Origin of the sequence: Streptomyces sp. XY006 (assembly GCF_002237655.1) — a bacterium.
GTDB classification, from domain to species: domain Bacteria; phylum Actinomycetota; class Actinomycetes; order Streptomycetales; family Streptomycetaceae; genus Streptomyces; species Streptomyces levis.
Window position 1 is genome coordinate 1 of the sequence record NZ_NOKT01000013.1, and the last position, 110,785, is coordinate 110,785.

Here is a 110,785-nt window from a genome sequence, read left to right on the forward strand (position 1 = left end):
AACTTCTCCGTGCCCTCCGTGGGCCGGTGATACATCCAGCTCAGCAAACCCAGCGCGAACATGTTCTTGCTGCGCTCGGCCTCCTTGCGGGTGAGGTCGAACTCCTTCAGCGCCTCCACCGTCAGCGTCGTCAGCGGCACCGGGTGCACGTGATAGCCGTCCAGCGACCCGTCCTCCAGCGGCGACACCTCATAGCCGACCTTCTGCATCGCCCGCCTGGTGAACTCGTCCGTGTTGACGATCACCTCCGCGCCGCGCGGCAGGTCCCCGATGTTCGCCTTCAGCGCCGCCGGGTTCATCGCGACCAGCACGTTCGGCGCGTCCCCCGGCGTCAGGATGTCGTGATCGGCGAAGTGCAGCTGGAACGACGACACACCCGGCAGCGTCCCGGCAGGCGCCCTGATCTCGGCCGGGAAGTTCGGCAGCGTCGACAGGTCGTTCCCGAACGACGCCGTCTCCGAGGTGAAACGGTCACCGGTGAGCTGCATACCGTCACCCGAGTCCCCCGCGAACCGGATGATCACCCGGTCCAGACGCCGGACGTCCTTCGCGCCCGCCGCTTTGCGCTGCTCTCCTACGACTGCTCCGTCGGCCTGCTCCGCTGGGCTACTGACCTGGCTGGTCACTGAACTGGACCTCCCTAGAGGCGGCTGTCCGGGACAGACCTTCCCGCAGGCCCTCCCAGATCAACCCTACGACCGCAAGGATCGCCTTCCCTGGGTCATTCGCATGTTGGACACGACTTTGAGACCTTCGAGACGCTCTGTCCCACATGTCACGAGTTTCACGAATTGAGGTATGTCAACACGGCCAGCACCCGGCGGTGGTCGCCCTCGCTCGGGGACAGCCCCAGCTTGAGGAAGATGTTGCTCACGTGCTTCTCGACAGCCCCGTCGCTCACCACCAGCTGCCGGGCGATCGCCGAGTTCGTCCGCCCCTCGGCCATCAGCCCCAGCACCTCCCGCTCGCGCGGTGTGAGGCCCGCCAGCACGTCCTGCTTGCGGCTGCGGCCCAGCAGCTGCGCGACCACCTCCGGGTCCAGGGCCGTCCCGCCCTCGGCCACCCGGACCACCGCGTCCACGAACTCGCGGACCTCGGCCACCCGGTCCTTCAGCAGATAGCCCACGCCCCGGCTGGACCCGGCCAGCAGCTCCGTGGCGTAGCGCTCCTCCACGTACTGCGACAGCACCAGCACGCCGAGCCCCGGGTGGGCCTTGCGCAACTGCACCGCCGCCCGGACCCCTTCGTCGGTGTGCGTCGGCGGCATCCGCACGTCGGCCACGACCACGTCCGGCAGCTCGCCCTGCGCGTCCAGCTCCGTGATGGTCTTGATCAGCGCCTCGCCGTCTCCGACCCCGGCGACGACGTCGTGCCCCCGGTCGGTCAGCAGCCGGGTCAGGCCCTCCCTGAGCAGCACGGAATCCTCGGCGATGACCACCCGCACCCTGTCCTCCACGATGTTCGGCCCCCCACAGCCCGGCGCCGCCCGTCCGCGGCCCCCTACGGCTCCGCGCCCACCCGTGCGACGGGTACCAGCATTTCAGGCCCGGGGGTGTGCGGGGGCGGGAAAGGCGTGGGTGAGGGCGGGAAAGGCTTCCCGGCCGATCCGTTCGGGTGGTGTCACCCGTCCGTGCACGGACGCGTGAATGTCCGCGTGAACAAACACGTGCACGGACGCGTGGACGGACACGTGGACGGGCAACGGCCGGGGCCGGAGGGCGGTGCCCTCCGGCCGTCACGGCGTTCCGCGGGGGCCGGGCCCCCGCGTGGATCACCTCACGTGCTCCCCGCGCCAGGGCAGCTCGGCCGTCACCCGGGTCGGGCCGCCCGCGGGCGAGTCGACCACCAGGATCCCGTCCACCGCGTCGAGCCGCTCCGCCAGACCCGCCAGCCCGGACCCCGGGGCGACCTCGGCGCCGCCCACGCCGTTGTCCACGACCTGCAGCATCAGCCGGTTCTCCGTCCGCCAGACCTCCACGCCCGCCCAGGTCGCCCGGGAGTGCTTGCTGACGTTCTGCAGCAGCTCCGACACCGTGAAGTAGGCGATCCCCTCGATCGCGGGCGCCGGCCGCTGCGCCAGGTCGACCTCGACCTGCACCGGCACCGTGCAGCGGGAGGCCACCGAGGACAGGGCCGCGTCCAGGCCGCGGTCGGTCAGCACCGCCGGGTGGATGCCCCGCGCCAGGTCGCGCAGCTCCTGCAGCGCCGTCTTCACCTCGCCGTGCGCCTCGTCCACCATCCGCTGGGCCGCCTCCGGGTCCTCCTGCAGCTTCTCCTTCGCCAGACCCAGATCCATGGCCAGCGCCACCAGCCGGGCCTGCGCCCCGTCGTGCAGATCCCGCTCGATGCGGCGCAGATCGGCCGCCGCCGTGTCGACCACGACCCCGCGGTCCGACTCCAGCTCCACCACCCGCGACGCCAGCCGCGAGGGCCCGAGCAGCCCGTGCACCAGCAGCCGGTCCACCATCGTCAGCGCCCGCACGATCCATGGCGTGGCGATCGTGAAGAGCAGCCCCACCAGCGCCGTCACCGTGATCTCGAACGGGTTGTCCAGGTAGATCCGGTGCGTCTCGTCGCCGTAGAGCTGGATCCCGTCCTGCCCCGCGTACGCCGGGAACACCCAGAACCACAGCGGGTAGGTCAGCAGCCCCCAGCCCAGCGCCCAGACGTTCACCGTGACGACGAACGAGAACACCGCCCAGGGCAGATGCAGCACCGAGTACAGCAGCGCCCGCCAGGAGGTGCCGCTCTTGAGGACGGCGCCCATCCACGCCATGGCGCCCTGCCGCTTCATCCGCAGCGGCTCCGGCTCGGCCACGTCCAGGTCCAGCAGCGCCCTGGCCCGCACCCGCTCCAGCGCCCCGATGCCGCGGCATCCGGCGAGCGCCCCCGCCAGGACCGGGATGCCGAGGAACGTCACCAGCAGGCCCGCACCCAGCGACACCATCGTGACCGCGTAGGTGAACAGCAGGACGCTGATCGGCAGGCTCAGCAGCACGTAACCGAGCTCGCGCCAGGTGCGGCCCTCGACCGGCGCGCGCAGGGCGGCCGGCAGCCGGTGCCGCCGTTCGGTGCTCCCGGGGAACCCGGACCCGCTGTCGAGCCCGTATCCCTGTCCGTACTCCGTGGCCATCGGCGTCGTCCTTCTCCTCGTCCTGCGGCTGTGCTCTGCTACCTCCACCCTGCTCCGCCGCAGGTCGGCGGACCATGGAGTCCGTCGGCGTCTTGGACGGGGGGTTTTCCCTACCCGGCGGCCTCCGACCGGTCGCGCCACGGCAGTTCCGCCGTGACCGTCGTCGGGCCGCCCTCGGGCGACTCCAGGACGAACAGGCCGTCGACGGCGTCCAGCCGGTCGGCCAGGCCCTTCATCCCCGCACCGCCGTCGAGACGGGCGCCGCCGCGGCCGTCGTCCCACACCTGGATGAGCAGCCGGTCGTCCGTGCGCCACACCTCCACCGACGCCGACTTCGCCCGGCTGTGCTTGCTGACGTTCTGCAGCAGCTCCGAGACGGTGAAGTAGGCGATGCCCTCGATCGCCGCGGCCGGCCGGGCGGGCAGGTCGACCGTCACCTTGACCGGGACCGTGCAGCGCGAGGCGACCGAGGACAGGGCCGCGTCCAGGCCGCGGTCGGTCAGCACCGCCGGGTGGATGCCCCGGGCCAGGTCCCGCAGCTCCTGCAGCGCCAGCTTCACCTCGCCGTGCGCCTCCTCGACCATCGCCGCCGCCGCGTCCGGGTCCTCCAGCACCTTCTCCTTCGCCAGACCCAGCCCCATCGCCAGATTGACCAGCCGGGCCTGCGCCCCGTCGTGCAGATCCCGCTCGATGCGCCGCAGGTCCGCCGCGGCCGTGTCGACCACGACCCCGCGGTCCGACTCCAGCTCCGCGATGCGCCGCTCCAGCTCGTCCGAGGGCGACAACAGCCCCCGCACCATGGCCCGGTCCACGTTGGTCAGACCCCGCGCCACGAACGGCAGCACCGGCCACAGCACGAACAGCGACGCCAGCGTGAAGGAGAACGTGAAGACCCCCCACGGCAGCCGCACGAACTCGTACAGCACCGTGCGCCAGCCCACCGGGTCCTTCAGCTGCATCCACAACCGCTGGAAGAAACCGCCCCCGCCGCGCAGCCGCAGCCGGCTCGGCTCGTCCACCCGCACCCCGAGCAGCGCCCGGGCCCTCGCCCGCTCCATCCGGCCCAGCTGCCGCGCCCCCATGAGCCCGGCCGCCAGCAGCGGGAAACCGACCACCGTGAGGGTCAGCCCGAGACCGGTGAACAGCACCGTCACGACATAGGTGAAGCCGAGCAGCGCGACCGGAAGGTTCGCCAGGAGGTGCGCGATCTCCTTCCAGGTGTGCCGGTCGTAGGCGAGGCGGGGCGGGGGCGGGCGGTCGTCCCGCCCGGCCGCCGTGATGGCCCCGGAGGTGCCGGGGGACGGGAAGCGTTCGGTCATACGCGTAAGCGTGCCCGGCGGCGCACCACCGCGCCATGAGGTGGACCGCCAGGATCCACTGAGGAAAACCCCACCCCCGCATGCCGGGGCGTGACGGGCTGCTTACCCTGCCTTTATCAGGGCCTAGACTCCCGTGCGTACAGATCGTCGAACAGCGGCGCCCGCTTCCCGGCAGGGCCGGGACGCCTCCCGGCAGGGCCGGGACGCCGCGGTCTCGGCGCAGGATCCAGTCCGAGTTTCAGGGAGCGAGGGACGGACGTGCCGGAACGGACCGTCGTCACCACGACCGTCGTCGCGGCGGACTACTTCCAGTCCTACTCGGTCGTCGGACTGCTCGCCGTCGTCGGCGTGCTGTTCGTCGCCGTCGCCTTCGGGGCCGGCCGCCTGCTGCGGCCCGTGGTGCCCACGCCGGAGAAACTCCTGACCTACGAGTGCGGCGTCGACCCCGTCGGCGAGGGCTGGGCCCACACCCAGGTCCGCTACTACGTCTACGCGTTCCTCTATGTGATCTTCGCGGTCGACTCGATCTTCCTGTTCCCCTGGGCCACCGTCTTCGCCGCCCCCGGCTACGGCGCGACGACCCTGGTGGAGATGTTCATCTTCCTCGGCTTCCTGGCCGTGGGCCTGCTCTACGCCTACAAGAAGGGCGTCCTGGCATGGACGTGACCCCCGAGCCCGTGCTGCTGCCCGAGCCGAAGCGGCTCGGCGCCCTCGCGCGCCTCGCGCCCGAGCCGATGAAGGTGATCCTCAACTGGGGCCGCCGCTACTCGCTCTGGGTCTTCAACTTCGGCCTCGCCTGCTGCGCCATCGAGTTCATCGCCGCGTCGATGGCCCGCCACGACTTCATCCGCCTCGGCGTCATCCCCTTCGCGCCGGGCCCGCGCCAGGCCGACCTGATGGTGGTCTCCGGCACGGTCACGGACAAGATGGCCCCGGCCGTGAAGCGCCTGTACGAGCAGATGCCCGAGCCCAAGTACGTCATCTCCTTCGGCGCGTGCAGCAACTGCGGCGGCCCCTACTGGGACTCGTACTCCGTCACCAAGGGCGTCGACCAGATCATCCCCGTCGACGTCTACGTCCCCGGCTGCCCGCCCCGGCCCGAGGCGCTGCTCCAGGGCATCCTCAAGCTCCAGGAGAAGATCGCCCGCGAGTCGCTGGGGGAGCGGTACGGGACGAGTGCCGGACGCCCCTCGACGGCGGCGCTGCAGAGCGGCCTGGTGCAGCCGCCGGCCCCCGCGGGCTCCGGCCAGACGACTGAGGAGGGCCGATGACCGCGGTCGGCTGGCTCCCCGCCGACGCCGGGGAACTCTTCGGCCCCGACGCCACCGCCGAGGAGTCCTACGAGGTCCTGACGGTCGACGTACCGCCGTCCGCCTGGATCACCGCCCTGGAGACCGCCCGCGACCGGCTCGGCTGCACCTACTTCGACTGGCTGAGCGCCGTCGACGAACCGGGCACGGGCTTCCGCGTCTCGGCGCACGTCGCGGCGCTCTCCCCGGTCCGCCGTCTCCTGCTGCGCACCACGGTCCCGCACGACGCCGCCACCCTGCCGTCGGCCATCGGCGTCTACGCGGGCGCCGCCTGGCACGAACGCGAGACGCACGAGATGTTCGGCGTCACCTTCGAGGGCCACCCGGCGCTGGACCACCTGCTCCTGCCCGAGAACTTCGAGGGCCACCCCCTGCGCAAGGACTTCGTCCTCGCCGCCCGGGTCGCCAAGGCCTGGCCCGGCGCGAAGGAACCCGGCGAGTCGGAGCACGGCGGCCCCAAGCGCCGCCAGATGCTCCCGCCCGGCGTCCCCGACCCGAACGAATGGGGCCCCCTGAAGGGCCAACTCCCCCCGGCCCCCACCCGCCCGACCCGCGGCCCGGCCCGCGCGGCGGGGGACCGTCCGGCCCGCGCGGCGGGGGACCGCCCGGTGCGCGCGGCGGGGGACCGTCCGGTGCGCCGCACCCGCTCGGCGTCGGAGGGCTCGGCGAGCCAGGCGGCGGCTGCGAACGCGGCCGCGGCCGCGGGTGGACCGTCCCCCACTGCGGGCGAGACGGACACGCCGCCTGCGACTCGTCCACGCCGCACGCGTTCGGCGGCCGAGGAGCCGGCAAGCCAGGCGGCGGTGGAGGGCTCGGCAGGCCAGGCGGCGTCGGGCGGCTCGGCGAGCCAGGGGGCGTCGGAGGGTTCGGCAGGTCAGGCGGCGTCGCAGGGCTCGGCGAGCCAGGCCACGCCCGGTGAGCGGACTTCCCCGGCGCCCGGTCCCGAGACGGCGGCACCGGACCCGGCGTCGCGACGCTCGCAGCCGGGTGCGCCCGCAGGGCCGCGCCGGGCGCGCAGCGCGTCGGAGGGCAGTGCGAGCCAGCGGGCCGCGACCGACCGCGGCGACAGCGAGCCGGGCCGGGCCCCGCGCGCGCCGCGCAGCGCGGACGCCCCGTGGCACCACGCCCGCCCCGCCTTCGACGAACCGGCCCCCCAACCGTCCCCCGAGGCGGCGCCGTTGCCGGCCCCGAAGCCCTCGGAGGCGCCGGAGGCACCCACGGGCGGGCCCGAGCCGGAACCCCGCACAGGACCCACCGAGCCCGAAGAAGCCGGCGAGCCCGAGGCACCCACCGAGCCCACGGAACCGGCTGAGCCCGACGACCCGACAGATTCCACGGATCCCACAAAGCCCACAGGTCCCACAAAGCCCACAGGTTCCACAGATTCCACAGGTTCCGCAGATTCCACGGGAGGCCCGCGGTGAACGACGTGCTCGACGTCACCCTGCGACTCCTGATCGTCTTCGTCGTCTTCCTCACCTTCCCCCTGATCATCGGCCAGACCGAACACAAGGTCATGGCCCACATGCAGGGCCGCCTCGGCCCCATGTACGCCGGCGGCTTCCACGGCTGGGCCCAGCTGATCGCCGACGGCGTGAAGTTCGCGCAGAAGGAGGACGTCGTCCCCGCGGGCGCCGACCGCCGCATCTTCCAACTGGCCCCCGCCGTCGCCCTCCTGCCCTACCTCCTCGTCCTGCTCGCCATCCCGATCGGCCCCGACGAAGGAGCCGTCGGGCAGGTCATCGACGCCGGCGTCTTCTTCGTCCTGGCGGTCATGGGCGTCGGCGTCCTCGGCTCGCTGATGGCCGGCTGGGCCTCCGCGAACAAGTTCTCCCTCCTCGGCGGCCTGCGCACCGCCGCCCAGCTCCTCGCCTACGAACTGCCGATGCTCCTGACCGCCGCCTCGGTGGCCATGGCGGCCGGCACCGTCTCGCTCCCCGGCATCCTCGACGCCTTCGAGTGGTGGTGGCTGCCCTGGCAGATCGTCGGCGCGATCGTCTTCTTCGTCGCCGGCCTCGCCGAACTCCAGCGCCCTCCCTTCGACATGCCCGTCGCCGACTCGGAGATCATCTTCGGCGCGTACACCGAGTACACCGGCCTCCGCTTCGCCCTGTTCCTCCTCGCCGAGTACGCCGGGATCGTCGTCCTGTGCGGTCTGACCACCGTCCTCTTCCTGGGCGGCTGGCACGGCCCCTGGGGCGCCGACGGACTCGGCTGGGTCTGGACCCTGCTCAAGACCGCCGTCCTCGCCTTCCTCGTGATCTGGCTGCGCGTCACCTACCCGCGCCTGCGCGAGGACCAGCTCCAGAAGCTCTCCTGGACCCTCCTCGTCCCCCTCTCCCTCGCCCAGATCGCCCTCACCGGCATCGTCAAGGTGGTGATCCAGTAACCATGGCCCCGATCCCAGGAAGTGGCCTGGCCAAGGGCCTGGCCGTCACCCTCCGCACGATGACGAAGAAGTCCGTCACCGCGCAGTACCCGGACGTCCAGCCCGAGCTCCCGCCCCGCTCCCGCGGCGTGATCGGCCTGTTCGAGGAGAACTGCACGGTCTGCATGCTGTGCGCCCGCGAGTGCCCGGACTGGTGCATCTACATCGACTCCCACAAGGAGACGGTCCCGCCGGCGGCCCCGGGAGGCCGTGAACGCAGCCGCAACGTCCTGGACCGCTTCGCCATCGACTTCTCCCTGTGCATGTACTGCGGTATCTGCATCGAGGTCTGTCCTTTCGACGCCCTGTTCTGGTCCCCTGAGTTCGAGTACGCCGAGACCGACATCCGCGACCTCACCCACGAGCGCGACAAGCTCCGGGAGTGGATGTGGACCGTCCCGGCCCCGCCGGCCCTCGACCCCGGCGCGGAGGAGCCGAAGGAACTCGCCGCCGCCCGCAAGGCCGCCGAGAAGCTGGCCGCCCAGCAGACCCCGCCGGCCACCACACCCCACGCCGACGAGCAGGCCCGCGCCGCCGAACAGCCCACCCGCCCCCAGGGCGCCTCCAAACAACAGGTCGACCAGCCGAAGCCGGACACGCCAAGGGCGGACCAGCCGACGCCGGGCGAGTCGAAGCCGGGTCAGGCAACGCCGGGTCAGCCGACCTCCGATCAGCCGGCGCCGGGCCAGCCGAAGCCGGGCCAGTCGAAGCCGGGCGAGTCGACGCCGGGTCAGCCGACCTCCGATCAGCAGACCCCTGAGCAGGAGGGCCAGGAATGACCCTCGCCGCAGCCGCCGGACTCCTCGGCTCGGGCCCGACTTTCACGGCCGCCGCCGAGACCCGGGGCTTCCTTTCCCCGACCGGCGTCGAGATCGCCTTCCTCCTCGTCGGCCTGGTCACCTTCGGCGCCGCGATCGTCACCGTCACCACCCGGCAACTCGTGCACGCCGCCCTCTGGCTCGTGGTCGCCCTCGGCGGCCTGGCCGTGGAGTACCTCCTGCTCACCGCCGAGTTCATCGCCTGGGTGCAGGTCCTCATCTACGTCGGTTCCGTCGTCGTCCTCCTCCTGTTCGGTCTGATGCTCACCAGGGCCCCCATCGGCCGCTCCCCGGACGCCGACTCCGGCAACCGCTGGGCGGCCCTCACCGTGGCTGTCGCCGCGGCCGCCGCCTTGGTGTGGGTCGTCGTCGACGCCTTCCGCACCATCTGGATCGACCTGGACGGCCCCGCCGCCGGCTCCACCGAGGCCACCGGTGCGAGCCTCTTCCAGAACTGGGTCCTGCCCTTCGAGGCCCTCTCCGTCCTCCTCCTCGCCGCCCTGGTCGGCGCGATCGTCCTGTCCCGCAAGGCGAAGGCCGAAGCGGCGCCCCCGGCTGAACCCACCCCGCCTAAAAGCACCCCGGCGCCAAGCCCCCCGGCCGCAAGCACCAAGCCCGGAAGCTCCCCGGCCGCAAGCACCAAGCCCGGAAACCCCTCGGCCGCAAGCACCCCGCCGGGAAACCCTCCGGCGGGAAGCCCCCCGGCCACGAGTGGCCCGGCCGCCCCGAGCGAGCAGGAAGGGACCCGCTGATGCACCTCGCCTATCCCGCCGTGCTCTCCGCCCTCCTCTTCTGCACGGGCCTCTACGGCGTCCTCGCCCGCCGCAACGCGATCCTGGTCCTGATGTCGGTCGAGCTGATGCTCAACGCCGTCAACCTCAACCTGGTCGCCTTCGACGTCTGGCTCAGCAGGACCGCCGAGGAGACGCTGCACTCCGGCCAGGCCCTGACCCTGTTCACCATCGCCATCGCCGCCGCCGAGATCGGCATCGGCCTGGCGATCGTCCTCGCCGTGCACCGCAACCGCGGCACCTCGGACATCGACAAGCTCCGCGACACCGCCGAACGGCACGACCCCGACGGCCCGGACGGACCCGGCCACGACGCTCGCACGTCCGGCCCGGCCGGTGAGGCCCAGAAGGCTGAGGCCACCGCGTGACCACGACCACCCTCGCCGTCCTCGTCCCCCTCCTTCCGTTCCTCGGCGCCGTCGCCGGCCTGCTCCTGGGCCGCACGGCCCCCGGATTCGTCCGCCCCCTCGCCGTCCTGCCGACGCTCGCCGCCCTGGTGCTCGCCGCGCTGGTCGCCGCGCGCCAGGGCGGTGGCGCGGCCGTCGACGCGGCCACGGAGCTCACCCCCACCGGCTCGGTCCCGATCGAACTGGCCCTGCACATCGACGGCTTCGCCGCCCTCGTCGCCGTCCTGGTCGGCCTGGTCGCCTCCTGCGTGCAGATCTACTCGACGGGCTACCTGCGCGATGACCCGCGCTACCCCTCCTACGCCGCCCTCGTCTCCCTGTTCACCTCCGCGATGCTGCTGGTCGTCTACACCGGCGATCTGATGGTGCTGCTGGTCGGCTGGGAGGTCATGGGCATCTGCTCCTACTTCCTGGTCGGCCACTACTGGGAGACCCCTCAGGCCCGTGCCGCCTCCCTCAAGGCCTTCCTGGTCACCAAGCTCGGCGACGTCCCCTTCCTGATCGGCCTGTTCGCCCTGGCCACCGACGCCGGCTCCTTCCGCATCACCCGGATCCTCGGCACCGTCGCGAGCGGCGGGCTCGACCACCCGACCCCGATCGCCCTGCTGCTCCTGGCGGGCGTGGCGGGCAAGTCGGCGCAGTTCCCGCTGCACACCTGGCTCCCCGACGCGATGGCGGGCCCCACGCCCGTCTCCGCGCTCATCCACGCCGCGACGATGGTCGCCGCCGGTGTCTACTTCATCGCCCGTCTCCTCCCGGTCTTCGAGGCCTCCCAGGCCGCGATGGTCGTCCTCGCCGTCATGGCCGCCGTCACGATGGCCGGCTCGGGCCTCGCCGCGCTCGCCCAGGACGACATCAAGCGCGTCCTCGCCTACTCGACGATCGGCCAGCTCGGCTACATGACCGGCGCCCTCGCCGTCGGCGACCGCGGGGCCGCCGTCTTCCACCTCCTGTCCCACGGCGCCTTCAAGGCGCTGCTGTTCCTCGCGGCCGGCGTGATCATCCACGCCGCCGGCACCAACTCCCTCGCCGCGATGTCCCGCATGCGGAACCTGCGCGACCGGATCCCCGACGCCTACTGGACGATGACCGTGGCGCTCCTCGCGCTCGCCGCGATCCCGCCGTTCAGCGGCTTCTTCTCCAAGGAGGCCGTCCTCGGCGTCGCCGAGCACGTCGTGACCGGACACACCGAGCACGAGCCCGCCGCCGCGGGCTGGATCGTCCTCGTCGCCGCCCTGCTCACGGCCGTCCTCACCGCCGCGTACGCGACGCGCCTGTGGCTGCTCGCCTTCCGCGGCCGGGGCGCCGAGGCCCCCGACCACGGCAGGCAGCCGCTGACGATGACCGTGGTGCTGTGGGTGCTGGCCGTCCCCTCCCTGGCCCTCGGCGGATTCGCTTTCCGCGTGCTGCCCGACTGGTTCGACGGCCGTGACCTGGGCCCGACCCTGACCACCTCCGTGCTCGGCACGGGCCTGGCCCTGGTCGGCGGCATCGTCACCTACGCCGCCTGGCGGCACACCACCGCTCTCGCGGCCCGCGTCCCGCTGGGCGCCGTGGCGGCCCACCCCGAGGGCGACGCCGCCCGCGTGGAGGCGGAGGCCATCGCCGCACACGAGCCGGCCTACGGCGACATCGCCTACGCCCCGGACCCCGCCGACCCCGGACGGCTCCTGCTCGGCCCGCTGCACCGGCACGCCGCCGCCGGCTTCCACCTGGACGCCGTGTACACGGCCCTCTTCGTCCGGCCGGTCCAGGCCGGAGCGAGCCTCGTACGGTTCCTCGACCGCGAGGTCGTCGAGACCTATGTGCGCGGTGCGGGTGCGCTGCCCCGCTGGCTCGGCACCGCCGTACGGCGGTCCCAGACCGGCAACGTCCAGACCTATGTGAGCGCGCTGCTCGCCGGCACCGTCGTCCTCGCGGTCGCCGTCGTCCTCGTCGCCACGGGAGCGTGAGCAGGCGTGATCGATATCAACGAGTCCGTGATGCAGTTCCTTCTGGCATTCGTCGTCGTCGGCCCGCTCCTCGGCGCCGCCGCGGCTCTCCTGCCGGCCCCGCCCGGGCTGAAGGGGAAGTCACCCGAGCAGGCCGTGCTCCGGCACGGCGTCACCGTCACCGGCGCCGTCCTCATCGCGGCGATCGTCCTCGCGCTCGGCTTCGACCACGACCAGCCGTCGAAGATGCAGGCCAGCACCGACATCAGCTGGATCCCCGCACTCGACGTGCGCATCCACCTCGGCATCGACGGCATCTCCCTCCCCCTTCTGGTCCTGACCGCGCTGCTGACCTTCCTCTGCGCGCTCTACTCGTACTTCAAGATGCCGGCGGGTCCGGCCCCGAAGGCCTTCGTCGCCCTGCTGCTCGTCCTCGAGTCCGGCACGCTCGCGACCTTCGCCGTCCTCGACCTGCTGCTGTTCTTCCTCGCCTTCGAGATGGTCCTCATCCCGATGTACTTCCTCATCGCCCGCTGGGGCGGCGAGGGCCGGAGCCAGGCCGCGTGGCGCTTCATCCTCTACACGCTGCTCGGATCCGTGGTCATGCTGCTCGGCCTGCTCCTGATCGGGCTCAAGGCGGGCACGTTCGACATGATGGCACTCGCCACTGACAACGGCCGGTCGTTGACCACATCGGTGCAGGTCATCGCCGTATTGGCGATCGGTCTCGGGCTGGCGGTCAAGACGCCGATGTGGCCGCTGCACAGCTGGCTGCCCGACGCGCACACCGCCGCTCCCACCGTCGGCTCCGTCCTGCTGGCCGGCGTCCTGCTGAAGATGGGTACGTACGGATTCGTCCGGATCCTGCTCCCCATCGCACCGGACGGCTTCCGCACCTTCGCCCCGTACCTCGCCGCCCTGGCCGTCGTCGGCATCATCTACGGATCCCTCGCCTGCCTGGCCCTCGCCAAGCAGGGCGCGAAGGGCGATCTGAAGCGCCTCATCGCCTACTCCTCCGTCGGCCACATGGGCTTCGTGCTGCTCGGCATCGCCACGATGACCCCGACCGGCGTGAACGGCGCCCTGTTCGCCAACATCGCCCACGGCCTCATCACCGGCCTGCTCTTCTTCCTGGTCGGCGCCCTGAAGGACCGCACCGGCACCACCGACCTGGACACCCTCGCCGCGGAGACCGGCGCCGCCCTGTACGGCAAGGCGCCCCGCCTCGGCGGCCTCCTCGCCTTCGCCGCCGTCGCCTCGCTCGGGCTGCCGGGCCTGGCCGGCTTCTGGGGCGAGATGCTCGCCCTGTTCGGCGCGTTCCAGCCCGCCGAGGGCCTCAGCCGCCCGGCCTTCCTCACCTTCATGGCGATCGGCGCGTTCGGGACGCTGCTGACGGCCGCGTACCTGCTGATCGTGGTCCGCCGCGTCTGCATGGGCGCCCTGCCGCAGGACGCCCCGCGGCTCACCGACGTCCGCAGTTACGAGTTCGCGGCCTGGACCCCGCTCGTCGTCCTCACCGTCGTCGCGGGCCTGTGGCCCAAGGCCCTGCTCGGCCTGAGCGACCCGGCCGTCCAGCAGCTCCTCGCAGGAGGCACCCGATGAGCTCCCCGGCCCAGCCCTTGGCCGCCTCCCTCGTCCAGTCCGTCGACTGGCTCGCGATCGCACCGCCCACCATCGCGGCGGTCGTCGCACTCGCGGTCCTGGTCGCCGACCTGTTCGTCGCCGAGCACCGCAAGGCGCTCCTCGGCTGGACATCGGTGGCCGGACTGGCCGCCGCCACGCTGATGCTGCTGCCGCTCCTGGACGGCGACCGCAGCACCTTCTGCCTGACCGGCGACGCGGCCGTGTGCAGCTACACGGCCGACCGCTTCACCCTGGTCATCCAGTTCCTCGTCCTGGGCGGCGCGCTCCTCGCCGCCCTGCTGTCGGTCACCGCCCTGAAGGACGCCCGCAAGGCGCTGCCGGAGGGGGAGTACTGGTTCCTGCTGCTGTCCTCCGCGGCCGGTGCCGCCCTCCTGCCCGCCTCCCGCGACCTCGCCACCCTGATCGTCGCCCTGGAGGTCGCGTCCCTGCCCGCTTTCGCGCTGGTCGGCCTGAAGTACGGCGACAGGAAGTCCTCCGAGGCGGCCCTGAAGTTCTTCCTGTCCTCGGTCACCGCCACCGCGGTCAGCCTCCTGGGCATCAGCTTCCTGTACGCCTCCACCGGCACCCTGTACCTCACGCAGCTGGCCGACCGCGTCCAGGACGTCGACGGTCAGCTCCACACGCTCGCGGACACCGGCGTCGTCCTCACCCTGGTCGGCTTCGCGTTCAAGACCGCCGCCGTGCCCTTCCACTTCTGGGTCCCCGACACCTACGTGGGCGCGCCCCTGCCGATCGCCGCCTACCTGTCGGTCATCGGCAAGGCGGTCGGCTTCAGCGGCCTCATCCTCGTCACGGTCGTGGCCCTCCCGTCGTACGCCGACGTCTGGGGCCCGGCCCTGGCCGCCCTGGCCGCGCTGACCATGACCGTCGGCAACGTCGGAGCCCTCCGCCAGCAGGCCACGCGCGCGTACAGCGCCGTACGCCTGCTCGCCTGGTCGTCCGTCGGCCAGGCCGGCTACCTGCTGGTCCCGATCGCGGCCGCCGCGTACTCCGGGGACGCCGAGAAGTCGATCGGCTCCACCGTCGCCTACGCCCTGATGTACGGCGCCGTGAACCTCGGCGCCTTCGCCGTGGCAGCGCTCGTCGGCCGCACGAAGACCCTCAACCGCGTCGCCGACTACCGCGGTCTGTACGCGTCGAACCCCCTGTCCGCGCTGCTCCTGGCGTTCTTCCTGCTCTGCCTCGCCGGGCTGCCGCCGGGCATCATCGGCCTCTTCGCCAAGGTCACCGTCTTCTCGGCGGCCGTCGACGCCGGCCTCGGCTGGCTGGCCGTGATCATGGCGGTGAACGTCGTCATCGCGCTGTTCTACTACCTCCAGTGGACGGCCCTGCTCTTCCGCGCCGCCCCCGAGGGCGAGGCCGCGCCGCACCGGATCCCCGCGCCCCTCACCGCCGCGCTCGCCGTGACCGGTGTCCTCGGCGTCGCCCTCTCCGGGGCGCCCCAGCTGGTGCTGCGCTTCACCGACACCGGCCTCTTCTGACCGGGCGAACCGACCAGCAGAGCGGAACGGACGTACCACTCACGCGAACGACGTCCCAGGGGCTTCACCACGCGCGCGCAGGGCACTCGGCCCCACGCGCGCGTGCCGCTTCCCGGCGCCGTCACCCGTAAGGCCCACACCCGGCCCCGCGCGCACAAGGGAACTAGTGCTCCCCGCCTGGCGTTGACCAGTACGGGAGGGTCCACTGGACGTGGCACCACGGCACCAGTGGCACCGCAGAACAGCAAGCAAGGGTCCCCCTGCCGCACCACCTGGAGGGCGTACCGTGCACCGCCGGCACAACGGGCTCAGGACAGCAGTCCTCCTCGGAGGACTGTCCGCACTCATCATCGTCATCGGCAGCTTCTTCGGCCGTATGGGGCTCGTGATCGCCGTCCTGGTAGCGCTGGCCACCAACGCGTACGCGTACTGGAACAGCGACAAGCTGGCCCTCCGCGCGATGCGCGCCCGCCCGGTGAGCGAGTTCGAGGCCCCGGGCCTCTACCGCATGGTCCGTGAACTGTCCACGCAGGCCCGCCAGCCCATGCCGCGCCTGTACATCTCGCCGACGGAGGCGCCGAACGCCTTCGCCACCGGCCGCAACCCGCGCAACGCCGCCGTGTGCTGCACCGAAGGCATCCTGCGCCTGCTGGACGAGCGCGAGCTGCGTGGCGTCATCGGCCACGAGCTCAGCCACGTCTACAACCGCGACATCCTCATCTCGTCGGTCGCCGGCGCCCTCGCCTCCGTGATCATGTTCCTGGTCAACTTCGCCTGGCTGATCCCGATCGGACGCTCCGACGACGACGACGGCCCCGGTCTGCTCGGCATGCTGCTGATCATGATTCTCGGCCCGCTCGCCGCCTCCGTCATCCAACTGGCCATCAGCCGCTCCCGCGAGTACCAGGCGGACGCGTCCGGCGCCCAGCTCACCGGCGACCCACTCGCCCTGGCCAGCGCCCTGCGCAAGCTCGAACACGGCACGAAGCAGCTCCCGCTGCCGCCCGAGCCGCGCATCGAGACCGCCAGCCACATGATGATCGCGAACCCGTTCCGCCCCGGTCAGGGCCTGTCGAAGATGTTCTCCACACACCCGCCGATGGCGGAACGCATCGCCCGGCTCGAGAAGATGGCAGGTGGGAATCAGTGAGGACCATCCTGAACGTCATATGGCTCGTCTTCAGCGGCTTCTGGCTGTTCCTCGCCTACATGCTGGCGGGCCTGCTCCTGTGCATCACCATCATCGGCATCCCGTTCGGCGTCGCGGCCTTCCGCATCGGCGTCTACGCGCTGTGGCCCTTCGGGTACACGACGGTCGAACGCCGCGACGCGGGCGCGCCGTCCTGCGTCGGCAATGTCCTGTGGCTGGTCCTGGCGGGCTGGTGGCTGGCCCTCGGCCACATCGCCACCGGTATCGCCCTGTGCGTCACGATCATCGGCATCCCGCTGGGCATCGCCAACTTCAAGCTCATCCCGGTCTCGCTGCTTCCGCTGGGCCGCGACATCGTGCGGACGGACGAGCCGTTCGTGGTGCGCTGACGGCGAGAGCGGAGCCCGGCTTCCCGGGCCGGAACGCGCCTAGATCCGCCCGGTTCTCCACAGGCCACGGGTTATCCACAGGCCCGAGCGGCTGTCGGCAGCGGCCTGCATGATGAACCCATGACCGCGACCGAGCAAGCGCAGACCCGAGCCACGGCAGCCCCACACAACAGCCGCCCCCGGACCCGTACTTCCCCTCGCGCGCAGGCAAACCCGATGCGAGCCCTGCGCATACCGGGGAGCGGGGCCCCACCCGCGCATAGGACACCCGCACACCCCTACGCCCGGCCCGCTCCCGGCCGCGTCGTCCTCCGCCGCACCCCGTAAGCGACGACCCCCACCAGCAGCACGCCCGCGCCCACCACCACGGAAACCCCCGGCAGCGAGAACGCCAGCACCCCGCACCCGACCATCCCCACCACCGGCACCACCCGCGCCGCCGCTGCCGGATCCAGTGTCCAGGCCGAGGCGTTGGCCACCGCGTAGTACGCCAGCACACCGAAGGAGGAGAACCCGATCGCGCCCCGGACGTCCACCGTGGCGGCCAGGACCGCGACCACCGCGCCCACGGCCAGCTCCGCCCGGTGCGGCACCTGGAAACGAGGATGCACCGCCGCCAGCGTCCCCGGCAGATGCCGGTCCCGGGCCATGGCCAGCGTCGTGCGCGACACCCCCAGGATCAGCGCGAGCAGCGAGCCCATCGCGGCCACGGCCGCACCCACCCGCACCACCGGCACCAGCCAGGGCAGCCCGGCCGCCTCCGCCGCGTCGGCCAGCGGTGCCGTCGCGTCCCCCAGACCGCCCGACCCCAGCACCGAAAGGACAGCCACCGCCACGCACACGTACACCACCAGCGCGATGCCCAGCGCCAGCGGGATCGCGCGCGGGATGGTCCGCGCCGGGTCCCGCACCTCCTCGCCGAGCGTCGCGATGCGGGCGTACCCGGCGAACGCGAAGAACAGCAGCCCCGCCGCCTGCAGCACACCGCCCGCCCCGCCCGACGCCCCGATGTCCAGCCGGCCGGCATCGGCCTCGTCGGACACCAGACACCCCACCACCACGAGAGCGAGGACCGCCAGGACCACCGCCACGATCACCCGCGTCAGCCAGGCGGACTTCTGGATGCCGCCGTAGTTCACCGCGGTCAGCGCCACCACGGCCGCGACCGCCACCGCGTGCGCCTGCTCAGGCCAGACGTAGGTGCCCACGGTGAGCGCCATCGCCGTACAGGAGGCCGTCTTCCCGACCACGAACGACCAACCCGCGAGATAGCCCCAGAAGTCCCCGAGCCGCTCACGCCCGTACACGTACGTGCCGCCCGAGGCGGGATAGCGGGCGGCGAGACGGGCCGAGGACATGGCGTTGCAGTACGCGACCACCGCGGCGACGGCGAGCCCGATCAGCAGTCCGGAGCCGGCCGCGTGCGCCGCCGGCGCGAGCGCGGCGAAGATCCCGGCCCCCACCATCGAGCCGAGTCCGATGACGACGGCGTCCCCCACACCGAGCGTGCGGCGCAGCTCGGAACCCGAGGAACCCGAGGAACCGGAGGAGCCCGAGGTGCCGGAGGAATCGGAGGCAGTCATGCGTCGCACCCTACTGATCAGCGCAACCGGCACCCGCAGCCAGGACGTCCTCTCCACCAAGAGGGCATGAACGGGTACGGCGAGGACGACGCACCCGGGAGACCCGACGTACGACGCACGGACACGGCCTGGGGAGCGAGCTCACAGGGCCGGGACAGTGCGGGCACAGCCTGAAAGGGCAGGTTCACGGCATGACCATCATCAGCTGGATCATCCTGGGACTGCTGGCCGGGGCGATCGCGAAGTTCCTGCTGCCGGGACGCGACCCGGGCGGCCTCATCGGTACCACCCTGATCGGCATCGCGGGCGCGTTCATCGGCGGCTGGATATCGGCCCGCTGGATGGACCACCCCATCACCAAGGACTTCTACGACGGCGCCACCTGGGCGGCGGCGATCGGCGGATCACTCGTCCTCCTGATCGCCTACCGCCTCCTGTTCGGCAACTCGCGAGACTGACCACGCCACCGGCCCGACCGGCCCCGGCGGCAGCGAGAAGGGCGGGCCTCGACCAGGCACCCGCCCTCTTCACAGCCCGTGCGGACCCGGGCGAACCATGCAACCCGTCGGACGCGGGGCCCAGGGGTCCTACCGGTAGTTCACGAACTGCATCGCGAAGTCGAAGTCCTTGCCCTTCAGCAGGGTGATGACGGCCTGCAGATCGTCACGGCTCTTGGAGCTGACCCGCAGCTCCTCGCCCTGCACCTGCGCCTTCACGCCCTTGGGACCCTCGTCGCGGATGGTCTTGGCCACCTTCTTCGCGTTCTCCTGGGAGATGCCCTCCTTGATCGACGCGAAGATCTTGTACTCCTTGCCGGAGAGCTGGGGCTCACCCGCGTCCAGGGCCTTCAGCGAGATGCCGCGCTTGATCAGCTTGGACTGGAAGACGTCGAGGATGGCCTTGACCCGGTCCTCGGAGTTCGCCTCCATCAGGATCTTCTCGCCGGACCAGGCGATCGAGGCGCCCACGCCCTTGAAGTCGTAGCGCTGCGAGATCTCCTTGGCGGCCTGGTTCAGTGCGTTGTCGACCTCCTGCCGCTCGACCTTCGAGACGATGTCGAAACTGGAGTCGGCCATGTCCTGTGGCTCCTTGTATCGGGGTGCGTATCTGCGTACCGGCGTACGGGGCGGCCGCCGGGCCCGTTCAGGCCCTGGCCGCATCCGGACAAGCCTAGCCACCCCCCGCCCTCCGAGCGCCGATCAATCGGGTGGCGAAGCACCCCTCCACATCAGGTATCGTTTACGTCGTTGCCACGGAGCACCGCCGAAAAGGCGGTCGACGGGCAGCAACCCCGGCGGTGTGCCCGAGCGGCCAAAGGGAGCAGACTGTAAATCTGCCGGCTTCGCCTTCCCAGGTTCGAATCCTGGCGCCGCCACACGGGAACGAAGGGCCCGTGACCTGCGATCACAGCAGGTCACGGGCCCTTCGTCATGCGGTCATGCGATCAGCCCACCGTCTCACTGTGTCTCGCGTTCGACCGCACCCTCCCTGGGGCTGTGTGGACGGCGTCCACAGCGATCGATCAACGGTGCCCGTTCAAGCGCGCTGAGATCTTGGCGTTCGTTACTTCATCCCCGTCCTTCCGGAACTTGGCGTACGTGCGGAACAGCACGGCCACACTGCGGCCGGCCGCTCGGCAACAAGCGGGAGGCTCGACTTCGGAGCTGAGCCATGTCGATACCGCAGCGTGACGAAGATCATAAGGCGCTTGGTCAGCGCCGAGTCGAACTCGGCGACGGTCCGGGCTCGCGGGCGAGCCCCGGCTCCGACCTTGCTGTAAGCGTGTCCTGGATCGGCTCGCCCCGGCGGGGGGAGGAGCCGGCGCCAGGCCGGAAGCGCACGGCGGAGGTGGGCAGGTCCAGTGCGGACGCGATCCACCACGCCCGCGCCCGGCCAGTAGTAAAGAAGGTCGCCTGCCACGGCAAGGAACAGCTCCGGCCGCCGTATGCGGCGTACCGACGTCCTGGACAACGGGATGGTCGCCCAGTCCTCCAGCTCTCGTCTCCTGCCCGGCCGGCGCCATGCCGCATCTGCCGCCGTGACGGCGTGTTCCGGATTTGACTCAGCGGTTGTCGTTCAGGTCGCGTTGGTCGTAGATGCGCCGCAGTTCCAGCCCTTCCGGGGCATTTATAGCTGGTCACCGAGACGAGCGATATGGATGCACCAGATAGATCAATTGGTGCGACTTCGTCCGTATGTCCGGGTAGGAGCGGCGCTCTTGGGAAATCAGCGAAGAGGGTCGCGCCAATATCTGTAAGGTGAGGGCTCTCGTAGAGGCGAGAGATGCCGGCCTTTCTGAGAATGACGATGGTAAGAAGCTGCTTGCAGCGGCCCGTGTCGAATTGGATCTCGCAGACGAGTTGCTCGACTTTGAGAGGCATCGCAGGAAGCCGCTAGGGTCACATGTAACTGCTGCTCAGATCCACCTCAGTGCTGCTCGACTGCTCTGGGTGAAGTCCTTCCTCTCGTCTCCTCGGGAAATCAGGCCGTACCTGCCTAGCTTGCTGGCGATCGTCAAGGAGCATCTTCCCGCTGGAGACGAGCGCAGGAAATCCGTAGAGAAGATCCGACACGGTGAGTCCTTGGACGATGCCGATGTGGTGATGATCACCGAGGCGGTTGAAGCTGCTCAGGCGGTTAGCCTCCGTGAGAAACTGCGCGCCGGGAGTTTTGTGCGCATCGTGTGGGTGGTGGCTGGGTTCTTGTTTGTTCTGGCGTTGAGTATCGGCGCGCTCAGTGCAGCCTGGCCGGAGGCGGTACCACTCTGTTTCAACCCACCGAAGTCGATGGAAGCTCTTGCAGCAGAAGAAGCGGAGATGCGGGGGTCGACGCCACCTGTGATGTACGAGGTGGTCTGCCCTACAGGAAGTGACCCTTCGCCTGACTCCCCGGATTTGGATGTCAACTTCGCGAGGACCGCCGAAGGGCGGGACTATTTCGTTGTCGAAGTCGCTGGACTTGTAGCGGCGGGCCTCGCCTCAGCCTCGGCGTTGCGGAAAATCAGAGGTACGGCCACCCCCTATGGGGTGCCAGTTGCTCTGGCGGCATTGAAGCTGCCGGCGGGCGCTCTGACGGCTGTCGGAGGTCTTCTCCTCATGCGCGGTGGATTTGTTCCAGGTCTCAGTGCGCTTGACTCATCCGCTCAGATCATCGCCTGGGCCATTATCTTCGGTTACTCGCAGGAGCTGTTCACGAAATTCGTCGACCGGCGAGGGCAAGCGGTACTGGAAGAGGTGCGTGGGCCAGGGGACCTCCCGCCCGGGGCCCGCCGACGCGGAGATTCCCCCGGTGGTTCAAGCCCCGGATCCCAGGCTCCTGCCATTACGTGAACCATGCCTGGTCGACGTCCGTGGCCGCGGCGGAGTCACCTCGCGGGTGTCGTATGAGCGGAGGGAGAGGGAGACAAACAGAAAGGCAAGGAGTCGGATGCTCCCTGCCACCTTCAAGCTATAGCGCGTGGGGGGCCTTGCGGCAAGGCCCCCTGTGGAGCGCAGAATCCTCCGCCTGAGCCCGGGAACGGGCGCGCCTGAGCCTGGGAACGGGCGTAAAAGCAGGGGGGTTTCGTGTTCGATGTGATCATCGTCGGTGGTGGACCGACCGGCATGATGCTGGCCGGCGAACTGCGGCTGCACGGCGTGCACGTGGTCGTGCTGGAGAGGCTCGCGGAGCCCACCGGGCACACGCGCGCGCTCGGCCTGCACGTGCGGAGCATCGAGGTGCTGGACCAGCGGGGCCTGCTGGAGCGGTTCCTGCCGCTCGGCAACCGGCATGAGACCGGCGGGTTCTTCGCCGGCATCACGGCGCCCCGGCCCGCCCGGCTGGACACCGCGCACGCGTACGTCCTCGGCATCCCGCAGCCTGTCACCGAGCGTCTGCTGGCCGAGCACGCCGCCGAGGCCGGTGCCGAGATCCGGCGCGGCCGTGAGCTGGCCGGACTGAGCCAGGACGAGGACGGTGTGACGGCCGAGCTGTCCGACGGCACGAGGCTGCGCTCGGGCTACCTCGTCGGCTGCGACGGCGGCCGCAGCACGGTGCGAGAGCTGCTGGGCGTCGGCTTCCCCGGCGAACCCAGCAGGGTCGAGACCCTCCTCGGCGAGATGGAACTGACCGCGTCACCCGAGGAGTTGGCGGCCGTGACGGCCGTGGTCCGCCGGACGCACTTCCGGTTCGGCGCCATGCCCACCGGGAACGGGCTGTACCGCGTCCTCGTGCCGGCCGAGGGAGTGGCCGGGGACCGTACGGTCCCACCGACCCTGGAGGAGTTCCGGCGGCAGCTGCGCATGTACGCGGGCACCGACTTCGGGGTCCACTCACCGCGCTGGCTCTCCCGTTTCGGTGACGCCACCCGGCTGGTCGAGCGCTACCGCACCGGCCGGGTCCTGCTGGCCGGCGACGCGGCGCACATCCATCCGCCGACCGGTGGCCAGGGGCTCAACCTCGGCCTCCAGGACGCCTTCAACCTCGGCTGGAAACTGGCCGCGGAGGTGCGCGGCTGGGCGCCGGACGGCCTGCTGGACAGCTACCACGCCGAACGCCACCCGGTGGCCGCCGCGGTGCTGGACAACACCCGCGCGCAGATGCACCTGCTGACACCCGAGCCGGGGCCACGGGCCGTACGCGGGCTGCTGGCGGAGCTGATGGAGTTCGAGGAGGTGAACCGGTACCTCACCGAGAAGATCACCGCCGTCTCGGTCCGCTACGACCTCGGCGACGGCCACGAACTGCTCGGCCGCCGGCTGCGGGACGTGCCGCTGCGGCACGGTCGCCTCTACGAGCGGATGCGCGGGGGCCGCGGGCTGCTGCTCGACCGCACCGGCGGGCGGCTGTCGCTCAAGGGCTGGGAGGACCGGGTCGACCACGTCGTGGACGTCGGCGAGGAACCGGACGTCCCCGCGGTCCTGCTCCGCCCGGACGGCCACGTGGCGTGGGTGGGCGAGGACCAGCGGGATCTGCTCACCTCACTCCCGCGGTGGTTCGGGGCGCCGAGGCGCTGAGCAGCGGCGGGATGATCGGGCGGCCCGCCGAGTTGACGGGAGGGGGACAGAGGCATCGCCCCCCGTCTGCCCCTCCACCCTCCACCCCCTTCACCCCCTTCACCCCCCCAATCCGCATCCGCCCGCGCAACGGCCGGGCCCCCGCCCCTACTCGCTCACATGAGCCAGTTCGATGTCGTGGTTGTCGACGTCGGTGCCGGAGAGCGCCACGGAGGTGACCTGCGGCGGGTAACCGGTCGCGATGACCGTGTACGCGCCGGTGTCCAGGTCGGAGAAGGCGTGGACCCCGTCGGGGCCCGTCCGGGTCGTGGCGACCACGTTGCCCGCCGAGTCCACCAGCGTCACCCGCGCGTCGCTCAGCGGCACGCCCGCGCCTCGCACCGTGCCCCGCACCTGGGCCCCGGGCCACAACTCCAGTTCGACCCGGGTGGTCCCCGCCGCGCCGATCTCGACGACCTGGGCGAGCGGCCGGTGCTTCGCGGAGTCGACCGCGAGGGTCACCGGGCCGGGCGCCAGGTTCGTGACGGTGAACTCGCCCAGTACGTCCGTGCGTTCGGTCGTCAGTACGTCCCCGCGCACGTCCGTCACGATGACCACGGCCCCGGCGACCGCCGTCCCGCTGTCGGCCGACCGCACCACACCGGCGAGTCCGCTGGTGCCGCTCAACACCACGTCGTAGGCCACCGGCTCCCTGTCCACGACAACCGTGGAGGCCTGCGGCTGGTACCCCTCCGACGAGGCGATCAGCACGTAGGACCCCGCCCCGGGGGCGTCGACCTCGTACGACCCGTCACCCCGCGAGACCGACCGCCCGAGCTGCCTGCCGCCCAGCGAGACCAGCGTCACCGCGGACCCGGCCACCGGGGCGCGGTCGGCGCCGAACACGCGCCCCCGCACGGCAATCGCGCCCCCGTTGCCGGTGTTTTCGGCACGTCCGGCGACCGCAACCGGCCCATCAGCAGTCGGCTCGGCACCCTCCAAAGCCTCGGCCGGTTCGGCACCCGCCGAACCCTTGACCGGTTCGGCACCCGCCGACCTTGACCGACTCGGCACCCGCCAAACCCTCGGCCGGCCCGTCGGCAGCTGCTTCCGCCGAGGCCGCCGCCCCCCGCTGCCGTGGGATGAACGAGGCGACCACGAACGCGAGCAGCGCCGCCCCCGCCCCGATCGCCAGGACGACCTTGAACCCGTCCTGGGACGGCAGTGCGGTCGGCCCGAAGGGGGTCGTCATCTGCGCCAGGATCACCCCGGCCACGGCACTGGCCGTCGAGGTGCCGATGGACCGCATCAGCGTGTTGAGGCTGTTCGCCGCACCCGTCTCCGAGGCCGGCACCGCGCTCATGATGAGCGCCGGCATGGCCCCGTACGTGAAGCCGATGCCGGCTCCGATCACACAGGTGACCAGCACGAAGTGCCAGAGCTCGGACATCAGCACGATGTTCAGCCCGTACCCGGCGGCCACCACGAGCGCGCCCACCATCAGCGTGATCTTCGGGCCCTTGGACTTGGACAGGGCGGCGGAGAACGGGGCGGTGGCCATCATGACCAGCCCGGACGGAGCCATGGTCAGACCGGCGACGAGCAGTGACTTGCCGAGGCCGTATCCGGTCGCCTCAGGCAACTGCAGGAGCTGCGGAATGACCAGGGACATCGCGAACATCGCGAACCCGACGGCGATGGAGGCGAGGTTGGTGACCAGGACCTGACGGCGGGCGCTGGTCCGCAGGTCGACCAGCGGCTCCTTGATCCGCAGCTCCCAGGCGCCCCACACCAGCAGCACCAGGACGGCCGCCGCGAAGAGGCCGAGCGTGGTGCCACTGCCCCAACCCCAGTCGGCGCCCTTGGAGATGGCCAGCAGCAGGGACACCAGTCCGGCCGCCATGCCGATGCCGCCGACCAGGTCGAACCGCCCGCCGGTGCGCACCTGCGACTCCGGCACGACGAGCGGCACCAGCACCAGGGCGACGGCGCCCAGTGCGGCCGACGCCCAGAACAGGGCGTGCCAGTCGAAGTTGTCCGCGATCAGCGCCGCCGCGGGCAGCCCGAGGGCGCCGCCGACGCCGAGGGAGGCGCTCATCAACGCCGTGGCGGAACCGAGCCGTTCGGCGGGCAGTTCGTCCCGCATGATGCTGATGCCGAGCGGGATCACGCCGGAGGCGAGGCCCTGCAGCGCCCGGCCGACGATCATCGGGGTGAGGGAGTCGCTGAGCGCGGCGGTCACCGAGCCGGCCACCAGCATCACGAGGCTGATCAGCAGCATCCGGCGCTTGCCGTACATGTCGCCGAGCCGGCCGGTCATGGGGGTGGCGACGGCCGCGGCGAGCAGCGTGGCGGTGACGGCCCAGGCGGTGTCGGACGCGGGGGCGTCCAGCAGCCGGGGGAGTTCCGGGACGATCGGGATCACCAGGGTCTGCATCAGCGAGACGACGATCCCGCCGAAGGCCAGTACCGCCACGACGGCGTTGGCCCTCGGTGGCGCGGTTCTCCCGTCGCCGCCGGGTCGGGTGAGGGCGTGGGACATGGCCGGGCCTCCGTAGGGGGCATGAGGGACAGCGCGACCCGACCACGCTAAGCCAATTGATTGACTTAAACAACTTGATTGAGGGTCGTCGGTGTCCCTGACAGGCCCGGTGACAGCGCCTCGGACAGGCCCGGCAGGGGAGAGGCGTACCGCTGCCGCCCGCGCGGCACACTGACCCCATGTCCTCCCGCCGCAGAACGTGCCCCGAGTGCCGCCGCGAGATCGCCGTCGTCGCCGGGCGGTACGCGCGCCACGACCCGCCCGGTGCCCGCGAGCACGGCGAACTCACCTCGTGCCCGGGATCCCGCCGCCACGCCCTGCCCGGCCCCGAGCAACCGTCCCTGGACGGCTACACGGTTCCGGACTTCCCGGGCCAACTGCCGTTGTTCTAGGCGGACCTGCCGAGCAGCTCCGCGCATCCCTCGGTCGTTCTCGGCGGACCTGCCGAGCAGCTCCGCGCATCCCTCGGTCGTTCTCGGCGGACCCGCCGAGCAGCTCCGCGCACCCCTCGGTCGTTCTCGGCGGACCCGCCGAAACGTTCTCGGCGGACCCGCCGAAACGGGCCCGCCGGCCGGTCAGTTGCCCGCGACCGACTTCACGGCGACCGACACCGGCGCCGGCCCGCTGATCAGCTCCAGCGTGAGCCCGGCCGTCGCCGGGGTGTCCACCAGTTCCGCGAGAACGGCGGCCACGTCGTCGCGCGGGATCGGCCCGCGGCCCGTGTGCGCCTCCAGGCGGACGAGGCCGGTGCCGGCGTCGTCGGTGAGCTGACCGGGGCGCAGGATCGTCCAGTCCAGGGCGTCCAGACCCCGCACGTACGCGTCGGCCTCGCCCTTGGCACGCAAGTACACGTCGAAGATCTCGTCGCCCCGGTGCTCCGCGTCGGCGCCCATCGACGACACGATCACGAAGCGCCGCACACCCGCCTTGACGGCCGCGTCCGCGAAGAGGACCGCCGCGGCCTTGTCGACCGTGTCCTTGCGGGCCGCCCCGCTGCCCGGGCCGGCGCCCGCCGCGAAGACCGCCGCGTCCGCGCCCCGGAGATGCTCCGCGACCTCGTCCACGGACGCCGACTCCAGGTCGAGCACGACCGGTTCGGCACCGGCCTGCCGCAGGTCGTCGGCCTGTTCGGCCTTGCGGATGATCCCCGCCACCTCGTCCCCGCGCGCGGCGAGCAGCCGCTCCAGCCGCAACGCGATCTGACCATGACCACCAGCGATGACAATGCGCATGCCTTCGACCGTACGCCGGGACGGCCTCGCCCGCCGCACGACCCGTGCCACGCCACCGGCGCTCCGTCGACCGCACGGCCAGAGCAGGGCCGCAAAGGCCGCGTCCGCCGTGCAACCGCACCCTCGTCACCGACGGCCCGCCCGTCGCCCTAGGACACCTGGCCCCGCCCCTGACGCGGCAACCCCAGCTCCACCGAGGCAGACGAACTGCAGTACTCCCGCACCGCGCTGGTCCGCGCCACTACGCGCCCCCGGTGCACGACCACCCGGCTGTACGCCAGCGAGAGCGCCCCCGCCAGCCGGTCCCCGCGCACCGCGAGCAACTCGGCCGGGAAACCCGCCTCCACCCGCACCTCGGGCAGCCCCAGCACCGCCCGCGCCGACGAACTCACCGCCTCGTACGCCTCCTCGGGTGACAGCCCGTGCCGCGAGGCCAGCAGGAAGGCGGCTTCCAGGGGGTCGCCGCGCCCCACCGGGTTGGACACGTCCCGCAGTGCCCCGCTGCCGGCGGCCACCCGTACCCCGGCCGCGCGCAGCAGCCGTACGGGCGCCGTGCCCCGCCGGTCGACCCCGCAGCAGCCGCCCTGCGGCAGGCACACCACCGCCACCCCGGCGGCGGCGAGCTGGTCCGCCGTCCGCGCGGCCACCTCGGAGGGCAGCCGGCCGAGGTCGCCGCACGGGCTGAGCGTCACCCCCGGGCGCAGTCCGCCCGCCATCGCCGCGAGCCGGGCCAGCCGCGCCGGATCCCCGGCGTCCGTGTGCAGGTCGACGGGGCAGCCGTGCTCGGAGGCCACCTCCAGGACGGCCTCCACGTACCCCGTGGGATCCGGGTCGAGGTCGGGCCGGCCGCCCACCACCGAGGCGCCCATCTTCACCGCGTCCCGCAGCACCGCCAGCCCGTCCGCCCCCGCCACACCGGTCAGCACCCGGGGCATCGCCACCGTCGTCAGCTCCGCCAGCCCCCGCAGCGCCCGCCGGGCCTGCAGCACCGCGGCCAGCGCGCCGAGCCCCTGGACGTCCCCCACGCGCACGTGCGCCCGCAGCGCCGTCGCCCCGTGCCCGAGCTGGAGCAGCGCGGCCTCGGTCGCCCGGCGCTGGACGTCCTGGGGCTCGTGGGAGACCGGGCCCTCGGTGTCGGCCGACAGGGCGGTGTCGGCGTGCGCGTGCGGCTCGGCCGGGGCCGGCAGCAGCAGATAGCCGCGCAGATCGACCCGGGCGCCGCACGCGCGCGTGCCGCCCAGGCTGCCGGCCGTGCCGACCGCCTCGATACGCCCGCCGCCCAGCCGCACGTCCACGGTCCTGCCGTCGGTGAGCCGCGCCCCGCACAGCAGCAACGACGACGTCTCCCCGGGACCCGGCGAGGACGACGGGGGACGTGGCGGCTGCGGCTGGCTGTCGGGCATCGCGCTCCAGGGGCTCGGGCTGTGCACGCGAGGACGCATGATCACGAGCAGGCATGATCACGAGCAGGCATGATCACGAGCAGGCATGATCACGAGCAAGCATGATCACGAGGACGCATGATCACTCAGAGTGAGTCGAGCCTAGGGCGGCCTCCCGCCCGTCGCGGGGAGGAGCGCAATAGTCGTACCGGTGTGGCCCCCGGTGCCGTCCCCCCTGTGGTCCCCCCTGTCGTCCCACTGTCGTCCCCCGTGTGATCCGGCGTGCGGAACGGCGGGCGCGCGGGGTGCGGGCGGCCCGGGCGGGTGCCTCGAAACGGATTTGGGCGAACGGCGGGCGAGCGTGTAATGTCTTCATCGCTCGCCCCAATAGCTCAGTCGGCAGAGCGTCTCCATGGTAAGGAGAAGGTCAACGGTTCGATTCCGTTTTGGGGCTCTGGTGTGACTGGTTCCGTCGCGAGGCGGGGCCGGACCACATCAAAGCGGTGTAGCTCAGTCGGTAGAGCAAGCGGCTCATAATCGCTGTGTCACCGGTTCAAGTCCGGTCACCGCTACTCTCAGTAGCCGATTGCGGGGTCGGTCCTTCGATCGGCTACTCTTCTTGCGTTAAACAGTCCATCCGTTCGTCTTAGGAGCACTCACGTGGCTGCCACCGACGTCCGCCCGAAGATCACGCTGGCCTGCGTGGAGTGCAAGGAGCGGAACTACATCACCAAGAAGAACCGGCGTAACAACCCGGATCGCCTGGAGATGAAGAAGCACTGCCCGCGTTGCAACGCGCACACCGCGCACCGCGAAACGCGATAAATCAGGCTCGTACACGAGGCCGCTCCCGAGAGATCGGGGGCGGCCTCGCGTCGTTGAGTGACCCATACCGGTCAGTAGAGCTACCAGGAGGTGCCGAGCCATGGCGCTCGACCAGTCCTTCGTGGGGCGGACGTACCCGCCCACCGCGCCCTACGAGGTGGGCCGCGAGAAGATCCGTGAGTTCGCCGAGGCGGTCGGGGACGCCCATCCGGCGTACACGGACGCGGAGGCCGCCAAGGCGCTCGGCCACCCCGACGTGATCGCCCCGCCGACCTTCGTGTTCTCGATCACCTTCAAGGCCGCGGGCGAGGTCGTCCAGGACCCCCAGCTCGGTCTGGACTACAGCCGCGTGGTGCACGGCGACCAGAAGTTCGCCTACCGCCGCCCGGTGCGGGCCGGTGACCGGCTCACCGTCACCTCGACCATCGAGTCGATCAAGTCCCTCGCGGGCAACGACATCCTGGACATCCGCGGCGAGGTCCACGACGAGGCCGGCGAGCACGTCGTGACCGCCTGGACCAAGCTCGTGGCCCGCGCGGCCGAGGAGGCGTGAGCGATCCCATGACGGCGAAGATCTCCTACTCCGACGTCGAGGTCGGCACGGAACTGCCCGCGCAGACCTTCCCCGTGACCCGCGCCACCCTCGTCCAGTACGCGGGTGCCTCCGGTGACTTCAACCCGATCCACTGGAACGAGAAGTTCGCCAAGGAGGTCGGTCTGCCGGACGTCATCGCCCACGGCATGTTCACGATGGCCGAGGCGATCCGCGTGGTGACCGACTGGGCCGGCGACCCGGGTGCCGTCGTCGAGTACGGCGTCCGCTTCACCAAGCCCGTCGTCGTCCCCAACGACGACCAGGGCGCCGTGATCGAGGTGGCCGGCAAGGTCGCGGCCAAGCTCGACGACAACACCGTCCGCGTGGACCTGACGGCGACCTGCGCCGGGCAGAAGGTGCTCGGCATGTCGCGGGCGGTCGTCCGGCTGGCCTGAGCCGGCGAGAGAGACGAGGTCAGGGGCGCCCTTCCGCCGGAGGGCGCCCCTTTCTCGCGAGATCCGGCGGTACCCGCTTGACGTAGTTAGTGATTGAGTACTAACTTAGCTCCATGCCCAGGATGAGTGCGGAGGAGCGGCGCGAGAGCGTCATCCGGGCCGCGATGACCGAGTTCGCCCGCGGTGGTTACCACGGCACGTCGACCGAGGCGATCGCCCGGCGCGTCGGGGTCTCGCAGCCCTACCTGTTCCGGCTCTTCCCGGGCAAGAAGGCGATCTTCCTGGCGGCGGCCGAGCGCTGTGTGGAGGACACCATCCGCACCTTCGCGGAGGCCTCCGAGGGTCTCGAAGGCGAGGAGGCCCTGCACGCCATGGGGAACGCGTACACCAAGGTCATCGAGGAGCGGCCCGAGCGGCTCCTGATGCAGATGCAGATGTACGTCGCCGTGAAGGCCGCCGAGGAGGAGGGCGACCACGAGTTCGGCGAGTCGGTGCGGGCCGGCTGGATGCGGCTGTGGGACACCGTCCATCTGCCGCTCGGGGCGGATCCCGGCGAGACGACGCAGTTCATGGCGTACGGCATGCTCATCAACTGCCTGGTCGCCATGGGCTTCCCGCCCGAGCACCGCGTCTGGGAGGGCATGTACCCCTCGGCGCGTGCTCAGGGGCGGCTGCAGCACTGACCTGTGAGGGCGTGTGCACGGCGCCTTCTTCTGTCCGCGAAAGTTAGTAATCAATAACTAATCGATCATCGCAGAGACACGCACACACTTCTGGGGGAGCGATGTCACAGCAGACCGCACGCCGCGGGGGAGCCGCCTGGGCCCTCGTCATCACCAGCGTCGCCGGATTCATGGCGGCCCTCGACAACCTCGTCGTCACCACCGCCCTGCCCTCCATCCGCGAGGACCTCGGCGGCGGCCTGCACGACCTGGAATGGACCGTGAGCGCCTACACGCTCACCTTCGCCGTCCTGCTGATGTTCGGCGCGGCCCTCGGCGACCGATTCGGCCGCCGCCGGCTCTTCCTCGCCGGACTCGCCGTCTTCACCGGCGCCTCCGCCGCGGCGGCCATGGCGCCCGGCATCGACTCCCTCATCGCCGCCCGCGCGGTCCAGGGAGCCGGCGCGGCCGTGATGATGCCACTGACCCTCACCCTGCTGACCGCGGCCGTGCCCGCCGCCAAACGCGGCATGGCCTACGGCATCTGGGGAGCCGTCAACGGACTCGCCGTCGCCTCCGGGCCGCTGGTCGGCGGCACCCTCACCGAACACATCTCCTGGCAGTGGATCTTCTGGCTGAACGTCCCGCTCGGCCTGGCCCTGCTGCCGCTGGCCCGCCTCCGTCTCGCCGAGTCCCACGGCACCGGAGCCCCGCTCGACATCCCCGGCACGCTGCTCGCCAGCGGTGGCCTCTTCGGCATCGTCTACGGCCTGGTCCGCGGTCCCGTCGACGGCTGGACCGGCGGCCTGGTCCTCACGGGCCTGTTCACGGGCACGGCCCTGCTGGCCGGCTTCGTCCTCTACAGCACCCGCGCCAAGAACCCCATGCTCCCCATGCGGCTGTTCCGCTCCCGGGCGTTCTCCGGGATCAACGCGGCGAGCCTGCTGATGTTCCTCGGCATGTTCGGCTCGATCTTCCTGCTCAGCCAGTACATGCAGGGCGTCCTCGGCTACTCGCCCACCGAGGCCGGCCTTCGGATGCTGCCCTGGACCGGCATGCCGATGCTCATCGCCCCCGTCGCCGGCATCCTGGCCGACCGGATCGGCGGCCGCCCGGTCGTCGCCGCGGGACTCTTCCTCCAGGCCCTCGGCCTCGGCTACATGGCGGTCGTGGCCACGGCGGAGGCCTCCTACGCCGCCCAGCTGCCCGCCCTGATCATCAGCGGCGTCGGCATGGCCCTGTTCTTCGCCCCCGCCTCCCACCTGGTCATGTCCAGCGTGCTGCCCCGGGAGCAGGGCATCGCCTCCGGCGCGAACAACGCCCTGCGCGAGGTCGGCGGAGCGCTCGGCATCGCCGTCATGGCGTCGATCTTCTCCGCCCAGGGCGGCTACGAGACCGGCCAGACCTTCGTCGACGGCATGCGGCCCGCCCTGGTCACGGGCTCCGCGGTGGTCGCCCTGGCGGGTGTCGCGGCCCTGCTGATCCCGAGCCGCCGCCGCACCGGGCCGCAGGCCGCCCCGGCCGGACCGGCACCGGTCCTGGAGACGGCCTCCCACTGACGCCCCAGCACTCTCAGGACCCCGACAAGGAGAAACGGCCATGCCCACCCTCCCCTGGACCGTCCCGAACACCCCGCCCCACGGCACCGAGGTGCACGTCTTCGCCTCCCGCTTCGAGACCCGCACCCTGTGGGGAGCGATGAAGTTCCTCGCCGGCACCCCCGCCGTCTGGCGGCAGGTCCGCCGCAGCCCCGGTGCCTACGGGGCGACCCTGAGGGCGCAGCCCTTCCGGCGGACCTTCTGGACCCTGTCGGCCTGGGAGTCGAAGGACGCGCTCCACGCCTTCGCCCGCGCGGGCGCCCACGCACCCGCCTCCCGGGGCCTGGCCCCGCAGATGAGGGACGCGGCCTTCATCACCTGGCAGGCGAGCAGCGAGGACCTCCCGATCCCCTGGAGCGAGGCGCTGCGCCGCCTGCCCTGACAGCCACCACGCACGCGTGCGGCCCTCGTCCGTCCGACGGGGGCCGCACGCACGCGTGCGGGGGAGCTCCGATGCCGTCTCGTACTCTTGAGCCCGTGCAGGAACTCCACGACGCCCCCCTCGCCCCCCTGACCACCTTCCGGCTGGGCGGCCCCGCCACCCGGCTGGTCACCGCCACGACGGACGACGAGGTCATCGCCGTCGTCCGGGAAGCCGACGAGACGGGGACGCCCCTGCTGCTCATCGGCGGCGGCTCGAACCTGGTCATCGGCGACAAGGGCTTCGACGGCACCGCCCTCGTCATCGCCACCGAGGGGTTCTCCCTCGACGGCACACGGCTGGAACTGGCGGCCGGCGAGGTCTGGACCGACGCCGTCGCCCGCACGGTCGAGTCGGGCCTGGCCGGAATCGAGTGCCTGGCCGGCATCCCCGGCTCGGCGGGCGCGACGCCCATCCAGAACGTCGGGGCGTACGGCCAGGAGGTCTCCGCCACGATCACCGAGGTCGTCGCCTACGACCGCCGCAGCGGCGAGACGGTCACCCTCTCCAACGAGGAGTGCGCCTTCTCCTACCGCCACAGCCGCTTCAAGTCCGACCCCGAGCGCTACGTGGTCCTGCGCGTCCGCTTCGCCCTGGAGGACGCCGGCGGCCTCTCCGCGCCGCTGCGGTACGCCGAGACAGCCCGGGCGCTCGGAGTGGAGCCGGGCGAGCGCGTCCCGCTCGCCTCGGCGCGTGAGACGGTGCTCAAGCTGCGGGCCGGCAAGGGCATGGTCCTGGACCCCGAGGACCACGACACGTGGTCGGCCGGGTCGTTCTTCACCAACCCGATCCTCACGGACCCGGACTTCGAGACGTTCCGGGCCCGGGTGCGCGACCGGCTCGGCGACGGGGTGGAGCCGCCGGCGTACCCGGCGGGCGAGGGCCGCACCAAGACCTCCGCGGCCTGGCTGATCGACAAGGCGGGCTTCACGAAGGGGTACGGCGACGGGCCGGCCCGCATCTCCACGAAGCACACGCTGGCGCTGACGAACCGGGGCAGCGCGACGACGGAGGATCTTCTGGCCCTGGCCCGTGAGGTCGTGGCCGGTGTCCACGAGGCCTTCGGAATCACGCTGGTCAACGAGCCGGTGACGGTCGGAGTCAGCCTGTAGCCACCACGGCATCGCTGCCGGCGCCGGGTGGGCCCGCAACCCGGCGTAGCGGGACACCGCCGCGCCCACCCTCCCCCAAGCTCTCGGCTTCGCTCGAGCAGGGGGGACCCCCATCGCCCCAGCGGCACGACTGCCCGCAGCTAGGGCGGCCTGCACCCGCCGTCGAACGCAAGGGGACGTGTCGGGGGGTGTCCGCCCGCAGCGGTTGGCGCGTCGACGGACAGTGAGTCGGCACGCAACCCCATCGCGCCGTTCCGAGGACGGACACCCCCCGGCGCGGCCCCGACCCACAACCCACCGTCAGGCGAAGACGCGCACCCGCCCCCTCGGTCGCTAAGACACCAGCCACGCGTCCACCCCCGCCAGCAGTTCCTCCTTCACTCCCTCCGGGGCCGCCGATCCGCGGACCGACTGCCGGGCCAGTTCCGCCAGCTCCGCGTCCGTGAAGCCGTGGTGGACCCGCGCGATCTCGTACTGCGCCGCCAGCCGGGATCCGAACAGCAACGGGTCGTCCGCGCCCAGCGCCATCGGCACCCCCGCCTCGAACAACGTCCGCAGCGGCACGTCCTCCGGCTTCTCGTACACCCCCAGCGCCACGTTCGACGCCGGGCACACCTCGCACGTCACCTGCCGGTCCGCCAGCCGCTTCAGCAGCCGGGGATCCTCCGCGGCCCGCACACCGTGCCCCAGCCGGTTCGCCCCCAGGTCGTCCAGACAGTCCCGCACCGACGCCGGCCCGGTCAGCTCACCCCCGTGCGGCGCCGACAGCAGCCCGGCCTCCCGGGCGATCGCGAACGCCCGGTCGAAGTCGCGCGCCATGCCCCGCCGCTCGTCGTTGGACAGCCCGAACCCGACCACGCCCCGGTCCGCGTACCGCACCGCCAGCCGCGCCAGCGTCCGCGCGTCCAGCGGATGCTTCATCCGGTTCGCCGCGACCAGCACCCGCATCCCGAGCCCGGTCTCCCGCGAGGTCGTCTCCACCGCGTCCAGGATGATCTCCAGCGCCGGGATCAGCCCGCCCAGCCGCGGCGCGTACGACGTCGGGTCGACCTGGATCTCCAGCCACCCCGACCCGTCCCGCAGATCCTCCTCCGCGGCCTCCCGCACCAGCCGCTGGATGTCCTCCGGCTCCCGCAGGCACGAGCGCGCCGCGTCGTACAGCCGCTGGAAGCGGAACCAGCCCCGCTCGTCCGTCGCCCGCAGGCTCGGCGGTTCGCCGCTGATCAGCGCCTCACTCAGCGCGTCGGGCAGCCGGACCCCGTACTTGTCGGCCAGTTCCAGCACCGTCGAGGGCCGCATGGACCCGGTGAAGTGCAGGTGCAGATGGGCTTTCGGCAGCTCAGAGACATCACGTACACGCTCCATCCAAAGATCCTGCCGCACGCCTCAGCCGTCCCGGTAGCGGTTTCCCCGAACGTGGTCTTGCTCGCACGGGCAGACGAAGAACCCGGCACGGGCACACGAAGAGAAGCGGGCCGCTCCCCGCAAGGGGAACGGCCCGCCACCGCCTCACGTGAGGCGCAGGTCAGTCCCTGGCCTCCGCAAGCAGCTTCTGGATCCGGCTCACGCCCTCGACGAGGTCCTCGTCACCCAGCGCGTACGACAGCCGCAGGTACCCGGGCGTACCGAACGCCTCACCCGGCACGACCGCGACCTCGGCCTCCTCCAGGATCAGCGCGGCCAGCTCGACCGTGTCCTTGGGCCGCTTGCCCCGGATCTCCTTGCCGACCAGCGCCTTCACGGACGGGTACGCGTAGAACGCGCCCTCCGGCTCCGGGCAGACCACGCCGTCGATCTCGTTCAGCATCCGCACGATGGTCTTGCGGCGCCGGTCGAACGCCTCACGCATCGTCGCCACGGCGTCCAGGTCACCGGAGACGGCGGCCAGCGCCGCGGCCTGGGCGACGTTGGAGACGTTGGACGTGGCGTGCGACTGCAGGTTCGTCGCGGCCTTGACCACGTCCTTCGGGCCGATGATCCACCCCACGCGCCAGCCGGTCATCGCGTACGTCTTGGCGACACCGTTGACCACGACGCACTTGTCGCGCAGCTCGGGCAGCACCGCCGGGAGCGAGACCGCCGAGGCGCCGCCGTAGACGAGGTGCTCGTAGATCTCGTCGGTCAGCACCCACAGGCCGTGCTCCACGGCCCAGCGGCCGATGGCCTCGGTCTCCTGCTCGCTGTAGACCGCGCCCGTCGGGTTCGACGGCGAGACGAAGAGCACGACCTTCGTCTTCTCCGTACGGGCCGCCTCCAGCTGCTCGACGGTCACCCGGTAGCCGGTCGTCTCGTCGGCGACGACCTCCACCGGGACACCCCCGGCCAGCCGGATCGACTCCGGGTACGTCGTCCAGTACGGCGCGGGCACGATGACCTCGTCGCCCGGGTCGAGGATCGCGGCGAAGGCCTCGTAGATGGCCTGCTTGCCGCCGTTGGTGACGAGGATCTGCGAGGCGTCGACCTCGTAGCCCGAGTCGCGCAGCGTCTTCGCGGCGATGGCGGCCTTCAGCTCGGGGAGGCCACCGGCCGGCGTGTAGCGGTGGAACTTCGGGTTCTTACAGGCCTCGATGGCGGCCTGGACGATGTAGTCCGGGGTCGGGAAGTCGGGCTCGCCGGCGCCGAAGCCGATCACCGGCCGCCCGGCGGCCTTGAGGGCCTTGGCCTTGGCGTCCACGGCGAGGGTGGCGGACTCGGAGATCGCGCCGACTCGGGCGGAGACCCGGCGCTCGGTGGGAGGGGTTGCAGCGCTCATGGGCCCCATCGTTTCAGACAGGAAACGAGGGCGGCACGGGGGTTTCACAGACTGAACAACGCCGGGCAGACCCCTGAACACCAGTCCGGATCCCGCGCGCGGCCAGGCCGATCTTCAGCCGATATCCCGGCATCCGGTGCCCTCGCGGCAGGCGATCTTCCGCCAACGTGCCCGTCCCGCGGCCCTATCTGTTCGACGACCGGCCGCGGACCACGTACACTCTCACCTCGTTGGCCTCTCGCAGGCCGCGCCCGTCCGGTGCACACCAGGCATCCGGACGGATGCGGTACGTTGGGGGACACACAAAGGGTCGTAGCTCAATTGGTAGAGCACTGGTCTCCAAAACCAGCGGTTGGGGGTTCAAGTCCCTCCGGCCCTGCTACACACACCTTCGCCAGGATGTGTGCGCATGTACGTACAGCAATGCACCGCCGTGCGGCTCAGACCGGGCGCGGCACGGCCACGACCCGGAATCAGGTGAGGACGAGTGACGGACGCCGTGGGCTCCATCGACATGCCTGATGCCCAGGACGAGGCGCCGGAGTCCAAGAAGACCCGCAAGGGCGGCAAGCGCGGAAAGAAGGGCCCGCTGAAGCGGCTCGCCCTCTTCTACCGCCAGATCGTCGCGGAGCTGCGCAAGGTCGTCTGGCCGAGCCGCAACCAGCTCACGACGTATACGACCGTGGTGATCATCTTCGTCGTCATCATGATCGGCCTGGTCACCGTGATTGACTATGGGCTCAGCCACGCCGCCAAGTACGTGTTCGGCTGAGCAGCCCGCGAAGAGCGCCGAGGTACCCGGCGCTCCTTTCGCATGTTCCACCCCTATGTATCCAGGAAGAAGCAGCCACCGTGTCTGACCCGAACGTGAACGACGCCATCGAGCCCGTCGAGTCCGTCGAGGACGAGCTCGACACCGTCGAGGGCGCGGACAGCGAGGACACCGAGACCTCCCCCGAGGTCGAGGCTGCCGACGCCGTCGCGGACGACGACGCCGCCGAGGCGGAGACCGAGACCGACGAAGCGGTCGAGGAGACCGACGAAGAGGTCGAGGCCGAGGCCGAGGCCGAGGAAGAGCCCGAGGACGACCGCGACCCGATCGAGAAGCTCCGCGAGGAACTGCGGGTCCTGCCCGGCGAGTGGTACGTCATCCACACCTACGCCGGCTACGAGAACCGCGTGAAGACCAACCTGGAGCAGCGCGCCGTCTCGCTCAACGTCGAGGACTACATCTTCCAGGCCGAGGTGCCGCAGGAAGAGGTCGTCCAGATCAAGAACGGCGACCGCAAGACGATCAAGCAGAACAAGCTCCCGGGCTACGTCCTGGTCCGCATGGACCTGACGAACGAGTCCTGGGGCGTCGTCCGCAACACCCCCGGCGTGACCGGCTTCGTGGGCAACGCCTACGACCCGTACCCGCTGACCCTGGACGAGATCGTCAAGATGCTCGCCCCGGAGGCCGAGGAGAAGGCCGCCCGCGAGGCCGCCGAGGCCGAGGGCAAGCCGGCTCCGCAGCGCAAGGTCGAGGTCCAGGTGCTGGACTTCGAGGTCGGCGACTCGGTCACCGTCACCGACGGCCCGTTCGCCACGCTGCAGGCGACCATCAACGAGATCAACCCCGACTCGAAGAAGGTCAAGGGCCTCGTGGAGATCTTCGGCCGCGAGACGCCGGTCGAGCTCTCCTTCGACCAGATCCAGAAGAACTAGTTTTCTTCCGGACCCACAGCTTCCGCGCAGGTCAGGCGAACGCTCCGGCGCTTGTCTGACCTGCTCGGTTTTTGGCCGCGCATCCATACCCGTTATCGTTGTGCGGTATGCCTGCATCCGGGTGGTCCCCGGGCGCGGGCAGGACCCGAACCGAAAGGACCCGGAGAGCTATGCCTCCCAAGAAGAAGAAGGTCACGGGGCTCATCAAGCTCCAGATCCAGGCCGGTGCCGCCAACCCGGCCCCGCCAGTCGGCCCCGCGCTGGGTCAGCACGGCGTCAACATCATGGAGTTCTGCAAGGCCTACAACGCCGCGACCGAGTCGCAGCGTGGCTGGGTCATCCCGGTGGAGATCACGGTCTACGAGGACCGCTCCTTCACCTTCGTCACGAAGACCCCGCCGGCCGCCAAGATGATCCTGAAGGCCGCGGGCATCGAGAAGGGCTCCGGCGAGCCGCACAAGACCAAGGTCGCCAAGATCACCCAGGCGCAGGTCCGCGAGATCGCCGAGACCAAGATGCCCGACCTCAACGCCAACGACCTGGACGCCGCGTCGAAGATCATCGCCGGCACCGCCCGTTCCATGGGCGTCACGGTCGAGGGCTGAGCCCCAACCTCCATCAGCAGAAGTGGCAGGGCCTGCTCGGCCCGGACCACGACTCCTAAGAATCCACAGGAGCAGTAGTGAGCAAGCGCAGCAAGTCCCTTCGCGCTGCGGACGCCAAGGTCGACCGGGAGAAGCTCTACGCCCCGCTCGAGGCCGTCCGTCTCGCCAAGGAGACCTCCACGACCAAGTTCGACGGCACCGTCGAGGTCGCCTTCCGCCTGGGTGTCGACCCGCGCAAGGCCGACCAGATGGTCCGTGGCACCGTGAACCTCCCGCACGGCACCGGCAAGACCGCCCGGGTCCTGGTCTTCGCGACCGGTGACCGTGCCGAGGCCGCGCGTGCCGCGGGCGCCGACATCGTCGGCGCCGACGAGCTGATCGACGAGGTGTCGAAGGGCCGTCTGGACTTCGACGCCGTCGTCGCCACCCCGGACCTCATGGGCAAGGTCGGCCGCCTCGGCCGCGTGCTCGGTCCGCGTGGTCTGATGCCGAACCCGAAGACCGGCACCGTCACCCCCGACACCGCCAAGGCCGTCACCGAGATCAAGGGCGGCAAGATCGAGTTCCGCGTCGACAAGCACTCGAACCTGCACTTCATCATCGGCAAGACGTCGTTCGACGACACCAAGCTGGTGGAGAACTACGGCGCCGCGCTGGAGGAGATCCTCCGTCTGAAGCCGTCCGCCGCCAAGGGTCGCTACATCAAGAAGGCCGCCATCAGCACCACGATGGGCCCCGGCATTCCGCTCGACCCGAACCGCACCCGCAACCTCCTCGTCGAGGAGGACCCGGCCGCGGTCTGAGCCTGCACGCTCACGCAACCGGTCACGGGCCCCGCACCTCTCACAGGTGCGGGGCCCGTTCCCTTTTCCGGTACGCGCGTCCCCGGCCTGGGTTAACGTGCGGGAACCGGATGGGAACGGGGGACGTATGCAGGGCACGACCGTGCGCCGAGCGGGCCTGGCGCTCGCGGCGACCGCGCTGGCGGGAGTGGCCGCCTGCACCTCCCCGGACCCCGCCGACCGCCCCGGCGCGGACGACCGCGCCCCGCGCGGCGGCTCCCTGGCGGCCCTGCGCTCCGCCGAGCGCGCCACCGAGCGGGCCGGCTCCGCCCGGGTGGAGTCCACGACGACCATGGGCTCGCTGATGTCCATGACCGCCGACGGCACCCTCGGCTGGCGCGACGGCATCACCGGCACGCTGACCATCACCTACACCGGCGGCACGATCGCCGACACCATGCGCCGGCTGGGCACCACCTCCATGGAGGCCCGCTACCTGCCCGACGCGTACTACGCGCGCATGGGCGAGAAGTTCGCCGAGAAGGCCGGCGGCAAGCGCTGGATCCGGTACGGCTACGACGACCTCGAAGCCCTCGACGGCGGCTCCGGCGCCCACCTGGGCGACCAGATGCGCTCCACCACGCCCCACCAGTCCGTCCAGCTGTTGCTCTCCTCCGGGGACGTCCGCAAGACCGGCGAGGAGACCGTGCGCGGCCGGCCCGCCACGCACTGGTCCGGCACGGTGGACACGGCGGACGTGAGCGACGACGGCCTGCGGAAGCGGCTCACCGAGGCCGGTGTCACCTCCGAGACCGTCGACATCTGGGTCGACGAGCGCGACCTCCTGGTCAAGAAGGTGGAGAAGGCGCGGATGCCCGACGGCCTGATGACCCAGACCGCGCACTACGGCGACTACGGCGTACGGGTCCGTGCCGAGCGGCCCCCGCGCTCCGACACCGGGGATTTCGAGGACCTCCTGAGGCAGGGGACCGGGCGGCCCTGAGGCCCGGAATCCCGATAGATCACTTGTGCCCCACTGGGATAGGCTCACCGCCTTGCTGTGCAGCAAGCATGCATTCCTTGGGGGGAATCAATGAACAAGTCCATACCCGCCGCCGGTCTCGGTGCCCTGCTGCTCGCCGCCGGCGCGGTCGGCTGTGGAGCCGAGGAGTCGCCGGAGATGACCCCGGCCGCCGCCGTCGCCAAGGCGGCGAAGAACACGGAAGACATCACGTCCCTCCACTACCGCATGAGCGGTACGGCGCCGGAGTCCGGCAAGGTCAAGGGCGAGGCGTCCATGCGCCTGAAGCCCACGATCGCCATGAGCATGAAGGTCTCGGCGTCGGGCCAGGCGGCCGCCGCCGGGGAGACGGAGATCCGCCTCGTCGACAAGGCCATGTACATCGGTGGGGGAGCCGAGATGGCCAAGGAGATGGACGGCAAGACCTGGATGAAGTTCGACCTGTCCGGCTCCGAGGCCGGCAAGGAACTGGACCAGCTGGGTTCGCCCAGCCAGGCCGAGCAGAACCCGGCGGCGGAGTCCACCTTCCTCACGGGTGCCAAGGACGTGAAGAAGGTCGGCACCGAGAAGGTCGACGGCGTCGAGACGACCCACTACTCGGGCACGGTCACCCTCGCCGACCTGCGCGCCTCCCTCAAGAAGGAGGACGCGGAGACCCGCGAGCGGCGCGAGAAGAGCATCAAGCAGTACGAGAAGATGGGCGTCGACAAGCTCACGATGGACATGTGGATCGACGGTGACGACCACACCAAGCAGTTCCGCACCAAGGGCGACACCGACAAGGGCCCGCTCGACATGACCATCACCTTCCTCGACTACAACGAGCCGGTGGAGATCAAGGCCCCGCCCGCCAAGGACGTCGCCGACCTCGCCGACCTGTTCAAGGACCTCGACGCGAGCTGATCCGGCCGGCCCCGCCGGTCCGTCGTACGGGCGATTTGCTTGACAGCGACCCGTTCCCGTACGCTCCTACAGAAGCCAAAGACCGCTGGTCGTTACCGCGCGCTCTTATCGAGGGCGCGGTGGCCGAAGGATCCGCTGAACGGCGGACGACCCGCGCAGGTGACACAGGAGAAGCTCCCGGAGTGCGCCGCCTCGTGCGTGCGTGAATCCGGTCGAGCTACGCCCCGTGCGCTTGCGCCGGGGCGTTTCGTTTTCCCCAGTCCTCCTTCGGGTCCGCGCGGTCCGAATCACCCGGAAGGAGGCCGAGGCTCTATGGCGAGGCCCGACAAGGCTGCCGCGGTTGCCGAGCTGACGGACAAGTTCCGCAGCTCCAACGCCGCTGTGCTGACCGAGTACCGCGGTCTCACCGTGGCGCAGCTCAAGACGCTGCGTCGTTCGCTCGGTGAGAACGCCCAGTACGCCGTGGTGAAGAACACGCTGACCAAGATTGCGGCCAATGAGGCCGGGATCACGCTCGAGGACCAGCTCTTCGCTGGTCCGACGGCCGTCGCCTTCGTCACCGGTGACCCGGTGGAGTCGGCGAAGGGTCTTCGTGACTTCGCCAAGGACAACCCGAATCTCATCATCAAGGGCGGTGTCCTTGACGGCAAGGCGCTGTCCGCCGATGAGATCAAGAAGCTTGCGGACCTCGAGTCCCGCGAGGTTCTGCTCTCCAAGCTGGCCGGTGCCATGAAGGGCAAGCAGTCCCAGGCTGCCTCTGTCTTCCAGGCGCTGCCGTCGAAGCTCGTCCGCACCGTGGACGCGCTCCGTGCCAAGCAGGACGAGCAGGGCGGTGCCGAGTAACTCGGCTCGCATCCCGGCCGCCGCTGCCTGAACGCGGCGACCGTAGCGGGCCAGTAGTACGCCCGCCTCACATGTACATCCGGCACCTGCCGATTTAGTGGAAGGACCGCCAATCATGGCGAAGCTCAGCCAGGAAGACCTGCTCGCGCAGTTCGAGGAGATGACCCTCATCGAGCTCTCCGAGTTCGTGAAGGCGTTCGAGGAGAAGTTCGACGTCACCGCCGCTGCGGCCGCCCCGGTCGTCGTCGCCGGTGGTGCCGCTGGTGGCGCCGCCGCCGAGGCCGCCGAGGAGAAGGACGAGTTCGACGTCATCCTCACCGGTGCCGGCGACAAGAAGATCCAGGTCATCAAGGTCGTGCGTGAGCTCACCTCCCTGGGCCTGAAGGAGGCCAAGGACCTGGTCGACGGTGCGCCGAAGCCGGTTCTGGAGAAGGTCAACAAGGAGGCCGCCGACAAGGCCAAGGAGTCCCTCGAGGGCGCCGGTGCGTCCGTCGAGGTCAAGTAAGACCTCCGGGATCCGCCAGGATCCACAACGCGTCCCTCAGGACGTGTAACGCGTAAGCGCCGAGGAGCGATCATCCATCCGGGTGGTCGCTCTTCGGCGTTCCCGGGGTGCGGCCACGGTTGCCTTGCGGCCTCCGTGGCGGGGGGTATGGTGATCTTCGTCGTGTCTCCGGGCGGCCCGGGTTCGGGCAGGGGGGCCTTGACGAACCGCACGCAGCGCGCAATTCTCAGGACGCGTCGTCACAAGGATCCAATCCGAGGCATGGATCGGCGACGAAGAGGGCAGTATCAACGTGCGTTGAGGGCAGGGCCTTGTCGCAGGAGTGGAACAACGAGGGTGAACACGGGTTCCAGAACCCGCACTGGACATCAGTGTGCCAAGTGGCTACACTGACCCTTTGCGCTGCCTGTTAGCTGTCCCCTGCCCGTCACCAGGGGTCTGCCCTCGCCCGAGCATCGATGACAAGACATGCCTGACCTGGCCTTTCGGCCGTGTGGGCACAGCTTGTCTCCGTGTACGGGAGAGGGGCCGGTACGCGCGTAGTGAGTCCGAGCCCTCGGAAGGACCCCCTCTTGGCCGCCTCGCGCAACGCCTCGACCGCGAATACGAACAACGCCGCCAGCACTGCCCCGCTGCGCATCTCTTTTGCAAAGATCAAGGAGCCTCTTGAGGTTCCGAACCTGCTCGCGCTGCAGACCGAGAGCTTCGACTGGCTGCTCGGCAACACCGCCTGGCAGAGTCGGGTCGAGGAGGCTCTCGAGAACGGTCAGGACGTCCCCACCAAGTCCGGGCTCGAGGAGATCTTCGAGGAGATCTCCCCGATCGAGGACTTCAGCGGGTCGATGTCGCTGACCTTCCGCGACCACCGCTTCGAGCCGCCGAAGAACTCGATCGACGAGTGCAAGGAGCGCGACTTCACGTACGCCGCCCCGCTCTTCGTCACGGCCGAGTTCACGAACAACGAGACCGGCGAGATCAAGTCCCAGACGGTCTTCATGGGCGACTTCCCGCTCATGACGAACAAGGGCACCTTCGTCATCAACGGCACCGAGCGTGTCGTGGTGTCGCAGCTCGTCCGTTCGCCCGGTGTCTACTTCGACTCCTCCATCGACAAGACGTCCGACAAGGACATCTTCTCCGCCAAGATCATCCCGTCCCGGGGTGCCTGGCTGGAGATGGAGATCGACAAGCGCGACATGGTCGGTGTCCGCATCGACCGCAAGCGCAAGCAGTCCGTCACCGTCCTGCTCAAGGCGCTCGGCTGGACCACCGAGCAGATCCTCGAGGAGTTCGGCGAGTACGAGTCCATGCGCGCCACCCTGGAGAAGGACCACACCCAGGGCCAGGACGACGCGCTGCTCGACATCTACCGCAAGCTGCGTCCGGGCGAGCCCCCCACGCGTGAGGCCGCGCAGACGCTGCTGGAGAACCTCTACTTCAACCCCAAGCGCTACGACCTGGCCAAGGTCGGCCGCTACAAGGTCAACAAGAAGCTGGGTGCGGACGCTCCGCTCGACGCGGGCATCCTGACCGTCGAGGACATCATCTCGACGATCAAGTACCTGGTGAAGCTGCACGCCGGCGAGACCGAGACGGTCGGGGACAGCGGCACGACGATCGTCGTCGAGACCGACGACATCGACCACTTCGGCAACCGCCGCCTGCGCAGCGTCGGCGAGCTCATCCAGAACCAGGTCCGCACGGGTCTGGCGCGTATGGAGCGTGTCGTCCGCGAGCGGATGACGACCCAGGACGTCGAGGCGATCACGCCGCAGACCCTGATCAACATCCGGCCGGTCGTCGCCTCCATCAAGGAGTTCTTCGGCACCAGCCAGCTGTCGCAGTTCATGGACCAGAACAACCCGCTGTCGGGTCTCACCCACAAGCGCCGTCTGTCGGCTCTCGGCCCGGGTGGTCTGTCCCGTGAGCGGGCCGGCTTCGAGGTCCGTGACGTGCACCCCTCGCACTACGGCCGCATGTGCCCGATCGAGACGCCCGAAGGCCCGAACATCGGTCTGATCGGCTCGCTCGCCTCCTACGGCCGGGTCAACGCGTTCGGTTTCGTCGAGACCCCGTACCGCAAGGTCATCGACGGCCAGGTCACCGACGAGGTCGACTACCTGACCGCCGACGAGGAGGACCGCTTCGTCATCGCGCAGGCCAACGCCACGCTCGGTGACGACATGCGGTTCGCCGAGGCCCGGGTGCTCGTCCGCCGCAAGGGCGGCGAGGTCGACTACGTCGGCCCCGAGGACGTGGACTACATGGACGTCTCGCCGCGCCAGATGGTGTCGGTCGCGACCGCCATGATCCCCTTCCTCGAGCACGACGACGCCAACCGTGCCCTCATGGGCGCGAACATGATGCGTCAGGCCGTGCCGCTGATTAAGTCCGAGTCCCCGCTCGTCGGCACCGGCATGGAGTACCGCTCCGCGGTCGACGCCGGCGACGTGGTCAAGGCCGAGAAGCCGGGTGTGGTCCAGGAGGTCTCCGCGGACTACATCACCACCGCCAACGACGACGGCACGTACATCACGTACCGCCTGGCCAAGTTCGCCCGCTCCAACCAGGGCACCTCGGTCAACCAGAAGGTCATCGTCAACGAGGGCGACCGGATCATCGAAGGCCAGGTCCTGGCCGACGGTCCGGCCACCCAGAACGGCGAGATGGCGCTGGGCAAGAACCTGCTCGTGGCGTTCATGCCGTGGGAGGGTCACAACTACGAGGACGCGATCATCCTGTCGCAGCGCCTCGTGCAGGACGACGTCCTCTCCTCGATCCACATCGAGGAGCACGAGGTCGACGCCCGTGACACCAAGCTCGGCCCCGAGGAGATCACCCGGGACATCCCGAACGTCTCCGAGGAGGTCCTCGCCGACCTCGACGAGCGCGGCATCATCCGCATCGGTGCCGAGGTCATCGCCGGCGACATCCTCGTCGGCAAGGTGACCCCCAAGGGTGAGACCGAGCTGACCCCCGAGGAGCGCCTGCTGCGCGCGATCTTCGGTGAGAAGGCCCGTGAGGTCCGTGACACCTCGCTGAAGGTGCCGCACGGCGAGACCGGCAAGGTCATCGGCGTCCGCGTCTTCGACCGCGAGGAGGGCGACGAGCTTCCCCCCGGTGTGAACCAGCTGGTGCGCGTCTACGTCGCGCAGAAGCGCAAGATCACCGACGGTGACAAGCTCGCCGGCCGTCACGGCAACAAGGGCGTCATCTCGAAGATCCTGCCGATCGAGGACATGCCGTTCCTGGAAGACGGCACCCCGGTCGACATCATCCTCAACCCGCTGGGTGTGCCGTCCCGAATGAACCCGGGACAGGTCCTGGAGATCCACCTCGGCTGGCTCGCCAGCCGCGGCTGGGACGTCTCCGGCCTCGCGGAGGAGTGGGCGCAGCGGCTGCAGGCCATCGGCGCCGACAAGGTCGAGCCCGGCACCAACGTCGCGACCCCGGTCTTCGACGGTGCCCGCGAGGACGAGCTGGCCGGTCTGCTCAACCACACCATCCCGAACCGGGACGGCGAGCGCATGGTGCTCCCGACCGGCAAGGCGCGGCTGTTCGACGGCCGCAGCGGTGAGCCGTTCCCGGACCCGATCTCGGTCGGGTACATGTACATCCTCAAGCTGCACCACCTGGTCGACGACAAGCTGCACGCCCGCTCGACCGGCCCGTACTCGATGATCACCCAGCAGCCGCTGGGTGGTAAGGCCCAGTTCGGTGGCCAGCGGTTCGGCGAGATGGAGGTGTGGGCACTCGAGGCGTACGGCGCCGCCTACGCGCTCCAGGAGCTGCTGACCATCAAGTCCGACGACGTCACCGGCCGCGTGAAGGTCTACGAGGCCATCGTCAAGGGCGAGAACATCCCCGAGCCCGGCATCCCCGAGTCCTTCAAGGTGCTCATCAAGGAGATGCAGTCCCTCTGCCTGAACGTGGAGGTGCTGTCCAGCGACGGTATGTCCATCGAGATGCGTGACACCGACGAGGACGTCTTCCGCGCTGCGGAGGAGCTCGGCATCGACCTGTCCCGGCGCGAGCCGAGCAGCGTCGAAGAGGTCTGACGGGAGTCCGGCGGGCCTTGGCCAGACCAAGGCCCGCCGGCCCCAGGACCCCCGTTTCAGACCAAAGACTTACAACCCTGAGAGGGATTGACGCATAGTGCTCGACGTCAACTTCTTCGACGAGCTCCGGATCGGTCTGGCTACCGCTGACGACATCCGTCAGTGGAGCCACGGCGAGGTCAAGAAGCCCGAGACCATCAACTACCGCACCCTCAAGCCCGAAAAGGACGGACTCTTCTGCGAGAAGATCTTCGGTCCGACCCGGGACTGGGAGTGCTACTGCGGCAAGTACAAGCGCGTCCGCTTCAAGGGCATCATCTGTGAGCGCTGCGGTGTCGAGGTGACTCGCGCCAAGGTGCGCCGTGAGCGGATGGGCCACATCGAGCTGGCCGCCCCCGTCACGCACATCTGGTACTTCAAGGGCGTTCCGTCGCGTCTGGGCTACCTGCTCGACCTGGCCCCGAAGGACCTCGAGAAGGTCATCTACTTCGCGGCGTACATGATCACGTACGTCGACGAGGAGCGCCGTACGCGCGATCTGCCCTCGCTGGAGGCCCACGTCTCCGTCGAGCGCCAGCAGATCGAGCAGCGCCGCGACGCCGACCTGGAGGCCCGCGCCAAGAAGCTCGAGACCGACCTGGCCGAGCTGGAGGCCGAGGGCGCCAAGGCCGACGTGCGCCGCAAGGTGCGCGAGGGTGCCGAGCGCGAGATGAAGCAGCTGCGCGACCGTGCGCAGCGCGAGATCGACCGTCTCGACGAGGTGTGGAACCGCTTCAAGAACCTCAAGGTCCAGGACCTGGAGGGCGACGAGCTGCTCTACCGCGAGCTGCGTGACCGCTTCGGCACGTACTTCGACGGCTCGATGGGTGCCGCGGCGCTGCAGAAGCGCCTGGAGTCCTTCGACCTCGACGAGGAGGCCGAGAAGCTCCGCGAGATCATCCGTACCGGCAAGGGCCAGAAGAAGACCCGTGCGCTCAAGCGCCTGAAGGTCGTCTCCGCGTTCCTGCAGACCAGCAACAGCCCCAAGGGCATGGTGCTGGACTGCGTGCCGGTCATCCCGCCGGACCTGCGTCCGATGGTGCAGCTGGACGGTGGCCGCTTCGCGACCTCCGACCTGAACGACCTGTACCGCCGTGTGATCAACCGCAACAACCGCCTGAAGCGGCTTCTCGACCTCGGTGCGCCCGAGATCATCGTGAACAACGAGAAGCGCATGCTCCAGGAGGCCGTGGACGCGCTGTTCGACAACGGCCGTCGTGGCCGCCCGGTCACGGGCCCCGGCAACCGTCCGCTGAAGTCCCTCAGCGACATGCTGAAGGGCAAGCAGGGCCGTTTCCGTCAGAACCTGCTCGGCAAGCGCGTGGACTACTCCGCGCGTTCCGTGATCGTCGTCGGTCCGCAGCTGAAGCTGCACCAGTGCGGTCTGCCGAAGGCGATGGCGCTGGAGCTCTTCAAGCCGTTCGTGATGAAGCGCCTGGTCGACCTGAACCACGCGCAGAACATCAAGTCGGCGAAGCGCATGGTCGAGCGCGGCCGCACGGTCGTGTACGACGTGCTGGAAGAGGTCATCGCGGAGCACCCGGTTCTGCTGAACCGTGCGCCCACGCTGCACCGCCTCGGCATCCAGGCCTTCGAGCCGCAGCTGGTCGAGGGCAAGGCCATCCAGATCCACCCGCTCGTCTGCACCGCGTTCAACGCGGACTTCGACGGTGACCAGATGGCCGTGCACCTGCCGCTGTCCGCGGAGGCGCAGGCCGAGGCCCGCATCCTGATGCTGTCCTCGAACAACATCCTCAAGCCGGCCGACGGCCGCCCGGTGACGATGCCGACCCAGGACATGGTCCTCGGTCTGTTCTTCCTCACCACCGACGGCGAGATGCGCGACCTCAAGGGCGAGGGCCGTTCCTTCGCCTCGGTCGCGGAGGCGATCATGGCCTTCGACGCGGGCGAGCTGTCGCTCCAGTCGAGGATCGACGTCCGCTTCCCGGTCGGCACCATCCCGCCGCGCGGCTGGACCCCGCCGGCGCGCGAGGAGGGTGAGCCCGAGTGGCAGCAGGGTGACAGCTTCCGGCTGAACACGACCCTGGGCCGCGCGCTCTTCAACGAGCTGCTGCCCGAGGACTACCCGTTCGTCGACTACGAGGTCGGCAAGAAGCAGCTCTCCGAGATCGTCAACGACCTCGCCGAGCGCTACCCGAAGGTCATCGTGGCGGCGACGCTCGACAACCTGAAGGCGGCCGGCTTCTACTGGGCCACCCGCTCCGGCGTCACCGTCGCGATCTCCGACGTCGTCGTCCCCGAGGCGAAGAAGGAGATCGTCCGCGGCTACGAGGCGCAGGACGAGAAGGTCCAGAAGCAGTACGAGCGCGGTCTGATCACCAAGGACGAGCGCACGCAGGAGCTCATCGCGATCTGGACCAAGGCGACCAACGAGGTCGCCGAGGCGATGAACGACAACTTCCCGAAGACCAACCCGATCTTCATGATGGTGAACTCGGGTGCACGAGGCAACATGATGCAGATGCGTCAGATCGCCGGTATGCGTGGTCTGGTGTCGAACGCGAAGAACGAGACGATCCCGCGTCCGATCAAGGCGTCGTTCCGTGAGGGCCTGTCCGTGCTGGAGTACTTCATCTCCACGCACGGTGCCCGTAAGGGTCTGGCGGACACCGCTCTGCGTACCGCCGACTCGGGTTACCTCACGCGTCGTCTGGTCGACGTCTCCCAGGACGTCATCATCCGCGAGGAGGACTGCGGCACCGAGCGCGGTCTGCGTCTGAAGATCGCCGACCGGAACGCCGAGGGCACCCTGCTCAAGGCGGAGGACGTCGAGACGTCCGTGTACGCGCGCTGCCTCGCCGAGGACATCGTGGTCGACGGTCAGGTGCTGGCCCCGGCCGGCACGGACCTGGGCGACGTCCTCATCGAGGAGCTCGTCTCCCGCGGCGTCGAGGAGGTCAAGACCCGCTCGGTCCTGACCTGCGAGTCCGCCGTCGGCACCTGCGCGATGTGCTACGGCCGTTCGCTGGCCACCGGCAAGCTGGTCGACATCGGCGAGGCGGTCGGCATCATCGCCGCCCAGTCCATCGGTGAGCCCGGCACCCAGCTGACGATGCGTACCTTCCACACCGGTGGTGTGGCCGGTGACGACATCACCCAGGGTCTGCCGCGTGTCGTCGAGCTCTTCGAGGCCCGTACCCCGAAGGGTGTCGCCCCGATCTCCGAGGCCTCCGGCCGCGTGCGGATCGAGGAGACCGAGAAGACCAAGAAGATCGTCATCACGCCGGACGACGGCAGCGACGAGACGGCCTACCCGATCTCGAAGCGCGCCCGTCTCCTGGTCAGCGAGGGCGAGCACGTCGAGGTGGGCCAGAAGCTCACCGTGGGTGCCACCAACCCGCACGACGTGCTGCGCATCCTGGGCCAGCGTGCCGTCCAGGTCCACCTGGTCGGCGAGGTCCAGAAGGTCTACAACTCGCAGGGTGTGTCGATCCACGACAAGCACATCGAGATCATCATCCGGCAGATGCTGCGCCGTGTGACGATCATCGAGTCCGGCGACGCCGAGCTGCTGCCCGGCGAGCTGGTCGAGCGCTCGAAGTTCGAGCACGAGAACCGTCGTGTGGTCCAGGAGGGCGGTCACCCGGCCTCCGGTCGTCCGCAGCTGATGGGTATCACCAAGGCCTCGCTGGCGACGGAATCCTGGCTGTCGGCCGCCTCCTTCCAGGAGACGACCCGAGTCCTGACGGACGCGGCGATCAACGCCAAGTCCGACAGCCTCATCGGCCTCAAGGAGAACGTCATCATCGGTAAGCTCATCCCGGCCGGTACGGGTCTGTCCCGCTACCGCAACATCCGGGTCGAGCCGACCGAGGAGGCCAAGGCCGCGATGTACTCGGCCGTCGGCTACGACGACATCGACTACTCGCCGTTCGGCACGGGCTCCGGCCAGGCCGTTCCGCTGGAGGACTACGACTACGGTCCGTACAACCAGTAAGCGAGTCGCTTGAACCGAGGGCGGTCATCCTGCGGGGTGACCGCCCTTCGGCGTGTCCGGACGAGCCTTCGGCGGGTCCCACGCGTTCCCGCCGTCAGGACCGCCCTGCGAGGGCGTCAGAGGGCCTCTTGTGGCCGTCTCGTGGCCGACACGCGGAGCCCGTGACGGACGCCCCGGTGCCGGAAACGCTGCTTCGGCGCATCATGGAAGGACTCCGGCTTCGGGGGAGGTGCTCCGTGTCGCAGCCGTCCTATCCGTCCTGGCAGTCCTGGCAGGGCCCTGGCGTGCCGTCCATGCTCGCCTCGCACGCCGATCGGGAGCGGGCCGTGGACGTGCTCAGAGCGGGGTACGGCGAGGGGCGGATGGAGCACGCGGAGTTCGAGAAGCGGGTGGCGCGGGCGTACGCGGCGCGGACCGTGGGGGAGCTGGCGCTGCTCGTCGCCGATCTGCCCCAGGGGCCGGTGCCGCAGTCCCTGCCGGCCGTGTCCGTGCCGCCGGCGTTCCTGCCGGTGCCGCGGCCGCAGACCAACGGCAAGGCGGTCGCCGCCGCCGTGTGCGGGCTGCTGTGTGTGCCGACGATGGGGCTGACCGGCATCCCGGCCGTGGTGCTGGGGCATGTGGCGCGGTCCGAGATCCGCAGCCGGGGCGAACTGGGGGACGGGCTGGCCCTGACCGGACTCGTGCTCGGGTGGTTGTCCACCGCGGGCTGGGCACTCGTCCTGGTGTTGCTGACCCTGGTGTCGATCGCGGCCGGATGACGCCCGGCCATGGACACCGGTAATGTATGCAAATCGGACAGCTGCCACTGAATTGAAGATCGAAGACGGCTGAGGGTCTTGACATGTCCCGCATGGCGATGCGGGCGGTGCCCATTTGTTTTGACCGCAGCGAATGCGGTAGGTACGCTCAGACCTTGTGCCTGGGGTGTGCCCTGGCTCTCGTGCGTGCCATCAACCGTACGTCGAGCCGTAAGCGGCCACCGTAATCTGCGCTTAATTCTGCCTGGCGGCGGGAGTCCGCGGGATTCGACACACCCGACCGCGTGGGTCGGCGACGTTCCAGGTTAGCTGTACCCATCGGCACACAGAAACCGGAGAAGTAGTGCCTACGATCCAGCAGCTGGTCCGTAAGGGCCGGCAGGACAAGGTCGAGAAGAACAAGACGCCCGCACTCGAGGGTTCCCCTCAGCGCCGTGGCGTCTGCACGCGTGTGTTCACGACCACCCCGAAGAAGCCGAACTCGGCCCTCCGTAAGGTCGCGCGTGTGCGTCTGACCAGCGGCATCGAGGTCACGGCTTACATTCCGGGTGAGGGACACAACCTGCAGGAGCACTCCATCGTGCTCGTGCGCGGCGGCCGTGTGAAGGACCTGCCGGGTGTTCGTTACAAGATCATCCGCGGCTCGCTCGACACCCAGGGTGTCAAGAACCGCAAGCAGGCCCGCAGCCGCTACGGCGCCAAGAAGGAGAAGTAAGAATGCCTCGTAAGGGCCCCGCCCCGAAGCGCCCGGTCATCATCGACCCGGTCTACGGCTCTCCTCTGGTGACCTCCCTGATCAACAAGGTGCTGCTGAACGGCAAGCGCTCCACCGCCGAGCGCATCGTCTACGGCGCCATGGAGGGCCTGCGCGAGAAGACCGGCAACGACCCGGTCATCACGCTGAAGCGCGCTCTCGAGAACATCAAGCCGACCCTCGAGGTCAAGTCCCGCCGTGTCGGTGGTGCCACCTACCAGGTCCCGGTCGAGGTCAAGCCCGGCCGTGCCAACACCCTGGCGCTGCGCTGGCTCGTCGGTTACTCCCGCGCCCGTCGCGAGAAGACCATGACCGAGCGTCTGCTCAACGAGCTCCTCGACGCCAGCAACGGCCTCGGTGCCGCTGTGAAGAAGCGCGAGGACACGCACAAGATGGCCGAGTCCAACAAGGCCTTCGCGCACTACCGCTGGTAGTCGCAGACCCCATCGAGACCGAGAGAAGACTGAAGCCTTATGGCTACCACTTCGCTTGACCTGGCCAGGGTCCGCAACATCGGGATCATGGCCCACATCGACGCGGGCAAGACGACCACCACCGAGCGGATCCTGTTCTACACCGGCGTTTCGTACAAGATCGGTGAGGTCCACGACGGCGCTGCCACCATGGACTGGATGGAGCAGGAGCAGGAGCGTGGCATCACGATCACCTCTGCTGCCACCACCTGCCACTGGCCGCTCGAGGGCGACGACTACACCATCAACATCATCGACACCCCGGGTCACGTCGACTTCACCGTCGAGGTGGAGCGCTCCCTGCGCGTGCTCGACGGTGCCGTGACGGTGTTCGACGGCGTCGCCGGTGTCGAGCCGCAGTCCGAGACGGTGTGGCGTCAGGCCGACCGTTACGGCGTGCCGCGCATCTGCTTCGTCAACAAGCTGGACCGCACCGGCGCCGAGTTCCACCGCTGCGTGGACATGATCTCGGACCGCCTGGGCGCGCAGCCGCTGGTCATGCAGCTGCCGATCGGCGCGGAGGCGGACTTCAAGGGCGTCATCGACCTCGTGACGATGAAGGCCCTGGTCTGGTCGGCCGAGGCGACCAAGGGCGAGATGTACGACACCGTCGACATCCCGGACACCCACCTCGAGGCTGCCGAGGAGTACCGCGGCAAGCTGCTCGAGGCCGTCGCCGAGAACGACGAAGAGCTCATGGAGCTGTACCTGGAGGGCACCGAGCCCACCGTGGAGCAGCTCTACGCCGCGATCCGTCGCATCACCATCGCGTCCGGCAAGGGCGGCGGCACCACCGTCACCCCCGTGTTCTGCGGCACCGCGTTCAAGAACAAGGGCGTCCAGCCCCTGCTCGACGCGGTCGTGCGCTACCTGCCCACCCCGCTCGACGTCGAGGCCATCGAGGGCCACGACGTCAAGGACCCGGAGCAGGTCATCGCGCGCAAGCCGTCGGACGAGGAGCCCCTCGCCGCGCTCGCGTTCAAGATCATGAGCGACCCGCACCTCGGCAAGCTCACCTTCGTCCGGGTCTACTCGGGCCGCCTGGAGTCCGGCACCTCGGTGCTGAACTCCGTCAAGGGCAAGAAGGAGCGCATCGGCAAGATCTACCGCATGCACGCGAACAAGCGTGAGGAGATCGACTCGGTGGGCGCCGGCGACATCGTCGCCGTCATGGGCCTGAAGCAGACCACCACCGGTGAGACGCTGTCCGACGACAAGAACCCGGTCATCCTGGAGTCCATGGACTTCCCGGCGCCGGTCATCCAGGTCGCCATCGAGCCCAAGTCGAAGGGCGACCAGGAGAAGCTCGGCGTCGCGATCCAGCGCCTGGCCGAGGAGGACCCGTCCTTCCAGGTCCACTCGGACGAGGAGACCGGCCAGACCATCATCGGTGGTATGGGCGAGCTGCACCTCGAGGTGCTGGTCGACCGTATGCGCCGTGAGTTCAAGGTCGAGGCCAACGTCGGCAAGCCGCAGGTCGCCTACCGTGAGACGATCCGTAAGGCCGTCGAGAAGGTCGAGTTCACCCACAAGAAGCAGACGGGTGGTACCGGCCAGTTCGCCCGCGTCATCATCGCGATCGAGCCGATCGAGGGCGGCGACGCCTCGTACGAGTTCATCAACAAGGTGACCGGTGGCCGTGTGCCGAAGGAGTACATCCCTTCGGTGGACGCCGGTGCGCAGGAGGCCATGCAGTTCGGCATCCTCGCCGGCTACGAGATGACCGGTGTCCGCGTGACGCTGCTCGACGGTGCCTACCACGAGGTGGACTCCTCCGAGCTCGCGTTCAAGATCGCCGGTTCGCAGGCCTTCAAGGAGGCCGCGCGCAAGGCCAGCCCCGTGCTGCTCGAGCCGATGATGGCCGTCGAGGTCACCACGCCCGAGGACTACATGGGTGAGGTCATCGGCGACATCAACTCCCGCCGTGGCCAGATCCAGGCCATGGAGGAGCGGGCCGGTGCCCGCGTCGTGAAGGGCCTCGTGCCCCTCTCGGAGATGTTCGGCTACGTCGGCGACCTGCGCAGCAAGACGTCCGGCCGTGCGAGCTACTCCATGCAGTTCGACTCCTACGCCGAGGTTCCGCGGAACGTCGCCGAGGAGATCATCGCGAAGGCCAAGGGCGAGTAACGCACCGCGTCTACACGCCGTAGGCTTGACTCCGGAGCCTTGAGGGGCATTCCGCCGCAATCGTGGTGAATGCCCCGGGGCCCGGGCTTTCCAGCAAAGATCACCTGGCGCCGATGAAGTAAGGCGTACCAGAACCACTCCCAGGAGGACCCCAGTGGCGAAGGCGAAGTTCGAGCGGACTAAGCCGCACGTCAACATCGGCACCATCGGTCACATCGACCACGGTAAGACGACCCTCACGGCCGCCATTACCAAGGTGCTGCACGACGCGTACCCGGACATCAACGAGGCTTCCGCGTTCGACCAGATCGACAAGGCTCCTGAGGAGCGCCAGCGCGGTATCACCATCTCCATCGCGCACGTCGAGTACCAGACCGAGACGCGTCACTACGCCCACGTCGACTGCCCCGGTCACGCGGACTACATCAAGAACATGATCACGGGTGCGGCGCAGATGGACGGCGCCATCCTCGTGGTCGCCGCCACCGACGGCCCGATGCCGCAGACCAAGGAGCACGTGCTCCTGGCCCGCCAGGTCGGCGTTCCGTACATCGTCGTCGCCCTGAACAAGGCCGACATGGTGGACGACGAGGAGATCCTGGAGCTCGTCGAGCTCGAGGTCCGTGAGCTCCTCTCCGAGTACGAGTTCCCGGGCGACGACGTTCCCGTCGTCAAGGTCTCCGCTCTGAAGGCCCTCGAGGGCGACAAGGAGTGGGGCAACTCGGTTCTCGAGCTCATGAACGCCGTCGACACGGCGATCCCCGAGCCCGAGCGTGACGTCGACAAGCCGTTCCTGATGCCGATCGAGGACGTCTTCACGATCACCGGTCGCGGTACGGTCGTCACCGGCCGTATCGAGCGTGGTGTCCTGAAGGTCAACGAGACCGTCGACATCATCGGCATCAAGCCGGAGAAGACCACCACCACGGTCACCGGCATCGAGATGTTCCGCAAGCTGCTCGACGAGGGCCAGGCCGGTGAGAACGTCGGTCTGCTGCTCCGTGGCATCAAGCGCGAGGACGTCGAGCGCGGCCAGGTCATCATCAAGCCGGGCTCGGTCACGCCGCACACGGAGTTCGAGGCGCAGGCCTACATCCTGTCCAAGGACGAGGGTGGCCGCCACACGCCGTTCTTCAACAACTACCGCCCGCAGTTCTACTTCCGTACGACGGACGTGACCGGCGTGGTGACCCTCCCCGAGGGCACCGAGATGGTCATGCCGGGTGACAACACCGAGATGAAGGTGGAGCTCATCCAGCCCGTCGCCATGGAGGAGGGCCTGAAGTTCGCCATCCGTGAGGGTGGCCGGACCGTGGGCGCCGGCCAGGTCACCAAGATCACCAAGTGAGTCCTCGGACTGGCTTGAGGGTCTGCTGACCTGAGTGGCTCGAAGGGGCCCGTACGACTTCGGTCGTACGGGCCCCTTTGCCGTGTCGCAGGGGCCGCGGGTGCCCGGGGACGGCGACGCCCCCGGCTCGTGGGGGAGCCGGGGGCGTCTGTGTGGGGGGTGGCCGTGGGGAGCCGGTGCGGGTCAGGGGGTCAGCCGACCGTCCACTTCTGGTTGGCGGCGCCGGTGCACGTCCAGATCTGCAGCGGGGTGCCGTCGGCCGAGGAGTTGCCCTTGGCGTCCAGGCACTTGTCCGCGCCGACGTTCACCAGGTCGCGCGCCGCGGTGTGGACCCACTGCTGGGCCTTGGTGCCGTTGCAGGTGTAGAGCTGGACCGCGGCACCGTCGGCCGTGGAGCCGCCGCGCACGTCGAGGCACTTGCCGAGGGCGCGGACGGTGCCGTCGCCGCCGAGGGTCCACTTCTGGGCGTCGACCCCGGTGCAGTTGTGGAGCTGGATGGGCGTCCCGTCGGCCGAAGAGGCGCCGGCGACGTCGGCGCACATGCCGCCGATGCCCTTGATCGCGCCGGTGGTGCCGCCGGAGCCGCCGCCGTCGGAGGTGGAGACCCGGACGTAGTCCACGGTCATCGTCTGCGGGAACTGCGTGTTCCCGTCCGGGCTGCCGGGCCAGTTGCCGCCCACGGCGAGGTTGAGGATCAGGAAGAAGGGGTGGTCGTAGACCCACTTCCTGCCGCCCAGGTCGGCCGTGGTGCGCGTCTGGTACGTCTGCCCGTCGACGGACCACGTGATCTTCCCCGGCGTCCAGTCGACGGAGAAGACGTGGAAGTCGTCGGCGAAGGCCCGGCCGCCCGGGAGCGTGTACGCCGCGCCGATGCCGCCGCTGCCGGAGTAGCCGGGGCCGTGCAGGGTGCCGTGGACGGTGCCGGGCTCGTAACCGACGTTCTCCATGATGTCGATCTCGCCGCTGTTGGGCCATCCGACGCTGCCCAGGTCGTTGCCGAGCATCCAGAACGCCGGCCACATGCCCTGGCCGCGCGGCACCTTGATCCGGGCCTCGAAGTGGCCGTACGCCTGCGTGAACGTCCTGGCCGTGTTGAGCCGGGCGGACGTGTACTGACAGGTGCCGTACCAGCACTGCAGCCCGGGGTCGGTGTTCTTGCGGGCGGTGATGACCAGGTTGCCGTTGCCGTCGTGGGCAACGTTGTCTCTGCTGTTCGTGTAGTACTGCAGCTCGTTGTTGCCGTTGCCGGAACCGCCGGTCTCCACGGTCCACTTGGCCGGGTCCGGGGCGCTGCCGGCGGCGCCGTTGAACTCGTCGGACCAGGTCACGGCGGCGGCCGCGGCTTCGGCCTGGCCGGCGGCGTCGGCCTGTCCGGCGGACGGGCCGAGGGTCGTCAGGGTGAACGCGGCCGCGACGGAGGCGCAGACCAGCGGGACGAGCCCGCCGAGCGTGCGCCGGCGTGTGCGATGAGCAGCCATGGCTGGACACACCTTTGTCTGTGGGGGATGGGGGAGTGGGCCGACGCTGTCGGCCGTGGAGGGATGTTACGAACGGTTCACCGCACAACCAACTGCCCGATTGGTCCGTCAACCCCCTGTGAACTGGGCGGAGTTGGAGCCGACCGGCTGACCTTTGGTTCGCTTAAAGCGGGCTTAAGGCGGTGTTAAGGAGGGCCGGTGCCGTGGTCGGTCTCAGAGGTCGATCTCGGCCCAGACGGTCTTGCGGGGCGCAAGGCCCGGGGTGACGCCCCAGCGGTCGGCGAGCGCGTCGACGAGGAGCAGACCGCGGCCGGACTCGGCGTCGGGGGAAGGGAGCCGGGGTACCGGGTGCCGGTCGTCGCGGGTGTCGGTCACCTCGATGCGGAGGGTGCCGCCGGCCACGTAGAGGAGCAGGCGGAAGTCGCGGCCCGGGACGCGGCCGTGGGTGACGGCGTTGGCGGACAGTTCCGCGACGACCTGTGCGGCCCGGTCCGACGGCAGGCCCCAGGAGCGCAGTTGCTCGGTGGTGAGGAGCCGGGCGAGGCGGGCGCCGCGGGGGGTGGGGGAGAGCCGGAGGCTGAAGTTGCGGACCTGGAGGGCGAGTTCGGGTCCGGGATCGGTGGGGGAGTTCTGCTTCACGTCACCCAGCGTGGCCGGGGGCGCCTACCGTGAACAGTGACTCAGCGAGTGCGTACGGTGACTGTCCGGAGCTTGTCCGGTCGTGTCCGGGCTGTCGGCGCCGGGCGCACGGGTAGGGCGCTGGGGCAGGGTCGTACGACGGAAGGGTGCGGGATGACGGCCGAGGCGGCGGAGACAGGACGGCTCAAGAGCGAGGCGGACGAGCCGGGTTGGGAGGTCGACCCCGACGACGAGTGGGGTGTCGCCGTCATCGCGACGGTGGGCAGGCAGCTGAAGCTGCGGCGGGAGGCGGTGGGGATGCGGGCCGCGGAGTTCGGGACGGCGGTGGGGTACGGGGAGGACCTGGTCTACAAGATCGAGGGCGGCAAGCGGATTCCCCGCCAGGAGTACCTGGCGGCGGCGGACCGGGTGCTGGGGGCGGGTGGGCTCATCACGGCGACGTGGGAGGACGTGAAGAGGGTCCGCTATCCCAAGAAGGTGCGGGAGCTGGCGCAGTTGGAGGGGCGGGCGGTGGAGATCGGGGTGTACGAGAGCATCAGTGTCAGCGGGCTGTTGCAGACCCCGGAGCACGCCCGGGCCCTGTTCGAGTCGTGGCAGCCGGCCTATTCGCCGGACGAGGTGGAGCAGCTGGTGGCTGCGCGGATGGCTCGCCGGTCCGTGTTCGAGCGGTCGCCTGCCCCCTCGCTCAGTTTCGTCCAGGAGGAGGCCACGCTGCGGCGCCCGGTCGGGGGCACAATGGTCTGGCGTCAGCAGCTTGAGCGCCTGCTGGAGGTGGGCCGGTTGCGTAACGTCAGGCTCCAGGTGATGCCGACGAGCAGCGAGGCTCATCCCGGTCTGAACGGGAGGATCGAGGTGCTCAAGTTCGGGGACGGCACCGCGGTTGGCCGGTCCGACGGTGCCTTCGGCGGTCGGCCCACCACTGATCCCAAGCAGATCCAGATCCTCGAACTGCGGTATGGCACCATCCGAGCTCAGGCCCTTCCCCCTCGGGAGTCGCTGACCTTCATTGAGCAACTGCTGGGAGAGAGATGATCCGCAACGCTGAACTGACGTGGTTCAAGAGCAGCTACAGCAGTGGCCCTGACGGCAACTCCTGCGTCGAGATCGCGATAGCCCCGGACACCGCGACGGTCCATGTGCGGGACTCCAAGCACACGCAAGGCCCTCGACTGGCGGTGTCGCCCGGGGCATGGGCAGGCTTCGTGTCGAGTCTTCCCGCATGACGTCGGATCCCGCCCCTGACGATCTCGACCTCGACACGATCGAGGAACTGTGCGCGGCCGCCACGCCGGATGCGGAGTTCCTCGCTTTGGCCAGGAAGGCGGTGCCGCACCTCGTTGCCGAGGTCAGACGCCTGCGCTGGCTGGTGGAGTACGGGGCGTGCCCCACGGCCGGGACAACGGGCACGGAGTTCGTGCTCCCGCTGGACGACCAGATGCTCGCGTACTTCCGCGAGATGGCGGACGTACTGGTGGAGCACATCGGTCTCTCACGAGCTGAAGCGGTCGCGAGGATCAACGCGTCATACGGGACCCGCCAGTGGGTCGACCTGGATCTGCAACTCATGGGTCACGAGCTGCCGGAGTACTGGGCCTACGCCGTGTACTACGCCCCCGACAGCCGAGGCCGCCTGCCTGTCGGAAGCCCGACAGCTGACGCGGACATCGACTTCGGTACGCATCCCGTACGCCCGGCGCCTCCGAAGGACTCGCCGTTCTGGACTCTGTAGGCGTAGGGCACGATGTGCGCACGGAAATGAAGGACCGATTTGATCTTCTGATCGCAGGAACGGGGAGGCCGGCGTCATGGCCCGGTACATGGAGACCCTGACCGTCGAGCGGGGCGGTTTCCGGATCAAGGTGCCGGAGTCGTGGTGGGAGTTCGACGTCCGGCCGGAGTCGCGGGACGACTCGATCCGGCGGATGGTGACCGAGCGGGTGCGGCAGCGCCCGGAGCTGGAGCAGTACCGGGACACGTACGTCGACTTCCTCCGGCGGGCCGCGGCGGACGCGTGGAAGTCGGGCGCGCTGTACTGCGGCTGCATGGCGGAGAACTTCGGCGGCGACACCCCGATCACGGGCTCCGTGACCGTCTCCCTGGTCGGCGGTCGCAACGAGCGCGGTGAGCCGCTGTCCAACGACCCGGCGGCCATCGCGAGCCAGCTCGCGGTGAAGGAGGCCAAGCGGGAGGGCGACTCCTGGCGCAAGGTGACGACGGTCGACATCCCGGGCGTCGGCCCGGCCGCGCGCACCTACGGCATCGAGGACATCGCCGTACCGGGCGATGAGCTCAACCGCACCGTCAGGGCCGTGCTGATGCAGACGTACATTCCGGTGCCGGGGCAGGAGGGCAAGGTCGCCCTGGTCGCGGGCAGCAGCCAGGTGCTCGACCTGGCGGACTCGTTCTTCGACATCTTCGACGCGATCACGTCGACGTTCCGGTTCACGGCCTGATGCCGGTCTCTGGCGTGCCGGCTGCGGGCCCTGCTTGTTCCCCGAACAACCGCGCCTTGTAAGTTCACGTGTGCACACGGGTGTTGATGGGGATGCGGGCGTGACGGGGGTTGCGGTATGGCGGGCCACAGGCCGACGGACTGGCATGTCCTGGATCTGGACAAGGACCCGACCCCTGGTGATCCGCAGCGTGTGCGCACACTCGCGAAGCAGTTGCACGACTTCGCCGACGACGTCTCCGACGCGCTGCGTCTGGTCAAGGGCATGGCGGGGGAGGGGACGCTGCTGGAGTGGGCGGGCAAGTCGGCCGACGTCTTCAAGGAGGACTTCGCCGACGTCCCGAAGAACCTCAAGAAGCTGAAGAAGTCCTACGAGATGTGCGGGGACGCGCTGGCGGACTTCTGGCCGAAGCTGGAGCGCGCGCAGTCCCTGGCGGACAAGGCCCTGCGCAAGGGCCGCGAGGCCCGCGACAGCCTCTCCTCCGCCCAGTCCCGTCTCGCCTCGGCGGACTCGTGGGTGACGCGGGCCGGCAAGGAGGCGGACAAGTACAAGGACGACCCGACGGGCAGCAAGTCCGACGCGGACAAGCCCGACGAGGCGAAGGTGCGTGCGGCGACGCGGGACGTGCAGCACGCGAAGTCGGCGCAGTCGAAGGCCCAGTCGGACGTCTCCGACGCGCAGGACGCGCTCGCCGCGGCGAAGAAAATGGCCGAGGACGCGCGCAAGATGCGGGAGGAGGCCGCGCGTGAGGCGAAGTCGAAGATCGACGAGGCCTCGGACGCCGGCATCCAGAACCGGTCGTGGTGGGAGGAGGTCGGGGACTGGTTCGTCGACAACTGGGACACCATCGTCGCGGTGTGCAAGGTCGTCGTGGCCGTGGTTGGCATCGTCGCCATGATCATCGGTGGGCCGATCCTGGGCGCGATCATGCTGATCGCGGCGGCCGTCGTGCTCGCCGACACGCTCTACAAATACAGCAAGGGCCGAGCGTCCCTATGGGATGTGGGGCTGGCGGCGCTGGACTGCATCCCGGGCATGAAGGGGCTGACGACCCTGGGCGGGCTGGCCAAGGGGCTCAAGGCCTTCGGGAAGACCGGCCTCAAGGGCATGGCATTGGGGGTCAGGGGACTGGGCAAGGGCGCAGGCGCCTTGAGCCGCCAGATGAAGAAGCTCTTCTGCCGCACCGACCCGGTGGACATGGCGACCGGCGAGGTCGTCATGTCGGCGACCGACGTGAGCCTGCCCGGCGTACTTCCACTGGTCCTGGAACGCCACCACCGCAGCAGTGTGCGTACCGGCCGGCTCTTCGGGACGACCTGGATGTCCACGCTCGACCAGCGTCTGGAACTCGATTCCACCGGAGTCAGGTTCGACGTCGCCGACGGCATGGTCCTGCACTACCCGGTCCCGGAGCCGGACGCGGCCGTCCTGCCGGTGGCAGGGCCCCGCTGGCCGCTCACCTGGGACGGATCACCCGGCGGTGAGCTTGTCGTGCGTGACACAGAGACCGAACGGATGCTCCATTTCCGCTCTCTGCCCGGCTGCCGCCGCGACGAACTGCTCCTCTCGGCGATCAGCGACCACAACGGCAACTCCACAACCCTTCTCTACGGGCCCGACGGTGACCTCCGCGAAGTGGTGCACAGCGGTGGCTACCACCTGGGAGTGACCTGCACGAGCGGTCGGGTCACCGAGCTGACCCTGCTCAGCCACCCCGAGCAGCCCTCGCTCCTGCGGTACGGCTATGACGACCAGGGAAACCTCGCCGAGATCCACAACTCCTCCGCCCGACCCCTGCGGTTCGCCTATGACGAGCAACGACGGATCACCGGCTGGCAGGACAGGAACGGCGTCCGGTACCGCTACGTCTACGACGACCGGGGCCGGTGCGTCCGTACTCGAGGTGCTGAAGGCGTATTCAACAGTGACATCACCTATGAGAGCGACGGCTCCCGCACACTCTTCACCAACTCGCTGGGGCACACCACGGTCTACGACTTCAACGACTGGTACCAACTGGTCGCCGAGACCGATCCCCTGGGCGGGCGCATCCTCCGGACCTGGGACGATCACGACAACCTCCTGACGATCACGGACGCGATCGGCCGTACCACCGCCTACGCCTACGACGACCTGGGCCGGGTCACCACGGTGACGCGTGCGGACGGCCGGGCGCTGAGCGTGGACCATCACGAGCTGGGCATGCCGACGCGCATCACCCACGCCGACGGAGCCCGGTGGGAGCAGAGCTTCGACGCGGCCGGCAACCGCACCGCCGTCGTCGACCCCGCCGGCGGTGTCGTCCGGTACACCTACGACCGTCACGGCGGGCTCGCGTCCGCCACGGACCAGTCGGGCAACACGACGACGTTCGCGTGCGACGCCGCGGGCCTTCCGGTGCGTGTCGTGAGTCCGCTCGGTGAGAGCACCTCCTATCGCCGTGATGCCTTCGGCCGTCCCGTCGAGATCACAGCCCCGGACGGTGCGGTCACCCACCTGGAGTGGACGGTCGAGGGGAGGCCCTCGCGCCACATCGACCCACTCGGCTCGCAGTGGTCCTGGACCTGGGACGGAGAGGGCAACTGCCTGAGCCGCACCGACGCGGCAGGCGGTGTCCACCGGTACGAGTACGGACCGTTCGACGCTCTGCGCGCCCAGACGAACCCCGACGGATCGCGCTTCGAGTTCGAGCGCGACACTGAACTCCGGCTCACCACGGTGACCAACCCGCTCGGCGTCAGCTGGCGGTACGCCCACGACGCGGCCGGGCGACTCGTTCGGGAGACCGACTTCGACGGCCGCACGATTCGCTACGAGTACGATGCGACAGGCCAGTTGACCACCAAGGTGAATGCCTTGGGGCAGCAGATCCGGTACGTCCGCGATTCGCTCGGCAGGATCAGCGAGAAGGACGCAGCGGGGGCACGTACCACCTTCGCGTACGACCCGTCCGGTCGGCTCGTACAGGCGGTCGGTCCGGACGCGGAACTCCGCTTCGAGAGGGACCCCCTGGGCAGGATCCTCACGGAAGCCTGCGACACCCTCGTCTCCCGCTACGCGTACGACCCCACTGGCCGCATGGTGTGGCGCAGGACGCCCAGCGGAGCCGAGAGCCGCTACGACTACGACGCGGCGGGGCGTCCTGTCAGTCTGCTCGCGGACACCCACCGGCTCGATCTCACCTACGACGTCACCGGCCGGGAGGCCTCCAGGACCCTGGCGGCCGGTGTCGTGCTCGGTCACTCCTGGGACGCGGCCGGCAACCTGCGGAGCCAGGCGGCCCGTTCCCAGGACCGCACGCTGTGGCAGCGCACCTTCGCCTACCGCGACGATCACCATCTGACCTCGATCCAGGACGACCGGCTGGGTACCACGATGTTCGATCTGGATCAGCTGGGCCGGGTGACGGATGTGACTCGTCCGGCCGGACGGGAGAGCTACGTCTACGACCCGATCGGCAATCAGCTCACCGCCCATTGGCCCGACCGCCACGAGGCCGTGGGGGAGAGGGAGTACCGGGGCACGCGGGTGGCACGCGCGGGCAGGGTCCGCTACGAGTACGACGAGGCGGGCCGAACCGTTCTCCGGCGGGCCAGGACCCTGTCGGGAGTCACGTCCACCTGGGCGTACGAGTGGGACGCCGAGGACCGTCTCGTGGCCGTGACGACGCCGGACGGCACCCGCTGGAAGTATCGGTACGACCCGCTGGGCCGACGCGTGGCCAAGCAGCGCCTGGCCGCCGATGGAAAGACCGACGAGGAAGTCCGCTTCACCTGGCAGGACGCGACGCTGGTCGAACAGACCGGCGGCGGTGCGGGTGACGCTGCGGAACGGGACGTCCTGACGTGGGACTACCGCGACCAGCACGCCTTGGCGCAGCGCCGTCGGCTGTCACGGCAGGAGGTGGACTGCCGCTTCTACGCCATCGTGACCGACCTGGTCGGGACACCGACCGAACTCGTCGATGAGGCGGGCGCTGTCGCCTGGCAGGCCCGCTCCACGCTGTGGGGCGTATCCGGGGCGGGCGGGGACGGCACCGTCGACATGCCGTTGCGGTTCCCCGGCCAGTACCACGACCCGGAAACCGGCTGGGACTACAACTACCAGCGTCACTACGACCCGGCGATCGGCCGGTACACCACCCCGGACCCGCTGGGGCTGGAGCCGGACCCGAACCACTACGGGTACGTGGACAATCCGTACAGCTGGATCGACCCGCTGGGATTGCTGTCCTGCACGGGACGCCTGGACAAACTCAACCCGGGGGAGATGTACCTCTACCGTGCCGTGATGGACGGGGAGCTGGGTCAGATCATGCGCACACGAGCGTTCCAGAATCCCCAGGGTATCGAGACCAAATACTTTTCCACGACTGCCGAGGCCGCGGCCTCCTATGCGCGGGAGATGTACAGTAGGTTTCCCCATGAAGGGGCGTATACGCTGGTGCGGTCCACAATCCGGAGAGATGCCATCCCGGATATCAGTCGGGTGGACCTGGTGGAGGCGGGCGGTATCGAAGCGCTCGCCCTGCCCACCGAAGTCCTCGAACAGATGGGCAGAATCCGCATTCTCCCCGGCATGCCGATCCCCTGAGCAGGAGAGTTGCCGTGCGCCTAGTGATCACGTCGCAGAAGACCGACACGCTGGACAGGTGGCAGCGGGTCTTCGGGGAGTGCGAAGACGTCAGCTGCCAGCGAGGGCTGAGGGCCGGGACCCCGGTCGACGCGGTCCTCATGGCCGGCATGTTCGCCCTCGAACGGTACGGCGGACGTGCCGGGGCCGAGGAGGCCCAGATCTTGGAGAACCGCCGGGGCGACGGCTGGCACAGTCTCATCATCGTGCCGCCCGGCAGGCCCATGACCAAAGACGCGCAAGGGGAGTGGAAAGTGCAGACCGGGTACGCACACCTTCAGCCCGCCTATTTCGCGGCATCGCGCTCCTTTCACGCAATCGAGGAGTGGAACGCTCGCCATGTCGATCGGCGGATTTCGACGGTTGAGATCAACCTGCCTCTGATGAATATGGACAATCCTGTGGACGACGCGAGCCCGAAGTCCTTCAAGCAGGCTTTCGACGAATTTCGCGAGAGACGGCCCGATGCCGGTTGACGGATGCCATCGAGAAAGTGCAATGAATCCGGCCGTCGAATCCGGCTTCGCCCGTGCCGGTAGCCCGTGGAACGCATCCGGCGGAAGGACGGCTGGGCGCCCGCGAGTGGGCCCCGGGTCCGCGCGGCCAGCGCCGAAGGGGACGACTGCTGGATCCTGGGGGAGGAGTTCCCGGGACCCGCGTGATCGGCCGGCTCTCCGGCGGCCCTGGCCCTCCGGCTCCCCGGCGGCTCCCGTTCGCCCCGCGTGCGCCCGTGCGCCCCTGGTTTGACCTTCGTCACCCCCGGGGTATTCTCTCCGGCTCGATTGGCGTCGGCCTTGCCCCGTATGGCAGACTGTCCGAGTTGCTCGGTCGAGTGTTGATGCTGCGCGCCTCCCGCCGGGAGGACCGGAAGCGAGTCCCACAGTACTCGTCGCCCTAACTGCCATCACGGCAGCGCTGGGGCGGACGTACGGGAATCTTTCGGGAAGCAAGGTGCGGCACCGGCCAGGCACCCGGTGGGCCTTCCGCCCCCGGCTCGCGGTTCCGGAAGGGCCGTGTGCAATCCCACAGGGATGTTCGAACAAGGGGCATCTGTGTCAGCGGGAGCGCGACACGCCCGACCGCGTGGGTCGGAGGAACGAAGGCAGCAGAAGGAATCCACCGGGTTCCAGAGCGTAAGAGAGACAGGACTACTGAGTAGCCATGGCGGGACAGAAGATCCGCATCCGGCTCAAGGCCTACGACCACGAGGTCATCGACTCCTCGGCGAAGAAGATCGTCGAGACGGTGACTCGCACTGGTGCGTCGGTCGCGGGCCCGGTGCCGCTGCCCACTGAGAAGAACGTGTACTGCGTCATCAAGTCGCCGCACAAGTACAAGGACTCGCGCGAGCACTTCGAGATGCGCACGCACAAGCGCCTGATCGACATCCTCGACCCCACCCCCAAGACCGTTGACTCTCTGATGCGACTCGACCTCCCGGCCGGTGTCGACATCGAGATCAAGCTCTGAGGCCGGTGATCTGAGAGATGGCTAAGCAGATCAAGGGCATCCTGGGCGAGAAGCTCGGCATGACGCAGGTGTGGGACGCGAACAACCGCGTCGTCCCGGTCACCGTCGTCAAGGCCGGCCCCAACGTCGTCACCCAGGTCCGCACGAACGATGTCGACGGCTACGAGTCCGTCCAGATCGCCTTCGGCGAGATCGACCCGCGCAAGGTGAACAAGCCCCTCAAGGGCCACTTCGCCAAGGCCGACGTCACCCCCCGTCGCCACCTCGTCGAGATCCGCACCGCGGACGCCTCCGAGTACACGCTGGGCCAGGAGATCACCGCTGAGGTGTTCGAGGCCGGCGTGAAGGTCGACGTGACCGGCAAGAGCAAGGGCAAGGGCTTCGCCGGTGTCATGAAGCGCCACAACTTCCGTGGCCTCGGCGCCGGACACGGCACCCAGCGCAAGCACCGCTCCCCCGGTTCCATCGGTGGCTGCGCCACCCCGGGCCGTGTGTTCAAGGGCCTCCGCATGGCGGGTCGCATGGGCAACGAGCGGGTCACCACCCAGAACCTGACCGTCCACGCCGTTGACGCGGAGAAGGGTCTGCTGCTCATCAAGGGCGCGGTTCCCGGTCCGAACGGCGGCCTCGTCCTGGTCCGCACCGCGGCCAAGGGGGCCTGAGGTAATGAGCACTGTTGACATCCTTTCGCCGGCGGGCGACAAGGCCGGTTCCGTCGAGCTCCCCGCGGAGATCTTCGGCGTTGAGAAGGTCAGCATCCCGCTGATCCACCAGGTCGTCGTCGCACAGCTGGCCGCTGCCCGTCAGGGCACGCACAAGACCAAGACCCGTGGCGAGGTCCGCGGCGGTGGCAAGAAGCCGTACCGCCAGAAGGGCACCGGTCGCGCCCGTCAGGGTTCGACCCGCGCGCCGCAGTTCGCCGGTGGTGGCGTCGTGCACGGTCCCGTGCCGCGTGACTACTCGCAGCGGACCCCGAAGAAGATGAAGGCTGCCGCCCTGCGTCACGCCCTCACCGACCGGGCCCGCCACAACCGCATCCACGTCGTCTCCGGCGTCGTCGAGGGCGAGAGCCCGTCGACGAAGGCCGCCCGGACGCTGTTCGGCAAGATCTCGGAGCGCAAGAACCTGCTCCTGGTCGTCGACCGCGCCGACGAGGCCGCGTGGCTGTCCGCCCGCAACCTGCCCCAGGTCCACATCCTGGAGCCGGGCCAGCTGAACACGTACGACGTTCTCGTCTCGGACGACGTGGTCTTCACCAAGGCTGCCTTCGAGTCCTTCGTGTCCGGCCCGAAGGCCAATGACACCGAAGGGAGCGAGGTCTGATGGCTATCCGTCACCCCGCAATCGCCTCCAAGGCGGCGAAGAAGGCCAAGGCCGCTCGCGTCGCCAAGGCGCGTCGCCACGCCGCCGAGGGCAAGAACACCGTCGAGACCCCGCTGAGCAAGTCCTTCACGGACCCCCGTGACGTGCTGCTCAAGCCGGTCGTCTCGGAGAAGAGCTACGCGCTCCTCGACGAGGGCAAGTACACGTTCATCGTCGACCCGAGCGCCAACAAGACCCAGATCAAGCAGGCCGTCCAGGCGGTCTTCTCGGTCAAGGTCACCGGGGTCAACACGATCAACCGCCAGGGCAAGCGCAAGCGGACCCGCACCGGCTTCGGCCAGCGTGCGTCCACCAAGCGCGCGATCGTGACCCTCGCCGAGGGCGACCGTATCGACATCTTCGGCGGTCCGACCGCGTAAGCGGGTCGGATCGTCCGATATCGGACGAGGACTGAGAAATGGGAATCCGCAAGTACAAGCCGACTACGCCGGGCCGTCGCGGCTCCAGCGTCGCCGACTTCGTCGAGGTCACGCGGTCCACGCCGGAGAAGTCGTTGGTCCGCCCCCTGCACAGCAAGGGTGGCCGTAACAACTCCGGTCGTGTGACCGTCCGCCACCAGGGTGGTGGCCACAAGCGCGCCTACCGCGTGATCGACTTCCGTCGTCACGACAAGGACGGCGTGCCGGCGAAGGTCGCGCACATCGAGTACGACCCCAACCGCACGGCGCGCATCGCGCTGCTGCACTACGCCGACGGCGAGAAGCGCTACATCCTCGCGCCGCGCGGCCTGCAGCAGGGCGACCGCATCGAGAACGGTCCCGGGGCCGACATCAAGCCGGGCAACAACCTCGCCCTGCGCAACATCCCGGTCGGTACGACGCTGCACGCCATCGAGCTGCGTCCCGGCGGCGGCGCCAAGTTCGCCCGCTCCGCCGGCGCCTCGGTGCAGCTGCTCGCGAAGGAGGGCCAGATGGCCCACCTGCGCATGCCGTCTGGTGAGATCCGCCTGGTCGACGTCCGCTGCCGCGCCACCGTCGGCGAGGTCGGCAACGCCGAGCAGAGCAACATCAACTGGGGTAAGGCCGGCCGTAAGCGGTGGCTGGGCGTTCGCCCGACCGTCCGTGGTGTGGTCATGAACCCGGTGGACCACCCGCACGGTGGTGGTGAGGGCCGGACCTCCGGTGGTCGCCACCCTGTGTCCCCGTGGGGCAAGAAGGAAGGCCGTACTCGTTCGCCCAAGAAGGCGTCGAACAAGTACATCGTCCGCCGCCGCAAGACGAACAAGAAGCGCTAAGGACGGGTTGAGATGCCTCGTAGCTTGAAGAAGGGACCCTTCGTCGACGACCACCTGATCAAGAAGGTGGACGCGCAGAACGAAGCCGGTACCAAGAACGTCATCAAGACCTGGTCCCGTCGCTCGATGATCGTGCCGGCCATGCTCGGCCACACGCTCGCGGTGCACAACGGCAAGACCCACATTCCGGTGTTTGTCACCGAGTCGATGGTCGGCCACAAGCTCGGCGAGTTCTCGCCGACCCGCACCTTCCGGGGTCACGTCAAGGACGACCGGAAGTCGAAGCGCCGCTAAGCGCGGGGTGGAATGACCATGACAGACACTGGAAGGACAACCATGGAAGCCAGGGCCCAGGCGCGGTACATCCGCGTCACGCCCATGAAGGCCCGCCGCGTGGTGGACCTCATCCGTGGCCTGAACGCCACGGAGGCTCAGGCGGTCCTGCGTTTCGCCCCGCAGGCCGCGAGCGTGCCGGTCGGCAAGGTGCTGGACAGCGCCATCGCCAACGCCGCGCACAACTACGACCACACCGATGTCGACAGCCTCTACATCTCCGAGGCCTACGTCGACGAGGGCCCGACCCTGAAGCGGTTCCGGCCGCGCGCCCAGGGCCGTGCCTACCGGATCCGCAAGCGGACCAGCCACATCACCGTGGTCGTCAGCAGCAAGGAAGGAACCCGGTAATGGGCCAGAAGGTAAACCCGCACGGGTTCCGGCTCGGTGTCACGACCGACTTCAAGTCGCGTTGGTACGCCGACAAGCTGTACAAGGACTACGTCAAGGAAGACGTCGCCATCCGTCGGATGATGACGTCCGGCATGGAGCGCGCCGGCATCTCCAAGGTCGAGATCGAGCGCACCCGTGACCGCGTGCGTGTGGACATCCACACCGCTCGTCCGGGCATCGTCATCGGCCGCCGCGGCGCCGAGGCCGACCGCATCCGCGGTGACCTCGAGAAGCTCACGGGCAAGCAGGTCCAGCTGAACATCCTCGAGGTCAAGAACCCCGAGACGGACGCTCAGCTCGTGGCCCAGGCCGTCGCCGAGCAGCTCTCCTCCCGCGTCTCCTTCCGCCGTGCCATGCGCAAGAGCATGCAGTCGGCGATGAAGGCCGGCGCCAAGGGCATCAAGATCCAGTGCGGTGGCCGCCTCGGCGGCGCCGAGATGTCCCGCTCGGAGTTCTACCGCGAGGGCCGCGTGCCCCTGCACACCCTCCGCGCGAACGTGGACTACGGCTTCTTCGAGGCCAAGACGACCTTCGGCCGCATCGGCGTGAAGGTCTGGATCTACAAGGGCGACGTCAAGAACATCGCCGAGGTCCGCGCCGAGAACGCCGCTGCCCGTGCGGGTAACCGCCCGGCGCGCGGCGGTGCCGACCGCCCGGCCCGTGGTGGCCGCGGTGGGGAGCGGCGCGGTCGCAAGCCGCAGCAGGCCGCTGGTTCCGAGGCCCCCAAGGCCGAGGCTCCCGCGTCCGCCGCTCCGGCTGAGAGCACCGGAACGGAGGCCTGACCACCATGCTGATCCCCCGTAGGGTCAAGCACCGCAAGCAGCACCACCCCAAGCGCAACGGCATGTCCAAGGGTGGCACGCAGGTTGCGTTCGGCGAGTACGGCATCCAGGCGCTGACCCCGGCGTACGTCACGAACCGCCAGATCGAAGCGGCTCGTATCGCCATGACCCGTCACATCAAGCGTGGCGGCAAGGTCTGGATCAACATCTACCCGGACCGCCCCCTCACCAAGAAGCCGGCCGAGACCCGCATGGGTTCCGGTAAGGGTTCGCCGGAGTGGTGGGTGGCCAACGTCAAGCCCGGACGCGTCATGTTCGAGCTGTCGTACCCCAACGAGAAGATCGCGCGCGAGGCCCTGACCCGTGCGGCTCACAAGCTGCCGATGAAGTGCAAGATCGTCAAGCGCGAGGCAGGTGAAGCGTGATGTCGGCCGGTACCAAGGCGTCGGAGCTGCGCGAGCTGGGCAACGAGGAGCTTCTGAACAAGCTCCGCGAGGCCAAGGAAGAGCTGTTCAACCTCCGCTTCCAGGCGGCGACGGGCCAGCTCGAGAACCACGGTCGGCTCAAGGCCGTCCGCAAGGACATCGCGCGGATCTACACCCTGATGCGTGAGCGCGAGCTGGGCATCGAGACGGTGGAGAGCGCCTGATGAGCGAGAGCAACGTGACTGAAGAGACCAAGACGGACCGCGGTTTCCGCAAGACCCGTGAGGGTCTGGTCGTCAGCGACAAGATGGACAAGACCGTCGTCGTCGCCGTCGAGGACCGCGTCAAGCACGCGCTGTACGGCAAGGTCATCCGTCGTACGAACAAGCTCAAGGCCCACGACGAGCAGAACGCCGCGGGTGTCGGCGACCGCGTCCTCCTGATGGAGACCCGGCCGCTGTCCGCGACCAAGCGCTGGCGCGTCGTCGAGATCCTCGAGAAGGCCAAGTAATTCCTGCGGGGCAGACCCCGCAGGACAGTTCCGCCAGGCTCCGGGGGCCGCTCGGTGAGCGGCCCCCGGGGAACCGGCAGACAAACAGGAGATAGACGTGATCCAGCAGGAGTCGCGACTGCGTGTCGCCGACAACACGGGTGCGAAGGAGATCCTCTGCATCCGTGTGCTCGGCGGCTCCGGTCGCCGCTACGCGGGTATCGGTGACGTCATCGTCGCCACCGTCAAGGACGCGATCCCCGGTGGCAACGTGAAGAAGGGTGACGTCGTCAAGGCGGTCATCGTTCGCACCGTCAAGGAGCGCCGCCGTCCGGACGGCTCGTACATCCGCTTCGACGAGAACGCCGCCGTCATCCTCAAGAACGACGGCGACCCTCGTGGCACCCGTATCTTCGGCCCGGTCGGCCGTGAGCTGCGCGAGAAGAAGTTCATGAAGATCATCTCCCTCGCGCCGGAGGTGCTGTGAGCATGAAGATCAAGAAGGGCGACCTGGTCCAGGTCATCACCGGTAAGGACAAGGGCAAGCAGGGCAAGGTCATCGCGGCCTTCCCCCGCGAGGACCGTGTCCTGGTCGAGGGTGTCAACCGGGTCAAGAAGCACACCAAGGCCGGTCCGACGGCTCGCGGTTCGCAGGCCGGCGGCATCGTCACCACCGAGGCGCCGATCCACGTCTCCAACGTCCAGCTGGTCGTGGAGAAGGACGGCAAGAAGGTCGTGACCCGCGTCGGTTACCGCTTCGACGACGAAGGCAACAAGATCCGCGTTGCCAAGCGGACGGGTGAGGACATCTGATGGCTACCACCACCACTCCGCGTCTGAAGCAGAAGTACCGTGAGGAGATCACGGGCAAGCTGCGTGACGAGTTCAAGTACGAGAACGTCATGCAGATCCCCGGTCTCGTCAAGATCGTGGTCAACATGGGTGTGGGCGACGCCGCCCGCGACTCCAAGCTGATCGAGGGCGCCATCCGCGACCTCACCACGATCACCGGTCAGAAGCCGGCCGTCACCAAGGCCCGCAAGTCCATCGCGCAGTTCAAGCTGCGTGAAGGCCAGCCGATCGGTGCCCACGTCACGCTCCGTGGCGACCGCATGTGGGAGTTCCTGGACCGCACCCTGTCGCTCGCGCTGCCGCGCATCCGCGACTTCCGCGGCCTGTCCCCCAAGCAGTTCGACGGCCGTGGCAACTACACCTTCGGTCTCACGGAGCAGGTCATGTTCCACGAGATCGACCAGGACAAGATCGACCGCACCCGGGGTATGGACATCACCGTGGTGACCACGGCGACCAACGACGCTGAGGGCCGTGCGCTCCTTCGTCACCTCGGCTTCCCCTTCAAGGAGGCGTGAGCGAGATGGCGAAGAAGGCTCTGATCGCGAAGGCTGCCCGCAAGCCCAAGTTCGGCGTGCGCGCGTACACCCGCTGCCAGCGCTGCGGTCGTCCGCACTCCGTGTACCGCAAGTTCGGCCTGTGCCGCGTGTGCCTGCGTGAGATGGCTCACCGTGGCGAGCTGCCGGGCGTGACCAAGAGCTCCTGGTAATCCCCACTTCAGGGATTCCGGAAGACTCTCGGTAAGCATCTGGGTGGACAGGGGCCCGCCCCGCATGGCTTAGGCTTGTGGGGTTGGGCGCCTGTCACGCCCGTACGACTTACTACGCCGTAGGTCCACCGCGCCGCACCCGTCCCGTCTCGGATCGGGGAGAGGGATGGCGCACCAGGAAACCCCGGCGAGAGAGGCCGAAGGCCAATTCATGACCATGACTGATCCGATCGCAGACATGCTTACGCGTCTGCGGAACGCGAACTCGGCGTACCACGACTCGGTGTCGATGCCGCACTCCAAGATCAAGTCTCACATCGCGGAGATCCTCCAGCAGGAGGGCTTCATCACGGGCTGGAAGGTCGAGGACGCCGAGGTCGGCAAGAACCTCGTCCTGGAGCTGAAGTTCGGCCCCAACCGTGAGCGCTCCATCGCGGGCATCAAGCGGATCTCCAAGCCCGGTCTGCGGGTTTACGCGAAGTCCACCAACCTGCCGAAGGTGCTCGGCGGCCTCGGCGTGGCGATCATCTCCACGTCGCACGGGCTCCTCACCGACAAGCAGGCCGGCAAGAAGGGCGTGGGTGGGGAAGTCCTCGCCTACGTCTGGTAGCGGAAGGGAACGGAGGAAACAGCTATGTCGCGCATCGGCAAGCTCCCCATCGCGGTTCCCGCCGGCGTGGACGTCACCATCGACGGCCAGACGGTCTCGGTCAAGGGCCCCAAGGGCACGCTGACCCACACCGTCGTGGCGCCGATCGAGATCGCCAAGGGTGAGGACGGCGTCCTGAACGTCACCCGCCCCAACGACGAGCGTCAGAACAAGGCCCTGCACGGCCTGTCCCGCACGCTGGTGGCGAACATGATCACCGGCGTGACCCAGGGTTACGTGAAGAAGCTCGAAATCAGCGGTGTCGGTTACCGCGTTGTCGCCAAGGGTTCGAACCTGGAGTTCTCCCTCGGTTACAGCCACCCGATCCTGGTCGAGGCGCCCGAGGGCATCACCTTCAAGGTGGAGGCCCCCACCCGCTTCTCGGTCGAGGGCATCGACAAGCAGAAGGTCGGCGAGGTTGCGGCCAACATCCGCAAGCTGCGCAAGCCCGACCCGTACAAGGCCAAGGGCGTCAAGTACGAGGGCGAAGTCATCCGCCGCAAGGTCGGAAAGGCGGGTAAGTAAGCCATGGCATACGGGCAGAAGATCCTCAAGGGCGACGCCTACAAGCGCGCCGCGATCAAGCGCCGTCACATCCGGATCCGCAAGCGGATCAACGGTACGGCGGAGCGTCCCCGTCTGGTCGTGACCCGCTCGAACCGCCACATCGTGGCGCAGGTGATCGACGACCTGAAGGGTCACACCCTGGCGTCGGCGTCCACCCTGGACAGCTCGATCCGCGGTGGCGAGGGCGACAAGTCCGCGCAGGCCAAGCAGGTCGGCGCCCTGGTCGCCGAGCGTGCCAAGGCCGCCGGTGTCGAGGCCGTCGTGTTCGACCGTGGTGGCAACCAGTACGCCGGGCGCATCGCCGCCCTGGCGGACGCCGCCCGCGAAGCCGGGCTCAAGTTCTGAGCCGCTTGTAGCTAGCGGAAAGAGAGAGGTAATCCAATGGCTGGACCCCAGCGCCGCGGAAGCGGTGCCGGTGGCGGCGAGCGGCGGGACCGGAAGGGCCGTGACGGCGGCGCTGCTGCCGCCGAGAAGACCGCGTACGTTGAGCGCGTCGTCGCGATCAACCGCGTCGCCAAGGTTGTGAAGGGTGGTCGTCGCTTCAGCTTCACCGCGCTGGTCGTGGTGGGCGACGGTGACGGCACCGTGGGTGTCGGCTACGGCAAGGCCAAGGAGGTGCCGGCCGCCATCGCCAAGGGCGTTGAGGAGGCCAAGAAGCACTTCTTCAAGGTCCCCCGTATCCAGGGCACCATCCCGCACCCCATCCAGGGTGAGAAGGCTGCCGGCGTCGTGCTGCTCAAGCCCGCGTCCCCGGGTACCGGTGTTATCGCCGGTGGTCCGGTGCGTGCCGTGCTCGAGTGCGCCGGTATCCACGACGTGCTGTCGAAGTCGCTCGGCTCCGACAACGCGATCAACATCGTGCACGCGACCGTGGCGGCCCTGAAGGGCCTGCAGCGTCCCGAGGAGATCGCGGCCCGCCGTGGTCTGCCCCTGGAGGACGTCGCCCCCGCGGCTCTGCTGCGCGCTCGTGCCGGGGCGGGTGTGTGATCATGGCGCAGCTCAAGATCACGCAGGTCAAGTCCTACATCGGCAGCAAGCAGAACCACCGTGACACCCTGCGTTCCCTTGGTCTCAAGGGGATCAACACGCAGGTCGTCAAGGAGGACCGCCCCGAGTTCCGCGGCATGGTGCACACCGTCCGCCACCTCGTGACGGTCGAGGAGGTCGACTGATCATGGCGGAGCAGAACCCGCTCAAGATCCACAACCTCCGTCCCGCCCCCGGCGCCAAGACCGCCAAGACCCGTGTCGGTCGTGGTGAGGCGTCGAAGGGTAAGACGGCCGGTCGTGGTACCAAGGGCACCAAGGCCCGTTACCAGGTTCCGGAGCGCTTCGAGGGTGGGCAGATGCCCCTCCACATGCGTCTCCCGAAGCTGAAGGGCTTCAAGAACCCGTTCAAGACCGAGTACCAGGTCGTGAACCTCGACAAGCTGGCCGCGCTCTACCCCGAGGGTGGCGAGGTCACCGTCGAGGGTCTGGTGGCCAAGGGTGCCGTTCGCAAGAACGCGCTCGTCAAGGTCCTCGGCCAGGGCGAGATCTCCGTGGCGCTGCAGGTGACGGTCGACGCCGTCTCCGGCTCCGCCAAGGAGAAGATCACCGCCGCCGGCGGTTCCGTCACCGAGCTCGTCTGAACTCCACAGGCGTCTCGATGACCTGAGCGATCCCGACCGGGGATACCCCACAAATGGGGTATCCCCGGTTGGTCGTTCCTAGGGCGGCAGTCACGCCGGTAAGGTGGCCTGCACTGCCCTCTTTTCACAGGGTGCTGCACTTCCGGCACTCTGAGCGGCAGTTGACCGTTACCTATTCGTCGAACCTCAAGACCGTCACCCTTGACGCAGTTGCGCGGGGGTCGCAGGAGGCACCGTGCTCACCGCGTTCGCCCGGGCGTTCAAGACGCCCGACCTGCGCAAGAAGCTGCTCTTCACGCTCGGCATCATCGTGGTCTACCGGGTCGGTACGCACATCCCGATCCCAGGCGTCGACTACCGGAACGTCCAGACCTGTATCGACAACGCCCAGGCCAACCAGGGTCTCTTCGGCCTGGTCAACATGTTCAGCGGCGGCGCGCTGCTGCAGATCACGATCTTCGCCCTGGGCATCATGCCGTACATCACGGCGAGCATCATTCTGCAGCTGCTGACCGTGGTGATCCCGCGCCTGGAAGCCCTGAAGAAGGAGGGCCAGGCCGGTACGGCGAAGATCACGCAGTACACCCGTTATCTGACGATCGCCCTCGCCATCCTCCAGGGCACCGGCCTCGTGGCCACCGCCCGCAGCGGCGCGCTGTTCCAGGGCTGCCCGGTGGCCAGCCAGATCGTCCCCGACCAGTCGATCTTCGTCACCATCACCATGGTCATCACCATGACCGCCGGTACGGCCGCCGTGATGTGGCTCGGTGAGCTCATCACCGACCGCGGCATCGGCAACGGCATGTCGATCCTGATGTTCATCTCGATCGCCGCCACGTTCCCGTCCGCCCTGTGGGCGATCAAGGAGCAGGGCTCGCTGGCCGACGGCTGGATCGAGTTCGGCACCGTGATCGCGGTCGGCCTCGTCATGGTCGGCCTGGTCGTCTTCGTCGAGCAGGCCCAGCGCCGCATCCCGGTGCAGTACGCCAAGCGCATGATCGGCCGCCGTTCCTACGGCGGTACGTCTACGTACATCCCGCTCAAGGTGAACCAGGCGGGTGTGATCCCCGTCATCTTCGCCTCGTCGCTGCTCTACATCCCGGCGTTGATCGCGCAGTTCGCCGGAGGCAATTCGGGCTGGAAGACCTGGATCGAGCAACACTTCGTCAAGGGCGACCACCCGTACTACATCATTTCGTACTTCCTGCTGATCGTTTTCTTCGCGTTCTTCTACGTGGCGATCTCCTTCAACCCCGAGGAAGTCGCCGACAACATGAAGAAGTATGGTGGCTTCATCCCGGGCATCCGGGCTGGCCGACCGACCGCTGAGTACCTGAGCTACGTGCTCAACCGGATCACCTGGCCGGGTTCGCTGTACTTGGGTCTGATCGCTCTTGTGCCGACGATGGCGTTGGTTGGTTTCGGGGCAAACCAGAACTTCCCGTTCGGCGGGACCAGCATCCTGATCATCGTGGGTGTCGGTCTCGAGACCGTGAAGCAGATCGAGAGCCAGCTCCAGCAGCGCAATTACGAAGGGTTCCTCCGCTGATGCGTATCGTCCTCGTCGGGCCGCCGGGTGCCGGTAAGGGAACGCAGGCCGCGTTCCTGGCCAAGAACCTGTCGATCCCGCACATCTCCACGGGCGACCTGTTCCGGGCCAACATCAGCCGGCAGACGGAACTCGGCAAACTGGCGAAGTCCTACATGGACGCGGGCAACCTCGTGCCCGACGAGGTCACCATCGCCATGGCGAAGGACCGCATGGAGCAGCCGGACGCCGTGAACGGTTTCCTGCTGGACGGCTTCCCGCGCAACGTCTCCCAGGCCGAGGCGCTCGACGAGCTGCTGGAGTCCGAGGGCATGCAGCTCGACGCGGTGCTCGACCTGGAGGTCCCCGAGGACGAGGTGGTCAAGCGGATCGCCGGCCGCCGCGTCTGCCGCAACGAGTCGGCGCACGTCTTCCACGTGACGTACAAGCCGCCGGCCAAGGAAGGCGTCTGCGACGTCTGCGGCGGCGAGCTCTACCAGCGGGACGACGACTCCGAGGAGACCGTCCGCAAGCGGCTGGAGGTCTACCACACCCAGACCGAGCCGATCATCGACTACTACAAGGCCCAGGGCCTGGTGGTCACGATCCCGGCCCTCGGCAAGGTGGAGGACGTCACGGCGCGCGCCATGGAGGCGCTCAAGCGCGTCGTGGACGACAAGTAGTCGTTCGTACGCAGCTACGGCCGCGGTTCCCCTCGGGGGCCGCGGCTGCTGTGTGGGCGGGGTCCCCGCCCGGCCCCGTATCGTTGAAGACGTTCACCGTCGCCGAAGGTCCAGAAAGGCCGTAGCCCCCATGGTGCAGATCAAGAGCCCCGAGCAGATCGCCAAGATGCGTGAGGCGGGGCTGGTCGTCGCCGCCATTCACGCGGCGACCCGTGAGGCCGCCGTCCCCGGGGCCACCACCAGGGATCTGGACCAGGTCGCCCGCAAGGTGCTCGCCGAGCACGACGCCAAGCCGAACTTCCTCGGCTACGGCGGCTTCCCCGCGACCATCTGCACGTCGGTGAACGAGGTCGTGGTCCACGGCATCCCCTCCGACGACGTCGTCCTCAAGGACGGGGACGTCATCTCCATCGACTGCGGCGCGATCATCGACGGCTGGCACGGCGACGCGGCCTTCACGGCCTTCGTCGGCTCCGGTCACGCCCCGGAGCTGATCGAGCTCTCCCGGGTGACCGAGGAGTCGATGTGGGCCGGCATCGCCGCCATGAAGCAGGGCAACCGGCTGGTCGACATCTCCCGGGCGATCGAGACGTACATCCGCCGGCAGCCCAAGCCGGGCGGCGGCAAGTACGGGATCATCGAGGACTACGGCGGGCACGGCATCGGCACCGAGATGCACATGGACCCGCACCTGCTGAACTACGTCGACCGCCGGCGCGGCAAGGGGCCGAAGCTGGTGCCCGGGTTCTGCCTCGCGATCGAGCCGATGGTGTCGCTGGGGACGCCGCGCACGGAGGTCCTGGAGGACGACTGGACGGTCGTCACCACGGACGGCACGTGGTCGTCGCACTGGGAGCACTCGGTCGCGCTGACCGAGCAGGGGCCGCTGGTGCTGACGGCTCCCGACGGGGGCAAGGCGAAGCTCGCCGAGATGGGGATCCAGGCCGCGCCGGATCCGCTGGGCTGAGCGTCGTCCGCGACCGCGCGCCCGGTGGGGCCGGTCGCGCGGTACCCCGCGCCCCTGACGGGGCGCGTAAAGATCTGGCCGGTGGGGCAGACTCTCTCGATTCGTGTTTCCGAGGGGCCTGACGTAGACTGACTCGTCGGCTCTTGTGTACCCGCATGCCTGCATGCGATCGCACGGAGTCGATCAAGGTAGTCGATTCGAAGGGCGAAGCGTGGCCAAGAAGCAAGGTGCCATCGAGATCGAGGGCACTGTCGTCGAGTCTCTTCCGAACGCCATGTTCAAGGTCGAGCTCCAGAACGGCCACCAGGTCCTGGCACACATCAGCGGCAAGATGCGTATGCACTACATCCGCATCCTCCCTGACGACCGGGTCGTGGTGGAGCTGTCTCCGTACGACCTGACCCGTGGCCGGATCGTCTACCGCTACAAGTAGATCTTGCCTGTGTCCCGGCGCCTCGTGCGTCCGGGCTGCCGGCACTGACCCGGAGAACCTCACCCCATGAAGGTCAAGCCGAGCGTCAAGAAGATCTGCGACAAGTGCAGGGTGATCCGCCGTCACGGCAGGGTCATGGTCATCTGCGAGAACCCGCGCCACAAGCAGCGCCAGGGCTGACGCACGACCGATCCCTCTGCATCCATCGCAGAGATTCGCGCGACGCAAGCTGAATAGTTCATACGCAGGACCCAGGCGGACACGCGCCGCCTGACACCCCCGGTCGGAGGCCGGGGACCCAGTTCGTACCTGGTACGGCGGCTGGGAGCCGGTTCCTGCGGAAGACCTCCGTCAAGTAACTGGAGCCATTGAATGGCACGCGTTTCCGGTGTTGACATCCCGCGCGAAAAGCGCGTGGAGATCGCCCTCACCTACGTGTTCGGCATCGGCCGGACCCTCTCGCAGCAGACGCTGGCCGCCACCGGCGTCGACCCGAACACCCGCGTTCGCGACCTCTCCGAGGAGCAGCTCGTCGCGATCCGCGAGTACGTCGACAACAACATCAAGACCGAGGGTGACCTCCGTCGTGAGATCCAGGCCGACATCCGCCGCAAGGTGGAGATCGGTACCTACCAGGGTCTGCGCCACCGTCGTGGTCTGCCCGTCCGCGGTCAGCGCACCAGCACCAACGCGCGTACCCGCAAGGGCCCGCGTCGCGCCATCGCCGGCAAGAAGAAGCCGGGCAAGAAGTAGTCCACAGCGGACGCCTGTCCACGGTCTTCGCTGTAGGACCGACCACCTCCCGTAGGAGTTATAGATGCCCCCCAAGGGTCGTCAGGGCGCTGCCAAGAAGGTGCGCCGCAAGGAAAAGAAGAACGTCGCTCACGGCCACGCGCACATCAAGAGCACGTTCAACAACACGATCGTCTCGATCACGGACCCGTCCGGCAACGTGATCTCCTGGGCCTCCGCCGGCCACGTCGGCTTCAAGGGCTCCCGGAAGTCCACGCCGTTCGCCGCGCAGATGGCCGCCGAGTCGGCTGCCCGCCGCGCCCAGGAGCACGGCATGCGCAAGGTCGACGTGTTCGTGAAGGGCCCGGGTTCCGGTCGTGAGACCGCGATCCGCTCCCTGCAGGCCACGGGCCTCGAGGTCGGCTCCATCCAGGACGTCACCCCGACCCCGCACAACGGCTGCCGTCCGCCGAAGCGCCGCCGCGTCTGACGCCTGCGCTTCTAGGGCTAGCTGTGCCTCCGGGCTTTTCGGCCGGGGGTGTGGGGGTTGTCCCCCACATGTAACAGCCGGGCGGTACGGCTCCGTAAAAGGGCCGTATCGCCCGTACCCTTGCAGTACCCGCCTCTTCCAGCCGGAGGCGGTTCACGTCGGGCGTCAAATAGCGGGCGCCCACGACTGAAGGATCTGATCCACACATGCTGATCGCTCAGCGTCCCTCGTTGACCGAAGAGGTCGTCGACGAATTCCGCTCCCGGTTCGTGATCGAGCCGCTGGAGCCGGGCTTCGGTTACACCCTCGGCAACTCCCTGCGCCGGACCCTCCTGTCCTCGATCCCGGGTGCGGCGGTCACGTCCATCCGCATCGACGGCGTCCTGCACGAGTTCACCACCGTGCCGGGTGTCAAGGAGGACGTCACCGACCTGATCCTCAACATCAAGCAGCTGGTCGTCTCCTCGGAGCACGACGAGCCGGTCGTGATGTACCTGCGCAAGCAGGGCCCGGGTCTGGTCACCGCCGCCGACATCGCGCCCCCGGCCGGTGTCGAGGTGCACAACCCCGACCTCGTCCTCGCCACGCTCAACGGCAAGGGCAAGCTGGAGATGGAGCTCACGGTCGAGCGCGGCCGCGGTTACGTCTCCGCTGTGCAGAACAAGCAGGTCGGCCAGGAGATCGGCCGCATCCCGGTCGACTCGATCTACTCGCCGGTGCTCAAGGTCACGTACAAGGTCGAGGCCACGCGTGTCGAGCAGCGGACCGACTTCGACAAGCTGATCGTCGACGTCGAGACCAAGCAGGCGATGCGTCCCCGTGACGCCATGGCCTCCGCCGGCAAGACGCTGGTCGAGCTGTTCGGTCTCGCCCGCGAGCTGAACATCGACGCCGAGGGCATCGACATGGGTCCGTCCCCGACGGACGCCGCCCTGGCCGCCGATCTGGCGCTGCCGATCGAGGAGCTGGAGCTCACGGTCCGCTCCTACAACTGCCTCAAGCGCGAGGGCATCCACTCCGTGGGTGAGCTCGTGGCGCGTTCCGAGGCGGACCTGCTCGACATCCGCAACTTCGGTGCGAAGTCGATCGACGAGGTCAAGGCGAAGCTGGCCGGCATGGGCCTGGCCCTGAAGGACAGCCCGCCCGGATTCGACCCGACCGCCGCCGCGGACGCGTTCGGTGCCGATGACGACGCTGACGCCGGTTTCGTGGAGACCGAGCAGTACTGATTCGGCTGCCGGTCCGTTGTGGCTGGTCGCGCAGTTCCCCGCGCCCCTTCGGGGCGCGGATCCTCCGGGGCGTCGAAAGGCGCCCCGGATCTCCGACAGGCGACCGCCTGCTCGGATACTGACCCCGGTACCTGACACGGCCGGGGCAGACACCTAGGAGAAACACCATGCCGAAGCCCACCAAGGGTGCCCGTCTGGGCGGCAGCGCCGCGCACGAGAAGCTGATGCTCGCGAACCTCGCGAAGTCGCTGTTCGAGCACGGTCGGATCACCACCACCGAGGCGAAGGCGCGCAAGCTGCGTCCGTACGCCGAGCGTCTGGTCACCAAGGCGAAGAAGGGCGACCTTCACAACCGCCGTCAGGTGCTCCAGGTCATCACGGACAAGAGCATCGTCCACACGCTCTTCACCGAGATCGGCCCGCGCTACGAGAACCGTCCGGGTGGCTACACCCGCATCACCAAGATCGGTAACCGCCGTGGCGACAACGCGCCCATGGCCGTCATCGAGCTGGTCGAGGCGCTGACGGTGGCGCAGGAGGCGACCGGCGAGGCCGAGGCCGCGACCAAGCGCGCGGTCAAGGAAGACGCCCTCAAGAAGGACGAGGCCGTCGAGGCCAAGTCCGACGAGGCCGCCGAGGCCGAGGCTCCCGCCGAGGAGTCGAAGGACGCGTAAGCGTTCTGCCGGGGGCTGTGCGTCGGCGGCCGCGGGTTCGTGGTGGCTTGTCGCGCAGTTCCCCGCGCCCCTGAGGGCGTTGTTGGCGGGCCCGTTCCCTTTCGAGGGGGCGGGCCCGTCTTTCGTGTGGGTGAGAGGATCCAGGGGTGAGTGAGGAAGCAGCACCCGGTCACGTCCGCGTACGGCTCGACCTGTCGTACGACGGCACCGAGTTCTCCGGGTGGGCCAAGCAGGCCGGGGGGCGGCGGACCGTGCAGGGGGAGATCGAGGACGCCCTGCGCACGGTCACGCGGTCCGGGGAGACCACCTACGAGCTGACCGTGGCCGGCCGTACCGACGCCGGGGTGCACGCCCGGGGGCAGGTGGCCCATGTCGACCTGCCGGAGGACGTCTGGCGTGAGCACCATCAGAAGCTGCTCAAGCGGCTCGCCGGGCGGCTGCCGCGGGACGTGCGGGTCTGGGCCCTCAGGGAGGCGCCCAGCGGGTTCAACGCCCGGTTCTCGGCGGTGTGGAGGCGGTACGCCTACCGCGTCACCGACAACCCCGGCGGCGTCGACCCGCTGCTGCGCAACCACGTGCTGTGGCACGACTGGCCGCTCGACGTGGACGCCATGAACGAGGCCGCCCGCGGGCTGCTGGGCGAGCACGACTTCGCCGCCTACTGCAAGAAGCGGGAGGGGGCCACCACCATCCGCACGCTGCAGGAGCTGAGCCTGGTGCGCGGCGGGGACGGGATCATCACGGCCACCGTGCGGGCCGACGCCTTCTGCCACAACATGGTGCGCTCGCTCATCGGGGCGCTGCTGTTCGTGGGCGACGGGCACCGGCCGCCGGACTGGCCCGCGAAGGTGCTGGCGGCCGGGGTGCGCGACTCCGCGGTGCACGTCGTCCGGCCGCACGGGCTGACGCTGGAGGAAGTCGGCTACCCGGCCGACGAGTTGCTCGCCGCGCGCAGCAAGGAGGCGCGGAACAAGCGGTCGTTGCCGTCGGCCGGGTGCTGCTGAGCCCGGGCTACTCGTTCGCCGCGGCCGAGGCCTGGGCCTCGCCGCGGCGGCGGATCTGATTGAACGTGAACTGCTGGAGGTCGTCGCTGGTGCGGAAGACCGCGGTGTCCTTCGTGGTGACGTCCTTGCCGCTGGTGAAGCCCGCGTTGGCGAAGTAGGCGTAGCGGCCGTAGGAGTTGCTCGTCGTGTTGCAGATGGCGGACTCGCAGAAGCCCTTCACGCCACCGCCGGAGAGCGACTTGACGAAGCTCTTCTTGTCGGTCTGGCCCTTGGCCTTGAGCGCCTGGGCCTCGGTGTCGAAGACCGCCACGCCCATGGTGATCGCGATGCCGCCCTTGACGTACGTCACCCGTATCAGGCGCGTGCAGTCGTTGGCGGTGAGGACCTTGGAGAGGGTGCCGCCGGCGGCCGAGGCGCAGTTGCGCGTGTCGGCGGTGGGGCCCTTCTTGTAGACGGTGTCGCCCATCGTCAGCTGCGTGCCCGGGAAGAGCGTCTCCGGGCTGAGCGGGGCCTTGTCCTTCTTCGCGCCGGCGATGAAGTCCTTCGGGTCCAGCGGGGGAGGGGCGCTGGTCGGCGCGAACGACGGGGCCGAGGCCGTGCCGCTGGGGATGTCCGCCGAGGGCAGGGCGGCCGGGCTGTTGGTGCGGCCTTCGCCGTCGGCCGAGACCACGGCCACCGCGACGGCGGTGCCGATCGCGACCGTGGCGAGCGCGCCGCCGCCGACGAGCAGCAGGCGGCGCCGCTTGTTGCGGGCCTCGGAGGCTTCAGCGAGCGCTGCCCAGTCCGGGGACTGGCCGCCCCCGCTGTTCCAGGGCTGCTGCGACTGCGGTTTCCAGGGATCCCACTGGGACTGAGGTCCCCCCTGCCCAAAGCTCATGGGGCGCATCTTAGACGGGACATGGGGCGTGCTGGTCCGCCCGGACGGGCCCCGCAGCCCCTAGCGTTCCTCCCATGCGCACGGGCAAAGGCGACATCTGCGGGTGGTTGGGACGACTGCTGCTGGCCGTGGTGCTGCTGGTCTGTCTGTCGCTGTGGCCGGCCGCCGCGCTCGGGGTGTGGCCGTCCGTCCTGGTCGGGGCGGTGCGGGCGGGCCGCCGGGCGCGCGGGGGCGGCTCGGCGGTGCGGTGGTGCGCCGGACTGCTGGCCGATGTGGTGCTCTCGTCGGTGTTCCCGTACGTGCGGCCGGTGCGGCGGCGGACGCTGCGCAGGGTCGTGACGCTGTGTGCCGCGCTGTGCACGCCGGGGAGCCTCCGACGCCGGTGATCCCGCGTTTTGACCCTTGTCGAACACCCCGGTATTCTGCTTGTTCGTTGTGTATTGGCTTGCTCATTCTCACGGGACGGGCCCTTACACCGGTCCACCGGGCCGATGACCAGCGACCAGCACGCGGTTTGCGTCACCGCAGTGCGGTCTAGGCTGTCGTGATCGTTTCGGTGACCTGTTCAGGACCATTCACTCGAAGCGAAGGCTACGAACCGTGCGTACGTACAGCCCCAAGCCCGGCGATGTGACGCGCCAGTGGCACGTCATTGACGCTCAGGACGTCGTCCTGGGCCGTCTCGCCTCCACCGCAGCGACCCTTCTCCGGGGCAAGCACAAGCCGATCTACGCGCCGCACGTCGACGCTGGTGACTTCGTCATCATCATCAACGCCGACAAGGTGCACCTCTCCGGCAACAAGCGCACCCAGAAGATGGCGTACCGCCACTCCGGCTACCCGGGTGGTCTGCGCTCCGTCCGTTACGACGAGCTGCTCGACAAGAACCCCGAGAAGGCCATCGAGAAGGCCGTCAAGGGCATGCTCCCCAAGAACACTCTGGGCCGTCAGATGCTCTCGAAGCTGAAGGTCTACAAGGGTGACCAGCACCCGCACGGCGCGCAGCAGCCGCAGCCGTACGAGATCACCCAGGTCGCGCAGTAAGTCCGGCCACCCCCTAAGACTGAAGAGAATCTGAGGAGAATCGTGGCCGAGACCACTGCCGAGCAGCCGCTCGAAGAGCTTGACATCGACAGCTACACCACCGAGTCCGAGGTCCCCGTCGAGGGCGAGTACACCTCGGAGTCCATGGCGTCCCGCTTCGGCGAGCCCCAGCCGGCCGCCGGCCTGGGCCGTCGCAAGAACGCCATCGCCCGCGTCCGGATCGTCCCGGGCACCGGCAAGTGGAAGATCAACGGTCGCACCCTCGAGGACTACTTCCCGAACAAGGTGCACCAGCAGGAAGTCAACGAGCCGTTCAAGGTTCTCGAGCTCGAGGGCCGTTACGACGTCATCGCCCGCATCGCCGGTGGCGGTGTCTCCGGCCAGGCCGGTGCGCTCCGTCTCGGTGTCGCCCGCGCGCTGAACGAGGCCGACGTCGACAACAACCGCGGCCCGCTGAAGAAGGCCGGCTTCCTCCGCCGCGACGACCGTGCGGTCGAGCGCAAGAAGGCCGGTCTGAAGAAGGCCCGCAAGGCTCCGCAGTACAGCAAGCGCTAAGCGCGTCGCCCGTCCTCGCGACTGGCTTCGCCTCGATCGCCCCGGCGGCACGGTTGTGCTGCCGGGGCGGTTCGTTTACACAACCCGTACCGGCCCCCGACGGTCTCAGGGGACGTACTTGGGAATGTGAGCCGCATTCTCTTCAGCAATACGGAGGACACCACAGTGGGACGACTCTTCGGCACGGACGGCGTGCGCGGTGTCGCCAACGCGGATCTCACGGCGGAGATGGCCCTGGGCCTCTCCGTGGCCGCGGCGCACGTACTGGCCGAGGCGGGCACGTTCGAGGGGCACCGCCCGACCGCGGTCGTCGGACGTGACCCCCGCGCCTCCGGGGAGTTCCTGGAAGCCGCCGTGGTCGCGGGCCTGGCCAGCGCCGGTGTGGACGTCCTGCGCGTCGGTGTGCTGCCGACGCCCGCGGTGGCGTTCCTGACCGGGTCGCTCGGCGCCGACCTGGGTGTGATGCTCTCCGCGAGCCACAACGCCATGCCGGACAACGGCATCAAGTTCTTCGCGCGCGGCGGTCACAAGCTCGCCGACGAGCTGGAGGACCGGATCGAGTCCGTGTACGAGGAGCACCGCACCGGCGCCCCCTGGGACCGGCCGACCGGGGCCGGTGTGGGCCGGGTGCGCGACTACGACGAGGGCTTCGACCGGTACGTCGAGCATCTGCTGGGTGTCCTGCCGAACCGGCTCGACGGGCTGAAGGTCGTCCTGGACGAGGCGCACGGCGCCGCCGCCCGGGTCTCGCCCGAGGCGTTCCAGCGGGCCGGCGCCGAGGTCGTCACCATCGGGGCCGAGCCGGACGGGCTCAACATCAACGACGGGTGCGGGTCGACGCACCTGGACAAGCTCAAGGCCGCGGTCGTGGAGCACGGGGCCGACCTGGGCATCGCGCACGACGGCGACGCCGACCGGTGCCTCGCCGTGGACCACACCGGCGAGGAGGTGGACGGCGACCAGATCCTCGCCGTGCTCGCCCTGGCCATGCGGGAGCAGTCCGCGCTGCGGTCCGAGACGGTCGTGGCCACCGTGATGTCGAACCTCGGGTTCAAGCTCGCCATGGAGCGGGAGGGCATCCGGCTGGTGCAGACCGCGGTGGGCGACCGGTACGTGCTGGAGGAGATGAAGGAGCACGGGTTCGCGCTCGGGGGCGAGCAGTCCGGGCACGTGATCATCCTCGACCACGCGACGACCGGGGACGGCACGCTGACCGGGCTGATGCTGGCGGCGCGGGTCGCCGGGAGCGGGCGTCCGCTGCGGGAACTGGCCTCCGTGATGGAGCGGCTGCCGCAGGTGCTGGTCAATGTGCCGGACGTGGACAAGTCCCGGGTGAAGACGTCCGCGGAGCTGGCGGCGGCCGTGACGGACGCGGAGCGGGAGCTCGGGTCGACCGGGCGGGTGCTGCTGCGGCCCTCCGGGACCGAGCCGCTGGTCCGGGTGATGGTGGAGGCGGCGGACATCGAGCAGGCTCGGTCCGTGGCGGGGCGGCTGGCCGACGTCGTGAAGTCGGCGCTGGGTTAGCCGGCCGTTCCGGGTTCGGGGCGGGGGCTGCGGGTGTCTGCGGGCTGCCGGTCGTGTGTGGCTTGTCGCGCAGTTCCCCGCGCCCCTGGCGGCGATGCCCCTCAGGGTGTGGCTTTGCGCTGCCTGGCCCAGAGCCACTTCTGGAGGGCGAGTGTCGTCGTGCCCGCCAGGATGATGCCCAGCAGGTTGAGCAGGAGCTGCTCCGTCGAACCCCAGGTCTGCTTCATGTCGCCGTAACTGAGGGCGACCGCCGCGTTGGCGGCGGCGGGGACCGTGGTCACCGAGATCGCGACGCCGACCAGGGCGCCGGACTTGGCGGAGGTCAGGGAGAGCGTGCCCGCGGCGCCGGCGAGGACCGCCACGACGAAGGAGAACCAGTCGGGGGCGTAGATGAAGCCGGTGTTGGGGCGGTCGGCTTCCAGCTGGTCCCGGCTGAACAGGTCGACCGCGTCCATGAAGAGGCTGAAGCCGACCGTCACCGCCATCGCCACGGCGAAGCCCACCAGCAGGGCGGTCAGCGAGCGCAGCGCGAGACGGGGCGCGCGCTGCACCACCGCCGTGCAGACGCCCGCGAGCGGGCCGAACTCCGGGCCCACCGCCATCGCGCCCACGATCAGGATGGCGTTGTCCAGCACCACGCCGCAGGCCGCGATCATGGTGGCCAGCGTGAGGAACGCCAGGTAGGTGACCGACAGCGTCGACTCCTCGTGCGTGGCGTCGGTCAGGTGCTCCCACAGCACCGCGTCCGCGCCCTCGCCCGGCGCCTCGGCCTCCGCCCGGTCGGCCCGCTTCGACAGCGACAGGTCGATGTTCTCGACGGAGATCGAGCCGTGGTCCTCCAGGTCGAGGTCCCGCAGGCGGCCGAGGAGTTCGTCACCCGCCTCCCGGGCCACGTCACACATCACGACGTCGCCCGCGGGGTCGCGAGCCGCGCCCGGCAGCACGACGAGATGCGTGGTACCGACCGTCCCCTCGATCAGACGGACCACGTCACCGGTCTTCTCGGACGGCGTGATCAGGCGCAGATGCAGCATGGCGGCAGCGTAGCGGTCACAGTTTGCGCAGGCTGAGGCGCTGCACCGTATGGTCCGGGCCCTTGCGCAGGACCAGGGTGGCGCGGCCCCGGGTGGGGGCGATGTTCTCGACCAGGTTCGGCCGGTTGATCGTGCGCCACATCGTGCGGGCGTAGTCCAGGGCCTCCTCCTCGGAGACCTGGGTGTACTTGCGGAAATACGAGGACGGGTTCTGGAAGGCGGTCGCGCGCAGCTTGCGGAAGCGGTTGAGGTACCAGCGCTCGATGTCCTCGACGCGGGCGTCGACGTAGACGCTGAAGTCGAAGTAGTCGGCGAGGCCGACCCGGGTGCGGCCGTCCTTGCCGGGCAGGGCGGGCTGCAGGACGTTCAGGCCCTCGACGATCAGGATGTCCGGGCGGCGGACCGTGAGGCGCTCGTCCGGGACGATGTCGTAGATCAGGTGGGAGTAGACGGGGGCCGTGACCTCGTCCTTGCCGGCCTTGATGTCGGCGACGAAGCGGGTCAGGGCGCGGCGGTCGTAGGACTCGGGGAAGCCCTTGCGGGACATCAGGCCGCGGGCCTGGAGCTCCCGGGTGGGCAGCAGGAAGCCGTCGGTGGTGACCAGCTCGACGCGCGGGTGCTCGGGCCAGCGGGAGAGCAGGGCCTGCAGCAGGCGGGCGACCGTCGACTTGCCGACGGCGACCGAGCCGGCGACTCCTATGACGAACGGCGTGCCGGACTGGGAGCCCTGTTCGCCGAGGAACGTGTTCAGCGCTCCCCTGAGGCCGTCCGTGGCGCCGACGTAGAGGTTGAGGAGCCGGGACAGCGGGAGGTAGATGTCGCGCACCTCGTCCAGGTCGATCACGTCGCCGAGACCGCGCAGCTTCTCGACCTCCTCGGCCGTCAGGGGCAGCGGCGTCTTGTCACGCAGCGCGCTCCATTCGGCTCGGGTGAGGTCGACGTAGGGAGTCGCCTCCGGGCGGGGCCGGTGGGCGCTCCGGGGCATCGAGGAGACCGGAGAGATCACAGTCCATTGTTACGGGCGTACGAACGGACGGTGAGGTGGGATCCGTCACGCGGGCGCCTCGCGCCTCCCGGCAGGGGAGAAATCCGGCCAACGGGAGGAATGTCAGTGGCGTGCGTCACAGTTGTGGGAAGGGTGGGCCCAGCCCCGGGTCCACGGACCGGCGAGGGGTGACCCATGACGTATGCGATAGAGGCGGAAGGCCTGGTCAAACGGTTCCGGGAGACCGAGGCGCTGGCCGGTGTCGACCTCGCGGCCCGCAAGGGCACGGTGCTCGGGCTGCTGGGTCCCAACGGCGCCGGGAAGACGACCGCGGTGCGGATCTTCGCCACGCTGCTGCGGCCCGACGGCGGGTGGGCCCGCGTCGCCGGGCACGACGTGGTCCGGGAGGCCGGGGTGGTGCGGTCCCTGGTCGGGCTGACCGGGCAGTACGCGGCGGTCGACGAGAACCTCACCGGCACGGAGAACCTGCTGCTCATCGGCCGGCTGCTCGGGCTGCCGCGGCGGGAGGCGAAGGCGCGGGCGGGTGAGCTGCTGGAGCGCTTCCAGCTGACGCACGCGGCCGGGCGGGCCGCGAAGACCTACTCGGGCGGTATGCGCCGGCGCCTGGATCTGGCGGCGAGCCTGGTCGGCCGGCCCAGCATCCTCTTCCTCGACGAGCCGACCACCGGCCTCGACCCTCCCCCGCTCTCGAATGCGCTTGAGCGGGGGGACCCCCATGCCGCGGCGAGCTGTGGGACCTGCTGCGCGGCCTGGTCGCGGACGGGGCGACCGCCCTGCTGACCACGCAGTATCTGAACGAAGCCGATGTGCTGGCCGACGACATCGTGGTGATCGACAAGGGCCGGGTGATCGCCGAGGGCACGCCCGACGGGCTGAAGGCGCAGGTCGGCGGGCAGGTGCTGGAGCTGCGGCCGATCCTCGGGCAGGACCTCGCCCGGGCGCACGCGCTGGTGGCCGGGGCCGCCGGGCCCGAGGCGCGGATCGAGGGCGAGCGGGTCACCGCGCCGGTGAAGGACCCGGAGCTGATGCCGGCCGTGGTGCGCGCGCTGGACCGGGAGGGCATCGCCGTGGGGGAGCTGGCGCTGCGCCGCTCCTCGCTCGACGAGGTGTTCCTCTCCCTGACCGGGCACCGCGCGGAGCCGGGCGGGTCCGAGGAGGACGGTGCGTCGGACGCCCGGAGCGAGGGCGAGCTGGAGAAGGCGGTGAGCCGGTCATGACCGCCACCACCGTCACGGCACCGGTCACCTCCTCGGGCCGGGTGCCGGCCCTGGCCGGGGTGCGGCAGACCTTCACCATGGCCTGGCGGAGCCTGGTCGCCGTGAAGCACAACCCGCTCGAACTGGTCGACTACAGCATCACGCCGATCATGTTCGTGTTCCTGTTCACCTACGTGCTGGGCGGGCAGATGGCCGGGTCGCCCGAGGCCTACCTGAAGTACGCGCTGCCCGGGATCATCGTGCAGAACACCCTGTTCATGACGATGTACACGGCGATGGCCCTCAACACCGACCTCACCAAGGGCGTCTTCGACCGGCTGCGCAGCCTGCCCATCGCCCGCTCCGCTCCGCTCATCGGGCGCATCACCGCCGATCTCGCCAAGCACGTCTGGGCGATGGTGCTGATGATCGCCCTCGGGCTCGCGCTCGGCTTCCGGGTCACCGGCGGTTTCGGCGGGTTCCTGCTCGGCGTGCTGCTGGTGGTGGTCTTCGCGGCGGCCGTCTCCTGGAGCGCGGTGCTGATCGGGATGCTGGCCGGTGACGCGGAGAAGGTGCAGGCGTTCGCCTTCACCCTGATCTTCCCGATCACCTTCACCAGCAGCGCGTTCGTCGTCGTCGACACCATGCCGGGCTGGCTGCAGGCGTGGAGCGACGTCAATCCGGTCACCCATCTGTCCGACGCGTTCCGCGGGCTGCTGCTGGGCGGGCCGGTGGCGGAGCCGGTGCTGTGGTCGCTGGTGTGGGCGGCGGGCATCGCGCTGGTCTTCTATCCGCTGGCCATGAGGGCGTATCGCGCGAAGGTCTGACAGTGGGGCACCGAGGCGTTCGTACCCCGGTGGGAATTTCCGATTTCGGGCACGCAACGGCCTGTTCGGCACGGGAATCGACCCTAAGCTGCCGCCCATGTGTGGAATCGTGGGATACGTGGGGCCGCAGTCGGCGCTCGAGGTCGTGATGGCCGGGCTGAAGCGGCTGGAGTACCGGGGCTACGACTCGGCGGGTGTCGCCGTCCTGGCCGACGGCGGGCTCGCGACGGCCAAGAAGGCCGGCAAGCTCCTCAACCTGGAGAAGGAACTGGACGGCAGGCCGCTGCCGACGGGCACGACGGGCATCGGCCACACCCGGTGGGCCACCCACGGCGGACCGACCGACGCCAACGCCCACCCGCACATCGACAACGCGGGCCGGGTCGCGGTCGTCCACAACGGCATCATCGAGAACTTCGCCGCGCTGCGGGACGAACTGCAGGAGCGCGGCCACGAACTGTCCTCCGAGACCGACACCGAGGTCGTCGCCCATCTGCTCGCCGAGGAGTTCTCCTCGTGCGCGGACCTCGCCGAGGCGATGCGGCTGGTGTGCCGGCGGCTGGAGGGCGCGTTCACGCTGGTCGCGGTGCACGCCGACGAGCCCGACGTGGTGGTCGGCGCCCGGCGCAACTCCCCGCTGGTGGTGGGGGTCGGCGAGGGCGAGGCCTTCCTCGCCTCGGACGTGGCCGCGTTCATCGCCCACACGCGCTCCGCGATCGAACTGGGGCAGGACCAGGTGGTGGAGCTGCGCCGGGACGGCGTGGTGGTGACGGGCTTCGACGGCCGCCCGGCCGACGTGCGCTCCTACCACGTGGACTGGGACGCCTCGGCCGCCGAGAAGGGCGGCTACGACTACTTCATGCTCAAGGAGATCGCCGAGCAGCCCAAGGCGGTCGCCGACACCCTGCTGGGCCGGATCGACGGCTCCGGGTCGCTGACCCTGGACGAGGTGCGGATCCCGCCGCGGGTGCTGCGCGAGATCGACAAGGTCGTCATCGTGGCGTGCGGCACGGCCTTCCACGCCGGGATGATCGCCAAGTACGCCATCGAGCACTGGACGCGCCTGCCCTGCGAGGTGGAGCTGGCCAGCGAGTTCCGCTACCGGGACCCGATCCTGGACGCGCAGACGCTGGTCATCGCCATCTCCCAGTCCGGCGAGACCATGGACACGCTGATGGCGCTGCGGCACGCCCGTGAGCAGGGCTCCAAGGTGCTGGCGATCTGCAACACCAACGGCTCGACGATCCCGCGCGAGTCCGACGCGGTGCTGTACACGCACGCCGGGCCGGAGGTCGCCGTGGCCTCCACGAAGGCGTTCCTCACGCAGCTCGTCGCCTGCTACCTGGTTGCCCTGTACCTCGGGCAGACCCGGGGCACCAAATGGGGCGACGAGATCCGGGCCGTGATCCGGGACCTGTCGTCCATCTCCGGTGCGGTGGAGCGGGTGCTGGGGACGATGGAGCCGGTGCGGGAGCTGGCGCGCACGCTGGCCTCGAAGGACACGGTGCTGTTCCTCGGCCGGCACGTCGGCTACCCGGTGGCCCTGGAAGGCGCGCTGAAGCTGAAGGAACTGGCCTACATGCACGCCGAGGGGTTCGCGGCGGGCGAGCTGAAGCACGGGCCGATCGCGCTGATCGAGGAGGACCTGCCGGTCGTCGTGGTGGTGCCGTCCCCGCGCGGGCGGTCGGTGCTGCACGACAAGATCGTGTCCAACATCCAGGAGATCAGGGCGCGCGGGGCGCGGACGATCGTCATCGCCGAGGAGGGCGACGAGGCGGTCGTGCCGTACGCGGACCATCTGATCCGGATCCCGGTCACGCCGACCCTGCTGCAGCCGCTGGTGGCCACGGTGCCGTTGCAGGTGTTCGCCTGTGAACTGGCGACGGCGCGCGGCAACGAGGTGGACCAGCCGAGGAACCTGGCGAAGTCGGTCACCGTGGAGTGAGCGAAGGGGGCGGACGGCCGCTGCCGTCCGCCCCCGCCTCACCCGGCCGGCCGGGTGATCACCAGTTGATGCAGGTCTTCGGGACCCAGCCGTTGACCTTGTCGCCGCCGTAGTACCAGAGGTTGCTCTTCTTGCCGCAGGCCGTGTACGAGCCGCCCTTGTAGGCCTTGCCGTCGTTGCAGATGCCGCCTCGCTTGCCCTTGCCCCAGATGCCGAGGGCGGTGGCGGAGGTCTTCGGCGCCGTGCGGACCTTGACGGTCTCCTTGGCCTTGACGTTCACGATCGCCTTGCTGCAGTCCTTCGGCGGTGCCGCGGCGGCGGTGCCGGCGGTGGCGACGGTGCCGGTGAGGGCCGTGGCGAAGAGAGCTATCGAAGTGGCCGCGGTTCCCAGCGACTTGAACTTCATGGTGGTGCGTTCCTCCCGTTGTGTGCGATGCCGTGTGCACATCGCGGTCATCGCGAACTGTACAAGGGGGAGGGGGAGTTCAAGATCGCGGGGGCAGGGCGGGCAGGGCCAGGGAGGCGGTGGCGTGGGGCTGTACGACAGGGCGTCACGGTCGGCGTCCCGGGCCAGGGCGGCGGACCGGTCGCGCTCCTTCGGGTACCGGTCGCCGTAGCGCTCGGGGCCGGTGCGGCCGTCCCATTCCCCGCCGGTCAGGCCAGTCGCCGTAGGGTGCTGCGCATGAGCATCATCGGGGTCGGGATCGACGTCGCGGAGATCGACCGGTTCGCGGCGGCACTGGAGCGTACGCCGGCGCTGGCCGAGCGGCTGTTCGTGGAAGGCGAGTTGCTGCTGCCCAGCGGGGAGCGCCGGGGTGTGGCCTCCCTCGCGGCGCGGTTCGCCGCCAAGGAGGCTCTCGCCAAGGCGCTCGGCGCTCCCGGCGGGCTGCTGTGGACCGACGCCGAGGTGTACGTCGAGGACAGCGGGCAGCCCCGGCTGCGGGTGACCGGGACGGTGGCCGCGCGGGCCGCCGAGCTCGGTGTGCGGTCCTGGCACGTGTCGCTGAGTCACGACGCGGGGATCGCCTCGGCCGTGGTCATCGCCGAGGCGTGACGCGGGCCGACGGCTCAGAACATCGCCCACAGGAGGATGAAGGTGCCGAGGAAGCCCGTCGCGCCCAGCACGGTGCCCGTCGCCGCCGTCCACATCCGGCCCGTGCCCTTGCGGGCGTAGTGCATGCCCATCGCGCCGAAGGTGACGGCCAGCGCGCCCGCCAGCACCGACCAGGGGATCAGGAAGACCCAGGTGCCGACGGTGGAGAGGGCGCCGAGGACGAGTGCGGTGGGTCCGAGTGCGGTGGCGGGTGTGTCGCCTGCCGTGGACGTGGTGGATCCGGCCATGGTGTGGCCTCCCCTGGTGAACGACCGTCAGAGTTTTTTGAACGAGTTCAAATCCTACTCAGATCGTAGCGGACGTCCAGGAGGCGCGGCATGGTCATGGTCAAGGGTGTCGACACCCGGGGCGGGCAGCACTGCGAGACGACGGCGCTCGGAGTGCTCCTGCGGCACCAGGGCATCGATCTGTCCGAGCCCATGCTCTTCGGCCTCGGCTCGGGCCTGTCCTTCGTCTACTGGGACGGCAGGAACATGGACTTCCCGTTCCTCGGGGGGCGGGTCAAGCCCTTCGAACTCACCCGGAACCTGGCCCGCAACCTCGGTCTGGAGCTCGTGGTGCGGGAGACCGCTTCCGCCCGCAAGGGATGGGAGAACGTGACGGCGGCCGTCGGCGCCGGCTCGCCCGTCGGGCTCCAGCTCGACAGCTACCACCTGGACTACTTCACCGACAAGGTGCACTTCGGCGGCCATGTCGTCGCCCTGTACGGCTACGACGAGAACGACGCCCACCTCGTCGACACCGAGCAGCAGGGCGGCGCCGTGACCACCGGCCTGGCCGGGCTCGCCCTCGCCCGGGCCGCACGGGGGCCGATGACGGCCCGGCACCGGTCCTTCACCCTCACCGCCCCGGCAGGGCCGCCGGAGGTGCGGGACCGGATCGTCCCCGCCGTCACGGCCTGCGCGGACGCCTTCCTCGACCCGCCCATCGCCAACCTCGGCCACCGGGGCATCCGGAAGGCCGGCACGCTCGTCCCCCGCTGGCTGGAGCGCGCCGACGACCCGCGGCGGGACCTGCCGCGGGCCGCCCTGCTGATGGAGAAGGCCGGCACCGGCGGCGCCCTGTTCCGCAACCTCTACCGCGACTTCCTCGCCGAGTGCGGCCAGTGGCTCGACAGCGAGCCGCTGCGGACCGGCCACGCGCTCTACGCCGAGGCGGCCGCCCTGTGGACGGACGTCGCGGCGCTGATCGCGCGGGCCGGTGAGTCGGGGGACGGGCAGTGCCTCGTGCGGGCGGGCGCCGTGCTGTCCGACCTCGCGCGCATCGAACGCGAGGCCATGGAGGCGCTGCGCCGCCTGCGCGCGTGAAGCCCTCGCCGGTTCGGGGCCAGGGCTCCGGCGAACGCGGGCGGGTCGGCAGAACACGGGTCAGCAGAACACGGGTCGGCAGAACACGGGTCAGCAGGACACGGGTCGGCAGAACACGGGTCAGCAGGACACGGGCGGGTCAGCAGAGCACGGGTCAGCAGACCGACTGGCTGCTGTTGACCCGTGTGATGTTCCGGAACGTCGTGTTCTCGCCGCACGGGCTCTCCCTGATGGCCGAGTCGGTGACCGTCAGGTTCTGGATGGTGATGTCCTTGTTGTTCGGGAACTCCGAGCGCGCGGCCAGGCGTAGCTCGCCGCCGCCCGTGATGGTGCCGCTCTGGGCGGCCAGGCTGACGTTGTGACAGTTCTCGATCAGGACCGAGTTGTTGCCGGTGTGGGAGAGCGTCACGCGGTCGATGACGGCCCCGCCGCTCTCCGAGACGCAGAACACCCCGCGTCCGCCGCCGCGCGCGACGACCTCGCCGACCCGGATGTTGGTGGGGTAGCCGCTGCCGATCCGGCCGTTGCGGTTGGCCATGCGGAAGGCGGCGTAACCCGTGCCCGTGCCCGCGTTCTCCGCGTCCACCCTGCCGACAGTGGCGTTGACGGTCTGGTTGAGCAGCAGGCCCGACTCGCCGACGCCGCGGGCCGTCACCGTGCCGACGGTCAGGCCGTCCACGCCGTAGGTCTCGACCGCGTGGCTGGACGCGCCGGAGACGTACACGTCGTCGATGCGGACGTTGCGGGTCCACTGGCTGGTGTCGCCGCGGTTGTCGATGCGCACGCCCAGGCCGGCGGTCAGGCGCATGTCGATCCGGCCGAGCACGACGTTCTGCACGTTGCGCAGGAAGATGCCGTACAGCGGGCTGCCCGTGAGCGCGAGGTTCTGGACCTCCACGTCACGCGTGCCGCGTGAGTACACCGGCGCCTGGTCGCCCGAGCCGCTGCCGGTGACGTTGATGGTGCCGCAGACGTCGAGGACGGTGTAACTGGGCAGCGAGATGCGGGAGCTCGCCGCCATCGAGCCCGAGCCGCGGACCACGACCCGCTCCTTCGTGGTGCGGCCGGCCGTGAGGCTGTTGACCGCCGCCTGCACGGCGGCGCGCAGGTCCGTGCCGGTGTACACCGTGCTGCCGCCGCGGCGGGCGGTCCAAGTGCTGCCGCTCTGTACGGCCTCGGCCTGGAAGGAGCCGTCCCCGCAGGCCAGGGCGCGCGTGGGGGCGGCGGTGGCGGGTGCGGTCAGGGTGGCGGCGGTGGTGAGGAGGGCGGTGGCGCCGGCGGCGGCCAGTAATGCGGCTCTGCGTCCCATGGGGGCCTCGGTTTCGTCGAACGTGGGGGGGCAAGCGCTTTCTGCGCGCCGGGAGTCTGGCAAAGGCGCGCCGGAGCGTCAATGGAACCGGCACGGGAAGACCGACACGGGACCCGGGTGCGCCCGGTGCGCGGGAGTGGCCCGGGGGTCGTACGGGAAACTCGACCTCCATGCGGAGTGCGTACAGCGTGGACACGGTCAGGAACGCCGAACGGGAGCTCATGGCCCGGCTGCCGGAGGGGGCGCTGATGCAACGCGCCGCCGCCGGGCTCGCCGCGGCCTGCGCCGACCTGCTGGGGCGGGTGTACGGCAGCAGGGTGGTGCTGCTGGTCGGCAGCGGGGACAACGGCGGTGACGCCCTGTACGCCGGGGCGCGGCTGGCCCGGCGGGGGGCCGGGGTGACGGCGGTGCTGCTCGCACCGGAGCGGGCGCACGCGGCGGGGCTGGCGGCGCTGAGGCGGGCCGGTGGGCGGGTTGTCGCGGCCGGTGAGGCGGTCGGGGGCGGTGGGGGCGCCGGGGGTGCAGGGGGCGGTGACGGCGGTGTCGAGGAGCTGGTCGAGCGGGCCGATCTCGTCGTCGACGGCATCGTAGGGATCGGGGGGAAGGACGGGCTGCGGCCGGAGGCGGTGCCGCTGGCGGCGGCCGCCGGGCGGTCGCGCGGGGCCGTGGTCGCCGTCGACCTGCCGAGCGGGGTGGACCCCGGCACCGGGGAGGTGCGGGGCGTCGCGGTCCGGGCCGATCTGACGGTGACGTTCGGGACCCACAAGCCGGGGCTGCTGATCGATCCGGCGCGCGAGTACGCCGGGTCGGTGCGGCTGGTCGACATCGGCCTTGAGCTGCCCGCGGAGCCCGAGCTGGAGGCGCTGCAGCACGTGGACGTGGCCCGGCTGCTGCCGGTGCCGCGGGCGGAGAGCGACAAGTACCGGCGGGGAGTGGTCGGGATCGCGGCCGGGTCGGCCCGCTACCCCGGGGCGGCGGTGCTCGCGGTCGCGGGAGCGCTGCGGGGCGGGGCCGGGGCCGTGCGGTACGTCGGGCCGGCCGGGGACGCGGTGCTCGCACGGTTCCCCGAGACGCTCGTGTCGGACCGGGGGCCCAAGCACGCCGGGCGGGTGCAGGCGTGGGTCGTCGGGCCCGGGGCGGGCGACGACGCGTCCTCGGTCGGGGAGGTGCTGGCGGCGGACGTGCCGGTGCTGGTGGACGCGGACGGGCTGCGGCTGGCGGACGTGGACGTCGTGCGGGCGCGCCGGGCGCCGACGCTGCTCACGCCGCACGCGGGGGAGGCGGCGGCGCTGCTGGGGGTGGAGCGCCGGGAGGTCGAGGAGGGGCGTCTCACGGCGGTGCGGGAGCTGGCGGGGCGGTACGGGGCGACCGTGCTGCTGAAGGGGTCGACGACGCTGGTGGCCGACTCCGGGGGCGGGGCGGTGCGGGTGAACGCGACGGGGACGTCGTGGCTGGCCACGGCGGGCAGCGGGGACGTGCTGTCGGGGCTGGCCGGGTCGCTGCTGGCGGCGGGGCTGTCGGCGGTGGACGCGGGCAGCGTGGGGGCGTACGTGCACGGGCTGGCCGGGCGGCTGGCGGCGGACGGGGCGCCGGTGGGGGCGCACGATGTGGCAGCGGCGATTCCGGAGGCTTGGCGGAACGTGCGGGGGTGAAGCGGGCGGCGACCCTGCGGCCCGGGCTCGGGATAGCGGCCCGGGCCTCTGCTCAGGCGTGAGCGTGGGCGCTGCCGCCCCGAGCCCTGGTTGCTGCGTAACTCCGGGAGTTGCCGCCGGCCCCGGCTGCCGCCCGAGTCCGGGGGCTGCCGCCCCCGGGCCCCCGCTTCGGCCTGAACGGCCTCGTCCTCAATCGCCGGACGGGCTGGTGGGTGGCCGGGCCGGGTTCGTCGGGTGCCGGCGGGCCGGGATGGACCGAGGGGTGGCCGGCGGGCGGGCCCGAAGGGGTGAGGACTGGCCGGAACGGGGTCGCCGGGCGCCGGGTGGATGGGCTGAAGTGCGCCGGGCGGGCCTGAAGGGTGAGGGGTGGCCGGACCGGGTGCACCAGGCACCGGGCGGCCGGGGCGGGGCGGCCGGGGTGTTGGGGTGCCCGAGGGCTGGGGCCTCCCTGTGCCCGGGGCGCTGGTGCCTGCGGTGTGTGCGCGGGGCGCTGATGCCTCCGGGTGATCGGGCCGCGCGGCGTCCGTGGGGTGGTTCCAGGGCGCGCTTGTCTGGGGGCATGACCCGCAGACGTACCGCCGGCCGTGTTCTCGCCCTGCTGCTCGCCGCTGTCGCCGTGCTGCCCGTCGGGGCGGCCGGGGCCGCTCCCGTGCCGCCCGCTCCCGGCGCCCTGGCCGAGCTCGTGCCCGGCGTGGCGCCCGCGGCCGTGCAGTCCTGGGCGCTCGACACGCCCGACCAGGCGCTGCCGCCCGCGGTGTACACGCCGTCCGCCGAGGAGGAAGCCGTCGAGCCGCGCAGCGCCGCGGCGGGGACGTACGCGCTGGTGGAGTACGTGCCGCTCGGGGAGGCCGTCGCGCAGGTGAGCTGTACCGGGAAGACGGGGCCGTACCAGCGGCAGGTCGAGCGCTGGCTGGGGCTGCGCGTGGACGGGGTGCAGTCGGCGGCCGACTGCCGTGCCGTCCGGGCGTTCCAGGTGCGGCAGGGGATCAAGCCGGCCATCGGGTTCGCCGGGCCGGTGACCTGGTCACGGATGCGGTACCTGTCGGCGCGCACGAACCCCGACGCCGCCGGGAGGTGCCCGGTGCGCGGCCACCCCGTGGCGTGCGTGGACCTCGACCGGCAGCTGATGTGGGTGCAGAAGGGCAGGACGGTCGTGTTCGGGGCGGTGCCCATCCGCAGCGGACGGGCCGGGTACCGGACGCGGGCCGGCTGGCACAGGATCTACTGGCGGCACAAGAACCACTGGTCGACGCTGTACAACACCCCGATGCCCTACTCCCAGTTCTTCAGCGGCGGCCAGGCCTTCCACGGCGTCTACGGCAGTCTGCACACCCCCGTCGGCTCGATGGGCTGCGTGAACCTCACCGTGGGGGACGCGCGGCGGCTGTGGGGCGTGCTGAGGAAGGGCGACCGGGTGTTCGTGTGGGGACGGCGGCCCGGGACGTAGGCGACCTGCTGGCGGGGCCGGTGCCCGGGGCGGGCCGGGGCCCTCTGAGACACTGGGCGCGATGAGCGAGAGAACAGCCCCGCGGACCGCGCCCCTGCGGGCCCGCGCCGAGATCGACCTGGCCGCCCTGCGGGCCAACGTGCGGGCCCTGCGCGCCCATGCCCCGGGCGCGGCCGTGATGGCCGTGGTGAAGTCCGAGGCGTACGGCCACGGGGCTGTGCCGTGTGCCCGTGCCGCCCTCGCGGCGGGAGCGAGCTGGCTGGGCACGGCCACCCCCGAGGAGGCCCTCGCCCTGCGGGCCGCCGGACTGCCGGGCCGCATCATGTGCTGGCTGTGGACGCCCGGCGGACCCTGGCGCGAGGCGATCGAGGCCGACCTGGACGTCTCCGTCAGCGGCCTGTGGGCCCTGCGGGAGGTCACCGAGGCGGCCCGGGCGGCCGGCCGGCCCGCGCGGGTGCAGCTCAAGGCCGACACCGGCCTCGGGCGCAACGGCTGCCAGCCCGGGGAGGACTGGGCCGCCCTGGTCGGCGAGGCCCTGCGCGCCGAGGCCGAGGGGCTGCTGCGGGTCACCGGCCTGTGGTCGCACTTCGCCTGCGCCGACGAGCCCGGGCACCCCTCCATCGCGGCCCAGCTCGGCCTGTTCCGCGAGATGGTCGCCCACGCCGAGGGGCAGGGCGTACGTCCCGAGGTCCGGCACATCGCCAACTCCCCGGCCACGCTCACGCTCCCCGAGAGCCACTTCGACCTGGTCCGCACCGGCATCGCCACCTACGGCATCTCGCCCAGCCCCGAGCTGGGCACCCCGGCCGATTTCGGACTGCGCCCGGTGATGACGCTGTCCGCCTCGCTCGCCCTGGTCAAGCGGGTCCCGGGCGGCCACGGCGTCAGCTACGGCCACCGGTACGTCACGCCCGGCGAGACCACCCTCGGCCTCGTCCCGCTCGGCTACGCGGACGGCATCCCGCGGCACGCCTCCTCGGCCGGCCCGGTGCTGGTGGAGGGCAAGTGGCGGACGATCGCGGGGCGGGTCGCGATGGACCAGTTCGTCGTCGACCTGGGCGGCGACGCGCCCGCGCCGGGCGCCGAGGCGGTCCTCTTCGGGCCCGGGGACCGCGGGGAGCCCACCGCCGAGGACTGGGCGCAGGCGGCCGGAACCATCGCCTACGAGATCGTGACCCGGATCGGAACGCGCGTTCCCCGCGTCTATGTGAATGAGGAACAGGACGGGTAACTCGCACCGGTAGGACTGGTCACGCCAGAAACGAAAGGCACCCTGGTAACAGGGGCACCAGCAGCCCCACGGCATCATCCGACACAGCGAGTCACCCGGCCGGCAGCCCGGCGAAGAGGAGCGGTACGTGAGCGAGAGCAGTGCGGAGGTCGTCGCCGACGTCGCCTCCGCGGCCGTCGCGGCCTCCGCCGCGGGGGCGGCGGGAGGCTGGCGCCGGGCGACCGGCCTCGCCGGCGTCGCGATAGGCGTGGTGGCCGCGGGCGCGGCCGCCGGTGTCGCCCTGGAGCGGATGACGGTCGGCCGGGGCATGCGCCAGAAGGCCCGGCTCGCCCTCGACTCGGCGGGGCCCTACGGCTCGCTGCGCGGCATGCCCGGCAAGGCGTTCGCCGACGACGGCACCGAGCTGTACTACGAGGTCGACGACGTCGACGCGGAGGCCGCGCCGGCCATCGGGCCGCGCCGCCGCAGGCTCTTCGGCCGCAAGGCGCCCGCGCCGGTCACCGTCGTCTTCAGCCACGGCTACTGCCTCAGCCAGGACTCCTGGCACTTCCAGCGGGCGGCCCTGCGGGGGGTCGTGCGGACCGTGCACTGGGACCAGCGCAGCCACGGCCGCTCCGGGCGGGGTGTGGCGCAGGCGCGGGGCGAGTCGGTCACCATCGAGCAGCTGGGCCGCGACCTGAAGGCCGTCATCGACGCGGCCGTGCCCGAGGGGCCGATCGTGCTGGTCGGGCACTCCATGGGCGGTATGACGGTGATGGCGCTGGCCGACCAGTACCCGGAGCTGATCCGCGAGCGGGTCGTCGGGGTCGCGTTCGTGGGGACGTCGTCGGGCCGTCTCGGCGAGGTCAACTACGGGCTGCCCGTCGCGGGCGTCAACGCGGTGCGGCGGGTGCTGCCGGGGGTGCTGAAGGCGCTGGGGCAGCGGGCCGAGCTGGTGGAGAAGGGGCGCCGGGCCACGGCGGAACTGTTCGCCGGGGTCATCAAGCGGTACTCGTTCGCGTCCCGGGACGTCGACCCGGCCGTCGCGCGGTTCGCCGAGCGGATGATCGAGAGCACCCCGATCGACGTGGTCGCCGAGTACTACCCGGCGTTCAACGACCACGACAAGACCGAGGCGCTCGGGTGCTTCGCGGAGCTGCCGGTCCTCGTCCTGGCCGGGGTGCAGGACCTGGTCACGCCGAGCGAGCACAGCGAGGCCATCGCGGATCTGCTGCCGGACGCCGAGCTCGTGCTGGTGCCGGACGCGGGGCATCTGGTGATGCTGGAGCACCCGGAAGTGGTCACCGACCGCCTCGCCGACCTGCTCACCCGCACGGGTGCCGTGCCCGCAGGGGCTACCGTGAAGGGCTATGGAAGCACCAGCAGCACCGCACAACCCGGCTGAGCCCGGATCCTCCGTCCAGATCGTCGTCACGTCCCCCGAGCAGATGCGGGAGCTGGGCCGCCGGCTCGCGAAACTGCTGCGCGCGGGTGACCTGGTGATGCTGAGCGGGGAGCTCGGCGCGGGCAAGACGACGCTGACGCGCGGGCTGGGCGAGGGGCTCGGCGTGCGCGGGGCCGTCACCTCGCCGACGTTCGTGATCGCCCGGGTCCATCCCTCGCTGGGCGACGGGCCGCCCCTGGTCCACGTCGACGCGTACCGGCTCTCCGGCGGGCTGGACGAGATGGAGGACCTCGACCTCGACGTCTCCCTGCCCGAGTCCGTGGTGGTCGTGGAGTGGGGCGAGGGCAAGGTCGAGGAGCTGACCGAGGACCGTCTCCAGGTCGTCATCCACCGCGCGGTGGGCGACACGACGGACGAGGTCCGGCAGATGACGATCACCGGCCTGGGCGAACGCTGGAGCGCGACGGACCTGAGCGTCCTGACGGCGTGACCCGCGTTCCCCCTGCGCGCGACCCCGGGCCCCTGGTTCCGGCGCGGGCTCCCGCCCAACCCCGGCGTGTGATTGCGCGTATTCGATGAACGTTCCGACAAGGCGTCGGCAAGATGTTGCGTTCGGCGTCTTGTCCGTGGTCACATGGTATCCAGTCCGTAGTTAGGTCTACCTAACTACGTCCGCCCCCGGCCACCAGGAGGCGTCCATGTCGGCTACAGAGAGCAAGAGGCAGCCGCTGCCGTTCGCGGTCGGCGGGGTGTCCATGCGGGAGCTGCTGGCGGCGGGTGAGGCCGCGGCGCTGATCTCCACGCCCCCGCGCGCTCCCGAGCCGGAGCTGTCCGCGCCGCTGAAGACGCACCGCGAAGCCGCCTGATCCGCCCGAGCCCGTCGGGTGTCCGACCCTGATGGCGGGCCCTAGCGGACCACGACCACCGTGCGGCCGATCGTCGCGAACGTCCACATCGCGTCGCCGTCCGCGCGCGACTCGCGGATGCCGCCCGTGCGGACCCTCGGGTCGGGCGCGGCCTTGGTCTCGTCGACGGCCGAGCTGAACCCGACCACGACACCGTCCACGCTGGTGAACCGCACGACGTGCTCGACGGGGACGCCGTCCGAGCCGGTGACCGAGTTCGAGCGGGACGTCACCGCGTAACGGCCCGGGGCCGGATCCACCGTGCTCGGATCCACCTCGAACGTACGGGCGACTTTGCCGTTCGCGCCGACCAGCCAGACCCGGTCCCGGCGCAGCGAGTACACGACCCGCGCACCCTGCCCCGACCCGTCGGGCAGCGCGGCCGGGTCCCTGCGGGCCAAAGGCGCCTGCGAGGTGCCGGGCGCCGGGGTGGCGCCCGCCTGGGCCCGGCCCATCCCCGCGGGCAGGTGCGTGGACGCCTGGTGGGCGAGGTAGCCGACCGTCGCGAGGGCCGCGGCGGTGAGCCCGGCCACGATTGACGAGCTGCTGAAAGCCACCGGCGGCCACCTCCGGGCGTCGCGTCCCTGCGTACATGTCTCGTGACGGTAGGTGACGGTAGCAGCAGGCGGCGACCCGGCGGGCGCGGCCGTGCCGGGCCCCGGGGAGCCGTAGGCTGTTTGCGTGCTCTTGCTCGCTCTGGATACCGCCACACCCGCCGTCACCGTCGCGCTGCACGACGGACACGACGTCATCGCCTCGTCGAGCCAGGTGGACGCCCGGCGGCACGGGGAACTGCTGCTGCCGGCGATCGACCGGGTGCTCGCCGAGGCCGGTCTGCGCCTCGACGCCGTCACGGGGATCGTCGCCGGCATCGGCCCGGGCCCGTACACCGGACTGCGCGTCGGCCTCATGACCGCGGACACCTTCGGGCTCGCGCTCGGCGTCCCCGTGCACGGCGTGTGCACGCTGGACGGCCTCGCCTACGCCGCCGACCTGGAGGGCCCGTTCGTCGTCGCGACCGACGCCCGCCGCAAGGAGGTCTACTGGGCGCGCTACGCCGACTCCCGCACCCGCCTGACCGACCCGGCCGTCGACCGGCCCGCCGACATCGCCGGGCAGGTCGCCGGCCTGCCCGCGGTGGGCGCCGGCGCGCTGCTCTACCCGGACACCTTCCCCAAGGCCCACGAGCCCGAGCACGTGTCCGCCGCGGCCCTGGCCCGGCTGGCCGCGGAGCGACTGGCGGCCGGCGAGGAACTGCCCGCGCCGCGGCCGCTCTACCTGCGCCGCCCCGACGCCCAGGTCCCCAAGAACTACAAGGTGGTCACCCCCAAGTGACCGATCCCGTGACCGATCCCGAGACGTGTGCGCTGCGCGAGATGCGCTGGTGGGACATCGACCCCGTGCTGGAGCTGGAGCGGGACCTGTTCCCCGACGACGCCTGGTCGCGGGGCATGTTCTGGTCCGAACTGGCCCACGCCCGCGGGCCCGAGGCCAACCGGCGGTACGTGGTCGCCGAGGCCGGCCCCCGGATCGTCGGCTACGCGGGTCTGGTCTCCTCCGGCGAGCAGGCCGACGTCCAGACCATCGCCGTCGCCCGCGAGCTGTGGGGCACCGGCCTCGGCGGCCGGCTGCTGGCCGAACTGCTGCGCGCGGCCACCGCGTTCGAGTGCGCCGAGGTGATGCTGGAGTGCCGCGTGGACAACGTCCGCGCGCAGAAGCTGTACGAACGGTTCGGCTTCCAGCCCATCGGCGTCCGGCGCGGTTACTACCAGCCGGGCAACGTGGACGCCCTGGTGATGCGCCTGACCACCCCCGAGAACTCCGTACAAGGAACCGAGATCCATGGCTGACGAACCCCTCGTTCTCGGAATCGAGACCTCCTGCGACGAGACCGGCGTCGGCATCGTCCGGGGCACCACCCTGCTGGCCGACGCCGTCGCCTCCAGCGTCGACGAGCACGCCCGGTTCGGCGGTGTCGTCCCCGAGGTCGCCTCCCGGGCCCACCTGGAGGCGATGGTGCCCACCATCGACCGCGCGCTGAAGGAGGCCGGGGTGAGCGCCCGGGACCTCGACGGCATCGCGGTCACCGCCGGGCCCGGCCTCGCCGGCGCCCTGCTGGTCGGCGTCTCCGCGGCGAAGGCGTACGCCTACGCGCTGGGCAAGCCCCTCTACGGCGTGAACCACCTCGCCTCCCACATCTGCGTGGACCAGCTGGAGCACGGCCCGCTGCCCGAGCCGACGATGGCGCTGCTGGTCTCCGGCGGGCACTCCTCGCTGCTGCTCTCCTCCGACATCACCTCCGACGTCCGCCCCATGGGCGCCACCATCGACGACGCGGCCGGCGAGGCCTTCGACAAGATCGCCCGGGTGCTGAACCTCGGCTTCCCCGGCGGCCCGGTCATCGACCGCTACGCCAAGGAGGGCGACCCGCACGCGATCGCCTTCCCGCGCGGTCTGACCGGCCCGCGCGACCCGGCCTACGACTTCTCCTTCTCCGGACTGAAGACGGCCGTGGCCCGCTGGATCGAGGCCAGGCGGGCGGCGGGCGAGGAGGTGCCGGTGCGGGACGTGTCGGCCTCCTTCCAGGAGGCGGTCGTGGACGTGCTGACCCGCAAGGCCGTCCGGGCCTGCAAGGACGAGGGCGTCGACCACCTGATGATCGGCGGCGGCGTGGCCGCCAACTCCCGGCTGCGCGCCCTGGCCCAGGAGCGCTGCGAGGCCGCCGGGATCCGGCTGCGGGTGCCGCGGCCCAAGCTGTGCACGGACAACGGCGCGATGGTCGCCGCGCTCGGCGCCGAGATGGTCGCCCGCAACCGGGCCGCGTCGAGCTGGGACCTGTCCGCGGACTCCTCGCTTCCGGTGACCGAGCCGCACGTGCCGGGCCACGACCACGACCATGTGCACGAGGTGAGCAAGGAGAACCTCTACTCGTGACGGTCGCCCTGATGTGGGAGGCGCGGGCCGTGCCCGGGCGGGGCGAGGACCTGCTGGCCTGGGCCCGCGCCCAGGAGCTGCCCCGCCCGCCGCTGCGCCGCGAGACCCTGCGCGCCCCGCAGGACCGCGTCCTCGTCATCACCTGGTGGGACGCCCCGTACGACGCCGAGCTGCCCGAACTGCCGGAGCCGGACCAGGGGTTGGTCACCCGGGCCGTGCACCGCTGGCGGTTCGAATCGGTGGGCTAGGGCTGACCGGGAGCTCCCGGTCAGCCCTCGGCCCTGCCGCACCACAGCACCACGTCCCCCGGAGGCTCACCCCACCTCCGCCACCTCCGTCTCGCACCGCAGGCGCCGTCCGGTCCCGGTGACCCGGACCGGACCCGTGAGCGTCAGGTGCGCCGTGTGGCGCACGTCCGCGCTGGACGCCGCCAGCCGTAGCTCCAGCGCGCCCGGCTCGACCACCCGGCGGCCCGAGCGGTCGGTGAACGCCGAGAGGTCCGTGTGGAAACGGAACGTCACCCGGGCCGCCTCGCCGGGGGCGAGCGCCACGCGCTGGTAGCCGACCAGCCGGACGTCGGGGCGGGTCACCGAGGCCACCGGGTCGTGCAGGTACAGCTGCACCACCTCGGCGCCCTCGCGGTCTCCGGTGTTGCGGACCGTCACGGCCAGGTCGCAGCCGCCGTCCGTGCCGATCTCCGTGTCGCCGCCCGTCGCGTCCTCCCAGGCGAACGAGGTGTAGGACCGGCCGTGACCGAAGGCGTACAGCGGTGTCGGGTCGAGGTTGCTGACCTCGCCGGCCAGGCCGAGGGGCGGCTGGAGGTAGGTCCAGGGCTGCCCGCCGGGCTCCCGCGGGACGCTCACCGGCAGGCGGCCCGAGGGGTTCACGCGGCCCGACAGCACTCCCGCCACCGCTGGGCCGCCCTCCTCCCCCGGGAAGAAGGCCTGGACGACCGCGCCCAGGCGGCCCCGCCAGCGGCCGAGCGCGTAGGGGCGGCCGGTCAGCAGGACCAGCACCACCGGCACGCCGGTGGCGACGAGGGCGTCCAGCAGAGCGCCCTGGACGCCCGGCAGGCCGAGGTCGCTCGCGTCGCAGCCCTCGCCTGAGGTGCCCCGGCCGAACAGGCCCGCCCGGTCGCCGAGCACGGCCACGCACACGTCGGCCTCCGCGGTGCGGGCGACGGCCTCGTCGAAGCCCGCGGTGTCCGGGTCCGTCACGTCGCAGCCCTGCGCGAACGTCACCTTCGCGTCGGGCAGTTCGGTGCGCAGCGCGTCCAGGACGGTCGGGATCTCGATGCCGGCCGGCACCCCCGGGTGGTGGGTGAGGACGTGGGACGGGAAGGAGTAGCAGCCCAGCATGGCCAGGGCGTCGGCGGCCCGGGGGCCGACCACCGCGATCCGGGTGTCGGGGGCCAGCGGCAGCAGGCCGTCGGGGTTGTCCAGCAGGACCACCGACTCCTCGGCCAGGCGGCGGGCCAGGATCCGGTTGCCCGTGGAGTCCAGGGTGACGGGGCCGGCGGGCTCGGGCGTCCAGTCCTCGTCGAGCAGGCCCAGTTCGCACTTCTGCAGCAGCACGCGGCGGGCCGCGCGGTCCACGAGTTCCTCGGGGACCTGCCCCGCGCGGACGGCGTCCAGCAGGGGCGGGCCGTAGCACTTGACGGTGGGCAGCTCGACGTCGATGCCGGCGGCGAGGGCCGCGTGGGCCGCCTCGGCCGGGGTGCCGGCGACCCGGTGCAGGGTCTGCAGGAACCCGATGCCGAAGTAGTCGGCGACGACCGTGCCGGTGAAGCCCCACTCCTCGCGCAGCAACCGCGTCAGCAGCTCGGGGTCCGCGGAGGCCGGGACCCCGTCGGTCTCGTTGTACGCGGCCATCACGGAACGGGCCCCGCCCTCGCGCAGCGCCATCTCGAACGGCGGCAGGGTGACGTCCGCGAACTCGCGGATCCCGGCCCGCACGGGGGCGAGATTGCGCGCCCCGGCCGAGGAGGCGTACCCGGCGAAGTGCTTGAGCGTGGCGACGACCCCGGCCGCCTCCAGGCCCCGCACATAGGCCGTGCCGATCGTGCCGACCAGGTAGGGGTCCTCGCCGATGGTCTCCTCCACACGGCCCCAGCGCGGATCGCGTACGACGTCCAGGACGGGGGCGAGGCCCTGGTGGACGCCGACCGACCGCAGGTCCTCGCCGATGCGCCGGGCCATCTCCTCGACCAGCGGCGGGTCCCAGGCCGCGCCCCAGGCCAGCGGGACCGGGTAGGCCGTGGCCTGCCAGGCGGTGAAACCGGCCAGGCACTCCTCGTGGGCGACCGCCGGGATGCCGAAGCGGCCGGCCTCGGCGATCCGGCGCTGGGCGCGGGCCAGGGCCTGCGCGCCGAGCGCCGGGTCCACGGGGGCCGTGCCGAAGGAACGCGTGAGCTGGCCCAGGCCCTGGGTGATCAGCTCGGCCCACTCCTCCTCGGAGTGCTCGACGGTCATGTCGTGCTGGTGCGGGGCGACCCCGTCGCCGTCCGTCGCGGCGCCCACCCACACGCCGTACAGCTGGGCGGTCTTCTCCTCCAGGGTCATCCGGGAGAGCAGGTCGTCGACACGGGCGGCGGCGGGCAGGGCGGGGTCACGCCAGGGCGCGGTGGTCATGAAGCTCCTGTCGGGTGGACGGGGCGGCCCTCTGACGAATGGTGCGGGCGGGCGCGTGAACGCCGCTGACGACCGTTCCCGAGCCCGCTTCCACGAATGTTTCGAAATCGATATCGAATGTTCCGGGAACCTATGGCGCCACGAGGACTTCGTCAAGGGGGCCCGCAGGGATACGATCGCCGCCATGACAACCCCGGAGCCCGTTGAAAGCCGGACGCAAATCCGGACGCAGGGGCGCACCGCGCAGACCG

The 110,785-nt window shown here is 70.1% G+C and carries 115 protein-coding genes, 4 tRNA genes and 3 pseudogenes (1 of these 122 cut by a window edge); 100 read left to right on the plus strand and 22 right to left on the minus strand.

Going from position 1 to position 110,785, the window contains the following annotated elements:
• The 4 genes from CHR28_RS16445 to CHR28_RS16460 form a co-directional block, all read right to left on the minus strand.
• Nucleotides 1-626: 2-oxoacid:acceptor oxidoreductase family protein (locus CHR28_RS16445; RefSeq protein ID WP_179272468.1), on the minus strand; the 626-nt coding region annotated here is incomplete at its 3' end.
• Between the two features lie 158 nt (nt 627-784).
• Nucleotides 785-1,444: a LuxR C-terminal-related transcriptional regulator gene (locus CHR28_RS16450; RefSeq protein WP_283974152.1), complete on the minus strand. Its 660-nt coding sequence runs from the start codon at nt 1,442-1,444 to the stop codon at nt 785-787.
• 327 nt (nt 1,445-1,771) lie between these two features.
• Nucleotides 1,772-3,133, minus strand: a complete 1,362-nt coding sequence (locus CHR28_RS16455; RefSeq protein WP_094054409.1) for a sensor histidine kinase — start codon at nt 3,131-3,133, stop codon at nt 1,772-1,774.
• A gap of 110 nt (nt 3,134-3,243) precedes the next feature.
• Entirely contained in the window at nt 3,244-4,452 is a 1,209-nt protein-coding gene (locus CHR28_RS16460; RefSeq protein WP_094054410.1) for a sensor histidine kinase, read from the minus strand.
• Between the two features lie 258 nt (nt 4,453-4,710).
• On the opposite strand from CHR28_RS16460, the gene CHR28_RS16465 reads away from it, so the two are divergent.
• The 12 genes from CHR28_RS16465 (at nt 4,711) to CHR28_RS16520 (ending at nt 16,801) form a co-directional block, all read left to right on the plus strand.
• Nucleotides 4,711-5,118, plus strand: coding sequence for an NADH-quinone oxidoreductase subunit A (locus CHR28_RS16465; protein ID WP_094054411.1), 408 nt, complete (start codon nt 4,711-4,713; stop codon nt 5,116-5,118).
• A complete protein-coding gene (locus tag CHR28_RS16470) occupies nt 5,109-5,723 on the plus strand; it encodes an NADH-quinone oxidoreductase subunit B (RefSeq protein WP_094054412.1) in 615 nt (204 codons plus the stop codon). Before CHR28_RS16465 ends, CHR28_RS16470 begins: the two co-directional genes overlap by 10 nt.
• Entirely contained in the window at nt 5,720-7,186 is a 1,467-nt protein-coding gene (locus CHR28_RS16475; RefSeq protein WP_094054413.1) for an NADH-quinone oxidoreductase subunit C, read from the plus strand. Before CHR28_RS16470 ends, CHR28_RS16475 begins: the two co-directional genes overlap by 4 nt.
• Nucleotides 7,183-8,151, plus strand: coding sequence for a complex I subunit 1/NuoH family protein (locus CHR28_RS16480; RefSeq protein WP_094054414.1), 969 nt, complete (start codon nt 7,183-7,185; stop codon nt 8,149-8,151). Before CHR28_RS16475 ends, CHR28_RS16480 begins: the two co-directional genes overlap by 4 nt.
• Before the next feature lie 2 nt (nt 8,152-8,153).
• Complete coding sequence (locus CHR28_RS16485; protein WP_094054415.1) at nt 8,154-8,969, plus strand: NuoI/complex I 23 kDa subunit family protein; 816 nt, start codon at nt 8,154-8,156, stop codon at nt 8,967-8,969.
• Nucleotides 8,966-9,760 carry an NADH-quinone oxidoreductase subunit J family protein gene (locus tag CHR28_RS16490; protein ID WP_256984274.1) on the plus strand — a complete coding sequence of 265 codons (795 nt, stop codon included), beginning with the start codon at nt 8,966-8,968 and terminating at the stop codon, nt 9,758-9,760. Before CHR28_RS16485 ends, CHR28_RS16490 begins: the two co-directional genes overlap by 4 nt.
• Nucleotides 9,760-10,167: an NADH-quinone oxidoreductase subunit NuoK gene (gene nuoK / locus CHR28_RS16495; protein ID WP_094054416.1), complete on the plus strand. Its 408-nt coding sequence runs from the start codon at nt 9,760-9,762 to the stop codon at nt 10,165-10,167. The genes CHR28_RS16490 and nuoK overlap by 1 nt, the downstream gene beginning before the upstream one ends.
• Complete coding sequence (locus CHR28_RS16500; protein ID WP_094054417.1) at nt 10,164-12,158, plus strand: NADH-quinone oxidoreductase subunit 5 family protein; 1,995 nt, start codon at nt 10,164-10,166, stop codon at nt 12,156-12,158. Before nuoK ends, CHR28_RS16500 begins: the two co-directional genes overlap by 4 nt.
• A 6-nt stretch (nt 12,159-12,164) precedes the next feature.
• A complete protein-coding gene (locus CHR28_RS16505; RefSeq protein WP_094054418.1) occupies nt 12,165-13,739 on the plus strand; it encodes a complex I subunit 4 family protein in 1,575 nt (524 codons plus the stop codon).
• The gene (locus tag CHR28_RS16510; protein ID WP_094054419.1) at nt 13,736-15,262 is read left to right on the plus strand and encodes an NADH-quinone oxidoreductase subunit N; all 1,527 of its coding nucleotides are present in this window, start codon (nt 13,736-13,738) and stop codon (nt 15,260-15,262) included. The genes CHR28_RS16505 and CHR28_RS16510 overlap by 4 nt, the downstream gene beginning before the upstream one ends.
• Nucleotides 15,263-15,548: 286 nt before the next feature.
• Nucleotides 15,549-16,412, plus strand: coding sequence for a zinc metalloprotease HtpX (gene htpX / locus CHR28_RS16515; protein ID WP_094054420.1), 864 nt, complete (start codon nt 15,549-15,551; stop codon nt 16,410-16,412).
• Nucleotides 16,409-16,801: a YccF domain-containing protein gene (locus tag CHR28_RS16520; protein WP_094054421.1), complete on the plus strand. Its 393-nt coding sequence runs from the start codon at nt 16,409-16,411 to the stop codon at nt 16,799-16,801. Before htpX ends, CHR28_RS16520 begins: the two co-directional genes overlap by 4 nt.
• A gap of 278 nt (nt 16,802-17,079) precedes the next feature.
• Here CHR28_RS16520 and CHR28_RS16525 read toward each other — a convergent pair whose 3' ends face one another.
• Nucleotides 17,080-18,384: an APC family permease gene (locus CHR28_RS16525; RefSeq protein ID WP_094054422.1), complete on the minus strand. Its 1,305-nt coding sequence runs from the start codon at nt 18,382-18,384 to the stop codon at nt 17,080-17,082.
• 191 nt (nt 18,385-18,575) lie between these two features.
• On the opposite strand from CHR28_RS16525, the gene CHR28_RS16530 reads away from it, so the two are divergent.
• Nucleotides 18,576-18,842 (plus strand): GlsB/YeaQ/YmgE family stress response membrane protein, encoded by a 267-nt coding sequence (locus tag CHR28_RS16530; RefSeq protein ID WP_010049225.1) that lies wholly within the window; start codon nt 18,576-18,578, stop codon nt 18,840-18,842.
• A gap of 129 nt (nt 18,843-18,971) precedes the next feature.
• On the opposite strand, the gene CHR28_RS16535 is transcribed toward CHR28_RS16530, so the two are convergent.
• Complete coding sequence (locus tag CHR28_RS16535; RefSeq protein WP_094054423.1) at nt 18,972-19,460, minus strand: YajQ family cyclic di-GMP-binding protein; 489 nt, start codon at nt 19,458-19,460, stop codon at nt 18,972-18,974.
• Between the two features lie 217 nt (nt 19,461-19,677).
• Here CHR28_RS16535 and CHR28_RS16540 point away from each other — a divergent pair.
• The 3 genes from CHR28_RS16540 (at nt 19,678) to rox (ending at nt 23,378) form a co-directional block, all read left to right on the plus strand.
• Nucleotides 19,678-19,759, plus strand: a tRNA-Tyr gene (locus tag CHR28_RS16540).
• Nucleotides 19,760-20,642: 883 nt separating this feature from the next.
• Entirely contained in the window at nt 20,643-21,713 is a 1,071-nt protein-coding gene (locus CHR28_RS37485) for a hypothetical protein (protein ID WP_143655845.1), read from the plus strand.
• 234 nt (nt 21,714-21,947) lie between these two features.
• Nucleotides 21,948-23,378 carry a rifampin monooxygenase gene (rox, locus tag CHR28_RS16550; RefSeq protein ID WP_094054424.1) on the plus strand — a complete coding sequence of 477 codons (1,431 nt, stop codon included), beginning with the start codon at nt 21,948-21,950 and terminating at the stop codon, nt 23,376-23,378.
• 147 nt (nt 23,379-23,525) lie between these two features.
• Here the strand turns inward: rox and CHR28_RS38370 are convergent.
• Together CHR28_RS38370 and CHR28_RS16555 are read right to left on the minus strand one after the other, a co-directional pair.
• A pseudogene (locus CHR28_RS38370) lies at nt 23,526-24,299 on the minus strand (MSCRAMM family protein); the annotation flags it as partial.
• A gap of 34 nt (nt 24,300-24,333) precedes the next feature.
• Nucleotides 24,334-25,899: an MFS transporter gene (locus tag CHR28_RS16555; protein WP_256984275.1), complete on the minus strand. Its 1,566-nt coding sequence runs from the start codon at nt 25,897-25,899 to the stop codon at nt 24,334-24,336.
• Nucleotides 25,900-26,078: 179 nt separating this feature from the next.
• Between CHR28_RS16555 and CHR28_RS16560 the strand changes: the two genes are divergently transcribed.
• Nucleotides 26,079-26,291 carry a hypothetical protein gene (locus CHR28_RS16560; RefSeq protein ID WP_094054425.1) on the plus strand — a complete coding sequence of 71 codons (213 nt, stop codon included), beginning with the start codon at nt 26,079-26,081 and terminating at the stop codon, nt 26,289-26,291.
• A 183-nt stretch (nt 26,292-26,474) separates the two neighbouring features.
• On the opposite strand, the gene CHR28_RS16565 is transcribed toward CHR28_RS16560, so the two are convergent.
• Together CHR28_RS16565 and CHR28_RS16570 are read right to left on the minus strand one after the other, a co-directional pair.
• The gene (locus CHR28_RS16565; RefSeq protein ID WP_094054559.1) at nt 26,475-27,131 is read right to left on the minus strand and encodes an NAD(P)H-binding protein; all 657 of its coding nucleotides are present in this window, start codon (nt 27,129-27,131) and stop codon (nt 26,475-26,477) included.
• Nucleotides 27,132-27,280: 149 nt separating this feature from the next.
• Nucleotides 27,281-28,534: an amidohydrolase family protein gene (locus CHR28_RS16570; RefSeq protein WP_094054426.1), complete on the minus strand. Its 1,254-nt coding sequence runs from the start codon at nt 28,532-28,534 to the stop codon at nt 27,281-27,283.
• Nucleotides 28,535-28,894: 360 nt separating this feature from the next.
• Here CHR28_RS16570 and CHR28_RS16575 point away from each other — a divergent pair.
• From CHR28_RS16575 to CHR28_RS16615, 9 genes are all read left to right on the plus strand, one after another.
• Nucleotides 28,895-28,967 (plus strand) — tRNA-Thr (locus CHR28_RS16575).
• A gap of 45 nt (nt 28,968-29,012) precedes the next feature.
• Nucleotides 29,013-29,085 (plus strand) — tRNA-Met (locus CHR28_RS16580).
• An 88-nt stretch (nt 29,086-29,173) separates the two neighbouring features.
• Complete coding sequence (gene rpmG, locus CHR28_RS16585; RefSeq protein WP_003948671.1) at nt 29,174-29,338, plus strand: 50S ribosomal protein L33; 165 nt, start codon at nt 29,174-29,176, stop codon at nt 29,336-29,338.
• Nucleotides 29,339-29,438: 100 nt separating this feature from the next.
• Entirely contained in the window at nt 29,439-29,891 is a 453-nt protein-coding gene (locus tag CHR28_RS16590) for a MaoC family dehydratase N-terminal domain-containing protein (protein ID WP_094054427.1), read from the plus strand.
• Between the two features lie 8 nt (nt 29,892-29,899).
• Nucleotides 29,900-30,328, plus strand: a complete 429-nt coding sequence (locus CHR28_RS16595) for a MaoC family dehydratase (protein WP_020275024.1) — start codon at nt 29,900-29,902, stop codon at nt 30,326-30,328.
• 113 nt (nt 30,329-30,441) lie between these two features.
• On the plus strand, nt 30,442-31,011 hold the full coding sequence (locus CHR28_RS16600) for a TetR/AcrR family transcriptional regulator (protein WP_179272469.1): 570 nt from the start codon (nt 30,442-30,444) through the stop codon (nt 31,009-31,011).
• A gap of 101 nt (nt 31,012-31,112) precedes the next feature.
• Nucleotides 31,113-32,549, plus strand: a complete 1,437-nt coding sequence (locus CHR28_RS16605) for an MFS transporter (protein ID WP_094054429.1) — start codon at nt 31,113-31,115, stop codon at nt 32,547-32,549.
• A gap of 40 nt (nt 32,550-32,589) precedes the next feature.
• Nucleotides 32,590-32,970 (plus strand): DUF3291 domain-containing protein, encoded by a 381-nt coding sequence (locus CHR28_RS16610; protein WP_094054430.1) that lies wholly within the window; start codon nt 32,590-32,592, stop codon nt 32,968-32,970.
• 95 nt (nt 32,971-33,065) lie between these two features.
• A complete protein-coding gene (locus tag CHR28_RS16615; protein WP_094054431.1) occupies nt 33,066-34,121 on the plus strand; it encodes a UDP-N-acetylmuramate dehydrogenase in 1,056 nt (351 codons plus the stop codon).
• 333 nt (nt 34,122-34,454) lie between these two features.
• Here CHR28_RS16615 and CHR28_RS16620 read toward each other — a convergent pair whose 3' ends face one another.
• Complete coding sequence (locus CHR28_RS16620) at nt 34,455-35,486, minus strand: adenosine deaminase (RefSeq protein WP_094054432.1); 1,032 nt, start codon at nt 35,484-35,486, stop codon at nt 34,455-34,457.
• 160 nt (nt 35,487-35,646) lie between these two features.
• Nucleotides 35,647-36,873, minus strand: coding sequence for a pyridoxal phosphate-dependent aminotransferase (locus CHR28_RS16625; RefSeq protein WP_094054433.1), 1,227 nt, complete (start codon nt 36,871-36,873; stop codon nt 35,647-35,649).
• 306 nt (nt 36,874-37,179) lie between these two features.
• Here CHR28_RS16625 and CHR28_RS16630 point away from each other — a divergent pair.
• From CHR28_RS16630 to tuf, 16 genes are all read left to right on the plus strand, one after another.
• Nucleotides 37,180-37,252: transfer RNA gene (locus CHR28_RS16630), tRNA-Trp, on the plus strand.
• Between the two features lie 108 nt (nt 37,253-37,360).
• Nucleotides 37,361-37,645 (plus strand): preprotein translocase subunit SecE, encoded by a 285-nt coding sequence (gene secE / locus CHR28_RS16635; RefSeq protein ID WP_094054434.1) that lies wholly within the window; start codon nt 37,361-37,363, stop codon nt 37,643-37,645.
• 80 nt (nt 37,646-37,725) lie between these two features.
• Entirely contained in the window at nt 37,726-38,580 is an 855-nt protein-coding gene (gene nusG, locus CHR28_RS16640; protein ID WP_094054435.1) for a transcription termination/antitermination protein NusG, read from the plus strand.
• A gap of 170 nt (nt 38,581-38,750) precedes the next feature.
• A complete protein-coding gene (gene rplK, locus CHR28_RS16645) occupies nt 38,751-39,185 on the plus strand; it encodes a 50S ribosomal protein L11 (RefSeq protein ID WP_094054436.1) in 435 nt (144 codons plus the stop codon).
• 77 nt (nt 39,186-39,262) lie between these two features.
• The gene (rplA, locus tag CHR28_RS16650; protein ID WP_094054437.1) at nt 39,263-39,988 is read left to right on the plus strand and encodes a 50S ribosomal protein L1; all 726 of its coding nucleotides are present in this window, start codon (nt 39,263-39,265) and stop codon (nt 39,986-39,988) included.
• 127 nt (nt 39,989-40,115) lie between these two features.
• Complete coding sequence (locus CHR28_RS16655; RefSeq protein WP_094054438.1) at nt 40,116-40,970, plus strand: hypothetical protein; 855 nt, start codon at nt 40,116-40,118, stop codon at nt 40,968-40,970.
• Between the two features lie 90 nt (nt 40,971-41,060).
• Complete coding sequence (locus tag CHR28_RS16660) at nt 41,061-41,891, plus strand: DUF1396 domain-containing protein (protein ID WP_094054439.1); 831 nt, start codon at nt 41,061-41,063, stop codon at nt 41,889-41,891.
• 312 nt (nt 41,892-42,203) lie between these two features.
• Nucleotides 42,204-42,734, plus strand: coding sequence for a 50S ribosomal protein L10 (gene rplJ / locus CHR28_RS16665; protein ID WP_094054440.1), 531 nt, complete (start codon nt 42,204-42,206; stop codon nt 42,732-42,734).
• A gap of 115 nt (nt 42,735-42,849) precedes the next feature.
• Nucleotides 42,850-43,239: a 50S ribosomal protein L7/L12 gene (rplL, locus tag CHR28_RS16670; RefSeq protein ID WP_003998852.1), complete on the plus strand. Its 390-nt coding sequence runs from the start codon at nt 42,850-42,852 to the stop codon at nt 43,237-43,239.
• Between the two features lie 572 nt (nt 43,240-43,811).
• Entirely contained in the window at nt 43,812-47,297 is a 3,486-nt protein-coding gene (gene rpoB / locus CHR28_RS16680) for a DNA-directed RNA polymerase subunit beta (protein WP_094054441.1), read from the plus strand.
• Between the two features lie 97 nt (nt 47,298-47,394).
• On the plus strand, nt 47,395-51,294 hold the full coding sequence (locus CHR28_RS16685) for a DNA-directed RNA polymerase subunit beta' (RefSeq protein ID WP_094054442.1): 3,900 nt from the start codon (nt 47,395-47,397) through the stop codon (nt 51,292-51,294).
• Nucleotides 51,295-51,497: 203 nt separating this feature from the next.
• Entirely contained in the window at nt 51,498-52,052 is a 555-nt protein-coding gene (locus CHR28_RS16690) for a DUF1707 and DUF4190 domain-containing protein (protein ID WP_094054561.1), read from the plus strand.
• Between the two features lie 343 nt (nt 52,053-52,395).
• On the plus strand, nt 52,396-52,767 hold the full coding sequence (rpsL, locus tag CHR28_RS16695) for a 30S ribosomal protein S12 (protein ID WP_003948652.1): 372 nt from the start codon (nt 52,396-52,398) through the stop codon (nt 52,765-52,767).
• A gap of 2 nt (nt 52,768-52,769) precedes the next feature.
• Nucleotides 52,770-53,240 (plus strand): 30S ribosomal protein S7, encoded by a 471-nt coding sequence (gene rpsG / locus CHR28_RS16700; RefSeq protein WP_003998848.1) that lies wholly within the window; start codon nt 52,770-52,772, stop codon nt 53,238-53,240.
• A gap of 39 nt (nt 53,241-53,279) precedes the next feature.
• The gene (fusA, locus tag CHR28_RS16705) at nt 53,280-55,406 is read left to right on the plus strand and encodes an elongation factor G (protein ID WP_094054443.1); all 2,127 of its coding nucleotides are present in this window, start codon (nt 53,280-53,282) and stop codon (nt 55,404-55,406) included.
• A 154-nt stretch (nt 55,407-55,560) separates the two neighbouring features.
• Nucleotides 55,561-56,754, plus strand: a complete 1,194-nt coding sequence (gene tuf / locus CHR28_RS16710; protein WP_094054444.1) for an elongation factor Tu — start codon at nt 55,561-55,563, stop codon at nt 56,752-56,754.
• 191 nt (nt 56,755-56,945) lie between these two features.
• Here tuf and CHR28_RS16715 read toward each other — a convergent pair whose 3' ends face one another.
• Together CHR28_RS16715 and CHR28_RS16720 are read right to left on the minus strand one after the other, a co-directional pair.
• On the minus strand, nt 56,946-58,232 hold the full coding sequence (locus CHR28_RS16715) for a glycoside hydrolase family 16 protein (protein ID WP_094054445.1): 1,287 nt from the start codon (nt 58,230-58,232) through the stop codon (nt 56,946-56,948).
• Between the two features lie 213 nt (nt 58,233-58,445).
• Nucleotides 58,446-58,871, minus strand: coding sequence for an ATP-binding protein (locus CHR28_RS16720; RefSeq protein ID WP_094054446.1), 426 nt, complete (start codon nt 58,869-58,871; stop codon nt 58,446-58,448).
• A 153-nt stretch (nt 58,872-59,024) separates the two neighbouring features.
• On the opposite strand from CHR28_RS16720, the gene CHR28_RS16725 reads away from it, so the two are divergent.
• From CHR28_RS16725 to truA, 37 genes are all read left to right on the plus strand, one after another.
• On the plus strand, nt 59,025-59,903 hold the full coding sequence (locus tag CHR28_RS16725) for a helix-turn-helix domain-containing protein (protein ID WP_094054447.1): 879 nt from the start codon (nt 59,025-59,027) through the stop codon (nt 59,901-59,903).
• Nucleotides 59,900-60,094: a DUF397 domain-containing protein gene (locus tag CHR28_RS16730; RefSeq protein ID WP_094054448.1), complete on the plus strand. Its 195-nt coding sequence runs from the start codon at nt 59,900-59,902 to the stop codon at nt 60,092-60,094. Before CHR28_RS16725 ends, CHR28_RS16730 begins: the two co-directional genes overlap by 4 nt.
• Complete coding sequence (locus CHR28_RS38375; RefSeq protein ID WP_256984277.1) at nt 60,091-60,600, plus strand: hypothetical protein; 510 nt, start codon at nt 60,091-60,093, stop codon at nt 60,598-60,600. Before CHR28_RS16730 ends, CHR28_RS38375 begins: the two co-directional genes overlap by 4 nt.
• Before the next feature lie 76 nt (nt 60,601-60,676).
• On the plus strand, nt 60,677-61,324 hold the full coding sequence (locus CHR28_RS16740) for a hypothetical protein (RefSeq protein ID WP_094054449.1): 648 nt from the start codon (nt 60,677-60,679) through the stop codon (nt 61,322-61,324).
• A gap of 117 nt (nt 61,325-61,441) precedes the next feature.
• Complete coding sequence (locus CHR28_RS16745; protein ID WP_094054450.1) at nt 61,442-65,917, plus strand: DUF6531 domain-containing protein; 4,476 nt, start codon at nt 61,442-61,444, stop codon at nt 65,915-65,917.
• Between the two features lie 14 nt (nt 65,918-65,931).
• The gene (locus CHR28_RS16750) at nt 65,932-66,432 is read left to right on the plus strand and encodes a hypothetical protein (RefSeq protein WP_094054451.1); all 501 of its coding nucleotides are present in this window, start codon (nt 65,932-65,934) and stop codon (nt 66,430-66,432) included.
• A gap of 685 nt (nt 66,433-67,117) precedes the next feature.
• Nucleotides 67,118-67,426 carry a 30S ribosomal protein S10 gene (gene rpsJ / locus CHR28_RS16755; protein ID WP_003948644.1) on the plus strand — a complete coding sequence of 103 codons (309 nt, stop codon included), beginning with the start codon at nt 67,118-67,120 and terminating at the stop codon, nt 67,424-67,426.
• Between the two features lie 17 nt (nt 67,427-67,443).
• Nucleotides 67,444-68,088 (plus strand): 50S ribosomal protein L3, encoded by a 645-nt coding sequence (gene rplC / locus CHR28_RS16760; RefSeq protein WP_010036739.1) that lies wholly within the window; start codon nt 67,444-67,446, stop codon nt 68,086-68,088.
• 4 nt (nt 68,089-68,092) lie between these two features.
• Entirely contained in the window at nt 68,093-68,749 is a 657-nt protein-coding gene (rplD, locus tag CHR28_RS16765) for a 50S ribosomal protein L4 (RefSeq protein ID WP_094054452.1), read from the plus strand.
• Nucleotides 68,749-69,168 carry a 50S ribosomal protein L23 gene (gene rplW, locus CHR28_RS16770; RefSeq protein ID WP_010036733.1) on the plus strand — a complete coding sequence of 140 codons (420 nt, stop codon included), beginning with the start codon at nt 68,749-68,751 and terminating at the stop codon, nt 69,166-69,168. Before rplD ends, rplW begins: the two co-directional genes overlap by 1 nt.
• Before the next feature lie 38 nt (nt 69,169-69,206).
• Nucleotides 69,207-70,043 (plus strand): 50S ribosomal protein L2, encoded by an 837-nt coding sequence (gene rplB / locus CHR28_RS16775; RefSeq protein WP_094054453.1) that lies wholly within the window; start codon nt 69,207-69,209, stop codon nt 70,041-70,043.
• A gap of 12 nt (nt 70,044-70,055) precedes the next feature.
• The gene (gene rpsS, locus CHR28_RS16780; RefSeq protein ID WP_003992359.1) at nt 70,056-70,337 is read left to right on the plus strand and encodes a 30S ribosomal protein S19; all 282 of its coding nucleotides are present in this window, start codon (nt 70,056-70,058) and stop codon (nt 70,335-70,337) included.
• A 42-nt stretch (nt 70,338-70,379) separates the two neighbouring features.
• The gene (rplV, locus tag CHR28_RS16785) at nt 70,380-70,727 is read left to right on the plus strand and encodes a 50S ribosomal protein L22 (protein ID WP_010036727.1); all 348 of its coding nucleotides are present in this window, start codon (nt 70,380-70,382) and stop codon (nt 70,725-70,727) included.
• Nucleotides 70,727-71,551: a 30S ribosomal protein S3 gene (gene rpsC / locus CHR28_RS16790; RefSeq protein ID WP_030233882.1), complete on the plus strand. Its 825-nt coding sequence runs from the start codon at nt 70,727-70,729 to the stop codon at nt 71,549-71,551. The genes rplV and rpsC overlap by 1 nt, the downstream gene beginning before the upstream one ends.
• 5 nt (nt 71,552-71,556) lie before the next feature.
• Nucleotides 71,557-71,976, plus strand: coding sequence for a 50S ribosomal protein L16 (rplP, locus tag CHR28_RS16795; RefSeq protein WP_004984526.1), 420 nt, complete (start codon nt 71,557-71,559; stop codon nt 71,974-71,976).
• The gene (rpmC, locus tag CHR28_RS16800; RefSeq protein ID WP_010036720.1) at nt 71,976-72,200 is read left to right on the plus strand and encodes a 50S ribosomal protein L29; all 225 of its coding nucleotides are present in this window, start codon (nt 71,976-71,978) and stop codon (nt 72,198-72,200) included. Before rplP ends, rpmC begins: the two co-directional genes overlap by 1 nt.
• The gene (gene rpsQ / locus CHR28_RS16805; RefSeq protein ID WP_010036717.1) at nt 72,200-72,487 is read left to right on the plus strand and encodes a 30S ribosomal protein S17; all 288 of its coding nucleotides are present in this window, start codon (nt 72,200-72,202) and stop codon (nt 72,485-72,487) included. Before rpmC ends, rpsQ begins: the two co-directional genes overlap by 1 nt.
• A 97-nt stretch (nt 72,488-72,584) precedes the next feature.
• Nucleotides 72,585-72,953: a 50S ribosomal protein L14 gene (gene rplN / locus CHR28_RS16810; RefSeq protein WP_003998823.1), complete on the plus strand. Its 369-nt coding sequence runs from the start codon at nt 72,585-72,587 to the stop codon at nt 72,951-72,953.
• A gap of 2 nt (nt 72,954-72,955) precedes the next feature.
• On the plus strand, nt 72,956-73,279 hold the full coding sequence (rplX, locus tag CHR28_RS16815) for a 50S ribosomal protein L24 (protein ID WP_010036713.1): 324 nt from the start codon (nt 72,956-72,958) through the stop codon (nt 73,277-73,279).
• Entirely contained in the window at nt 73,279-73,836 is a 558-nt protein-coding gene (rplE, locus tag CHR28_RS16820) for a 50S ribosomal protein L5 (protein ID WP_033308965.1), read from the plus strand. The genes rplX and rplE overlap by 1 nt, the downstream gene beginning before the upstream one ends.
• Before the next feature lie 5 nt (nt 73,837-73,841).
• Entirely contained in the window at nt 73,842-74,027 is a 186-nt protein-coding gene (locus CHR28_RS16825; protein ID WP_003956452.1) for a type Z 30S ribosomal protein S14, read from the plus strand.
• Nucleotides 74,028-74,238: 211 nt separating this feature from the next.
• Nucleotides 74,239-74,637 carry a 30S ribosomal protein S8 gene (gene rpsH / locus CHR28_RS16835; protein WP_014674378.1) on the plus strand — a complete coding sequence of 133 codons (399 nt, stop codon included), beginning with the start codon at nt 74,239-74,241 and terminating at the stop codon, nt 74,635-74,637.
• A 24-nt stretch (nt 74,638-74,661) separates the two neighbouring features.
• Nucleotides 74,662-75,201 (plus strand): 50S ribosomal protein L6, encoded by a 540-nt coding sequence (gene rplF, locus CHR28_RS16840; protein ID WP_094054454.1) that lies wholly within the window; start codon nt 74,662-74,664, stop codon nt 75,199-75,201.
• 3 nt (nt 75,202-75,204) lie between these two features.
• On the plus strand, nt 75,205-75,588 hold the full coding sequence (gene rplR / locus CHR28_RS16845; RefSeq protein ID WP_010036704.1) for a 50S ribosomal protein L18: 384 nt from the start codon (nt 75,205-75,207) through the stop codon (nt 75,586-75,588).
• 36 nt (nt 75,589-75,624) lie between these two features.
• Nucleotides 75,625-76,230, plus strand: a complete 606-nt coding sequence (gene rpsE, locus CHR28_RS16850) for a 30S ribosomal protein S5 (RefSeq protein ID WP_094054455.1) — start codon at nt 75,625-75,627, stop codon at nt 76,228-76,230.
• Between the two features lie 2 nt (nt 76,231-76,232).
• The gene (gene rpmD / locus CHR28_RS16855; RefSeq protein WP_003974250.1) at nt 76,233-76,415 is read left to right on the plus strand and encodes a 50S ribosomal protein L30; all 183 of its coding nucleotides are present in this window, start codon (nt 76,233-76,235) and stop codon (nt 76,413-76,415) included.
• A 2-nt stretch (nt 76,416-76,417) separates the two neighbouring features.
• The gene (rplO, locus tag CHR28_RS16860; RefSeq protein WP_094054456.1) at nt 76,418-76,873 is read left to right on the plus strand and encodes a 50S ribosomal protein L15; all 456 of its coding nucleotides are present in this window, start codon (nt 76,418-76,420) and stop codon (nt 76,871-76,873) included.
• A gap of 235 nt (nt 76,874-77,108) precedes the next feature.
• On the plus strand, nt 77,109-78,422 hold the full coding sequence (secY, locus tag CHR28_RS16865; protein ID WP_094054457.1) for a preprotein translocase subunit SecY: 1,314 nt from the start codon (nt 77,109-77,111) through the stop codon (nt 78,420-78,422).
• The gene (locus CHR28_RS16870) at nt 78,422-79,084 is read left to right on the plus strand and encodes an adenylate kinase (protein ID WP_094054458.1); all 663 of its coding nucleotides are present in this window, start codon (nt 78,422-78,424) and stop codon (nt 79,082-79,084) included. The genes secY and CHR28_RS16870 overlap by 1 nt, the downstream gene beginning before the upstream one ends.
• Nucleotides 79,085-79,214: 130 nt before the next feature.
• Nucleotides 79,215-80,051 carry a type I methionyl aminopeptidase gene (gene map, locus CHR28_RS16875; protein WP_094054459.1) on the plus strand — a complete coding sequence of 279 codons (837 nt, stop codon included), beginning with the start codon at nt 79,215-79,217 and terminating at the stop codon, nt 80,049-80,051.
• Between the two features lie 211 nt (nt 80,052-80,262).
• Nucleotides 80,263-80,484, plus strand: coding sequence for a translation initiation factor IF-1 (gene infA / locus CHR28_RS16880; protein WP_003948620.1), 222 nt, complete (start codon nt 80,263-80,265; stop codon nt 80,482-80,484).
• A 66-nt stretch (nt 80,485-80,550) separates the two neighbouring features.
• Nucleotides 80,551-80,664 carry a 50S ribosomal protein L36 gene (gene rpmJ / locus CHR28_RS16885; RefSeq protein ID WP_003998809.1) on the plus strand — a complete coding sequence of 38 codons (114 nt, stop codon included), beginning with the start codon at nt 80,551-80,553 and terminating at the stop codon, nt 80,662-80,664.
• A gap of 192 nt (nt 80,665-80,856) precedes the next feature.
• Nucleotides 80,857-81,237, plus strand: coding sequence for a 30S ribosomal protein S13 (rpsM, locus tag CHR28_RS16890; RefSeq protein ID WP_004984507.1), 381 nt, complete (start codon nt 80,857-80,859; stop codon nt 81,235-81,237).
• A 64-nt stretch (nt 81,238-81,301) separates the two neighbouring features.
• Nucleotides 81,302-81,706 (plus strand): 30S ribosomal protein S11, encoded by a 405-nt coding sequence (gene rpsK / locus CHR28_RS16895; RefSeq protein ID WP_003956432.1) that lies wholly within the window; start codon nt 81,302-81,304, stop codon nt 81,704-81,706.
• Nucleotides 81,707-81,912: 206 nt separating this feature from the next.
• On the plus strand, nt 81,913-82,935 hold the full coding sequence (locus CHR28_RS16900) for a DNA-directed RNA polymerase subunit alpha (RefSeq protein WP_003966937.1): 1,023 nt from the start codon (nt 81,913-81,915) through the stop codon (nt 82,933-82,935).
• Between the two features lie 167 nt (nt 82,936-83,102).
• Complete coding sequence (gene rplQ / locus CHR28_RS16905; RefSeq protein WP_094054460.1) at nt 83,103-83,609, plus strand: 50S ribosomal protein L17; 507 nt, start codon at nt 83,103-83,105, stop codon at nt 83,607-83,609.
• A 146-nt stretch (nt 83,610-83,755) separates the two neighbouring features.
• Nucleotides 83,756-84,613: a tRNA pseudouridine(38-40) synthase TruA gene (gene truA / locus CHR28_RS16910; protein WP_094054461.1), complete on the plus strand. Its 858-nt coding sequence runs from the start codon at nt 83,756-83,758 to the stop codon at nt 84,611-84,613.
• A gap of 7 nt (nt 84,614-84,620) precedes the next feature.
• Here the strand turns inward: truA and CHR28_RS16915 are convergent, their stop codons facing one another.
• On the minus strand, nt 84,621-85,490 hold the full coding sequence (locus tag CHR28_RS16915) for a hypothetical protein (RefSeq protein WP_094054462.1): 870 nt from the start codon (nt 85,488-85,490) through the stop codon (nt 84,621-84,623).
• A gap of 74 nt (nt 85,491-85,564) precedes the next feature.
• Between CHR28_RS16915 and CHR28_RS16920 the strand changes: the two genes are divergently transcribed.
• The 4 genes from CHR28_RS16920 (at nt 85,565) to glmM (ending at nt 88,613) form a co-directional block, all read left to right on the plus strand.
• Complete coding sequence (locus CHR28_RS16920) at nt 85,565-85,876, plus strand: hypothetical protein (protein WP_094054463.1); 312 nt, start codon at nt 85,565-85,567, stop codon at nt 85,874-85,876.
• A gap of 214 nt (nt 85,877-86,090) precedes the next feature.
• Nucleotides 86,091-86,534 carry a 50S ribosomal protein L13 gene (gene rplM, locus CHR28_RS16925; RefSeq protein WP_019754543.1) on the plus strand — a complete coding sequence of 148 codons (444 nt, stop codon included), beginning with the start codon at nt 86,091-86,093 and terminating at the stop codon, nt 86,532-86,534.
• Nucleotides 86,535-86,576: 42 nt separating this feature from the next.
• A complete protein-coding gene (gene rpsI, locus CHR28_RS16930; RefSeq protein WP_019526966.1) occupies nt 86,577-87,089 on the plus strand; it encodes a 30S ribosomal protein S9 in 513 nt (170 codons plus the stop codon).
• Between the two features lie 165 nt (nt 87,090-87,254).
• Nucleotides 87,255-88,613: a phosphoglucosamine mutase gene (glmM, locus tag CHR28_RS16935; protein ID WP_094054464.1), complete on the plus strand. Its 1,359-nt coding sequence runs from the start codon at nt 87,255-87,257 to the stop codon at nt 88,611-88,613.
• A 101-nt stretch (nt 88,614-88,714) separates the two neighbouring features.
• Here the strand turns inward: glmM and CHR28_RS16940 are convergent, their stop codons facing one another.
• Both CHR28_RS16940 and coaA read right to left on the minus strand, forming a co-directional pair.
• Nucleotides 88,715-89,647, minus strand: coding sequence for a DUF389 domain-containing protein (locus CHR28_RS16940; RefSeq protein WP_094054465.1), 933 nt, complete (start codon nt 89,645-89,647; stop codon nt 88,715-88,717).
• A 16-nt stretch (nt 89,648-89,663) separates the two neighbouring features.
• The gene (gene coaA / locus CHR28_RS16945; protein WP_179272473.1) at nt 89,664-90,632 is read right to left on the minus strand and encodes a type I pantothenate kinase; all 969 of its coding nucleotides are present in this window, start codon (nt 90,630-90,632) and stop codon (nt 89,664-89,666) included.
• 195 nt (nt 90,633-90,827) lie between these two features.
• On the opposite strand from coaA, the pseudogene CHR28_RS16950 reads away from it, so the two are divergent.
• The 3 genes and pseudogenes from CHR28_RS16950 (at nt 90,828) to glmS (ending at nt 94,621) form a co-directional block, all read left to right on the plus strand.
• Nucleotides 90,828-91,870 (plus strand): annotated as a pseudogene (locus tag CHR28_RS16950) (ATP-binding cassette domain-containing protein).
• On the plus strand, nt 91,867-92,676 hold the full coding sequence (locus CHR28_RS16955; protein ID WP_094054467.1) for an ABC transporter permease: 810 nt from the start codon (nt 91,867-91,869) through the stop codon (nt 92,674-92,676). The pseudogene CHR28_RS16950 and the gene CHR28_RS16955 overlap by 4 nt, the downstream one beginning before the upstream one ends.
• A 97-nt stretch (nt 92,677-92,773) precedes the next feature.
• Nucleotides 92,774-94,621 (plus strand): glutamine--fructose-6-phosphate transaminase (isomerizing), encoded by a 1,848-nt coding sequence (glmS, locus tag CHR28_RS16960; protein WP_094054468.1) that lies wholly within the window; start codon nt 92,774-92,776, stop codon nt 94,619-94,621.
• Nucleotides 94,622-94,679: 58 nt separating this feature from the next.
• Here glmS and CHR28_RS16965 read toward each other — a convergent pair whose 3' ends face one another.
• Entirely contained in the window at nt 94,680-95,027 is a 348-nt protein-coding gene (locus tag CHR28_RS16965; RefSeq protein WP_094054469.1) for a hypothetical protein, read from the minus strand.
• A 276-nt stretch (nt 95,028-95,303) separates the two neighbouring features.
• On the opposite strand from CHR28_RS16965, the gene CHR28_RS16970 reads away from it, so the two are divergent.
• Nucleotides 95,304-95,675: a holo-ACP synthase gene (locus tag CHR28_RS16970; protein ID WP_094054470.1), complete on the plus strand. Its 372-nt coding sequence runs from the start codon at nt 95,304-95,306 to the stop codon at nt 95,673-95,675.
• 14 nt (nt 95,676-95,689) lie between these two features.
• On the opposite strand, the gene CHR28_RS16975 is transcribed toward CHR28_RS16970, so the two are convergent.
• On the minus strand, nt 95,690-95,962 hold the full coding sequence (locus tag CHR28_RS16975; protein ID WP_094054471.1) for a hypothetical protein: 273 nt from the start codon (nt 95,960-95,962) through the stop codon (nt 95,690-95,692).
• A gap of 90 nt (nt 95,963-96,052) precedes the next feature.
• Here CHR28_RS16975 and CHR28_RS16980 point away from each other — a divergent pair, with 90 nt between their 5' ends.
• Both CHR28_RS16980 and CHR28_RS38995 read left to right on the plus strand, forming a co-directional pair.
• A complete protein-coding gene (locus CHR28_RS16980) occupies nt 96,053-97,042 on the plus strand; it encodes a BtrH N-terminal domain-containing protein (RefSeq protein WP_094054472.1) in 990 nt (329 codons plus the stop codon).
• Nucleotides 96,936-97,166: pseudogene (locus CHR28_RS38995) on the plus strand (hypothetical protein); the annotation flags it as partial. The gene CHR28_RS16980 and the pseudogene CHR28_RS38995, both read left to right, overlap by 107 nt.
• A gap of 30 nt (nt 97,167-97,196) precedes the next feature.
• Here the strand turns inward: CHR28_RS38995 and CHR28_RS16985 are convergent.
• Nucleotides 97,197-98,351 (minus strand): hypothetical protein, encoded by a 1,155-nt coding sequence (locus CHR28_RS16985; RefSeq protein ID WP_094054473.1) that lies wholly within the window; start codon nt 98,349-98,351, stop codon nt 97,197-97,199.
• A gap of 170 nt (nt 98,352-98,521) precedes the next feature.
• On the opposite strand from CHR28_RS16985, the gene CHR28_RS16990 reads away from it, so the two are divergent.
• From CHR28_RS16990 to CHR28_RS37800, 6 genes are all read left to right on the plus strand, one after another.
• On the plus strand, nt 98,522-100,003 hold the full coding sequence (locus CHR28_RS16990; RefSeq protein WP_094054474.1) for an NAD(P)H-hydrate dehydratase: 1,482 nt from the start codon (nt 98,522-98,524) through the stop codon (nt 100,001-100,003).
• Between the two features lie 559 nt (nt 100,004-100,562).
• Nucleotides 100,563-101,450 carry a L,D-transpeptidase family protein gene (locus CHR28_RS16995; protein ID WP_094054475.1) on the plus strand — a complete coding sequence of 296 codons (888 nt, stop codon included), beginning with the start codon at nt 100,563-100,565 and terminating at the stop codon, nt 101,448-101,450.
• 61 nt (nt 101,451-101,511) lie between these two features.
• Nucleotides 101,512-102,681, plus strand: coding sequence for an alanine racemase (gene alr, locus CHR28_RS17000; RefSeq protein WP_094054476.1), 1,170 nt, complete (start codon nt 101,512-101,514; stop codon nt 102,679-102,681).
• A 127-nt stretch (nt 102,682-102,808) separates the two neighbouring features.
• The gene (locus CHR28_RS17005) at nt 102,809-104,065 is read left to right on the plus strand and encodes an alpha/beta fold hydrolase (RefSeq protein ID WP_094054477.1); all 1,257 of its coding nucleotides are present in this window, start codon (nt 102,809-102,811) and stop codon (nt 104,063-104,065) included.
• Nucleotides 104,031-104,555 (plus strand): tRNA (adenosine(37)-N6)-threonylcarbamoyltransferase complex ATPase subunit type 1 TsaE, encoded by a 525-nt coding sequence (gene tsaE, locus CHR28_RS17010; RefSeq protein WP_094054478.1) that lies wholly within the window; start codon nt 104,031-104,033, stop codon nt 104,553-104,555. The genes CHR28_RS17005 and tsaE overlap by 35 nt, the downstream gene beginning before the upstream one ends.
• Before the next feature lie 208 nt (nt 104,556-104,763).
• Nucleotides 104,764-104,931 (plus strand): hypothetical protein, encoded by a 168-nt coding sequence (locus tag CHR28_RS37800; RefSeq protein ID WP_179272470.1) that lies wholly within the window; start codon nt 104,764-104,766, stop codon nt 104,929-104,931.
• A 41-nt stretch (nt 104,932-104,972) separates the two neighbouring features.
• Here the strand turns inward: CHR28_RS37800 and CHR28_RS17015 are convergent, their stop codons facing one another.
• On the minus strand, nt 104,973-105,527 hold the full coding sequence (locus tag CHR28_RS17015; protein WP_094054479.1) for a hypothetical protein: 555 nt from the start codon (nt 105,525-105,527) through the stop codon (nt 104,973-104,975).
• A gap of 124 nt (nt 105,528-105,651) precedes the next feature.
• Here CHR28_RS17015 and tsaB point away from each other — a divergent pair, with 124 nt between their 5' ends.
• From tsaB to CHR28_RS17035, 4 genes are read left to right on the plus strand one after another with little or no spacing between them, the layout of a single operon-like run.
• Entirely contained in the window at nt 105,652-106,305 is a 654-nt protein-coding gene (gene tsaB / locus CHR28_RS17020) for a tRNA (adenosine(37)-N6)-threonylcarbamoyltransferase complex dimerization subunit type 1 TsaB (protein WP_094054480.1), read from the plus strand.
• 41 nt (nt 106,306-106,346) lie between these two features.
• Complete coding sequence (gene rimI, locus CHR28_RS17025) at nt 106,347-106,820, plus strand: ribosomal protein S18-alanine N-acetyltransferase (RefSeq protein ID WP_094054563.1); 474 nt, start codon at nt 106,347-106,349, stop codon at nt 106,818-106,820.
• On the plus strand, nt 106,813-107,904 hold the full coding sequence (tsaD, locus tag CHR28_RS17030) for a tRNA (adenosine(37)-N6)-threonylcarbamoyltransferase complex transferase subunit TsaD (protein WP_094054481.1): 1,092 nt from the start codon (nt 106,813-106,815) through the stop codon (nt 107,902-107,904). The genes rimI and tsaD overlap by 8 nt, the downstream gene beginning before the upstream one ends.
• Nucleotides 107,901-108,152 (plus strand): hypothetical protein, encoded by a 252-nt coding sequence (locus CHR28_RS17035; RefSeq protein WP_094054482.1) that lies wholly within the window; start codon nt 107,901-107,903, stop codon nt 108,150-108,152. Before tsaD ends, CHR28_RS17035 begins: the two co-directional genes overlap by 4 nt.
• Nucleotides 108,153-108,218: 66 nt before the next feature.
• Here the strand turns inward: CHR28_RS17035 and CHR28_RS17040 are convergent, their stop codons facing one another.
• On the minus strand, nt 108,219-110,534 hold the full coding sequence (locus CHR28_RS17040; protein WP_094054483.1) for a glycoside hydrolase family 3 N-terminal domain-containing protein: 2,316 nt from the start codon (nt 110,532-110,534) through the stop codon (nt 108,219-108,221).
• A 184-nt stretch (nt 110,535-110,718) separates the two neighbouring features.
• Between CHR28_RS17040 and CHR28_RS17045 the strand changes: the two genes are divergently transcribed.
• A protein-coding gene (locus tag CHR28_RS17045; protein WP_094054484.1) for a LacI family DNA-binding transcriptional regulator crosses the window boundary here: on the plus strand, nt 110,719-110,785 show its 5' portion. It continues 992 nt past the right edge of the window; only the first 67 of its 1,059 coding nucleotides appear in the window; its start codon is at nt 110,719-110,721; its stop codon lies beyond the right edge, outside the window.

What these genes read in the sequence shown, in the direction of transcription:
- CHR28_RS16455 (WP_094054409.1), bottom strand. Translation starts at nt 3,133, where the DNA reads ATGGCCACGGAGTACGGACAGGGATACGGGCTCGACAGCGGGTCCGGG.
- CHR28_RS16460 (WP_094054410.1), bottom strand. Translation starts at nt 4,452, where the DNA reads ATGACCGAACGCTTCCCGTCCCCCGGCACCTCCGGGGCCATCACGGCG.
- CHR28_RS16470 (WP_094054412.1), top strand. Translation starts at nt 5,109, where the DNA reads ATGGACGTGACCCCCGAGCCCGTGCTGCTGCCCGAGCCGAAGCGGCTC.
- CHR28_RS16475 (WP_094054413.1), top strand. Translation starts at nt 5,720, where the DNA reads ATGACCGCGGTCGGCTGGCTCCCCGCCGACGCCGGGGAACTCTTCGGC.
- CHR28_RS16485 (WP_094054415.1), top strand. Translation starts at nt 8,154, where the DNA reads ATGGCCCCGATCCCAGGAAGTGGCCTGGCCAAGGGCCTGGCCGTCACC.
- CHR28_RS16490 (WP_256984274.1), top strand. Translation starts at nt 8,966, where the DNA reads ATGACCCTCGCCGCAGCCGCCGGACTCCTCGGCTCGGGCCCGACTTTC.
- nuoK (WP_094054416.1), top strand. Translation starts at nt 9,760, where the DNA reads ATGCACCTCGCCTATCCCGCCGTGCTCTCCGCCCTCCTCTTCTGCACG.
- CHR28_RS16510 (WP_094054419.1), top strand. Translation starts at nt 13,736, where the DNA reads ATGAGCTCCCCGGCCCAGCCCTTGGCCGCCTCCCTCGTCCAGTCCGTC.
- CHR28_RS16525 (WP_094054422.1), bottom strand. Translation starts at nt 18,384, where the DNA reads ATGACTGCCTCCGATTCCTCCGGCACCTCGGGCTCCTCCGGTTCCTCG.
- CHR28_RS16530 (WP_010049225.1), top strand. Translation starts at nt 18,576, where the DNA reads ATGACCATCATCAGCTGGATCATCCTGGGACTGCTGGCCGGGGCGATC.
- CHR28_RS16535 (WP_094054423.1), bottom strand. Translation starts at nt 19,460, where the DNA reads ATGGCCGACTCCAGTTTCGACATCGTCTCGAAGGTCGAGCGGCAGGAG.
- CHR28_RS16555 (WP_256984275.1), bottom strand. Translation starts at nt 25,899, where the DNA reads ATGTCCCACGCCCTCACCCGACCCGGCGGCGACGGGAGAACCGCGCCA.
- CHR28_RS16560 (WP_094054425.1), top strand. Translation starts at nt 26,079, where the DNA reads ATGTCCTCCCGCCGCAGAACGTGCCCCGAGTGCCGCCGCGAGATCGCC.
- CHR28_RS16565 (WP_094054559.1), bottom strand. Translation starts at nt 27,131, where the DNA reads ATGCGCATTGTCATCGCTGGTGGTCATGGTCAGATCGCGTTGCGGCTG.
- CHR28_RS16570 (WP_094054426.1), bottom strand. Translation starts at nt 28,534, where the DNA reads ATGCCCGACAGCCAGCCGCAGCCGCCACGTCCCCCGTCGTCCTCGCCG.
- CHR28_RS16590 (WP_094054427.1), top strand. Translation starts at nt 29,439, where the DNA reads ATGGCGCTCGACCAGTCCTTCGTGGGGCGGACGTACCCGCCCACCGCG.
- CHR28_RS16595 (WP_020275024.1), top strand. Translation starts at nt 29,900, where the DNA reads ATGACGGCGAAGATCTCCTACTCCGACGTCGAGGTCGGCACGGAACTG.
- CHR28_RS16600 (WP_179272469.1), top strand. Translation starts at nt 30,442, where the DNA reads ATGCCCAGGATGAGTGCGGAGGAGCGGCGCGAGAGCGTCATCCGGGCC.
- CHR28_RS16605 (WP_094054429.1), top strand. Translation starts at nt 31,113, where the DNA reads ATGTCACAGCAGACCGCACGCCGCGGGGGAGCCGCCTGGGCCCTCGTC.
- CHR28_RS16610 (WP_094054430.1), top strand. Translation starts at nt 32,590, where the DNA reads ATGCCCACCCTCCCCTGGACCGTCCCGAACACCCCGCCCCACGGCACC.
- CHR28_RS16620 (WP_094054432.1), bottom strand. Translation starts at nt 35,486, where the DNA reads ATGGAGCGTGTACGTGATGTCTCTGAGCTGCCGAAAGCCCATCTGCAC.
- CHR28_RS16625 (WP_094054433.1), bottom strand. Translation starts at nt 36,873, where the DNA reads ATGAGCGCTGCAACCCCTCCCACCGAGCGCCGGGTCTCCGCCCGAGTC.
- rplK (WP_094054436.1), top strand. Translation starts at nt 38,751, where the DNA reads ATGCCTCCCAAGAAGAAGAAGGTCACGGGGCTCATCAAGCTCCAGATC.
- CHR28_RS16655 (WP_094054438.1), top strand. Translation starts at nt 40,116, where the DNA reads ATGCAGGGCACGACCGTGCGCCGAGCGGGCCTGGCGCTCGCGGCGACC.
- CHR28_RS16660 (WP_094054439.1), top strand. Translation starts at nt 41,061, where the DNA reads ATGAACAAGTCCATACCCGCCGCCGGTCTCGGTGCCCTGCTGCTCGCC.
- rplJ (WP_094054440.1), top strand. Translation starts at nt 42,204, where the DNA reads ATGGCGAGGCCCGACAAGGCTGCCGCGGTTGCCGAGCTGACGGACAAG.
- rplL (WP_003998852.1), top strand. Translation starts at nt 42,850, where the DNA reads ATGGCGAAGCTCAGCCAGGAAGACCTGCTCGCGCAGTTCGAGGAGATG.
- CHR28_RS16690 (WP_094054561.1), top strand. Translation starts at nt 51,498, where the DNA reads ATGGAAGGACTCCGGCTTCGGGGGAGGTGCTCCGTGTCGCAGCCGTCC.
- rpsG (WP_003998848.1), top strand. Translation starts at nt 52,770, where the DNA reads ATGCCTCGTAAGGGCCCCGCCCCGAAGCGCCCGGTCATCATCGACCCG.
- fusA (WP_094054443.1), top strand. Translation starts at nt 53,280, where the DNA reads ATGGCTACCACTTCGCTTGACCTGGCCAGGGTCCGCAACATCGGGATC.
- CHR28_RS16715 (WP_094054445.1), bottom strand. Translation starts at nt 58,232, where the DNA reads ATGGCTGCTCATCGCACACGCCGGCGCACGCTCGGCGGGCTCGTCCCG.
- CHR28_RS16725 (WP_094054447.1), top strand. Translation starts at nt 59,025, where the DNA reads ATGACGGCCGAGGCGGCGGAGACAGGACGGCTCAAGAGCGAGGCGGAC.
- CHR28_RS16730 (WP_094054448.1), top strand. Translation starts at nt 59,900, where the DNA reads ATGATCCGCAACGCTGAACTGACGTGGTTCAAGAGCAGCTACAGCAGT.
- CHR28_RS38375 (WP_256984277.1), top strand. Translation starts at nt 60,091, where the DNA reads ATGACGTCGGATCCCGCCCCTGACGATCTCGACCTCGACACGATCGAG.
- CHR28_RS16740 (WP_094054449.1), top strand. Translation starts at nt 60,677, where the DNA reads ATGGCCCGGTACATGGAGACCCTGACCGTCGAGCGGGGCGGTTTCCGG.
- CHR28_RS16745 (WP_094054450.1), top strand. Translation starts at nt 61,442, where the DNA reads ATGGCGGGCCACAGGCCGACGGACTGGCATGTCCTGGATCTGGACAAG.
- rpsJ (WP_003948644.1), top strand. Translation starts at nt 67,118, where the DNA reads ATGGCGGGACAGAAGATCCGCATCCGGCTCAAGGCCTACGACCACGAG.
- rplC (WP_010036739.1), top strand. Translation starts at nt 67,444, where the DNA reads ATGGCTAAGCAGATCAAGGGCATCCTGGGCGAGAAGCTCGGCATGACG.
- rplD (WP_094054452.1), top strand. Translation starts at nt 68,093, where the DNA reads ATGAGCACTGTTGACATCCTTTCGCCGGCGGGCGACAAGGCCGGTTCC.
- rplW (WP_010036733.1), top strand. Translation starts at nt 68,749, where the DNA reads ATGGCTATCCGTCACCCCGCAATCGCCTCCAAGGCGGCGAAGAAGGCC.
- rplB (WP_094054453.1), top strand. Translation starts at nt 69,207, where the DNA reads ATGGGAATCCGCAAGTACAAGCCGACTACGCCGGGCCGTCGCGGCTCC.
- rpsS (WP_003992359.1), top strand. Translation starts at nt 70,056, where the DNA reads ATGCCTCGTAGCTTGAAGAAGGGACCCTTCGTCGACGACCACCTGATC.
- rplV (WP_010036727.1), top strand. Translation starts at nt 70,380, where the DNA reads ATGGAAGCCAGGGCCCAGGCGCGGTACATCCGCGTCACGCCCATGAAG.
- rpsC (WP_030233882.1), top strand. Translation starts at nt 70,727, where the DNA reads ATGGGCCAGAAGGTAAACCCGCACGGGTTCCGGCTCGGTGTCACGACC.
- rplP (WP_004984526.1), top strand. Translation starts at nt 71,557, where the DNA reads ATGCTGATCCCCCGTAGGGTCAAGCACCGCAAGCAGCACCACCCCAAG.
- rpmC (WP_010036720.1), top strand. Translation starts at nt 71,976, where the DNA reads ATGTCGGCCGGTACCAAGGCGTCGGAGCTGCGCGAGCTGGGCAACGAG.
- rpsQ (WP_010036717.1), top strand. Translation starts at nt 72,200, where the DNA reads ATGAGCGAGAGCAACGTGACTGAAGAGACCAAGACGGACCGCGGTTTC.
- rplX (WP_010036713.1), top strand. Translation starts at nt 72,956, where the DNA reads ATGAAGATCAAGAAGGGCGACCTGGTCCAGGTCATCACCGGTAAGGAC.
- rplE (WP_033308965.1), top strand. Translation starts at nt 73,279, where the DNA reads ATGGCTACCACCACCACTCCGCGTCTGAAGCAGAAGTACCGTGAGGAG.
- CHR28_RS16825 (WP_003956452.1), top strand. Translation starts at nt 73,842, where the DNA reads ATGGCGAAGAAGGCTCTGATCGCGAAGGCTGCCCGCAAGCCCAAGTTC.
- rpsH (WP_014674378.1), top strand. Translation starts at nt 74,239, where the DNA reads ATGACCATGACTGATCCGATCGCAGACATGCTTACGCGTCTGCGGAAC.
- rplF (WP_094054454.1), top strand. Translation starts at nt 74,662, where the DNA reads ATGTCGCGCATCGGCAAGCTCCCCATCGCGGTTCCCGCCGGCGTGGAC.
- rplR (WP_010036704.1), top strand. Translation starts at nt 75,205, where the DNA reads ATGGCATACGGGCAGAAGATCCTCAAGGGCGACGCCTACAAGCGCGCC.
- rpsE (WP_094054455.1), top strand. Translation starts at nt 75,625, where the DNA reads ATGGCTGGACCCCAGCGCCGCGGAAGCGGTGCCGGTGGCGGCGAGCGG.
- rpmD (WP_003974250.1), top strand. Translation starts at nt 76,233, where the DNA reads ATGGCGCAGCTCAAGATCACGCAGGTCAAGTCCTACATCGGCAGCAAG.
- rplO (WP_094054456.1), top strand. Translation starts at nt 76,418, where the DNA reads ATGGCGGAGCAGAACCCGCTCAAGATCCACAACCTCCGTCCCGCCCCC.
- CHR28_RS16870 (WP_094054458.1), top strand. Translation starts at nt 78,422, where the DNA reads ATGCGTATCGTCCTCGTCGGGCCGCCGGGTGCCGGTAAGGGAACGCAG.
- map (WP_094054459.1), top strand. Translation starts at nt 79,215, where the DNA reads ATGGTGCAGATCAAGAGCCCCGAGCAGATCGCCAAGATGCGTGAGGCG.
- rpmJ (WP_003998809.1), top strand. Translation starts at nt 80,551, where the DNA reads ATGAAGGTCAAGCCGAGCGTCAAGAAGATCTGCGACAAGTGCAGGGTG.
- rpsM (WP_004984507.1), top strand. Translation starts at nt 80,857, where the DNA reads ATGGCACGCGTTTCCGGTGTTGACATCCCGCGCGAAAAGCGCGTGGAG.
- rpsK (WP_003956432.1), top strand. Translation starts at nt 81,302, where the DNA reads ATGCCCCCCAAGGGTCGTCAGGGCGCTGCCAAGAAGGTGCGCCGCAAG.
- CHR28_RS16900 (WP_003966937.1), top strand. Translation starts at nt 81,913, where the DNA reads ATGCTGATCGCTCAGCGTCCCTCGTTGACCGAAGAGGTCGTCGACGAA.
- rplQ (WP_094054460.1), top strand. Translation starts at nt 83,103, where the DNA reads ATGCCGAAGCCCACCAAGGGTGCCCGTCTGGGCGGCAGCGCCGCGCAC.
- CHR28_RS16915 (WP_094054462.1), bottom strand. Translation starts at nt 85,490, where the DNA reads ATGAGCTTTGGGCAGGGGGGACCTCAGTCCCAGTGGGATCCCTGGAAA.
- CHR28_RS16920 (WP_094054463.1), top strand. Translation starts at nt 85,565, where the DNA reads ATGCGCACGGGCAAAGGCGACATCTGCGGGTGGTTGGGACGACTGCTG.
- CHR28_RS16940 (WP_094054465.1), bottom strand. Translation starts at nt 89,647, where the DNA reads ATGCTGCATCTGCGCCTGATCACGCCGTCCGAGAAGACCGGTGACGTG.
- coaA (WP_179272473.1), bottom strand. Translation starts at nt 90,632, where the DNA reads ATGCCCCGGAGCGCCCACCGGCCCCGCCCGGAGGCGACTCCCTACGTC.
- CHR28_RS16955 (WP_094054467.1), top strand. Translation starts at nt 91,867, where the DNA reads ATGACCGCCACCACCGTCACGGCACCGGTCACCTCCTCGGGCCGGGTG.
- glmS (WP_094054468.1), top strand. Translation starts at nt 92,774, where the DNA reads ATGTGTGGAATCGTGGGATACGTGGGGCCGCAGTCGGCGCTCGAGGTC.
- CHR28_RS16965 (WP_094054469.1), bottom strand. Translation starts at nt 95,027, where the DNA reads ATGAAGTTCAAGTCGCTGGGAACCGCGGCCACTTCGATAGCTCTCTTC.
- CHR28_RS16970 (WP_094054470.1), top strand. Translation starts at nt 95,304, where the DNA reads ATGAGCATCATCGGGGTCGGGATCGACGTCGCGGAGATCGACCGGTTC.
- CHR28_RS16975 (WP_094054471.1), bottom strand. Translation starts at nt 95,962, where the DNA reads ATGGCCGGATCCACCACGTCCACGGCAGGCGACACACCCGCCACCGCA.
- CHR28_RS16980 (WP_094054472.1), top strand. Translation starts at nt 96,053, where the DNA reads ATGGTCATGGTCAAGGGTGTCGACACCCGGGGCGGGCAGCACTGCGAG.
- CHR28_RS16985 (WP_094054473.1), bottom strand. Translation starts at nt 98,351, where the DNA reads ATGGGACGCAGAGCCGCATTACTGGCCGCCGCCGGCGCCACCGCCCTC.
- CHR28_RS16990 (WP_094054474.1), top strand. Translation starts at nt 98,522, where the DNA reads ATGCGGAGTGCGTACAGCGTGGACACGGTCAGGAACGCCGAACGGGAG.
- CHR28_RS16995 (WP_094054475.1), top strand. Translation starts at nt 100,563, where the DNA reads ATGACCCGCAGACGTACCGCCGGCCGTGTTCTCGCCCTGCTGCTCGCC.
- alr (WP_094054476.1), top strand. Translation starts at nt 101,512, where the DNA reads ATGAGCGAGAGAACAGCCCCGCGGACCGCGCCCCTGCGGGCCCGCGCC.
- tsaE (WP_094054478.1), top strand. Translation starts at nt 104,031, where the DNA reads ATGGAAGCACCAGCAGCACCGCACAACCCGGCTGAGCCCGGATCCTCC.
- CHR28_RS37800 (WP_179272470.1), top strand. Translation starts at nt 104,764, where the DNA reads ATGTCGGCTACAGAGAGCAAGAGGCAGCCGCTGCCGTTCGCGGTCGGC.
- rimI (WP_094054563.1), top strand. Translation starts at nt 106,347, where the DNA reads ATGCGCTGGTGGGACATCGACCCCGTGCTGGAGCTGGAGCGGGACCTG.
- tsaD (WP_094054481.1), top strand. Translation starts at nt 106,813, where the DNA reads ATGGCTGACGAACCCCTCGTTCTCGGAATCGAGACCTCCTGCGACGAG.
- CHR28_RS17040 (WP_094054483.1), bottom strand. Translation starts at nt 110,534, where the DNA reads ATGACCACCGCGCCCTGGCGTGACCCCGCCCTGCCCGCCGCCGCCCGT.